Source organism: Peristeroidobacter agariperforans (assembly GCF_004138335.1).
Classification (GTDB): Bacteria; Pseudomonadota; Gammaproteobacteria; order Steroidobacterales; family Steroidobacteraceae; genus Steroidobacter; species Steroidobacter agariperforans.
Window position 1 is genome coordinate 56,622 of the sequence record NZ_RYFW01000004.1, and the last position, 111,755, is coordinate 168,376.

Genomic DNA, 111,755 nt, shown 5'->3' on the forward strand with positions numbered 1-111,755 from the left:
CATCTGCTGATCTTCGGCGGCGGCGACTCCGCGCTCGACTGGACGCTGGAATTCGCGGGCAAAGCGCGCAGTCTCACGCTCATCCATCGTCGTCCGGATTTTCGCGCGGCGCCGGCTTCAGTCGCGAAGATGCACGACCTCGTCAACTCGGGAAGCATGCGCTACGTGGAAGCGATCGCGCAGTCGCTCATCACGGACGGCGGCGAGTTCAAAGGCGTGCGTGTGAAGAAGAGCGATGGTGCGGTCGAGGAACTGCACGCCGAACGTGCTTTGGTGTTCTTCGGGCTGCACCCGAAGCTGGGGCCGATCGCGGAGTGGGGTCTGGGGCTCGACAAGCGCGCCATCCTGGTCGACACCGAGAAATTCCAGACCAATATTCCCGGCATCTTCGCGGTCGGCGATATCAATACCTATCCCGGTAAGAAGAAGCTGATCCTGTCGGGTTTCCACGAGGCAGCACTCGCGGCGTTTGCGGTCGCCGCGCACTTGAATCCCGCCAAGAAAATTCCACTGCAATACACGACCACCAGCCCCATCATGCAAAAGCGGTTGGGGGTCGCGGGAGAGCAGTAGTCGTGAATGCGTTGTTGGCGGATCTGCTCCAGGTGCTGAAGCTGGAGCGATTGGAAATCGATTTGTTTCGGGGGCAGAGTCGCAAGCTCGCCGGCGGACGCGTGTTCGGCGGGCAGGTGCTGGGTCAGGCGCTCGCTGCGGCGTACGCGACCATCGAAGGCCGTGAGGCGCACTCACTGCACGCGTATTTTTTGCGGGCGGGCGATCCCGATCATCCCATCGTGTACGAAGTGGACCGCAGCCGGGATGGTCGCGGTTTCTCCTCGCGTCGCGTCGTCGCCATTCAGCACGGCGAGCAGATCTTTCACATGTCGGCCTCGTTTCAGATTCCCGAGGCGGCCATCGATCGTCAGGCCGACATGCCCGAGGTGCCGGCGCCTGAGTCAGTGCCCGACTTGGCCACCGCCGTGGCGGAGGCAAAGCGCAAAGCACCGGATCGGCCGTCGCCTTTCAGGATTCACGAGCATCCGTTCGAATTCCGGCCTGCGGAGCTGCCCGATCCGCTCGGGGAAGTGCCGCGCGAGCCGCGGGTCAAAGTGTGGATCCGCCTGGTGGAGCGTGTGCCCGACGATCCCATACTGCATCGCTGTCTGCTGGCCTACACCTCGGATTACTTCCTGCTCGGCGCGGCCAGCATGGATGCCCGGATGTCGAGCGAACGGGAGCAATTGCAGATGGCCAGCATCGACCATGCGATGTGGTTTCACCGTCCGGCGCGCCCGGACGAGTGGCTGCTCTACGTGCTGGATAGCCCGACGGCGTCCGGGGCTCGCGGGTTCGCGCGAGGCAGCCTGTTCACCCGGGATGGCCGGCTGGTCGCATCGACTGCTCAGGAGGGCTTGGTCCGACGCCTAAGTTCTTGATTCCCGTGACCCCTTTCTAACCGGCATCTGGTCATATCCAAGTCGAATTTCTCCCTTCATGGCGCGGGCTTAGAGTCCCCGACCATGTATCAGTACGACCAGATCGACCAATCGCTCGTGGATCAGCGCGTCGCCCAGTACCGGGACCAGACGCGGCGCTTTCTCGCGGGCCAGCTGTCCGAGGACGATTTCCGTTCTCTGCGACTGCGCAATGGCCTCTACATACAGAAGCATGCGCCGATGCTGCGCATTTCGATTCCGTATGGCCTGTTGCGGCCCGCGCAGGTTCGCATGCTCGCCCGCGTCGCGCGCGAGTACGACAAGGGCTATGGCCACTTCTCCACTCGTCAGAACATGCAATTCAACTGGCCGAAGCTCGAGCTGGTGCCGGATATTCTGGCGTTGCTCGCAACGGTTCAGCTGCACGGCATTCAGACCAGCGGTAACTGCATTCGCAACGTGACGGCAGACCATCTCGCCGGCGTTGCCGTCGATGAGTTGGAAGATCCGCGTCCGTGGTGCGAATACGTCCGCCAGTGGGCGACGCTGCATCCCGAGTTCTCGTATCTGCCGCGCAAGTTCAAGATCGCGGTCACCGGTTCGCCGGCGGATCGTGCCGCTTCCCGCGTGCATGACGTGGGTCTGCACCTGGTGAAGAACGAGCAGGGCGAAGTCGGTTTCGAAGTGCTGGTCGGCGGCGGCCTCGGTCGCGCGCCGATGATCGGTCACGTCATTCGCGAGTTCCTGCCGAAGAAGGATCTGCTCGCGTATCTCGAAGCCATCCTGCGCGTCTACAACCTCGAAGGTCGTCGCGACAACATTCACAAGGCGCGTATCAAGATCCTGGTGAAGGCGATCGGCCCTGAGAAGATGCGCGAGTTGGTCGAAGAGGAATTCGCGGCTGCCAAAGACACTGCTCCGGTGTTCGACGCTGCTGAGTTCGAGCGCATCAAGGCGTTCTTCGCGCCGAAGACTTACGAGTCGCTGCAGGACCAGGATGTGGTTTCCGGCAAGCCGCAGGAATTTCGTAACTGGTTCCAGTACAACACCCGCAAGCACAAGGTCGCGGGTTATCGTGCTGTGTTTCTGTCGCTCAAGTCGCCGAAGCGTCCGCCGGGCGACATCACTGCCGACGAGCTGGATCGGGTTGCCGATCTGGCCGAGCAATATTCATTGGGCGAGATCCGCTCGACGCACGATCAGAACGTACTGTTCGCGCACGTGAAGCAGAGCGATCTGTTCGCGTTGTGGCAGCAGCTGAAGCTGATCGACCTGGCGACGCCGAACATCGGCACGCTCACCGACATGATCTGCTGCCCCGGCGGCGACTTCTGCGCGCTGGCCAATGCACGCTCGATTCCGCTGGCCGAGCAGATCAACGAACGTTTCGACAGCCTCGATTACCTCTACGATCTGGGCGAGATTCAGCTGAAGATGTCGGGCTGCATGAATGGCTGCGGCCACCACTCGGTCGGCCACATCGGCGTGCTCGGCGTCGATAAGGACGGCGAGGAGTGGTATCAGATCACTCTGGGCGGCTCGACCGGCGGTCACGACGCATCGCTGGGCAAGGTGATCGGCCCGTCCGTCGCGCACGACGACGTTGCCGAGACCATCGAACGCATCATCAATGTTTTCGTCGAGCACCGGCAGGAAGAGGAACGTTTCCTCGACACCTTCCGTCGCATCGGCGTCGCTCCCTTCAAGGCCAAGGTTTATGCGCCAGCTCATCAAGCAGCGTGAAGTCATCGTCGATGAGTGGCGTTACGCCGACGAAGATCCGGTCGGCCGCGAACGCGCGCTGATTCTGCCTTTCGCCCGCTGGAAGGCGGAGCGCGAGCAGTGGTGGCTGTGGGACGGCCGCCTCGGCGTGCGCATCGGACCCACCGATCCGATTGCGGAGCTGAAGAACGATTTCACTCGCATCGGCCTGGTCGCTATCGAATTCGGCGGCCTGGCCGAAGGTCGCGGTTACAGCCAGGCGGCGCTGCTTCGCTCGCGCTACAAGTTCACGGGCGAGCTGCGTGCCGTGGGTAAGATCCAGCGCGATCAGTTGTTCTATATGGCGCGCTGTGGCTTCGATACGTTCGAGCTGCCCGAAGGCGCCGATATGAGCGTCGCGCTCACGGCGTTCGATGACTTCTCTGTCGCATACCAGGGCGCGTTCGACGCCGCTGGCGTTCACGTTCAGCGTCGCGCGGTCGCGGTTTAGTACAAACAATAAATTCGTCTCGCCAGCGTTAGGGGTAGACCATGGAGTGGCGGCCCAAGCGCTGGCTCGCGACCTTACTCAGCCTGCTGTTTCCGCCGTTGGGCATGCTGTATGTACAGCGCCCGCGGCTCGCGCTCGTCTATCTGCTGGCCTCGCTGATTCTTCAGTCAGCGACGATCGTCGGCGTGGTCTTGCTGGGCGGGTCCGCAAAGGCGGCAGTGGCGCTCGCTGGCGTCGGCGTGAACGTCGTGGCCGCGATCCACGCCTTTCGCATCGCCGGCGCGGCTGCGCTCACGACCGAGCGTCACTGGTATTCGCGATGGTACGGCCTGATCTCGACGTATGCGATGTACGGCTTGTTCGCGCTTCTGTTCCGATCGTTTCTGTTCGAGCCGTTCAATCTGCCGTCCGATTCGATGTACCCGACGCTGACCGGCGGCTCGTTCATCATCGTGAAGAAATGGGGTTATGGCGACTACCAGTCGCTTGGCGTACGGCTCCTGGATACAGAGCCCAGGGTCCCCGTGTCGCGTGGCGAGTTGCTTCTGTTCAGGCTGCCCAATGATCCAGAAACCGTCTATCTGAAACGCGTCGTTGGGCTGCCGGGCGATCGCATTCAGTGTTTGCCAGAGCGCCTCATCATCAATGGCGCAGCAGTCCCGAGTGGGTCAGCGAATCCCCGCGGCGCTTTTGTGCTTGCGAACGAAACGCTCGATAGCGTCACTTACACGGTGGCGCGTCTGCCGAGTCGACCCGCGAGTCGTTGCGACTTGGTCGTTCCGGAAGGTCATTACTTCATGTTGGGCGACAGCCGAGACAATTCGCGTGACAGTCGATACATTGGCCCCGTACCGAGTGGGAATTTGGTCGGACGCGTCGCCTTCGCGATCCGCGCGGCGGATTCCTACGGAGAGTCGGAGGGGGAATGATGGCCGCGGGCAATGTTTGTATCGTTACCGGTTCTGCCACGGGCATCGGCGCAGCCTGCGCCGTGGAACTAGCGAAGCGCGGCTGGCGCACTGTTATCAACTACACGAAGAGCGAGGCTGAGGCTCAGCAAACCGCGCGTGAATGTGAGAAGCACGGCGGCGAGACGTTGCTGGTGCGCGCGAGCGTTGCTGAAGACGCCGATTGCCGTCGCATGGCCGATGCTACGTTGGAGAAGTGGGGCCGCATCGATGGCCTCATCAACAACGCCGGCACCACCAAGGTCGTGTTCAATCACGCCAACCTGGAGGCGTTGTCGGCGGAGGATTTCCAGAAGATCTATTCGGTGAACGTCGTCGGCGCTTTCCAGATGATCCGCGCCGTCGAGCCCACGATGCGGAAGCAAGGCCGCGGCTCCGTCGTGAATATTTCTTCCCGCGCGGGGATCGATAGCACCGGCACTTCCATCGCCTACGCCGCTTCCAAGGGCGCTTTGAACACCATGACGATGGGCTTGGCGCGCGCGCTCGGCCCGCACATTCGTGTCAATGCCGTGTGCCCCGGCTTCGTCGAAACGCGCTGGCTGCAGGAAGCGATCGGCGAAAAATACGAAATGGCCCGCGCCCGCTGGGCGAGCAATTCACCGCTGCAAAAAGCCAGCACCCCCGAAGACATCGCCGACGTCGCCGTCTGGCTCCTCACCGGCGGCCCCACCGTCACCGGCGAACTCATCCTCGTCGACGGCGGCAACCGCCTCGGCGCTCCACCTCGGTGAGCGGCTGCGCGGCAGTTCCGTCAGTGGCCCGCGTCCGCGACCGCTTACCGGTCACTTTGATCAAGCCGCAAGTCTCGAGAGCAACGGGATTACGAAGAGACGCAGATCCGCCACGATCTCGCCGAACCTATCTCTGAAGTGTTTCTCGCCAATCTTTCTCGCGAACGCATTCCACTGAAGCCGATGGCCGTCAACGAAGCTTGGCGAAAGTGCCTCGAAGTCGTCCGCGGGTAAAGGCGTTCCTCGATTCTCGAACGTAGCGACGATGGCCTTGAGAAGTACATCCTTGTCGAGATTGAGGTGCCGCGAGCAAGTCCATACATCGTAGAAGTCCTTCATTCGGCTGTTGGCGTTGCCAAGAGCTGCCATTGCCTCGATCTTTCGGCGATCGCGGTCTCGATTGGATAGGCAAGTAGCTGGAATGTGCCGCCGTCCAGGAGCGCTGGATATTCTATTTCTCGGGGTCCCGGCACCATGATGTCGCCCACGCCGAAATCGACCTGAATGCGAAGACGCACATTATCCATACGCGCTTCCATCAGAACTCGCGTGCCCGTGTACTCGGAATCCTTGGTAATTTCCTCAGCTATGACGCTGTCCGCCAGGAATGTCAGGCCGTCCGGCTCCACCGGGATGGCCGCACAGTCCTTCACGATTGCCATCAAGCTTGCCTGATCGGCCTTCCCCCTGCGAAGCATGTCGATGCCATAGTAGGGCGCGCGCGAGGGATGCCGATCGTCCTCAGCAAGAGTGCACCTTTGAGGATGACGGTTTGCGCATGCTGCGATTTGGATACGCGATAGAGGAATCGCTCCATGGCGTACTGCTGAAGGGTCTGCTGAAACGGCGCATCGTTTGATTTCGCGGTGTTGCGCAGACGCGCAAGCACGGATGCCACGATATTTTTCTTGTCGGTCATTCGATTGCCTGCAGGTACGGTGACATAAGCTTCTCGACGCGAAGCATTCGTGCATAGTGCAGCAGGTCCCGGTTTTGAACGTGCTTTCGCTGTCGCGCCAGTCGCAGCGCTTCGAGTGCGACGTCCAGCCCGATTTTGTTTCTGAACTTGAAGCAATCCACGACGGTGCGTGCCGGGCTGTAGATCTTCAGCGGCATGCCGCCGACACGATGTGTTTCAAGGCCTTCCTCGAATGTTTTCGGGTCGAAGCGATAGACGGTCACGGGAGTCGATAGCTTGATGCCGTGATAGCGTCCTCGCGGCACAGCCACGTGGACGGAAGACGGAATCTGGGTTGTGATCTCGTGATACGAGAGGGCGCTGATCAGACAGACAGCCGCGTTAGGTGCGCGCGCGGCGACCACGGCCAGATCCGGTTGCTCGGCTTCATTCATTTCAGCCAGACGGTAGAGTCCGCGATCTAGTTCGACAATTTGGCCGCCCTCGCGCAGAGCATAGAGGGCGTCGGTGTGTACACCGCGCGCGATCAAATCGCGAGTGCGCATAGTGCCGCCCTGGTCGCGGAAAGCCTGAAGCGCAGCCTCGAGGTCTCGGGTTCTCATGCTGGGTAATAATAGCACCATTTATTTACAAGTGGCCTGATTATTACCCAGCCCTCAACCTAAGGTATTGATTTGGCGGTATGACCGGAGATGGTCTGGAGCCGGACTCCACCTGCAGTCACGGCTCTTCCAATAGTCCTGGCAGGATTGGGGCTGGCAAATCGATCAATCCTGGATGCCTCCACATGCCCGAGATCTACATCAGCACCGACGTCGAAACCGACGGTCCGATTCCCGGTCCCCACTCGATGCTCAGCATCGGATCGGCGGCATACACCAGCGAGAAGGTGCTCGTCTCCACCTTCTCCGCAAACTTAGAAACATTGCCGGGCGCGCAGGCGCATCCGAAGACAGCGGAGTGGTGGGCGACGCAGCCGGAGGCGTGGGCGGCGTGCCGGAAGGATCTCGAGCCGCCCGAGCAGGCGATGACGCGCTATGTGAATTGGATCCGCTCGCTCGAGGGGAAGCCGGTGTTCGTTGCCTATCCCGCGGGATTCGATTTCCTGTTCGTCTATTGGTACTTGATTCGGTTCGTCGGGGAGAGTCCCTTCAGTCACTCGGCGCTCGACATCAAGTCATTCGCGATGGCCATGCTCAAGAGCGACTATCGACAAAGCACGAAGCGGAACATGCCGAAGCGATGGTTCGACCCGCTGCCGCACAGTCATGTAGCTCTGGACGATGCGATCGAGCAGGGGGCGCTCTTCTGCAACATGCTCAAGGAGAATCGCTCTTAGTCTGCGCGCGACCACTGCTTCGAGTGGGCGCGCGCATCCGTGACATGAGAGCTGAGCGCGAGTCATCCGCGTCGAGCGGCTTCGATGGTCGCGATGTCGATTTTCTTCATCTTCATCATCGCCTCGAACGCGCGCTTCGCGGCGGCACGATCGGGATCGGTGGTCGCTTCCAGCAGTACGCGTGGGGTGATTTGCCACGACAAGCCCCACTTGTCCTTGCACCAGCCACAGGCGCTTTCGGCGCCGCCGTTACCGACGATGGCATTCCAGTAGCGATCGGTTTCGGCCTGGTCCTCGGTGATGATCTGAAACGAGAAGGCTTCGCTGTGCTTGAACATCGGGCCGCCGTTGAGCCCGACGCAGGGCACGCCTGCCACCGTAAACTCGACCGTGAGCGCCTGGCCTTGCTTACCACTCGGGAAATCGCCAGGGGCGAAGTGAACCGCGGTCACGGTGCTGTTTGGAAAAGTCTTCGCGTAAAAGTTGGCGGCTTCCTCCGCGGCGCCGTCATACCAAAGACAAATTACGTTCTTGGTCATGGTCTGTCTCCGTTGGTTGCTGGTTGAGTGACTGGCTAGCCTTCGCGCTTCATCCGTTCCTGGCGTTTGCGTTCACGGTCGCTCGGTGAGTCGAGCTCGGCGCCGCCGGTCTTGATGTCGCCCCCGCGCTCGTAGTGGGCGATCATCACGCCGGAGCTGGAGACGTGCGATCGGGTCAGCTTGTAGGAATGCGGCGCAGAGCCGTCGGCAAATAACTTTTTGCCGCCACCCAGGACCACGGGCGCCGTAAAGATGCTCATCGCGTCGACGAGGTCGTTCGCCAATAGCGCGTGCACCAGCTCGGTGCTGCCTTGGGTGACCAGGTTCGGGCCGTCTTCCGCGCGCAGGCGCTTCACGTCGGCGATATCTCGGAGAAGCACCGAGTTCTGCCAACCGGTATCGACCTCGCCCGAGCGCGAAACTGCGTACTTCTTGGCGCGGTTGAACACCTTGGCAATTCCGCCGTCGGGTGCGTTTTCGTCGTAGTAGGGCCAATAGGCGGCGAAGATCTCGTAGGTCTTGCGACCGAGCAGGAGGTCGAACGGGTCGCCGAACAGACGGTCCAGCTCGTCGCCAAATTCCTGATCGAACAAGGGCATCACCCACCCGCCGAACTTGAAGCCCCGGGTTGGATCCTCGGTCGGTCCACCGGGCGCCTGCATGACGCCATCCAGGGAAACCATGGCGCCGACGATAAGCTTCCGCATGATGCTTCTCCTTGGGGTTGCCCCTAGGACGAGCCAACGGCGTCAGATCCGACAACACCAGTGACGTATTGGTGAGAAGTCCGTGAGGATTCGCGCCGCGCCTGGCCCTACGGTCGATGCAACTGCGGAAACGGGTTTCCGCTGGGGCGACACGACGGGCTCGAGAGGCTAACGACTATGTTCAGTGACGTGCGTCACGCTGGCAGTGACGATGCGACGGACAAGCCCGGTCGGAGCGCCGCCACCGGCACTCGCCATAAATCGAGCGCGCAATGCGAAGTGGTCGCTTCCATCGCGCCGCAGGGTCCGGACGCAGTGTTCACGCAGATGGCCCTCGAGAGTGCAGCCGTGCTCGCGGGAGTGATGGAAGCGCTCTCGATCCCAGCCTTTGTCTGCGATGGGTCAGGCACCGTGCGGGCGCTCACGCCTACCGCGGAAACGCTCGTTCGAACCGATAGTGGTCTGTGTCTGAAGTCGAACCGTCTTTGCGCGGACGACGCCGTCCAATCGCAGGCGATCGACGATGCTATAGCCACCGCGGCATTCGCTCATACCCAGGCAGGGCCGCCGACGCATCGGATGATTGTCGTGCGCGGCGGTCGCATCCAAGGCGCGCCGCTCGTGCTCGAAGTTATTCCTCTACCGCGACGGGAGTACGAGCTCGATCTCGCTCCGCGTGTGCTTGTCATCGCGAGAGGAACGAGGGCGCCAAGCGAGCGCAGAGCGGAGGTTGTGCAAGCAGCGTACGGACTCACCGCGGCGGAGACGCAGATCGCGATACAACTCGGCGCGGGCGAGACGCCCCAGGCGATCGCCGTCGCTCGAGGTGTCGCCGTTGGCACGGTGCGCGCTCAAATAAAAACGATCTGCGCCAAGCTCGGCGTCAGCCGTCAAGCCGAACTGGTAGCGCGGCTCAACGATCTCTGAGTCACTAAGCTACTGCTGCTGCCGCCCGAGCACCTTTTCGGCGGCGAGCACCTCGGTTTGCGCCGAGCCGAGCTTCCCCAGACGATCCAAGGCAGGTTCGAGTAGCTTCATCGCTTCGAGGTCGCGGCCCTCGGCAGCGAGCAGCCGGCCGCGCAGTAGATCGAGCCGCGGCGCCCAGTCGCGCTCCGGAGATGCGGTTTCGAGCAGTTTGGGGTCAAGCGCGGCGAGCAGGCGTTCGACTTCCTCGGCGGGGCGCTTGGCATCGAGGAGCGAGCGGGCCAGGAAAAACTGCAGGCGCTGCGTCTGCGGATGTCGTTCGCCGAGCTGCCGGCTCAGGTGCGCCCGCGCCGACTCGAGATGCTTGATGCCGCTGTCGCACTCACCAGCCTCGCATTCGTGTACGCCGAGCAGGCCTTCGGCAAGCGCGGTGTAATGATTATCCGCGCCAGCATCGCGCAGATAGCTCTCATAACTCGTGCGGCTGGCCGCGAGCGCTTCCTGCTGACGGCCGGTACGAGAATAAACAACGGCCAGGAGCCCGAGCGTTTCATGCGCGTAGAGGTTCGCGGGATTGTGCGCGATCATCGACTCGTACGTCTCACGCAGCAGCGGCTCAGCTTCCTTGTAGCGGTGTTCGAACACCAGATTCATGCCATAGAAATTCTTGAAGCGAGCGCCTGTCGGGCTGTCCTCGCCGCCGTCTCGGCGCAAAGTTTCGAGACCTTCGGCGAACAGCGGAGCGGCCTGCTCGAAGCGGCCCATGCGCGAATAGAGGGTGGCCACATTGGCTAGCCGTTTGAACAGTGCCGTGCCGTCGTTTGGATCGAGCTGGCGCTGGCTCGCCAGCGTGGCTTCGCAGTCATCGATCACGCCCTCGTAGCTGGACGAGATGATGCCGTGATAACAACGCGCGCGATACGCGGCGAACAGTGTGCGCGGATCGTCGATGGCTTGGCGCTCGAGCACTGCGTCGGCTTGCGCGATCAGTTGAGCCGCCTCGTCGAATCGCGAAGCCTCGGCAAGGTCCTGTGAGAGCCAGTACTGCGCCTGCAGGCTGCGCGGATGTTCTGCGCCGAGGCTGGCACGGAACAGCGCCAGCGCTTTGCGATCCTGGTCGATCGCGGCCGGCAGATCCGTCAGCTGACCGTACACCTCACCGGCCGTGGCGCGGATCGCGGCTTCGATCGCGGGTTGCTCGTGAAAACGGTCGCCGATGCGGCTCAGCGCGCGGTCGACGGCTTCGCGCACCGTTGGTGTCGTCGACTCGCCGAAGTCCTCGTATGGCGAGGCGGCGGCCAACACCTCGCGGCTGAAAAACTCGCTGACGGCCTGCGCGAGCGCCGCCTGCTCACGAGCCTCGCGCTCGGACCGCACGGCGTCTTGATAAAACCAACCGCCCAGAGCGAGGCCGCCGCAGAGTGCCATGACGGCGGTAATGATCCATGGACGGCGCGCACGCAGACGTTCGAGCTGGCGTGCCGTCTCAGCGGCGCGCTCGCGCAATTGCTGTTGAGCGCGCAAATCTTCGCGGCGTGTATCGAGCTGCCGTAGGCGTTGCGCCAGTTCTCGCGCCGAGGCCAAGCGCCGTTGCGGATTGCCGTCGACCGCCGCGGCGATGTCGCCTCGGAGGACCTCGTCGGGTACGTCGCGTTCCCAGCCCGGAGCCAGGGGCTTGCGCAGGTCGCCGACAACCAGCTGATACAACACGACGCCGAGCGCGTAGACGTCCGACGGGGCAGTTGCGCTGCCGTCGGCGATGACTTCTGGGGCGAGGTACAGCGGCGTACCGCCGCTCGGCATCGCCGCCAGAGTTTGAGTAAAGCCGAGCCGTGTAATACCGAACTGCGCAAGGCGGTCGATATGGAGCAGATGCGCGCTGCCGAAATCGGCCAGGCGCGTGCGCCAGCGGCCGTCACCCGCCGCCTCGACGAGGATGTTGCCGGGCTTCAGATCTTTGTGCAGCACGCCGACCGCATGCGCATCGGCGAGGGAATCGGCGACCGCCGCAAGCAGCTCTAGGCGCTGCTCGAGTGGTACACCGGCAGAGCCGTTCTGCGCTTGCCACCATTGCAACAGGTCGACACCGCCGTACTCGCATTCAATGTAGAACGGCGCCTGCTCGAAGTTCCAGTCCAACACTTTCACGAAGTCGTCGCGCTCGCCGAGCTGCTGACTCAGCATGCGGTAGAGCGTGACCTCGCGCTTGAGGCAGGACAGTCGCGCGCCGTCGACGCTCACCTTGAAGACGCGCTGCTCGCCAAGCTTACGGTGCCGCGCGAGCCACACCTCGATCCCGCGGTTGGAGCCGAGCGGCGCCAACAACTCCCATTGGTCACGCCCCGGCAGAGTGCCGCCTGTTTGCAGCGTTACCGCCTGCGCCTGAGAGTTGGACGCGGCCCGCACCTGCACCGGCACGGCCAGACGATACCCGAGACGGTGCACGGTCGTGATGATCGACTGATCGCGATCGCCGAGCGCGCTGCGCAGTTTGCTGATGGCCTGATTCAGCGCGCCGTCGGTGACATGGACGTGACCGTAAACCGCCTCGACCAGCTCATCTTTGCGCACCACTTCGCCGGCGCTGCGTAGCAGTTCGCGCAGAACCTGCAGTGGCCGCGGCTCGAGCTCGACTGGCTGGCCGCGCACGCTGAGGCGCCAGCTCCCCTCATCGAGCTCGGCGTCAGCGAAACGCCAGATGAAGCTCGGTATGTCGCCACCCGGCGGCGCGTCGCCGCTGCTGTTGCGTTGAATCGTGCTCATTCCTGGAACTTAGCGCGTCAGGCCGCCGTCGCCGGCGCACTCCCGCTCAAATCTGCGAACTGCAATGCTGCCAACCGCGCATAGAGCTCGTTGCTCTCGAGCAGTTGCGAGTGAGTGCCGATGTCGACGATGCGGCCGTGGTCCAGCACGACGATGCGGTCGGCTTTGAGAATGGTGGCGAGGCGATGGGCGATCACCAGTGTCGTGCGATGTTCCATCAGGCGCTCGAGCGCTTCCTGGACGTAACGCTCACTTTCGGCATCGAGCGAGCTGGTGGCTTCGTCCAACAACAGAATCGGCGGATCTTTCAGCAGCGCGCGGGCGATGGCGATGCGCTGGCGTTGGCCGCCGGAGAGGCGCGCGCCTTTTTCGCCCAGATGGGTGTCGTAGCCCTGCGGGAGCTCGCGAATGAACTCATCGGCGCCAGCGGCTCGAGCGGCCGCTTCGATGTCGGCATCAGAAGCATTGGGTCGTCCGTAGCGAATGTTTTCTCGCGCGGTGGTTCCGAACAACACCGTCTCTTGAGGCACCAGGCCGATGCGCGCGCGGACGTCTTCCGGCTTCGCTTGAGAAATATCCACGCCGTCGATGGTGATACGCCCCGACGCCGGATCGTAGAAACGGAGCAGCAACTGAAATGTCGTGCTCTTGCCCGCGCCCGAGGGGCCGACGAACGCGACGGTCTCGCCGCGCTCGATGGCGAGCGACAAATCATCGAGCGCCAGCGATTCCGGGCGTGAGGGATAACGAAACGAGATGTGCTCGAACGTGATGCGCCCGAGCGACGGGCTTGGGAACTGCTGCGGCTTGGGAGGGGCGAGGATATTCGGCGTCGCCACTTTCAATTCGACCAGGCGCTCCATCGCGCCGGCCGCTCGCTGCACTTCGCCCCACATCTCGCTCAACGTCGCTGCCGCGATCGCGACGTACACGGCATAGATGAGGAACTGGCTCAGCTCGCCGCCGGTCATCTCGTTGTCGAGCACGCGATGCGCGCCCTGCCACAGCACGAAGGTGATCGCGCCAAAGATCATCATCGTGCCGATCGCCGACATGGCCGAGCGGACCTTGGTCCGGCGCAGCGCCACCTGGAACGAGTCTTCAACGGCGGTGCTGTAGCGCTTGGTGTGCAAGCCCTCGAGCGTGAACGCCTGCACCGTCTGGATCGCATTCAGGGTTTCGCCGGCAAGGCCGCTCGTGTCAGCGATTTTGTCCTGCGACTCGCGCGACAACGTACGAAGCTTCCGGCCGACCGCAACGATCGGGAAGATCACGAGCGGAATGAGCACGACGATCATGCCGGCCAGCGACGGGCTGGTCGCGATCATCAACACCAAGGCGCCGATCAGCTGCACGATCGAGCGCAAGGTCATCGACAGGTTCACGCCGGCGATGCCTTGTACCAGCGTGGTATCCGTAGTCAGCCGGGACAACACTTCGCCGATCCGAGTGACCTCGAAGAACGTCGGATCCATGCGCACCACGCGCGCGTAAATATCCGCGCGCAGATCGGCGACGACGCGCTCGCCGAGCCAGGTGACGAAATACAGGCGCAGCGCCGCGAAGATGCCGAATAGCGCCGCGGCCACGAGAAACGCCACGAAGTAAGTATTGATGGTGGCTGCGTCCTGCGCCGCCATGCCGCGATCGATGAGATCGCGAAACGCCATCGGGATCACCAGCATCGCCGCCGCGGCCAGCAGCAGCGCGATCATCGCAAGCGTCAGAACGCCCTTATATCTGCTGAGGTACGGCCACAGCTCGCGCAGTGGTTTGAGAGAGCGGGCTTTGGGTCTTTCTGGATTGGCTGACATGGCGTGCGCAACATCCTTATCGTCGGTCTAGCGATAGACCGGAAGTTCCACATCCGTGAACAACGCCTCCACATCGGAGGGCGTGGCGGCATTGCCGGCGCGATCCACGAGCCGGCGGGTCAAATGCGGTGCGAGCAATTGCAGGAAGTCATACATATAACTGCGCAGCAGGGCGCCTTGATGGAAGCCCACCCAGGTCGAATGCGCCGGGAACAAATGCGACGCGTCGATGGACACCAGATCCGAATCCTCGCGCGGATCCATGGCCATGCTGGCGACGATGCCGACACCCATCCCGAGCCGCACATAGGTCTTGATCACGTCGGCGTCGCGAGCGGTGAGCGCCACATGGGGCGTAATGCCATGACGCGCGAAGATCTGCTGTAACGAAGACGGGCCCGAGAAGCCGAACACGTAGGTGACGATCGGATACTTGCCCAGCGTCTCGATAGTCACCTTGCCTTCGCTCGCGAGCGGATGACCCTGCGGCACGACGATGCGCCGATGCCAGCGATAGCACGGCAACAGCACCAGGTTGGTGAACAGCTCCTGCGAGCCGGTGTTGATGGCGAAGTCGATGCGATCCCGCCCGGCCATGTCGGCGATCTGCTCGGAGGTGCCCTGGTGGAGGTGCAGCTCCACGTCAGGATAGCGCTCCCGGAAGCGTCGGATGACCTGGGGCAGGACATAGCGAGCCTGCGTGTGGGTCGTGCCGATGGCCAGCGAGCCCTTGCCGTCGCCCTTCTGCTCGTCCGCCAGGCGCTTGATGCTCTGGACTTCCTTGAGGATTTTCTGCGCCCGGTCGATGACCCGCTTACCGGCGGGGGTGACCCGCGTCAGGGTTCGCCCCTGGCGCAAAAAGATGGGAAACCCCAGCTCGTCTTCGAGCTGTTTCAGCTGCTTGCTGACGCCCGGCTGCGAGGTGTGCAGGCGCTCGGCCGCGGCGGTGATGTTCAGGTCGTTCTCGACGATGGCGGCGAGGTACCGTAATTGTTGTAGTTTCATGCACTTAACTATAACGAACGGGGTGCGGCGAAGTCATAACGGGCCCGCATCATGACAGAACAAACCAGTCTTTCCCTGGTTATAAGCGGGTTAGCTACAGTGCTCCACAGAGAATAAGGATCGATTGAACATGACCGATGCACTGTCGCCCCGCCTGCAAACCCTCGTTGAGGGTACTCGCGCCCTGCTGGAGCAGGCCGTCCGCGAGCACCAGGACGTGGTTTACTCCAACAGCCTTGGCCTCGAGGCCATGGTGTTGACCGACATCATCAACACGTACACGCCGGAAATCGAGATGTTCACGCTCGACACCGGTCGCTTGCACGATGAGACCCTGTCGTTGCTGGACCGTCTGGAGCGCCGCTATCAGCGCCGCATTCAGGTGTTCTATCCGCAGGCCGAGGCCATCGAGCAGTACGTGCGCGACAATGGTATCAACGGTTTCTACCTCGGTACCGACGAGCGTCAATCCTGCTGCGGTATCCGCAAGATCGAGCCCTTCAAGCGCGCCATCGCCGGCCGCAAGGCGTGGGTCACCGGCGTGCGTCGGGAGCAGTCCGCCGAGCGCGCGCTGGGTGAGGCCAAGTCCTGGGACGATCGCTACGGTCTGTGGAAATACAGCCCGATGCTGGACTGGACCGAGGCCGACGTGTGGGCGTATATCAAGGCCCGAAGCCTCCCTTACAACGCCCTGCACGACAAAGGTTTTCCCAGCATCGGCTGCGCGCCGTGCACCCGGGCAGTGGAGCCTGGCGCCGATCCGCGCTCGGGCCGCTGGTGGTGGGAGAATCCCGAGTCTCGCGAGTGCGGCCTGCAGCCGCGCCGCCGGGTCATTCCGCTGAAGGTCGAGCCGCGTCGGGCGGCCGGCCAATAAGCCCGCGACGCCGGGCGTCGCAGGACGACGCGCACACATGGATTACTTCCCCATCTTTCTACGGCTCGCGAACGAACCGGTGCTGGTCGTCGGCGGCGGGGAAGTGGCTGCGCGCAAGATCGATCTGCTCCTGCGCACGCAGGCGAAGGTCACGGTCGTCTCTCCTGAACTGATCGAGTCGCTGGCCGAGAAGGCCGCCGCCGGCGTCATCACTTACGTCGCTGGCGAGTTTCAGCCCGAGTTGCTCGACGGCATGCGGCTTGCCATCGCCGCGACCGACAAGCAATCGGTCAACGCATGGGTCGCGCATCAGTGCGAGCGTAGGAACATTCCAGTGAATGTGGTCGACGATCGCGAGCTGTCGCGATTCATCATGCCGGCGATCGTCGATCGCTCGCCCGTCGTTGTCGCAGTGGGCAGCAGTGGCGACGCGCCCGTTCTGACGCGCCGACTGCGCGAGAAGCTCGAATCGTTCCTGCCGCAGCAACTCGGCGATCTCGCCAAGCTCGCGGGCAAGCTGCGTCCGACCGTTAAAGCGAAGCTGGAGCACGCCGGCACGCGTCGGCGCTTCTGGGAAAATTTCTTCGACGGCTCGATTGCAGCCGATGTGTTGTCCGGTCGCGAAGACGCGGCGGGGCAGGGCGTGCTCGATCGCATCGGCAACTCGATCGCCCGGTTCGCGAAGCAGTCCAAGTTCGCCGGCGAGGTGGCGCTGGTCGGAGCGGGTCCTGGCGATCCCGGCTTGCTGACGCTGCGTGCGCTGCGGGCTTTGCAGAACGCGGACGTGATTGTTTACGACCGGCTCGTTTCAGCCGAGGTCCTCGATCTCGCGCGTCGCGACGCTGAGCGCATCTATGTCGGCAAGGCGGCGGGCAATCATCACGTGTCGCAAGAAGACACGAACGCGCTGCTCGTGAAGCTCGCGAAAGAAGGCAAGCGCGTGTGCCGTTTGAAAGGCGGCGATCCTTTCATCTTCGGCCGGGGCGGCGAAGAGCTGGAAGCGCTGGCCGCCGAGGGCGTTCGATTTGAAGTCGTGCCGGGCGTGACCGCCGCGGCGGGTTGTGCCGCGTATGCAGGCATCCCGCTCACCCACCGCGATCACGCGCAGGCACTGACGTTTGTTACGGGACATTGCAAGGGTGAAGCCGACAATGTCGATTGGGCCGCGCTCGCGCGGCCCGGTCATACCACGGTGTTCTACATGGGCCTGAACCAGCTCGAGAACATCGTCGCTCGGTTGCGCGAGCACGGCGTGCCTGAAAGCCGCCCGGCCGCGCTCATCGAGCACGGAACTCGCCCGTCGCAACGCGTGGTGACCGCCACGATTGCCGATCTGGTTCAGAAAGCCGCCGAAGCTCGCGTGGAATCGCCGGCATTGCTGATCGTGGGCGAGGTGACTCGCCTGCACGAAGCTTTGCACTGGTTCAACACGCGCTCCGTCGAAGTCGCATCTACCGATGAAGGAAGGCTGTCAGCATGAGCAGCTCGAATGAAATTATCCGTCATGGCTTTGCCGATGCCATCGGCAACACGCCACTGATCCGCCTGAATCGTTTCAGCGAGCTCACGGGGTGTGAAATTCTCGGCAAGGCCGAATTCATGAATCCCGGCGGCTCGGTGAAAGATCGCGCCGCGCGCGCCATCATCGAAGCGGCCGAGCGCAGCGGCAGGTTGAAGCCGGGCGGCACGCTGGTCGAAGGCACCGCCGGCAACACCGGCATTGGCTTCGCGCACGTATGCAACGCGCGTGGCTATCGCTGCGTCATCGTGATGCCGGACAACCAGTCCAACGAGAAGTATCAGATGATCGAAACGCTCGGCGCGGAAGTGCTGCGCGTGAAGACCGTGCCGTACAGCGACCCGAATCATTACCAGAAGATCGCCGGCCGTCTGGCCGATGAGATTCCGGGCGCGGTGTGGGGCAATCAGTTCGACAACACCGCGAACCGCGACGCGCACGAACAGACGACCGGTCCGGAAATCTGGCAGCAGACCGGCGGCAAGATCGATGCATTCGTTTGCGCGACGGGCACGGGCGGAACGCTCGGCGGCATCTCGCGCTTCCTGAAGAAACAAAATTCCAACGTGCGCGTCACCTTGGCCGACCCGCAGGGCAGCTCGTTGTATCACTGGCTGCGCAATGGCGAGCTGAAGGCGACCGGGCCCGGCTCGATCACCGAAGGCATCGGCATCGGTCGCGTCACCGCGAACCTCGAAGGCTCGCCGGTCGACGATGCTCTGCATATCACCGATATCGAGTGTGTGCGCACCGTGTATCAGTTGCTGCGCGATGAAGGTTTGTTCCTCGGCAGCACCAGCGGCGTGAACGTCGCCGCCGCCGTGCAGATCGCGAAGCAGCTCGGCCCGGGCCACACCATCGTCACCATCCTGTGCGACAACGGCGCGAAGTATCAGTCGCGCTTGTTCAACAAGAAGTGGCTGGCGGAGAAGGGCCTGCTCGATGCGGCCGGCTTATCTCAGAACGGTCAGCCGACGCTGCTGGATGTTGCCAAGAATGTCGCCAACGTCGGTGCGTTTCCGCAACGACTGAGCGCCTGATTCTTCTGGTATCGAACCGGGCGGCCGCAGGTCCTTCGAGCCTGCGGCCGCGCTGTTTGTAGCTGCCCTTACTCCTTCGCGCGCGGAGACTTCTTTTGCTTGCGCCGGTTCATGTCCACCGCTGTGCCGCGGGCCGTGGGCTGTTCGACCGCGCCTGGCGAGTCTTCGCCCGGCGGCGCCTTCTCGAACTGGGTCCGGTGCATCATCTTGGCTTCCATCTTTTCCGTCGTGCCGGGCATGAGGTTCGCCATGGCAACCTTCAAAATGCCGTCGCCGCCAACGATGCGTTCGTCCTCCGGGTGGCGCGCGACCTCGACGATCGCGTCGATGACGTTCTGCGGATCGTGCAGCGGCTTCGGCGGTGTGACTTCGTGGCCGGTGTAGTTGGCCGCATGATCGAAGAACGGCGTGTCGTGCGCCGTCGGCAGGATGGTGCAGATGTGCACGCCGGCAATCTTGTTCTGTTTGACTTCCTGGCGCAGCGAATCGCTCAGACCGACGACGCCATGTTTGGCCGCGGCATAAGAGGTGTAATAGGGGACGCTGGTCTTGCCTAGCTCCGAGGCAATGTTGATGAGCGTGCCGCCGCCTTGCTTCAGGAACTGACGATAAGCGAAATACGAGCCATACAACGTGCCGAGCAGGTCTGTCTTGATGGTCTGCTCGTGGACGTCGATGGGAATGTCCTCGAAGCGGCCCAGCGCGCCGACACCGGCATTGTTGATCCACACATCGATGCGACCGCATCGGGAAATTGCCGTCTCGGCCAATTGCTCCACATCGCGTTCACTACTTACATCGACGGACACGGGGATCGCCGTGCCGCCTGCGATCTCGCACTCACGCGCGACGGTATCTAGCGCTTCGCCACGCCTCGCTGCAAGCACTACCGACGCGCCTTCACTTGCGAATTCCAGCGCGGCGCCGCGGCCGAAGCCGCTGGATGCGCCAGTAATCACCACGACCTTGCCGTGCAAATCTGGTTGCGTTGCCATTGCTCGTCTCCAGGATTTGTTCGGCAACGGCTGGCCCGCTGACAGTGTTCCTGTAGGAAGGGGCGGGGAACCGGGTCATGTTGTATCTTGTTGCATTGCTAATCCTGTTCGATGGAGGCACGGACCATGACCAGATCTCCAGGCCATCGGGAACATCCCGAGCACAAGGTGGCCGAGCGTCAGTTGCGGGAACGGATCAAAGTGTCGGTCGCCGGCGAGACCGTCGCGGACTCGAGCGATGTCATCAAGGTCGAGGAGGACGGCAGTCCGGTTCGCTATTACTTTCCGCGCGCCGATGTCGAGATGCAGCGATTGGAGCGTTCGGCGACCACGTCGCAGTGCCCGTTCAAGGGCGTCGCCAATTACTTCTCCATCAAAGCGGGCGACAAGGAGCTCAAGGATGCAGTCTGGTCATACGAAGATCCGTACGAAGATCACATCGCACTGAAGGGACGCCTGGCCTTCTACGACGACCGGCTGCCGCAGATCAGCATCTCGCCGCGTCCATAACGCCAAGGATTTCCGCAGGAGAAAGCCGCTCTCATTGTAGGTGGACGCGGTATGACAATTGCGCCCGCTCGGCGGCCAGGGAACAAGGCTTCCGGTCCGCCGTTGGTCATGAGTCACCATGATGAACTGCCTTGCGGGGGAGCGAACATGAATCCGGTTGCCGAGCGCATTACACCCAGCATCACGACCATGATCAAAATGGATCATTCCCAGGTGCTCGCGGTATTTCACCGCTACAAGCCGGACGTGATGCCGGCCAGGAAGCGAGCCCTGGTAACCAATGCTTGTCTGTCCATCGAAATCCACGCGCAACTCGAAGAGGAGATTTTCTATCCGGCGCTACGCGAGGTATTGAGTGGCGACGAGGTCTTGGAGAAGAGCGAGCCGGAGCACGCGCAGATGCGCACACTCATCGGCGAGCTACGCGGCATGATGGGCCCTGATGGCCCGACTGACGAAGCTTCGTGCGATGAGAAGTTCTTCGAGTTGATGCGATTGGTGATGCACCACGTGGCGGATGAAGAGACTCGGTTGCTTCCGGCAGCAGAGCGATTGCTGCGTGATCAGTTGGGCCGACTCGGCATCGAGATGACGAAGCGGCGCATGGAGCTGATGAAACCGCACGCTGCCGAGTTCGCCGAATCGACTGTGCGGTCGTTTCCCGCGGGTGCTGCCGCAGGAGCTGCGTTGCTCACGGCAGGTGCGGTCGCGGTCGGTGCAATGCTTTTCGCCAGGAACACCAAGAGGACTTCAGAGAACCGCATGAGCCGGTGGCGGCACTGAGCGAGTCGCTCAACCGGGGTGCGACCCCTCGGCGTAGCCACGCGGCGTGACGCCAAGCTGGCGAACGAAACATCGCGTCAGGTGACTTTGATCGTAAAAGCCCGCCGCGAGCGCTGCTTCAGCCAAGCCGCGGCCACTCTTGATGAGGCCTTGAGCGTAGGCGATTCGCCGTTGCACGATGTAAGCATGGGGTGTCAGCCCTAACTCTCGCGCAAACGAACGCAACAACCGATATTTGCTCAGGCCCGCTTCCTTGGCGAGCGAGGCGAGGGTGAGGGGCCGGGTGGGATCATCATCGATCATCTGGCGGGCGCGGCTGATACATCCCGTGAGGCCGTGGTCTCTTGCGGCTTTTGCGCTGGAATGATGGAGCAGGCCGGCAATCAGACTCAGCATGTCAGTTTCGCAGGCGACGGTGCCGTGTTCCTCGCGATGGAGGCAATGAGAGAACGCGGCGTTGAAGATAGGTTGCAAGCCCCGATCCTCGAACACCGGCGCGGAGAACATGAGCTCGGATCGCGCGCCGTCGCCGATGTCGCTACACATTGCCGCCAGCGAGTGCGGCGACAAGTATAGCATTCGCCAGGAGCGGCCTCCGTCCGCGGCCTGGCCATCGTGCACCTCACTTGGGTTCACGCAAATGAAGCTGCGTGGCCCAGCCTCCACCTGGCCTCTACCGCTCCACGAGGCGTGCTTGCCAGCATCGACCATCCCGATGCCATATTGATCATGAGTATGGCGAGGGAACGAGCGCTGCGAAGTTGCGTGCATCGCCTCGATGCCTGGAACCGGCAATGCGCGAAATCGAATGTCATCCTTCATGCGCGTTACCTTAGGCGGCATCGCTGCAATTGTCATCCCGCGCTGGTGCCAGGATGTGTCAGGACCACCGAAGTGTGTATCTGCCGGTCGGGAATTGCCCAGTAGGTACGGAGCAACTCGGGCGTTTCAGTTGCGGGGACCAGCACGAACCCGTGGCGCTGATAGAAATCGATCGCCCACCCCGCCGCAGCCCAGGTCCCGACGAGCATGCGCCGCTGACTGCGCTGGCGCAGATGCTTGATCAGTGCGCCGCCGACGCCTCGCCGTTGCAGGCCAGGCGTGACGTATGCGTGACGTATCAGATCAACGTCGCGCACCGGCTGAATTCCCATCACTCCCCGCAGCACTCCGTCCTCTTCGAGCCCCCAGAACGCGACGCCCGCGGCTACTTCCTGCTCGAGTTCGGCAAGCGACATGTACGGGTCGTGCCAGCAATCGGGCGGGATGACGCCGCGGTAGGCTTCGGCCGCAGCGTTGATGATGGAGAGGATGGGAAGGAGGTCATGGGAGCAGGGTTGGATGTTCATCGTGGGCGTGAGCATGCGGGCAGGGAAAGGCGGGGTATTGGATAAAATTGCAGCAGGCAGTGGCGCACCACCTTTGCACGCGGCGGACATGCTCCACTGGGTTGTCCAGTGGCCGGGAGTGCAAAGTATAATTCCGGGCCATCCCGATGCTCGCAAGCGAGGCGCATGCGCTTACTTCTGTTCGCCGTTAGCCTGTTGCTGGTCCTACTGGTCGTCGGCTACTTCTTCTTTTGCATCGTCATTATGTCCCGCAACGTCAGTCCGGGTCGGCCGCGGTTCGCTGTGCTTTTGCCACTCGCCCTGTTCGACGGATCATTGTTCAATGAGACGGGGAACCGCTATCGGAAACGGGCGCTCGGGATCAATGTCGTGCTGCTGATCTCGATTGTTGTGCTTGTCATAAGCGGGAATTGATATTCGAACCACACCATGCTCCGATCGTTGCACAAAGCCCTCTCGAAGAACGCCATCGAAAAGACCAGGCAGCGATTTATCGAGCAAGCGGAGGCCGATCACGGCGATTCCGCATGGGAAGTTCTTCAGCCGCTGCTGCGTGCGCAGTCTCATCAGAAGGAGGTTGCGTTCGCGCTCGTCGAGCTGGTTGGGCGAGGTTACCTTTCCAGGGAACGATCTCTGGAAGTGCTGGAAAGAGTTCACGCCGTGCATGCTGCGGACGAGCATCTGCTAGGCCTGGTTGGAGACTCGTTGGATCGGACTCGCGACATCGACATGCTCAATGCACCGCCGCCGCAGAGCGAACTGTTCGCCACGGTGGTCGACAGCCTGGCCGTTCTGGCCGCGAAGGCGAACGGAGCCGATCACGAGCGAGCTTTACTCACCGGTCTGGCCACGGCGGCAAGGATGATGGCGCGTCAGCGCGATGAATTGGCTGAGAGTGCATCTCGGCGGTTGCTAGAGTTAGAGCCAGACACCAGCTACAGGCACTACAACCTCGGCTTGCTCATGAAAACACGCGGGCGATTCCATGAAGGCATGCTCGCAAACCAGCGCGCGAGGCTCCTGGCTGAGGAGACGTCCGAGGCTACTGAATGGAATCTCGGAATCTGCGCGACGGGCGCGCGCGACGGGGCGACTGCCCTGGAAGTGTGGAAGCGAATGAAGCAACACATCGAAATGGGTCGGTTCGGACTGCCAGAAGGGCGCTATCCGAGCTGCAAGGTCAGGCTCGCTGAGCGGCCTCTCGCCGAGAGGACCAAAGATTTTGATGATCCGGGACTCGAAGAAACGATCTGGATCGAACGGCTGAGTCCCTGTCACGGAATAATACGCAGCGTGCTGTACCAGCAGCTTGGGGTTGATTACGGCGACGTAGTTCTCATCGATGGCGCGCCCATCACACACCACAAGTACGGCGAGCGAGAGGTCCCGGTATTTCCCCATCTCGCCACTCTCGTAAGGAGCAAGTATCAGTTCTTCGATTTCGCGGGCACGCAGGACGACGCGGGTCGAATTCATAGTGCGAGTGAAGATCTGGAGCAAGACAGCGTGATCTACCCTCACTCGGAGAATTATACCGTGCTCTGCGCAGGTTGTTGGCGCGATCAAGACATCGATCACGAACATACCAGAAGCGAGCAGAAGCACGTCGTGCAAGGACGGATAGCTGCACCGCCGGATGTCGCGCCGAGCGAGCTCCTCCGCCAACTGGATGCCGCAATGACGAAACGATCGCCTTGTCGGATCTATACCCCGGATCTCTGCGCAGCGGCGGGACTCGGAGATCGTGCTGCGATAGAGCGGCGCCGTTTCGACATGTTGCAACAGAACTGAAGATGGGGTTGGTGGGCCGATTCTCGACAGCATTGCGCACGGCAACGTATTAGCGGGCAGAACAACAGATGGAAACAGCGGCTCCCGATACAGTTTCGATGATCAACGCTCTCGATAACCCGGTGTGGCGGGAATTGCTCCTCGGCCAGCTGGATGAAAGGGTCAAAGCGTTCGATCGCAACACTGCGATGTTCAAAGCCTTTCAGGAGTCAGAGAAGGCGGGGAAGATCAATTCTTCATTGCGGCCTTCAGGAAGTGATTGTCTCCGGCTGATCGAGATCGGCATGCGGGGACAGTTTCCGTCGCGCGACCCGTGGAGACCGGTAGGCACAGAAATTCTTAGTTGGTTCTGGACGCTGGTACATCCTTGTTTCCCGGAAGTCGTTCAAACGCACTTCGCTGCGGCAAGCGACCCATCGCGAGCCTATGGGCTCACGCTGCTGGCAACTCAATCGACGCCGGAAGCAGCTGCTTCGATCGTGAAGTTGCTGGGTGAATACCCGTTGCCAGACGGCCTGCCGCCCCGCTTCTTTTGGGAGATGAACAAGCGCCACGCTGCGACCGGCTCACAGCTGTTTCCTAAGATGCTGGTCGACGCAGGGCCGCACCTGGCAAACGTCATGAACTTCTTGAATGTCTGCCTCGAAGGTTCTGCTCTGACCTCAGAGGCGCTCGCGCCGGTGTCGGGTTGGGTGGCGAGCGAATCGCTCCGGCTTCTCGATGCGGTCGAGCCGCTTCAACAGTCTGTCGGCAAGCAATGGCGATGCGATGAGCAATATTCGAGTATGCGATCGCAGCTCGGCGTCTTTCTCGATCTGCTGGGGATCATCCCGGGCGCACCGATGGCGCCCTGCGCTCGAGCGGTTGAGCTCAAAGACCCGCTGTGTGCATTCTTCGCAATTGTTTCAACGCTAAAGAAGAACCTTCCGCCGCCAGACGAGGCGATCCTGCTCGTTGCAGATAGTTTTCAGACCAGGGTGCCGCTCTACGATCAACTAAGTCGTCTGCATCGACTCGATCTGTTCCCCGCGCATTTGCTCACGTTCGAGTCCTTTGCAGCCGCGAGCATGGCGGAGTGGCTCCTGTATCCCACCGAGCTTGGCTATGAGCCGACCCGACTCGACCTGATGGCAAAGGTGTCCGGTGTGGATGAGGACAAAGAGTTCGTCATGTGCCTTTGGAAAGTCAGTGCGGAGGGTCACTCCGACTTTGCAGCTGCATCTGGTCCATACGACGCGAACGCGCCCATCGGGCCACTCTCGGGCGATAACACGTTCTCGAATTTCACCGAATGGGGAAGCCGGACGCCCGACGAGCATCTGGCCGAAATAGTCGAAACGCTCGATCAGTGGCGGGTGGAATGGTGCGAACGCTAGCGACCATGATTCTGTGCTGGATCGAAACACACAACCAACGGACCGTACCATGATCGCCGCCCCACCGAGACAAACGATCGCAGCAACACTCGCTGCGCTGTGTGGATGTGTCCTGATGATCGCTCTCGCCGGCACGACCTGCGTAGCCGCCGAACCAGAGCGAAAGCCAGGAGACTATCCCTTGCAGCCGGACTCGCTGGTCCAACCTGGCGTACCCCAGGGCAGCTTGCTGGGACCGCTGGAGTTTCACAGTAGAATGTTTGCTGGCACGGTCCGTCGCTACTGGCTCTACGTGCCTGCACAGTACGATCGAGCCAAGCCGGCGAGCGTGCTCGTGTTTCAGGACGGTCAACGGGCCACCAATCCGCAGGGCTCGCTGCGAGTGCCGACGGTGCTCGACAACTTGATTCACCGGGGCGACATTCCAGTCACCATCGGCATCTTCATCACGCCGGGCCACCTTGCCGAGACCTATCCGGATACGCTGGGTATGAGCAATCCAGATCATCGTGCAGCGGAATACGATGCTCTGGATGATCGCTACGCGAGATTCATCGTCGAGGAAATGCTGCCGAGCGTCGCCACCCGCTACAACTTGACGGACGATCCGCGGCAACGCGCGATCGGCGGCACGAGCAGTGGCGCCATTTGTGCGTTCACCGTGGCCTGGCACCGGCCGGATGTATTTCGCAAGGTGATCAGCATCATCGGCAGCTACGTGTCGATCGGCTATCGCCCTGCGCAGGACGGACAACCGGCGGTGCCGGGAGGCGATCTGTATCCAGGACTGATCCGCAAGAGCCCGATCCGGCCGCTGCGAATCTTCCTGCAGGATGGCTCGAACGACCTCGACAACGAGCACGGCAACTGGTTTCTCGCCAATCAACAGATGCTGGCGTCACTCAATTGGGCGAACGCCGAAGCTGATCGAAAGAAATCATCGGGCCCGCGTTACGAAGTAACTCATGTCTGGGGCGACGGCGCTCATTCCGATGCACACGGCGGCGCGCTACTGCCCGATATCCTGCGCTGGCTGTGGCGTGAGGATCACGTGGCGCAGGCGGAGCGATGAGCAGGCTCCGTTCCGGCAATTGCCCAGAGAGTGACGGGCCGAGCTAGTGCTCGTGACCGTGAGCGTCAGTTCGATGCGCTTCGTAGTGCGCGCGAAGTAAGTCACCGCCGAAGTCACGCTCCAGGTCACGCCAAACGCTGTGGATATGGTTGGCGTTGTTCTGAGTGTTGTCGTACTCGATGAGGACAGTGGGGCCGTGCACTCGGTAGTAGTGCGGCTTGCCCGGCTCGAGACTGCCAGCCCATCCAAAGTGCAGTTTGTCGAAGCCGGCGCGCTCGATGCGCTCGAGCTGCTCTCGTGCAGCACTCTCTGTCATGCGATCCGCGTACACGTGCAGTAGCTTGCGCAATTGCGTTTGCTCCGGCTGAGACATGTCGCCTGCCGCAAGCCCTTCCATGTTCAGCGAACGAACCTTTGGATCGTTACGTGTGATGATGTCTGGGAAGGCGTTCTCGGCAAGCATCGCGCGAGTGCGTCGATCCGCGGGCAACATGCGTATCAGATCGCGAGCCAGATCTTCTTCTGCCGCGAGCAATCGCAACCCGGCTTTCGGGCCGTCAGGTACGCGCGCGGGATTCGAGCCCATGAAGAGCGGCGCCACGACCTGAGTTTGATTGTCGACATGGGTCACGTTGACGGAAAGATGATGGCCTTCGAACCGCCACGCCCAAGGTGCGCGCGGACCCGGTTCGCCAAACACTGCGGTGTAGTAGAGCCCCGGGTCGCGACGCGGGTTTCCTTCAATCTGCGCCAGGATCGATTCGTGCTGCACGATCTGTTGAGCTGTATTGAAGCCCGTAGGGCTCAATGCGGAACGCAGCAATGGATCGATCAGCGTCTTCTGGTTTGTATCGAGGTCCGCCAGCGCGACGCCGGCGCGTCTGGTGGGAACGTAGTTCCAGTTCGTGCGCTCGGACGAATCGAATGACAACTGAGCTTGTGTTCGCTTGGCTTCCGGTAGCGATTGCAAAAGCGCACGCGCAGCCGCTGGCCCGGAAGACTGCTTGTCATCACTCTCATCGGACTCGTTCGCGCGACTGGACATGAGAGCAGCTCCGAAGCTGGCGAAGATGACGACCGTGCCGATGAGCAGCACGGCTTTGCCGCGGTTGACCGTGAGTCCGTTAGTCATGTGGAGGCGCTCCCATGGTGTCCGGCGCTCGGGTGGCACTGTCCGAGTACGCTTGGGTTCCCGGCCCGGTTCCCTTTGTCAGACAAGGTTCTGAGGCGCGCGTTCCCGCCGACGCGCCGAAGATGCCATTCCCGCGATGATCGCCGCGAATAAGATCGGCGAATAACAGGGCCGCTGCGCAAAATCTCTTCCTTCGACTCTTGTTATGCTCGGTCGAAAACGGGGGATGGACCGATGCTGAGACACCTTGCGCTGGCATTCATTCTGTTGGCGGGCTCGACGCCTGCATGGGCGACGTGGTCGGTGATCGCGCTGGATGCCCGGAGCGGTCAGGTAGTGATCGCGTCGGCGACCTGCGTTCGGCAAGAGGCATTTCCGAAGCGCGAGCCCAACGGTGCGCGTGACTTGATGGACCTGCAGGCGGTGATCGTGCCGGGTGTCGGGGTGGCGGCTTGCCAGGCCGGTGCAGACAACACGCACGAGAATCAGATGCTGGTCTACCGGGAGCTGAAGAAGGGCACGCCGCCCGCCGACATCATCGAAATGCTCAAGAAGGATCCGAACATCGAGCGGCGACAGTTCGGCATCGTGTCCATGCCCAACGGCAAGGACATCACTGCGAGCAACAACCGCGCCGGATTCAACGGCACCGGCAACTCGCGCTCGTCGTTGTACTTCGGAGGCCAGGTGGGGCCCGACATCTACTACCAGGTTCAGGGCAACACGCTGCTCGGCGATCAGGTGGTGCATCTGGCGGCGCTCGCATTCACCCGCGCTACTGGTACGCTGGCCGATCGCGTGATGGCGGCGATGGAAGCCGCGGATGTCAACGGAGGCGATCACCGCTGCAATTGCGGATCGAACCCGATGGAATTCGTCGCCTGCGACAACAAGACGGCGCACGTTTCCTACATCGCCATCGCCGAGAAGAACGACCAGCAGGGCGTCACACACAATGACGGCAAATACTTCGCATACATCAGCGTGATGGACAACGACATCAAGCGTGGCGAAAGCGGCAATCCGGTGCGCACGCTCCGCATGCGCTATGACGCGTGGGTCAAGTCCGGCTCGCCGCGCCTGGCGCCGCCACCGCCGACGTTGTATCAGCCGAAGAGTTAGGACGCGGGCCGTTCAGCTCATCGCACAGGTGCTTTTGTACGCGCCTCTCTTCGCAACCATCGGCAGAATGCATCGATGGCCGGGTTCGAGTCCGCGTCATCCCGGCGCACGATCCAGAATGCGTAGGCATTATCGAGAGAATGTTCGAATGGCTTGACGAGGCGACCGCGTTGCAAGTCCTCCTCGACCAGCGGTGCAACGCCCAACGCAACGCCGTGTCCTGCGACAGCAGCTTCCTGCGCTAGATAGATGCTCGCGAAGACTGGGCCGCGAGATGCGTCAACGCGCGTAGCACCCGAGGCTTTCAGCCATGCCGACCAATCCGGCACGCCCGGGCGACCGGCTGCGCTTTCGTCGTGGAGCAGTGTGTGATGTCGGAAGTCCGCGGGCTGCGTCAGCGGGCGGGCTTCGTCCTCCATCAGTGAAGGCGCGCACACTGGAAACACGGGGGCATCCATGAGTCGCTCGGAAGAAACTCCACTGTAACCGCCAGGTCCGTAGCGAATGGCGACATCGATGGCGCCGCGGCCGACGTCGGCGTGCTCGTTGCTGGTATCGATGCGCACTTTGAGATCGGGGAAGTCGTGGTGGAACCGGTGCAGCCTCGGCGCGAGCCATTTCGCCGCGAACGATTCCATCGTGCTGACGCGGAGATTTGCGACCGTGGCCGCCGTGGCGCGATCTAGAGCAAGGTCGAGCAATCCGAACAATTCGCTCAGCGAAGCGGCGAGTTCCTCGCCTTTGGGAGTCAGTTCCACCGCGCGATGACCACGATGGAAAAGCTTCACGCCGAGGTAGGCCTCGAGTTGCTTCACCTGATGGCTGATCGCCGCCGGAGTGACGAACAACTGCGCCGCTGCGGTCTGGAAACTACGGCATCGTGCGGCTGCTTCGAACGCTCGAAGCGCATTGAGCGGCGCGGGATGGCGGGGTTTCATGACTCGGGCTTGCGGCTGCCGGGTGCACATAATATCAGGTTAGTTTTTCTAACGCAGACGGCAAAACATCTCGTTTGTCGCGGGCTCCGCTGTTGGCGACGATGGCGCATCGAACCAACCGGGAATCATCGTGAGATTCGAAGAGCTGAGCTCCAATGTACTGATGTTCGTCGGCGACGAATACGAGTCGGTCGCCACGGCATTCCTCGATGGCGACGATGTGCTGCTGGTCGACTCGCTCGGCAGCGTTGCAGACGCGCACTGGTTGCGTCGTGTTTTGTGCGAGGACATGGGTAAGAAGGTGCGTGTCATCGCGGCGACTCACTTCATGAGTGATCACATCGCAGGAATGTCGCTTTTTCCAGAGGCGCTCACGATTGCACACCGACACCATCGCTTCACCTTTCTTTCGCAGAACCGTCGCGTCGATGAGTTCTACCGCGAGCCTAAGGTGATGTTCGACCGCTCGATGAGTCTGCGCTGGGGGCAGCACGAGCTATGCTTCCTGCACAATCCAGGCAAGACCATGGACCACGTCAGTGTGGACGTCGCCAGTGCCGATCTGGTTTGTGCCGGCGACAATATCGTCGGCAACATCATCTATCTCTCCAAGGCGGATCCCGCGCTGATCCGTGACGCGATCAGCCGCCTGCGGCAATTCAACAGGGGCACGGTCATCGGTGGGCACATGGGGAGGTTTACCGCCGCCGTCCTGGACAACGCGATTCACTACCTGGATCGACTGAGAGAGGCGGTGGTGAGCATTCGCGCCAATGCCTCACCTCAGGAGGCCGATGAGCGCATTGCCTCGATTCGAATCGAAGCGTGCCTCGCGCCACGAGTTGAAGCGGCGGCCTTCGAACGCCAATGGCACCAGCACAACCTGGAGGTCATCGCTGCGCAGTCGGTGTTCGCGTTCGACACGGCGATCGCATCCAGGAGCCGGGCATGAATAGCGGCCTGCGGCGCAGGGAATTCCTGCTCGGTTGCGGCAGCCTGGCGGCGGGTGCACTGCTGCCATGCGCGCCAGCGGACTCGGCTGACGTCAAAGATGACTTGCGCATCCAGCGACTGGCGTGGGCGGGCATTCGCCTGCAACTGCTGCAAGCGACTTTGTTCATCGATCCCCTGATCAACCCGGATGCGTGGGGGGCCTCGCTCAAGGATCCGCTGATTCCGGTTGACGACGCTGTTGGCGATACATATGTGCTCATCACTCATGCGCATCCAGATCATTTCGATGCCAAGGCTGCCGCTGATGCTTTGAGCAAGGGCGGCGCTCTTGTTCATCCGGCAGGAACGAATCCGCTGCCTGTTCCCCGAGGGGCACGCGCGCGCCCGGCCGCACTCTGGGAGCCGCAACTGCTCGGCGATTTCACTGCCACCGCCGTGCCTGCATCGGATGGTTATGGCGACCCGCAAGTATCTTGGGTGATCTCGGCCGGGGGACGGCGCATCTTTCATGGGGGCGACACGCTTTGGCATGGGCACTGGTGGCGCATCGGTCGTCAGTTCGGGCCATTCGACGCTGCCTTTCTCCCGGTCAATGGTGCGCGCTTCGGCTGGCGCAAGCCGGTCAGTGATCTGCCGGGGGTACTGACGCCCGAGCAGGCCGTGGCAGCAGCGATCATCCTCGGCGCACGCCGCGTGATTCCGATTCACTACGGCATCTCCGGAACGGCAGAGTACGTGGAGGTCGAGGATCCGATCGGCCGGTTGCGCTCGGCCGCTCGCGAAAAGTCGCTGGAAGTTGAGTCGCTGGCGCCAGGAGCCTGGGTGAAGTGGTGAGCTGACTCCGCGTCGTGTGGCATTCGCAATGAGCCCGCTTATTGGCATGATGGATCATGGCCAACATTCGCACGCACATGAGCTGCCCAGTACGTGTCCTGATCGCTATCTCAGCGCTGTTTGTTGCCGCATGCGCCGGGATAAAGCCTGTGCGCACTCACGGCCCCATGGTCAGGGAGGTCAGTGACAGCCGATTCGATGCCTACCTACAGGAGATGGTCGAGAGGGAGCACTTCACCGGCGCTGCTTTGATCACGCGGGGAGGGGAGGTCGTCCACGCCAAAGCTTACGGCCAAGCAACGGGTAGCAGTGCGAATGAAGTTGATACGAAGTTTCACGTGGCGTCGATTACCAAGCAGTTCACTGCTGCCGCGGTCGTGCAACTCGTCGAGAAGGGAATGGTGAAGCTGGACAGCTCCATCAATAGTTATCTGCCGCCGGAATACAGGTCCGAAAAGTGGGACGCCGTCACCGTTCACCATCTGCTATCTCACAGCAGTGGCATCGAGGATTACGCAGTTTTCAGGGATTACTATCGTGTCACCAAAGGATTCTGTTCAGATGACACGGTTGATGGAATGGTGAGGGAGGCGATGAGCAAGGACCTCCAGTTTGTACCTGGTTCGAAATATTCATATACCAACCTCGGATACACGCTGCTCGGCTTCATCATCGAGCACCAGACGAAGACCAGGTACGAAGAATATGTGACAGACAACCTCCTCGATCCAATGGGAATGACGTCCTCGACGATTCATGGAGCCGGGCACATTCCGGCCGTCGATGAAGCGGCAGGCTTTCGATGGAGTGAAGAACGAGGCAAGCATGTTCCGGATGAAACCTGGTCTCTGCCTGCGACGGCGCCGGACGCGGGCCTGGTGACCACATTGGAGGACTTCGCCAAATGGATGCGGATCTACACCGCCGGGGAGCAAACGATCTTGAGCCAGGGCTCGATCAAGCTCATGTCCAGTCCGGCGATACAGATTGGCGCAGGCGGCCCCTTGGATTCGATGGGGTATGGGCTCTATGTCGGCAGCCGCTTGATCGGCCACAGCGGTCGGGTCGTTGGCTTCAGCAGTCAGTTCATTTTCGACCGCGAGACTCAGTCGCTGATCGTAGTGTTCGCGAACGATGCAAGTAGCGACCCACAGCAAATAGCGTTGGGGCTGCTGACGATCTTGCTGACGCCCAAGCCGTGATCTGCAATGCCCAATGCGCCGGCAGCTACATCTTTTCGCCCGGTAGCGCGGCGGCTTGTTTGATCCAGCTCGTTAACTGCGCCTCATCCAGTTCGTCGTCTTCGCGGATATCGAAGTAGCGGACCGCCGGATATTTGCTGAGGCCCGGCGGAGCGGGTTTTAGCGACGAGCCGCGGAAGAAAGTCAGCTTCACGTACTTATCGAAGCAATGGAAGCTGAGGAACCAGAGATCGTGCTCCATGCCGTAGAACGGCGAGTTCCACTTCACTGCCTTGTGTACCTTGGGTACGGCCTTGGTAACCAGCGCGTCGATGCGTTTGCCCAAAGCGTTTTTCCAGCCGGGCATGGCGGCGATGTAGGCTTGCACCGGCTCATTGCCATAGCCTTTCGGGATTTGTGGGTTGCCGCCGGAGAGCAGGACGACTTGGTCGCCTGCTTTCGGCGCAAGCTTGGCCTTGGCTTTGGCTTTAGCGGCCGGCTTGCGCGGGCTGTTGCTCTTGGCCTTCGCCTTGGCAATCACGAAGGTTGCCTCGACTTGGAAAGGTACGGCTGAAAGAACATATACAAGCCGGTGAACAGCAGCGGGATGAGTGGGACCAGCGCCACAAAGCCGATCCAGGTCGCGTCGGATTTCTGAAACATCGCCACGATGTTTGCGATTACGGCGATCGTGAAGGTAATGGACAACCAGCGATGGGTTCGGCGAATCCAGCTCAAGGGAAATCTCCTTTTTCAGCGTTGTGTTCTTTAACTTTTCTTGGCCGGCGAGCCGTTGCGGGCTACCGCAGCTTTGATGAGTGTCTTGAACGCGCGTGCGTCGACCTCTTCACCTTCTTTGATGTCGATGGCGCGCCGCATGTTGCCTTCAAGGCTGGAGTTGAACAGCCTGGATGGATCGGGAACGCTCGCGCCGCGTGCGAACGTGAGTTTCACGTGCGACTTGTACGATTCGCCGGTGCAGATGATTCCATTGCGCGACCACACCGGGTTGCTCCACTTCCACTCCTCGATGATCTCGGGATCCGCTTCGAGGATCAGCTCGCGCATGCGCGCCAGCGTTTCGCCGCGCCAGCCATTGAGCTCGCGGATCCGGGCGTCGATGAGCTGAGAAGCGGACTTCCCGGTCTCGCTCGTGCCTGCAGCCTTCGCAGCGGCTTTCTTGGTCGTAGCTTTCGCTTTTGCTGTTTTCTTCGCGACGGGCGCCATATCAATTCACCTTTGCCAGAACCTGCTCGAGATTGCCGAGGAACTGCGCCCACCCGGCCTTGGCGCCACCGTAGGCTTGCTTCTGTTCCTTGCGGAAGCCCGCCTGTTCCACTCGAAGATGCGTGCCTTTGCCGGTCGGCGTGAGCGTCATCGTCACCACGGTCTTGGTATCGAACGCCGGGTCATCGTGCGGGAAATTCCAGGCATAGGACAGCGTCTTGTGCTGCTCGATCGCCAGGACTTCGCAAGCCAGCACGCCGCCCCACTCGCCGCGCAGATTGAACTTGTGACCGACGACGGCCTGGAAATCGTTCTTCATCAGCCACTCTTCGATCAAGTGCTGCTGAGTGAGCGCGCGCCAGACCTTTTCCGGTGGAAACGGCAGCTCCCGTTCGACGACGGCAACGAGGGTTTCGGTCGCGGCGGTAGTCATTGATCCATCCTCTTCAACAAATCTTCCAGCCGGTTGAACCGGCTTTCCCAAAAACCCGCCATCTGGCGGGTCCAGTCGATCAGCGGGCTCAGGGCGCCGAGCTGCGCGCTGTAATGGGTCTGGCGACCTTCCTGGCGGTCGCGGACCAGGCCGGCGAGCTTCAGCACGCCAAGATGTTTCGATACCGCCGGTTGCGAAATTCCGGCATGCGCGGTCAGGGCGCCGACGGTCTGCTCTCCTTCACGACACAATTGCTCGAAGATCTCGCGCCGGGTCGGGTCGGCGAGCGTTCTGAACAGCACATCGTGAGGGTTCGACATGATCGATAACCGGCTGGCTATGGGTCGATATATAACCAGCCGGCTATGCGTGAGTCAAGCCAGGCTCGCCTTGACGACTTCCCATAGAGCTAGCACATTGCCGCGAGCAGCTTATCGTGCGAGGGCCTGAGATGAATTTCGCGCCGTACCACATTCGCCGACACCTCGGTTTCGCCGTCCTGCTCGCCGGGGCAATCGCGTTGAGCGGCTGTCAAACGGCGCCGAGCAAGGGATCGAGCAAGGGCACGATCCGCATCCTGCAGTCCGAGCCACTCAAAGTGCCGGACAACTGCGAAGCCAGCGGCAGTTATTTTGTCGAGTTCACCGTGATGAGCGACGGCAGCACCGACGACATCAAGGCGAGCTCCGGTCCCGCGTGCATACAGGAAGCGTTGGCGGCCTGGGTCAGTTCGTTCCGTTACGAAGCGCCGGGCCAGGAGATTCCATCGGGCGTCGAGTGGATGATGGTCACGGCTCAAAAAGGCTCATAGTCGCAGCGCCGGCTCGCTTCGCAACCTTCCTCGAAATTGCCGCGTCCAACCGCCATGACGGCTCATACCGGGCCGACGTGGGTGTGGCATGCGAAAGAAGATCTGGTGGATCGCCGCTGCGGCGTTGTTACTAGTCGGCGTGGTGTTGTTTGCCCTCGATCGCGAGCCACCGGCCGACACTCGATATACCGGCGCATATAGATTCGACGATGGCACGCTGATGATCGTCGGCCCACGCAACGGCAGCGAGCTGCGATTCAAATTAATGAATGGCGACACCGGTGGACTCTGGCCCACCGATGAGCACGGCAAATACGAAGGCGGCGAAGGCTGGGCCGAGCGCGAGCCAGTCACCAATCGCGTCGAGTTTCAGCGCAACAGCGCAGGTGATGTGGTCGGGCTGACGTGGCGGCGACTCGGCGACGTCAAATCACCCAGCGGTAATGCGATTCGCCTGCCGCTGCGTCAGGAGATCGTCACGTTTCCCAGCGGTGAGCTCACCCTGCGTGGCAAGTTGATACTGCCTGAAGGCCAGGGGCCGTTTCCGATCATGATCACGGTGCACGGCTCCGAAGACTACAGTGCCGTGGACCATTACGCAGATCCCTACGTTTACGCCGCCAACGGAATCGCAGCGTTTGTTTACGACAAGCGCGGCACCGGCGGTTCGGACGGAACCTACACCCAGAATTTCCACGTGCTCTCCGACGACACCGTCGCCGCCGTTCAGTACGTGCGCAAGCGCCCGGAGATCGAAGGCGCCAAAGTGCATCTCGCCGGTTACAGCCAGGGTGGTTGGATCGCACCGCTCGCGGCGCTCAAAGATGGACACATCCGCAGCATCTTCGTCGGCTTCGGGGTCGCCCTGCCGGTGCTCGACGAAGATCGCTGGGGTTATGTGTACGCGCTCCAGCAGCACGGGTTTGGCGACAAGGAGATCGCCGAAGTGGACAGCGTCGCCGCCATCCTCGGCGACATCTTCGATCGCGGCCAGAACCGCTGGTCCGATTTGTCGCTGGCGCTGGACGAATCGCGCAGCAAGCCCTGGTTCGAGACTGCGAAGCACAGCGACTCCATCTTCGGCTCGATCGTCGGCGCCGAGATGCCGTTGTGGGTCGTGCGTCCGTACTTGTGGTGGAAGTATGGCCGCAATGATCCGCCGTTCATCGATCGTCTGTACGATCCGGCCCAGACGCTCGCGAAGCTCGACGTGCCGAGCTTGTGGGTCTTCGGCGGCAAGGATTCGAGCGCACCGACGCAATGGAGCGTCGACGCACTGAGCAAGCTGCAGGCCGCCAACAAGCCCATCGAATATTTCATCTACCCCGACGCCGAGCACGGCATTACACGCTTCCAGCAGAAGGATGGCGGTGAGCGGGTAACGCTGGGCTTCGAAGACGGCTACTTGCAGCAGCAAGTGGACTGGTTCCGCAAGCAGAGCGGTTTGCTGTAATACGAATGCAGTGGAATTGGAGTACGCTGCGGTGTTCTCAGCCGCAGCTATCGATGTCCACTGCTCATGACCCGCCGTGCCCCTGACGCTCCCCTCTTCGAAGACCTGGTCGCGCAACGACTGACTCGCCGCCAGATACTGCAGGCTGGCGCCGCGATTGCGCCGATGGCGCTGGTCGGGTGCGCGCCATTTGCGAGCTCCGATGCGAGCGCTTCGAAGATCTCACAGCTGGGCTTCAAGCCCATTCAAGGCAGCAAGGCAGACGCCATCGTTTTGCCCTCGGGCTACTCCTACGACGTGGTGATTCGCTGGGGCGAGAGTCTGTTCTCTTCGGCGCCCGATCTCGACGCGACCAGGCTCGATGCGGGCGCGCTGTTCGAGTCCGGCGCTGCCGAGCACCAGCGCAGCCAGTTCGGACAGAACTGCGACGCCATCCATTTCTTTCCATTGAACGGTCGCAGCGATCACGGCGTGCTGTGCGTGAACAACGAGTACACGGATGACGCGCTGATGTTTCCTGGCCACCCGGGATTTCGCGGCCTGCGCGGCGGGGTGAGTCGCGCGTTTGTGGAACAGCATCCGCAAGTCGTCGCGGTCGCCAAAGCGGCGCAGGGTGTGTCGATCGTCGAGATCAAGCGCGAGCGTGGTCGCTGGCGATTCGTGAAGGACTCGCGATACAACCGTCGCATCACCGCCGACACGCCCATCGACATCGGCGGGCCGGCGCGTGGCGCGGCGCTGATGCGCACCAAAGACGATCCGGCGGGTGCGCGTGCGTTCGGCACATTCGCAAATTGCGCCGGTGGCGAAACGCCGTGGGGCACTTATCTCACCGCCGAAGAGAACATCCAGGATTACTTCGCCAATCTGGATCAGCTGAAAGCGCGCCACGATGTCGATCCCTTCATCGTCGAATCGCACCGGCGCTTCCGCATGTGGAAGGCGCAGTCGCTCTACAACTGGGACATGGCCGATTCGCGGTTCAACCTGGCGGTCGCGCCGACCGAGCCGTTCCGCTTCGGCTGGATCGTCGAGATCGATCCGCTCGATCCGACCGGCACACCGGTCAAGCGAACTGCACTGGGCCGCTTCGCGCACGAGGGCGCGAGCCCGGTGATTGCCGGGAATGGTCGAGTAGCCGTCTACATGGGCGACGACGACAAGTTCGAGTACGTCTACAAATTCATTTCCAACGGACGCTTCGACCCGAAGAATCGTGCGGCCAATCGCAATCTGCTGGATCAGGGTACGCTGCACGTGGCGCGCTTCGATGCCAGTGGCAAAGGGCAGTGGTTGCCATTGGTGTTCGATCCAAAGGGGCCGCTCAATGCCGCCGCCGGATTTCGCGATCAGGCCGACGTGCTCATCAAAGCGCGCATGGCGGCATATCTGCTGGGCGCGACACCCATGGATCGTCCCGAAGATGTGGAAGCCAACCCGGCGACTGGCCGCATCTACATCGCGTGCACGCGCAACGAGAACCGCACGGTCGAGCCCGGCACCATCACGTATGGCGGCCGCGAGGTCGATACGCGGCCGAACGCAGCCAATCCGCGTGGCGCGAATAACTTCGGCCATATCATCGAGATCGCCGAAGCGGGCGAAGATCACACCTCGCTGGAGTTTTCCTGGGAGGTGTTCCTGCTCGCAGGCGATCCGTCCGGCGACCGCTTGATCACCGATCTGGATCGCATCAAGGTCGACAGCGTCTACTGCGCAGGCTACGCCAAGGCCGACGATCTCAGCCCGATCGGCTCGCCCGACAACATCGGCTTCGATCGCGCCGGCAACTTGTGGATGGTGACCGACGGCACGCAGCCGGGCGTCAGCAACAACGGTTGCTGGGCGATGCCCACGACTGGCCCGAATCGCGGCCGCTTGCAACAGTTCATGAGCGGCCCGGTGGGTTGTGAAGTGTGCGGCTGTCAGTTCTCTCCGGATGACGAAACGCTGTTCATCAGCATTCAACATCCTGGCGAGGGCGGCACGACCGCCGCGCCGCGCAGTCACTGGCCCGATGGCGGCACAAGTCAGCCGCGCGCCAGTGTGATCGCGATCCGCAAAGACGGCGGTGGCGTCGTCGGCAGCTGATCAACGTCGTCCGACCGGGAAGTACGCCAAGCCGAGTTGCGCGCCGATGTCGGGCGTGTTGCTGAAGTTGGAGATGTTCTCGGTGATCGCGAGGCTCCACTGCACGTGGCCGACCCGCTGTTGCAGTCCGATGCTCAGCTGATATTTGTTTTCGGTCAGTTCCTCGACGTCTTCGGCGTCCTGCACGGTGCTTCGGCTGGCGTACGCCTGCAGGATGGCCGTGGTGTTGCGAGTGATGCCGAAGCCATACCCGAGCAATGCCGTCGGAATGATTTGATGCTCGTCCGCGGGTGTTTCCGGGCCGCCTGCGTAGTACACGGCGCTACCAGCGATGTAGGCGGCGTGCCGGCCCCAGGTTCGTTGCAGCGTCAGCTGCGTGCCGTAGTCATCTCGGCCCGTCGACAACAGGAAACGTTCGCCGTCGATGGCGAATTTGGCCGCCAGTTCGAATACGACATCCCAACCGTAGCGAGGCTCGGGCAGCGAATAACGCAAGCCGAACACGGGATCGCCCCAGCCGCCCGGTGTCTGTGCGAGTTGTGAGAAGCTTGCGCCGCGCACGTTATAGACCATTTGAAACTGATTGCGTGCGACCAGGTCGCGGCCTTGCTGGCTGAATCCGACTGCGTCGTGGAACGATTCGATGGTGCTGTCGAGCACGCCGCGGCCGTAGCCGATGTAGGGCAGGCTCACGTAGGACGTCCACCAGGTGCTCAGGCGCTTGTGAATCACTACGTCGATCAATCCGACTTCGGCATCGACGTAGTACGCGTCGCGGCCCATGTTCAGGATCTCGTCCGCGTCGGCGCGGCTCAGCGGCTCGCGAACTGCATTGCGAGCCTCGAGATATTCACGCACGTTGTCGCTCATCACGAAGGTGTTCTGATAGGCGGTCAACACCTCGACGGCAACGCTGTCCTGACGTGCATCCACGGTGTGTGCGGGCAGCATGTCCAGGCGAAACAAACCAAACGGCGTGAGATCGCGCCCGCGCAGCAGGCCGGGATGATTCCACTCGTCCTGATCGGCTGCGGAGGCCGCCGATCCGCACAAACAAATGACCAGCAGCGCGAAGCAGCTTCTACGTGCGGTCATATTTGTCAGCTCCTTCTGGTGATATGACTCCCTACAGCACCTTGCCAGGATTCATGATGCCGTTCGGGTCAAGCGCCTGTTTGATGGCGCGCATGACTTCGATCGCGACCGGCGGCTCGTAGCGAACCAGTTCCTCGCGCTTGAGCCTGCCGATGCCGTGCTCGGCGCTGATGCTGCCGCCATAGCGCGCGATCAGATCGTGCACTGCCCGGTTAATGTTCGGCGCCAGTCGCAAAAACGATTCATCGTCGCTGTCGATCGGGCGGCTGATATTGAAGTGCAGGTTGCCGTCCCCCAGGTGGCCGTAGGAAACAATCCGACCTTTCGGCGATATGTTCCGCACCAGCTGGGAAGCCTCGACGATGAACCGCGGCAACTCGCTGGTGGTCACGGATACGTCGTGTTTGATGCTGGCGCCGATGTGCCGCTGGGCTTCGGGAATCGTTTCTCGCAGCCTCCAGAACATTTCACGCTGCGCTTCGCTCGAGGCGAGCGCGGCGTCCGAAATCTCCCCTTGTTCCATCGCGGCGGCCAGCTCGGCCTCGATGGCCTCGCGCATCGATTCAGCCTGGCGACCCATGCCGATCTCCAGCAGCACGTACCAGTCGTGACGCTGGTCGAGGGGATTGGCCGTGTTTGGAATATATTCGAGCACCAGTTCCAGCGCGGTGCGCGGGATCAGCTCGAACGTCGATACGGCGTCGCCCGTGAATGTGCGCAGCCGGGAAAGTAACGAAACGGCACGCTGTGGATCGGTGAGGCCGACGAAAGCTGTGACATTGGACGCGGGTCGAGAAAACAGTTTGCAGGCCGCTGCCGTGATGACGCCGAGTGTGCCTTCGGCGCCCAGGAATAGATTGCGCAGGTCATACCCGGTGTTGTCCTTGCGCAGCGGCTTGAGGCTGTCGAGAACGCGGCCATCGGGCAGGACGACTTCGAGGCCGAGAATCAGGTCTCGCATCATCCCGTAGCGGAGCACGGCGGTACCGCCGGCGTTCGTCGAGAGATTGCCGCCGAGCTGGCAAGATCCTTCCGAGCCCAGGCTCATGGGGAACAAACGATCGACCGAGGCCGCCGCTGCCTGCACTTCCGCCAGCACACAGCCTGCTTCGGCGATCATGGTGTAGTTCAAGGGATCGATGGCGCGGATCCGGCGCATTCGTGCGAGCGACAGCACGATCTGCGAACCATCCTCGCTCGGCGTTGCCCCACCGCAATAACCGGTGTTCCCGCCCACCGGCACCACGCCGACGCGCGCCTCGTTACACATCCGCATGATGGCTGACACTTGTTCGGTGCTGTCCGGCCGCAGCACCAGAGGTGTGGCGCCCCGATACAGTTTGCGATGGTCGACGAGGAAGGGCTCGATATCCGCCGCTTGTTCGAGATAGCCCTGCGGACCGACAGCGCGGCGGAGGTCGGCGAGCAGGGAGCTGTTGATGCTCATGAGGTAAGCTTAACTCCAATGGCCCATCTTCGCCGCGCCCCGGGAACGACCGATGCTGGATGACGTGCGCTTACATCAGGCCCTGATCGGGCAAAGCGGCTCTCGAGCCGAGCTCAGTACACCGGTGCTGGTCGTCGATCGCGACGCCCTGGATAGAAACATCCGCCGGATGGCCGACCTGGCCCGCCAGCACGGCGTGGCCCTGCGGCCGCACGCCAAAACTCATAAGAGCGTCGACATTGCCAAGTTGCAGATCGCCGCCGGCGCGGTGGGCGTGTGCTGCGCGAAGCTCGGCGAGGCGGAGGCGCTCGCGGAGGGTGGGATTGAATCCATCTTGATCACCTCGCCGGTGGTTGCGGTTCCAGCGCTGGCGCGTTTGAACGCGTTGAACGAGCGGATTCGTGATCTGGCCGTGGTGGTCGATAACCCGGCGAACGTCGCGGCGCTGGCGCCGGTGGTTACGCGGCCGCTCAATGTGCTGATCGATATCGATCCAGGGATTCACCGCACTGGCGTGCCGTCTGCGGCTGCGGCGGTCGAGCTTTTCAAGATCATCCGTGGGCACAAGAATCTCCGCTATCGTGGTGTGCAGATGTACTGCAGCCGGCAGCAGCACATCGCCAGCTACCAAGAGCGGGCCGATGCGATGCGCGAGCGCACGGGTTATTTGAAATCTGTCATCGCGGAATTGAAGGCGCAGGGCGGGGCGCCTGAAGTGGTTACCGGTGCTGGCACCGGAACGCATCACATCGACGCATCGCTCGGCGTGTTCAATGAATGGCAGGTCGGTTCGTATGTGTTCATGGATCGGCAGTACGCCGAATGCGATCTGGCGGATCGGCCGGCGGTTCCTTACGAATATTCCCTGTTCGTGGATGCGAGAGTCGTGAGCGCCAATACACCTGGCCGGGCGACGATCGACGCCGGCTATAAGGCGTTTGCTACGGACGGCGGAGTGCCGGTGGTGCTGAGTGGGGCGCCGAAGGGGAGTGTGTATCAGTTCATGGGCGACGAGCATGGTGGCATCGTCGATCCGGCTTCGAAGCATGTCTGGACGATCGGGGACAGCGTGCGGTTGGCTGCGCCTCACTGCGATCCGACGGTGAATCTATACGATTCGTATCATGTCGTGAGTGGGGAGACGCTGGTTGCGATCTGGCCTGTTGGGGCTCGCGGTCGCTCGCGCTGATTGCGCTTACGCGTGATGCGGTAAGAGGCGTCGGTGGCCTGCAGCGCTGGGTGCGGTCTAGTTTGGCGTCGCTGTCGGAGGCGTGGTGGTCTGCGGCGCCGGGAACGTCCTAGGTCTTCCCGGCACCGTGCTCCCCGTCACTCGCGCTATCGCGCGGATTCCTTGGGTCCCGTCCCTGGGCGCACTGCTCCGGCGAGGTCCCTCTCGTCCGAGCACGCAGTTGCGGCCGCCGGGTAACGTCACCGCGGTTCGGTCGAGCAGATCTCTGTTGCGAGTTAGTGATGTCACCGCAGTTCGATCGGGCAGCTCTCTGTCGCGAGTCGTCGCGAAGACGACTCGAGCGATCGTTAGAGCGCGGTAGCCGCGACCGCAGGTCGCCCGTCCGACTTCGCAGCTGACGTCTCGGCGACGCGAACCACGGACGTCTCTGGCACCAACTTGAGTTGGGTCACTGCCGGCGACGCGGACCACTGACGGCTCTGGCACCGACTTGAGTTGGGTCATTGCCGGCGACGCGGCTACCGAGCCTCTTACTCCGAAGCATCACCACCGCCCGCAAAGGCCCGCAGCTCCTGCGCCGACAGAGCGTAACTCTCAACGACCCGGCCGCCCTCGAGCACACACCCAAAGCTGCGAGCCGGCCCATCGCCAGGCTTGGCGACAAAGGGCCTGGCGGTTCCGCCGATCAAATGCTGGGTTCCGGAGCGCTCATCGACCGTGACATCGAATCGATACCGCAGCTCGAACACTTTCGTATCGAGCAGATGTTTCTGGCAGAACAGCCGAGGACAAATCCGAGCCGCGTCCTCGCCTTCGATGGGATCGCAGCCCTTCACGACCACCATCTTCTTCGACCGCAGCAGTTCCGGCTCCTCCAGATTGCCGAGCAGCCAGAACAGCCCGGAGAGGGCGATACCGAAGACTCCAGCGAAGATGGCGAGGCGTAGCGGCAGCATGTGCCGCCAACTTTAACCGCGCCAGCCCGGCTTCACCATCAACATGTGCACGTCACCGAGCTGCCGCTCGGCGAAGCCGCCTTCGCAATAGCAGAGGTAGTAGTCCCACAGGCGGATGAACTCCTCGGGATAGCCGAGCGCGCGTACCTTGCCGATGTTGGCGAAGAAGTTCTCCCGCCACATGCGGAGCGTCGTCGCGTAGTGCGGGCCGATGTCTTCGAGGTGATAGACCTTCATGTCCGTGGAGCGCGTCACCGCATCGGTGATGGCCGTGACGCAGGGGATGAAGCTGCCGGGGAACACGAAGCGCTGGATGAAATCCACGCTCTTCAGTGCATCGTCGTAGATCTGATCCTGGATCGTAATGGCCTGGATCAGCATGGCGCCGTTCGGCTTGAGCAGTGAGGCGCACTTCGCGATGTAGGTGTCCAGGAACTGATGGCCGACCGCCTCGATCATCTCGATGGATACGAGCTTGTCGTATTGGCCCGTGAGATCGCGGTAATCGTCCAGCCGCAGATCGATTCGCTCACTCAAGCCTTCAGCCGCCACGCGCTCCTTGGCCAGCGCGTACTGCTCCTTGGAGATCGTGGTCGTCGTGACACGGCAGCCATATTTCTTCGCCGCGTAGATCGCAAGGCCGCCCCAGCCGGTGCCGATCTCCACCAGATGATCGGATGGCTTCAACTGCAGCTTGCGACAAACCGCCTCGAACTTCGCGAGTGAGGCTTCCTGCAGCGTCGCTTCGGGCGCTTCGAAGATGCCGCACGAGTACGCCATCGTGTCGTCGAGGAACAGTTGGAAGAAATCGTTGCCCAGGTCGTAGTGAGCCGCGATGTTCTTGCGGCTGCCGTCCTTGGAGTTGCGGTTCATCCAATGGAAGATCCGTCGCAAGGGCGAGGTGAGGAATGCCAGGCCGCCTTCCATGTCCTGCATGATCTCGCGGTTCAACACCATGATACGCACGAGCGAGACCAGGTCGTCGCTGCGCCAGTGGCCGTGAATATAAGCCTCGCCCGCGCCCGTCGTGCCGCCGAACGCGGCGTCGGCCCAGAACTGGGGGTGGACGACTTCCACCGTCGCAGACAACGAGCACTCGGGCGTGTGCTTGCCGAAGCGGTGCACCTGGCCGGCTTCGACAACGGCGATCTCGCCGTGCTTCAGATGTTGCAACTGGCCGAGCAGCGCGTTGCGGCCGGTCCGCTGCAGCCACGAGTCGTTCGCGACCAGGGCGGGCGTATCGGGGAGGATCGACGGTCTTGCTGTTGTCATGGCGTCACGGTCCACTTCGGATGAGTGAAGAATGGCGTGCGTCGGAACCACAGGCGCAGGGCCTGCCAGTAAATCGCACCGGAAATTTTGGCGGTCATGAGCGGATATCGGTACAGCACGCGCGCGAGCGCGGCACTGGAGATTTCCTCTCGTTGCAGCGTGAGCGTGGCGTCGAACACGCGGCGGGTGTGCCCGTCCTTCTGCTGCAGGTTGTCCATGTGAATGCGCAGTTGCTCGCCCGGCACGCTCAGGCGCCAGTCGTAGCTCATGTCCATGGGCCAGAACGGCGAGACGTGGAATTCCTTGCCGAACTCGAAGCGCATCACGCTGTCATTGCGCGTCGCCGATGCGACCGGCAGGACGTACGCATGTCGTTCCTTCCACGGCGTGTTGGTGATCTCGGCGAGGATGGTTTGAACTTTCGTGCCGCTGCTGTCGAAGCAGTAGTAGAACGACACCGGATTGAAGATGTAACCGAAGTAGCGCATGTGCGTGAGCATGCGGATCGGCCCATCCGGGCGGCGACCGGTCTGCGCGGTGACCGTGCGACGCACGGCTTCGTCGAGGCTCAGTTCGTCGCCGCCATCATGACTATCGGTATCGTCGCCGTCATTGAGCGTCTGGTGATAGTCGGAACGTTGGAAGCGCGCGAGTGCGGGTCGGCGCGCCGACCAGCCCCAGTGCGAATCGAACAAGTGCGGCAGTTCAGCCAGGTCCAGATACATCATGAACAGTTCGTAGCGGAACTGATGACCGGACGGTTCGTGACGGCGGTGACGGACCCAGCCGTTGTAGATGCAGCTTTCCATGTGTGCTCGCGGCTGTTGCCGCTATCAGGCGACGCTCGCCGTGACCGGCTGAGCTTGCGATTCTGGGATGGCCTCGCCGCGCGCCGTGAGATCCCACTGAAAGTGCTCGAGCGCGCGCATCGCTGTGACGACGCCGTCCTCGTGAAATCCATAGCGCCAATATGCGCCGCAGAAGTAGGTGCGACGAACGCCATTCACTTCGCGATGCCGGGCTTGAGCGGCCACGCCCTGGGGCAAATAAACCGGGTGGTGATAGGCGATGCGCTGAATGATCTTGCTCGGGTCGATCGCGTCCGCGTGATTCAGCGTGACCAGGAACCTGGTCGGCGCATCCAGCGTCTGCAGGATGTTCATGTCGTACGTCAGCGCGACCGGCTGCTGCGGATTCTTCAGCGCGTGATAGTTCCAGGCAGCGCGAGCGAGCGGACGACGCGGCAGTAGCGATGTGTCGGTGTGCAGGATCGCTTCGTTCGCAGCGTACGGAAATGCCTTCAACACTTCCCGCTCGGCGGGCGAGGGATCGCTCAGCATGTCGAGCGCCTGATCGCTGTGGCACGCGATGAAGATGTGATCGAAGCGGTGTACTGCGCCCTTGTTCGTGCACACCTCGACTTCATGCGTCCGACGACGGATGCTTTCGATCGGCGTCGACAGCCGCACGTCGGCCTTCATCGACGCCATCAGCTTGCGCACATATTCACGCGAGCCGCCTTTCACGGCCTGCCACTGCGGGCGGTTGTCGATGTTCAAGAAGCCGTGGCGCTCGAAGAAATCTACGAAGAAGCGCGCCGGGAACGACAGCATCGCATCGGCCTCGGCGGACCAGATCGCGCGGCCCATGGGCAGGATGTAGCGCTCGGCGAACGACGCGGAGTAACCGTTGGCGCGCAGGTAGTCGCTCAACGTCAGTTTGTTGTCGTTGGTCTTCAGCAGCGCGCGCGATTCGCGATTGAAGCGCAGGATGTCGTAGATCATGCGCAGGAACGACGGGCTCACGATGTTCGAGCGCTGCGCGAACAATGCGTTCAACGACGTGCCGTTGTACTCCAGGCCGGTACGCTCACAGCGCAGGCTGAAGCTCATGTTCGAGGGCTGCCACTCCACGTCGAGCTCGCGGAGCATCGCGATGAAGTTCGGATAGGTCCAGTCGTTGAAGACGATGAAGCCGGTGTCGACGGCGTACTGCTTGCCCTGCCAGTCGACGTCGATGGTGTTGGTGTGTCCGCCGGGATAGTTGCCCGCTTCGAACACCGTGACCTCGTGCTGCCGGCTCAGCCGCCAGGCTGCATAGAGGCCTGCTATTCCCGCGCCGATGACTCCAATGCGCATGATGGTTCCTTACCCGGTAAATGGTGAGATGCTTGTTGTTAGTTGGCTTCGGGGCGCATGCGAGTGCGCGCGTCGCGCACCTCACGCGGCACCGGCTTGAGATCCCAGACGATGCCGAACAGCGCCAGCACGCGCAGCCCGTAGTACGTCAGGTCGATCTCCCACCAATAGAACCCCTGTCGCGTCGAGACGGGATAGTGATGGTGGTTGTTGTGCCAGCCTTCGCCGAAAGTGAGCAGGGCGAGCCACAGGTTGTTGCGGCTGTCGTCCGGGGTCTCGTAACGGCGCTTGCCGAAACGATGACAGAGCGAGTTGATGGTGTAGGTCGCGTGATAAGTGACGACCGTCGAAACGAAGAAGCCCCACACCAGCATCTGCCAACGATTCGTGTGCAGTCCCGGTGCGACGTGCTCGAGCAGTGCGCCGAGGCCGAACAGGCCGCTTGCCAGCGCCACCGGCACCAGGATGTCGAAACGATCCAGCAGCTTCAGCTCGGGGAACTTCAGCAGGTCACGGACGCGAGACAGATCGGGCTGGAAGTGACGGCGCGACAGGAACCAGCCCATGTGGCTCCACAGGAAGCCGCGTTGCACCGGCGAGTGAACGTCTTGCTCGGTGTCGGAGAACGCGTGGTGATGACGGTGGTGCGCAGCCCACCAGATCGGGCCGCGCTGCACGGCTGAAGCGCCGAGCAGAGCGAACACGAACTGGCCGGCGCGCGAAGTCTTGAACGAACGGTGCGAGAAGTAGCGATGGTAGAAGCCGGTGATCGCGAACATGCGAATCACGTACATGCCAATCGCAACAGCAACGGCAATCGGACTGACGCCAACAACGAACACAGCTACGCAAGCGATGTGCAGGCCGATGAACGGAATCACACGCAGCCAATCGACGTTGTCGATTTCGGCGTCGTCGTATTTGGCCAGGCCCGCGCGCACGTCGAGCCAGCTGGTCAGGCTGGTCAACAAGCTCGTCTCCGTCTTGTCGAAAGCGGCCGAGGCCCTTTCGACCCGCCCGTCAAAAGGCGTGACTTTTGCCGGGCTCGTCCGGGGCGCCGCTTCAGTGTGATTGCTCATGGTCGTGCATCCTCGGCGAGGATTTCGCACGATCGACGAGCTGTGGATTCAATCGCTAATTCATTAACGCAGTTGGGAATAAACCTGAAGCGCGCGCTTGCGGGATTCCCCCAAATCGAGCACGGGGCGTGGATACGTTTTGTCGAAAACCACGCCGGCCCGCTGCAAAACCGCCTCGGGAGCGGCCCACGGTTGATGGATCCATCGGTCCGGCAGGCGCGCGAGCTCGGGCACCCAATGACGGATGTAGCTGCGCACGGGATCGAAGCGCTTCGCCTGCAGCACAGGATTGAAGATGCGGTAGTAGGGCGCGGCGTCGGCGCCGCAGCCCGCGACCCATTGCCAACCCAGTGTGTTGTTTGCCAGATCCGCATCGACCAGCGTCTCCCAGAACCATTGCGCACCCTGCAGCCAGTGGATCTGCAGGTTCTTGGTTAGTACGGAGGCAGCGATCATTCGGATGCGGTTGTGCATCCAGCCCGTGCGCCACAGTTCGCGCATGCCGGCGTCGACCAGCGGAATGCCAGTAGCGCCGCGCTGCCAGGCTCGCAGGTCGGAAGCACTGCGCCGCCATTTCTGTTTGGCAAAGCGCTTGTCGAGCGGTGCGTCGGTCGTCTCGGGAAAATGAAAGAGCAGGTGGTGCGCGAATTCGCGCCAACCGATCTGTCGCAGATAGCTGTCGGTACCTTTGGCTTGCGCCGCTGCGGTGTTCGAGTGTCGGAGCGCGGCGACAATCTGCCGCGGTCCGATTTCGCCGAAATGTAGATGCGGTGACAGGCGCGAGGTCTCGGCACGATCGGGTCGATCGCGTCCGGTCGGATAGCTGGCGACGTGTTTGCTGAACTGCCGGAGCTGTTTCAGAGCGCCGGCCTCACCGGGCGTCCATGTCTGGGTCAGGCCGTCGTCCCAGCGGATCTTTGGTAACAGCGCGAGATCGTCGATGCCGATGCCGGACAGTCCACGCGGCGCTCGCGGCAATCTGCGCGGCGCCCTGCTGGGCACAGGCAAAGTCGACAGCTGCGTTTCAGCCGTGCGCCAGAACGGAGTGAACACTCGATACGGCAGCTTTTGCCCGTTCAAAATCGTGCCCGGCTCGAACAACAGCGCTGCATTGCTCTGTTCGACTGACACGCCGTCGTCATCCAGCGCCGCAGCGATGCGCGCATCCCGCTTCAATGCCGCCGGTTCGTAGAGCTTGTTCCAGCAGACCAGCGTCGCCCCCGTTTCCCGGATGCAATGACGCAAAACCGTCGAAGCTTCGCCTCGTTGCACGACCAGGCGGCTGCCGATTTTGCGCAGGCTGGCGTCGAGGGCGGTCAGGCTGTGGTGCAGCCACCAGCGACTCGCCGCGCCCGGCGCCCAGGGGTGTTCGTCGTCCGGCGAATGGACATAGACAGGCACCACGCGCTCGGCATGTTCGAGGGCGTGGCGTAGCGCTGGATTGTCGGTGAGGCGGAGATCGCGCCGGAACCAGACGAGGGCAGTCCTGACTGGGGCGGATCGTCGCGCGTTCACAGGAACGCGCTTATCGCTGTGCGATGGAGGAGCTTTGGGATCGACCGCGCCGTGTTAGACCGGGCGCGGTCGGAATATTGACCGTAGAGGAATTGGCAGGCGCAACGCTCAGGCGTCGTCCCGATCGTTGTAATCGTCATCGTCGTCGTCGAGGTCTTCGTCCTCGTCGTCGTCCCAATCGTCGTCGTCCTCGTCCCAATCGTCCTCGTCTTCGTCGTCCTCTTCTTCCTCTTCTTCTTCCTCGTCGTCATTGGCCCAGCCTTCCGGCTCCTGGGACAGCTCCAGGTCGAGCTCGTGCCAGGTATCGAGGTCGATTTCCTCGATATCGCCGTTCTCGTACTGGACTTCGACCAACTCCTGGTCGGGATCCACGGACAGGACCTTGAAGACCTCGTTTTCTTCGAGATCCTCATACCATTTTCCCTGGACCGGGTCGTAATCTCTGGCCACGCACACACCTCAAACGACGAGAACCGGTGTATTCACCGGCGGCGGAATATTAGGGGCATTCTCCAAGACTGCCAAGTGAGTGAAACAGCGGCGGCGCGGTCTTTCACGGGGCGGATGGACTGGGGTCCGGTCGGTGCCTACACTGCCGCGCCCTTTCACACTTCATGCCATGACCAAGACGCCGCGAGTACAACCGTCCGCCCAGCCGCTGTTGCAGGCACGGCGTATCGTCATCAAGGTCGGTTCGGCCTTGCTGGCGGATGCCGCCAGCGGCGCGGTCCGGCGTGACTGGCTGGAGACCCTGGCGGCCGATATCGGTGCTTTGCGCCGGCGGGGTCAGGAGGTGCTGCTGGTGTCCTCGGGCGCGATCGCGCTGGGCCGGCGCCAGCTCGGACTGGCCCCAGGCAAGCTCAAACTGGAGGAGAAGCAGGCGGCCGCGGCGGTCGGCCAAATCCGCCTGGCGCACGCCTGGACCGAAGTCCTCGAGCACCATGAGCTGAGCGTCGCGCAGATTCTGCTGACCCCGGGCGATACCGAGCAGCGGCGCCGGTACCTGAATGCTCGCAACACCCTGCGCACTTTGTTGAAGCTCGGCTCGGTGCCGGTGATCAACGAGAACGACACGGTCGCTACTGCCGAAATACGCTATGGTGACAATGACCGTCTGGCCGCGCGCGTCGCGCAGATGATCAGCGCCGACTGCTTGATCCTGTTGTCGGATGTAGACGGTCTCTATACGGCCGATCCCACGCGCGATCCCAACGCGCAATTCATTCCCGAAGTGCGCGCCATCACTCCCGAAATCCAAGCGATGGCGGGCGGGTCGGCATCGGCCGTCGGCACCGGCGGCATGGCGACCAAAATCACAGCGGCGAAAATTGCCGTCGGTGCAGGCTGTCATATGTGCGTGTCGCTCGGCCGGGAGTTGCACCCGGTCAAGCGGATCGAGGAAGGCGCACGCTGCAGCTGGTTCTATCCGTCGGCGAGTCCGTCGACCATGCGCAAACAATGGATCGCGGGCACCTTGCAACCGGCCGGCGAGCTTTATGTAGATGAGGGAGCCGCTGCTGCTCTCGCTCGCGGCAAAAGTTTGTTGCCGGCGGGCATAACGCGCATCGTCGGTCCATTCCAGCGCGGCGACGCGTTGATCGTGCGTGATGCGATTGGGAAGGAGATCGCGCGCGGCCTGGTTGCGTATTCGAGCGCCGACGCCGAGCGCCTGCTAGGACACAAATCCAGTGAGATCGAGACGCTGCTTGGATTCCATGGCCGCGACGAAATAATCCATCGCGACGATCTGGTACTCACGAGCTAACGCGGGTTTCACCCGGCTGACTCGTATGACGGGTTTGTTAGTATCGGCTGCTTGGACATTCGTCCATCAGCGGATATGCAACTCTTACAACAACCTTCCCTGCGCCGGAATCGCGCGCTGGTCGCCACGCTTGCGCTCAGCTTTTTGCTGCTGTTGGGCTCGGCGGGGCTGACATTCCATGTGTCGCGTCAAGGTGTCGACGCAGATGCGCTGGTCGTGCACACGATGGAAGTGCAGCGAGCGCTCAATGCGACACTGCTCACGATTGGCGGCGCCGAATCGGGCCTGCGCGGTTTCCTGCTGACGGGCAATGAAGCTTTTCTCAAGCCGTATCAAGACGCCGGCAAGCAGTTGCCTGAGCACTTGGCGACGTTGCGCAAGCTGGTCGTCGACAGTCCCTCGCAGCTCGCCAATGTCGAAGCGGTCGCGCCGTTGATCGAGCAGCGTCTGGCGGGCATCGACATGGCGTTGACTGCATATCGCGACGGTCGCCGTGCCGATGCGATCGCCGCACTTCAACGCTCCGGCCTGCCGACCTTGAACGACATCCGCTCGCGCATCGAGGCGGCCACCGAGTTCGAGCAGCAATTGCTGGTTGCGCGTCAAGGTGCCGCGGCCGGCTTGCGTGATCGCTTCACCAGCGCCGTGCTCGTGATGCTGATCGCGTGCGGCATACTGGCTTTGTTCGCATTGATCAGCGTGCGTCGGTATGTGGCCACGGTCCACGAAAGTCGGTTGCGGCTCGCTTCTCACAATGTCGAACTGGAGCAGCGGGTGCAGGCGCGCACCGAAGATCTGGCGAAAGCCGCCGACGACGCGAATCGCGAGCGCGCCCGAGCGGAGTCGCTGTTGACGGACGTCAATCATCGAGTGGGCAACAATCTCGCGCTGGTCTCGTCGTTCCTGACGATGCAGCAGCGCGCGGTGAAGAATCCGGATGCGGCCCGAGCCTTGAGCGCCGCCCGCATGCGAGTGCAGGCGATCGCGTCGGCGCATCGCAAGCTGCGTCTCGGCGCGGATTTCGCGACGGTCAAGGTCAACGAAGTGCTCGGCGCCGTGCTCGAGGACATCAGCGCCGGCTTGCCGCCGGGAGATTTGATCCGGATCCAGTGCCAGGTCGAACCGCTGGAAATCAATGCGCGCGATGCGGTGTCGCTCGGGGTGCTGACCAGCGAGCTGGTGATGAACGCCGTCAAACATGCGTTCGCGCCGGGCGAGACGGGCGAAGTGAGCGTCGTGCTGGTCCACGGCGCGGATTCGGTCGCCGTGTTAGAAGTATCCGACGATGGAGTGGGGTGGCATGACAACAAACATTCACGAGAAACAGGCGGGCTGGGCGCGAAGATCATCGACATGGTCGCGCGGCAGTTCGGCGGGCGCCCGGAGCGTACTGCTCGATTTCACGAAGGCGCTATTACGCAAGAGCGTCGGCCTGGCACGCGGATCCGCGTCAACCTCACCAAGCTCCAGGTCATGTCCGCCTCCTGAAGTTGTTCGCACCGGCAGCTCGCCGATGACGCGGCCGTCGGTGATGCGCGATCCACGCGTCCTGCTGTTCCCGTTACGTCGCGCTCCGCATCGGGAAGGCGGCGACGGCACCGGCGCAGAGGGCACGACGAAGGGCCCGATGTCGGGCATGACGATATTGGTCGTCGAGGATGACTTCATCGTCGCGTACGACATGCAGATGATGTTGGAAGAGCAGGGCGCGCGCGTGCTCGGGCCGGCGACCAGCCTGGCCGAGGGGCGCGAACTGCTGGCGAAGGAGCTGCCCACGGTCGCCGTGCTCGATGTGAATCTCAACGGCGAATATGTGTTCCCGCTGGCCGAGGAGCTGCGCACACGGAAGGTGCCGTTTGTGTTCGCGACGGCTTACGCAGATGAAGACCGGCTGTTTCCGCAGGCCGCCCGGAGCGCGCCGCGCCTGGCAAAGCCGGTGTTGCCGAACGTGCTGATCGCGCAGCTGCTGCGGCTCAACCGCTGAGTCAGTGCGTCGTATCGCGCCGATTCACTGGAATGTCGACGTAGCGATGGGCCGGTGCGTCGCTGGCGGGGAAGGTTTCCTTCAGCGACTCATCGATCTGGTCCTCGCAGGCCGCGATCGGATTACGCACTCGATAGCGCCGGGCAATGCCTTTGATCGCGGGCATCGCGATCAGCGCCAGCGCCCCCAGTAACAGGACGGATTCCACCGCATCGAAGACCGAGCGCCGTCTCGGTGCGTAGTCAACCAGGTCGTCATCGTCGTCGTAGCGCTCGTAGTCACGCATGAGTCTGTTCTCCATGGTGTTCTACCGAGACGCTTCGCCGACCGGCGCGGTTCCGTCAGGGCACGCGAGGCGGGACGATCGGGTGCGAGCTGGACAGGCCGCCATCGACGGGGAAGGCCTGCCCGTTGACGTAGGACGCTGCGTCCGACGCCAGGAACAGGGCCATGCGCGCAATCTCGATGGGAGCGCCAGCGCGGCGCAGCGGGTTGAGCTGGCCAATCTTGTTGTCGGTGCCACGGGCCCGTGCCTGGTCGAAGATGGGCTTGGTCATGCCGGTCTCGATCAGGCCGGGACAAATGGCGTTGATACGCACGCCGCTGGCGGAGAGTTGATAGGCCGTGGTTTGTACCAGGCTGATGACGCCGGCTTTGCTCGCGCTGTAGGGTGACCCGCCTGCGCCCGAACGCAAACCGGCGACCGAGGCCGTGCAGATGATCGAGCCCCGCTTGCGTGGTGTCATCACTCGGGCCGCGTGCTTCACGGCGAGGAACGTGCCGATCAGGTTGACGGTCAGCACTTGCACCCAATGCTCGGGTGTCTGCTCGTTGAGCGGCACCAGTCCGCCACTGATGCCGGCGTTGGCAAAACAAACATCGAGGCCGCCGTATTCACGGACTGCGCTGTCGATGGCCTCGGAGATGTTCGGTTCCTGCGACGAATCGCTGACGATGGCCGTCGCGCGGCCGTTTTCCTTGCGGATCGCGGCGACCGTTTCTTCCACTTCAGCGGCGCGATCCAGAGCCACGACTGCGGCGCCCGCCTGTGCGAACACGATGGCGCTGGCGCGACCGATGCCGCTTGCGGCGCCGGTGACGAGCGCGACCTTGCCTTTGAGCTGGCCTTCGACAGCGGGGTCGGGAATTTGCATGGTTGTCCTACCAGTTCGGGAACGTTTTTCGCAGACCGGAATTGGGCTGCGGAACGCTTCTATCGATTGGGCGTCGAGTGTGTCCGCGAGTATGAATTAATGCAATGCCGCCACGGCGTGGCTGTCGACGCGCATGGCTTTGTGGCATGGTGCCGGCCCTCTCACCGTGACGATCGCGATGAATGTCACTGCGCCCGAGACATTGTTCGAGCAGGAGTTCGGTCTGATCGCCGACCTGGTACGCGCGTATGCCCAGGAGCGACCCCGGCATCCGGCGCTGATCGACGAGCAACGCAGCCTCAGCTACGGCGAGCTGGATCAGTTGATGGACCGGGTGGCCGTTGCCTTGCAGCTTGCTCGCGTCGGCCGCGGCGAAGCGGTGGCGATTTGTGCGGCTTCCTGTGTCGACTATGGCGTTGTGTTTCTTGGCGCCCTGCGCGCCGGCGTGGCGGTCGCGCCGCTGTCGCCTTCGACGACTCCCGAGTCGTTGGTGACCATGCTCGCCGACAGCGGCTCGAAGATCCTGTTTCTGGATGAGAGCGTGGCCGTCGCGCTGGCGACGGTTGCGTTGCCGCCCGGCTTGCAGCTGGTTCGCCTGGATCGTGCTCCGGGTGTGCGTTCGATCGACGCCTGGATCGCTCCTGCTGGCGGAGCGCCCGTGCCGGTGGATATCGCACCGGATGCGCCGTTCAACATCATCTATTCCTCGGGCACGACCGGAACGCCCAAAGGCATCGTGCAGCCTCACAGCATGCGCTGGGCGCACGTCCGTCGCGCTCGGAACTTCGGTTACGACCGCGAGGCGGTGACGATTTGCTCCACGCCGCTGTATTCGAATACCACGCTCGTGAGTTTCTTCCCCGCCATTGCGGGCGGCGGCAGTGTGGTGTTGATGCCCAAGTTCGAGGCGGGCAAGTTTCTCGAGTTGTCGCAGCAGCATAAGGTGACGCACGCGATGCTGGTGCCGGTCCAATATCAGCGACTGATGGATCGGCCGGACTTCGATCGCTTCGACCTCGGCAGCTATCGTATGAAGTTCTGCACCAGCGCGCCGTTCGCCGCTGCGCTCAAGTCGGACATCCTGCGCCGCTGGCCGGGCGGCTTGATCGAGTATTACGGCATGACCGAGGGCGGCGGCACGTGCATGCTGCAAGCCCATTTGTTTCCGGACAAGCTGCACACCGTCGGTCAGCCGGTCGCCGGTCACGACATTCGCTTGATCGACGAGCAGTGCCGGGAAGTGCCGCCGGGCGAGATCGGCGAGGTGGTCGGCCGCTCGGGCGCCATGATGAAAGGTTATTTCAATCAGCCCGGCAAGACCGCCGAGGCCGAGTGGTACGACGTCGAAGGCAATCGTTTCATCCGCACCGGCGACGTCGGCCGTTTCGATGCCGATGGCTTTTTGACGCTGATGGATCGCCGCAAGGACATGATCATCTCGGGCGGCTTCAACATCTATCCCAGCGATCTGGAAGCCGTGCTGTTTCAGCATCCGGCCGTGCGCGACGGCGCTGTCATCGGCGTGCCGTCGAAAGAGTGGGGCGAGACGCCCGTCGCGTTCGTCGTACTACGCGCGGACGCCTCCGCCACCGCGGACGAAATCAAGCAATGGACCAACGAGCGTCTCGGCAAGACGCAGCGGCTGTCGGCCGTCCGACTGGCGGCCGAGCTGCCACGAAGCGCCATCGGCAAAGTACTGAAGCGCGAGCTGCGCGAGCAGTACTCGGCCTCTTAGAATCCATCGAAGAACGACTGCACGGCTGCCAGACAGAAGGGCGGCACCAGCGAGCTGTGATATGCGTCCGCCACGGCTTGCGCGCCACCGTCGGTTGCGCCGCCTGCGATAGCGGCCGCAGCGACAGATTCCTTCGCAGTGTTGAAGCCGAGCTTGATCGCTGCGTCGTCATCGTCGAGCGACGGATCGTCATCGACGTCGAGCACGCGAATCGCTGCCGTCACGCCAGCGGCTGTCCAGTAACGTTGCATCAGATCCGTATTCATGTACTGAACCGTCGGATCGTCATGGCCGGCACACAGCAGCACCGGTGAGGTCGGGCTCCAGTTGCGCAGATCGTTCGCTTTGAAGGCGACGCGCAGTGGATGCGCCGGCGCGGCAGCGGGCAAACCATCGGTGAGTGTTGGGAAGCCGCCGTCAGGATGGGCCAGCGAATCTTGCAGATAGGCCGCTCGGTAGGAATTCGTGATCAAGTTTTCCGGACCGAAGCCACGTGCGAACACAGGCGCCAGGTCTGCCGGTGAGGTTGCAGGCGTGTACTGCGCGTACGCCGGATCGGGCGGCGTGCTGCTGAACAGCTGTTCTCGCGGCAGCAAACCCTGGTCGTAGATCTGCGAGCGCGTGCTGGTCGTCGGAAACAACGTTTCGATCCCCGATGCGTAGCGGGCCTCGAATGCATCGGTCGGCGCTGCATAGATGCCGCCGTAGATGCGTTGATACGCAGTCATGACCCACCCGACCAAGGCAGGCGCGCTTTGGATCACCTGGCCTTGGAAGACGGCGTCGCCGAACGCAGAGAGCGCGTAGGGGCCCGACATCGGCGCAGCCGCTGTCACCGCCACCCCATTCGTTTGTAACAATCGATGTGTAGCCATCGCCACGAAGCCGCCCTGCGAGTATCCGGTGATGAACAGGCGGCCGCTGTCGGTGACGCTGGGCGCGGTGCTCGTCGGGAGTGCGCTGCGCGCCGCGGCCAGTGCATCGGACGTGTCTTTCGCCTGTTGGTCGGCGTGCAGATATGGATGATAGGCGAGCGTCGAAGTGTCATAGCCCGCGTAGTTCGGCGCTACGACGATATAACCTTGCGCAGCGAACGCAACTGCGATCAGCAGGCCTTCGGCATTGTCTGTGTTCGACAGGTTCGCGATGTTGAATGCCTTTTCGGCCTGAGTGCCGTGGGCATACACGATAATGGGGCGCGGCCCCTGGCACGCCGCATTCGTGCCCGTCGGAATCATCAGCGCGCCGGAAGCGGTGGTCGGCTGTTGAGCCGGATCTACCGTGTTGTAGCGAATCTGGTGCACGTCGACGCCGCATTCCGGGTCGACGATGAAATCCAGCACGCGCCCGGCTGTGGAGTTCACATTGACCAGATTGATCAGATCCGGGATCGGGAACGAGCCGATGCGCGGCGGCGGATTCTCGATCAGTGTGCCCGCGGTCGGCGGTGGCGGCGGCGGTTGCTCGGACTGGCCGGTGTCGGGGCTGTCATCGTCGTCGTTGTTGCTGCACGCGGCCAGCATGAACACGCTGCCGAGTACCGCAAATACTTTCAATCCCACGGAGCTGAACGCAGCTGACATCTGATGCTTCCTCGCTGATCGGCATAGGTACTAATGCCTGAGAGCGGAATCTGGATCGGCGGATATCCGAAAATTTTGTAGGACAATGGTGCCGATCCCAGCGTCGGGAACCTTCGGGGCGTTTGTGACTTTGATACTGTTCGGTTTTTTGCAGTGAGCGTCGACGCATGTCAGCGAAAGACTTGGCCTCGAAAAAATTACCAGCGGGCTGGGTCGACGACGTGCTGCACTTCTGGTTCGAGGAGCTGAGCCAGAAGGAGTGGTTCAGCAGTAGCGCGCGAGTGGATGAGATATGTCGCGCACGTTTCGGCGATATCTACGCTGCGTTGAAAGCCGATCCGCCGGATCCCGAGAGCGCCGCTGCACGCACCTTGCTTGCAGCGGTCATCGTGCTCGATCAATTCCCACGCAATATCTTTCGCAAGACGCCGGACGCGTACGCGACTGACGCCAGCGCATTGGCATTAGCGAGGCACGCAGTAGAGAGCGGCAAGGATCGGTCGTTGCCCGAGATGCAGCGGCACTTTCTTTATATGCCGTTCATGCACAGCGAGGACTTGCTGGCGCAGGCCGAGTCGGTGCAGTTGTTTACCGCGCTGGGTGTTCCAGACGGCGTGAAGTACGCGCGTCATCATCACGACGTGGTCGAGCGCTTCGGGCGCTTTCCCTATCGCAACAGCATCCTCGGGCGCCGTTCGACACCCGAGGAGCTGGAGTTCCTGAAAACGGAGCCGCCGCTGGTTTGAAGCTTCAGAGGCCGGCTGCAGCGCGCGCTTGATTGCCGGTTTCGATGTCCTCGCGCAGCGTCTTGGCGGCGAGGTAATAGTGCAGCGCTGACCAGAGATTGATCAGCAGCGTCACGCGGATCGACCAGCGCAGGCCGTCGGCGAGCGCCACCTTCTCGGCGATGCCTTGCGACACGAAATACTCTTTGAACAGATCGCTCAACGCGCCAGTGAACATCGGCCCGAGGCCGAGGCCGATGAAGTTGAGGATGAGCAGCAGGAACGCCGAGGCGAGGGCGCGTTCGCGCAAGCCGACCAGCCGATGCGTCGACGCGATGCTCGGTCCGAGATAGGCGGCCGCCAGAGCGATATACAACGTGAGCATCAGCAACGCCGCGGTCGTGTCGTTCATTGAGTAGACGACCAGGCCGAACGGCACGACGATGACCAGCGTGATCGCCGGAATCCACACATACCAGCGTGGATCCTGCGTGCGCGCGTAATAGCGATCGCACCAGGCGCCGCCCAGGTAGGTCCCGGAGAGTCCACCCAGTGCGACCACCATGGACAGCCATGCACCCACATCGCCCAGGGTCATGCCGTGGCTGCGCATGAAGAACGGCGAATAGAACGAGCTCAATCCATAGCTCACGAACGCGTGCAGGCCGGCGGCGAGCGAGAGATGGCGAAATGATTTCTTGGCCCACAGGTTGCCCATCACCTGCCGGAACGGCGGCGGCTCGGCGATTGCAACTGGCGTCGGCTCGGAGAAACCCCGCGGCGGCTCTTTGACCGTGAGTTTCAGGATCAGTGCGACGACCAGGCCGGGCAGACCGACGGTAAAGAACGCAGCACGCCAGCCATATTCATGGGCGACCAGGCCGCCCACCAGAAAGCCCAGCGCGCTGCCGCCATACACGCCCATCGAGTAGATGGACAACGCGGTGGCGCGCTTCTTGGGTTCGACATAGTCGCTGATGATCGAATAGGCCGATGGACTGCAACCAGCCTCGCCGATGCCGACGCCGATGCGTGCGAACAGCAAGTGCCAGAAATTCCTGGCCATGCCGCAGAACACGGTGAACGCGCTCCAGATCACGATGGAGGCGGTGATGATATTGACGCGATTGCGCGTGTCGGCCATGCGCGCGATGGGAATGCCGAGTGTCGAATAGAACGCGGCGAAGGCGAGGCCGCTCAGCATGCCGAGCTGCCAGTCGTGCAGGTCGAATTCCTGCTTGATGGGCTCCAGCACGATCGACAGGATCTGCCGGTCGACGTAGTTGAAGACGTAGATGACGAACAGCAGCCAGACGACGTAGTTGCGATAGGCATTGCTGGCGCTGAAGGTGGTGCTCGCGCCCGCGCCGCTTGCACTGACGGCTCGGTCGCCGACCGATCCTGCCTCTACTGCCATGTCGTCCCCCCGGTGCAATGTCGGGCCATTGTGTCATCGCGAGGCGCGTTTGACATCGCGCGAGGAGTCAAGAAATGACCAAGACTGTGCTCGACCAGGGTGCGCCGGGCCCGCCAGTTTCGCGATGTAGAAGAACGCTGGCCGGTTGACACTTCTTTACCCGGCCAGGGTGCCGCTAGAATGAAGTCATGAACGCGAACACGCTGAAGACCGAGGGCGACGCCGCTGCCGTTGCCGAATCGATGCAGGGCCTGGGCCGCGCCGCCAAGAGCGCCGCCAAGTCCCTGGCCCAGGCGACCACTGACGCCAAGAACGCCGCTTTGAAAGCTGCCGCCGCAGCGATTCGCGAGCGCCGCGCCGATTTGCTGGCCGCCAATCGCGCCGATGTCGAGCAGGCCACACAGCGCGGCCTGTCCTCGTCATTGCTCGACCGGCTCGTCTTGAACGAGCAACGCGTCGAAGCCATGGCGCGTGGTATCGAAGACATCGTCGCCTTGCCGGATCCCATCGGCAGTGTCATCACCAGCTGGACTCGCCCGAATGGATTGAAGATCGAGCGCGTGCGTGTGCCGCTCGGCGTCGTCGGCATCATTTATGAGAGCCGGCCCAATGTCACGGCCGACGCCGGTGCGCTTTGTTTGAAATCGGGCAACGCCGTGATTCTTCGCGGCGGCAGCGAGAGCAGCCGCTCGATCAAAGCGATTCACGAATGTCTCGCGGCTGGGCTGCGTGCCGCGGGCTTGCCCGAAGCGGCGATTCAGGTCGTGCCGACCACCGATCGCGCGGCCGTGGGTTACATGCTCTCGAGCATGACCGAGTTCATCAATGTGGTCGTGCCTCGCGGCGGTCGCAGTCTGGTGGAGCGAGTGCAGAAGGAAGCGCGCGTTCCCGTGATCGGCCATCTCGATGGCAACTGCCACGTGTATGTGGATCGCGAAGCTGATGTCGGCATGGCTCGCGAGGTCGTCCTCAACGCGAAGCTGCGTCGCACGGGCGTGTGCGGAGCCGCCGAGACGGTGCTGTTCGATCGCGCCGGCAATGCCGCTTCGACTGTTTTGAAGTCGTTGCTCGATGCGGGCTGCGAAGTGCGCGGAGATGAAACGTTGCAGCGTCTCGACGCGCGTATCAAGCCTGCGTCCGAGGCGGACTGGAGCACCGAATATCTCGAGCCCATCATCGCGGCCAAAACGGTCGATGGCGTCGACCAGGCCATCGCGCACATTGCGAAATACGGCTCGGCGCACACCGAGTCCATCATCACGGCCAATTCAGCCACGGCGGAGCGCTTTCTCGGCGGCGTCGACAGCGCCATCGTTTTGCATAACGCGTCGACCCAGTTCGCCGACGGCGGCGAATTCGGCATGGGCGCGGAAATCGGCATTTCCACCGATAAATTCCATGCGCGCGGCCCGGTGGGCGTCGAACAGCTCACCAGTTACAAGTATGTGGTGCGCGGCTCGGGCCAAATCCGGCCCTGACGTTATACTTCCCGCTAAGTTTCGATTCCGGGCCGTTCGTATGTCGCAGCTATTCGCGCTGATCGTTGTTGTGTTCCTGAGTTTCGGCGCCCTGCCGGCGTTGGCCGCCGGCAATCTCGATGCCGCTGCGTTGGCCGCCGCAGTCGAAAAAGGCCGCGCCGAGCAGCTCGATGTGCTCGCGCCGAAGACGTTTGCAGCGGCGGTTCAGGCGAGCCAGAACGCCACCAAGGAAGCTGAACGGGGCCGCGGCACTGAAAAAATTGCCGCCCGCGTGCAGGAAGGCGAGGCGACTCTGCAGAAGGCACGCACGGTCGCAGCGAATGCCCGGCAGACCCTGGGCGGTGTCATCAAGACTCGGCAGGATGCCCTGGTTGCCGAAGCGCCGAAATTCTCGGGGGAGGCCTGGACCAAGGCGAACGATCGTTTCCTGCAGGCCATGCGCGAGAACGAGAGCGGCGATCTGCCGAGCGCGCAGAAGCGCGCTGCTGAGGCCGAGGTCCTGTTACGCGATGCGGAGTTGATCGGCATCAAGGGCGGCATTCTCAACGAAGCGCGCAATCTGATCGCGCAAGCCGATGAAGCGAAGGTGGAGCGTTTCGCGCCACGCACGCTGCAATCGGCGAAGCGCCACCTGGCCGAGGCGGAACAGGAAATCCAGCGCAATCGCTACGACGTCGCTCAGCCCCGCAAGCTCGCTGCTCAGGCACGTTACGACGCGCGTCATGCGACCTATCTGGCCGCGCAGATTCAGCGCGTCATGCAACAGGAGAAGGACGATCAGGCCGGCATCGAGGCGTTGATCCTGTCCTGGGAAGAGCCGCTCCAGCGCATTGCCGACGACATGGAGCTGGACATTCGTTTCGACGAAGGCCATCAGGCGCCGATGAAGGAGCTGGGTGAGTACGCTCAGCAGCGCACGGCGGAAGTGCGTCGCTTGAAGCAGGAGCTGCAGGATCGCGAGGAGCAGATCGCTGCGCTGAATAATCAACTGAAGCGCGTCGAGTCTCGCCTGGGCGGCGAATCGCAGGAGCGCATCGCGCTTCAGCGTCAGGTCGATGCGCAGGCGCAACTGCGAGCGAATATCGCTGCGATCGAAGCGTCGTTCACGTCAGATGAGGCGCGTGTGTTTAGGCAGGGCGAACATGTCGTCATGTCCTTGCTGGGCATCAACTTCCCCTCGGGTCGCAGCACCATCGATGGCAGCAGCGCGGCGCTGATGAAGAAGGTGCAGCAGGCGCTGGCGCGATTCCCGGATGCGACCGTCGTGGTCGAAGGTCATACCGATGCGAACGGCAGCGACTCGGCCAACCTCATCCTGTCGCAGGATCGCGCCGACGCCGTGAAGCAGTACCTCGTGAGTCAGTTCGGCGCGAATGCCGAGAAGGTCAGCTCGATTGGATATGGCGAGGCGCGGCCGGTTGCGACGAACGAGACGGCCGCAGGTCGTGCGCGCAATCGGCGCATCGACCTGGTCATTCACGTGCAGGGCAGCGGCTGATAGCGCCTTAGTGATTGTGATCGTGCGCATGAGGGTGCTCATGCGTATGGTCATGGCCCGGAACCGCGCAGCGCTCGCAATTCACCCAGCCTGAGTCGCCGTTGACGTAGTGCTCCTTCTTCCAGATGGGCACGCGGTGCTTGACCTCGTCGATGATGTAACGGCACGCGGCGAAGGCTTCGGCGCGATGCTTCGAGCTGACGCCGACCCAGACGGCGACGTCCCCGATCGCGAGCGAGCCAACGCGGTGGACGCAGGCGGCTTTCAATATGCCGAAACGAGCGATGGCTTCGTTGACGATGCGCTCGCCTTCCTTGTTTGCCAGCGCTTCGAACGCCTCGTATTCCAGGCGCGTGACGGCGTGGCCTTCATTGTGATTGCGCACCCAGCCTTCGAAGGACGCATAGCCGCCGGCAGCGTCGTCGGCGAGCTCGCGACGGTATGCATCGAGGCTCAGGGCGGTGTTGCTGAAGGAGAAAGGTTTCATCCGCCTGCTACCGGGGGTATGAAGACGACGGTGTCGCCGTGACGCAGCGGCGTGTTCCAGTCGCTGAAGTCGGAGTTGAGCGCGACTTTGAGTTGCGCCGGGTTCAATTGGAAAGGATGACGTTGGCGGAGCTCGGCGTAGAGCTCGGCTGGGGTCGCAGCAGTTGTGTCCAATGTTTCTTCGCTGCGGCCGGCTTGTTCGCGGAGGATGGCGTAGTACTGGACCCGAAGGGTCCGAGGTTTGTCGGCCTTCGCTCCGAACGCGGCCACGGTCGTCCGGTACTCGTCCGCGGTGTTCACGTTATCCAACGCGCGTGCGTCCGGCAGATCGAGCAGCAGCGTGTCGGCGTTGATCAGAAACTTGCGCGGGCACTGCTTGCCGGCGGCAACGTAAGCGAGCACGGGCTCTCGCGCGGCCGGTTCCCAGATCGCGCACAAGGGCTCGGGCAAGCCGTCGTGGCTGCTCTTGAACGCCGTCGCGAGCCGCTGTGGATCACGGTGCTCGATCAAGTAACGCAGCGTCTGTTCGTTCAGAAACGGCAGGTCGCAAGCGACCACGAGCCAGGCCGCTTTCGGATGTGCGTACAGCGCAGCCGAGATGCCGGCAAGAGGGCCGATGCCAGGCTGGCGATCGACGATTTGCGGCAAGCCAGCCCGCGTCGGCTCCTCGCGCTGATCCGGCCTCACAGAAACGAACGTCGCCGCACACACCTGCGACAGCAAATGAAACGTCCAGTGCAGCTGCGACTGACCGTGATACTCGATCGCCGCCTTGTCTCGCTGCATGCGAGTGCTGGCGCCGCCGGCCAGCACCAGGCCGAACAAAGGTGCGTCAGCCGACATCGCTCTTGCCTCCGCGCTTCTCGACCAGCCGCGTCTCCGCGATCACGATGTCGTGCGATAGCGCCTTGCACATGTCATAGATGGTCAGCGCAGCCACGCTCGCGCCAGTCAACGCTTCCATTTCGACGCCAGTCTTGTGATGAACCGACACCGTGCAACGAACGACGGCATCGTCACCCTCCATCTCGATCAGCACATTGCACTTCTCGATGCCGAGCGGATGACAGAACGGAATCAAATCGTGCGTCCGCTTCGCCGCCATCGTGCCGGCAATGATAGCCGTCTGAAACACGGGCCCCTTCGGCGTGTTGAACTGCTGCGAACGCAGCGCTTCAGCGACCTCGGCCGGAAAACGCACGCGTGTTTGCGCTGTCGCCGTGCGCTTGGTCACGGCCTTGTCGCTCACATCGACCATGGTCGGTCGCGAGCTCGAGTCGATATGAGTAAACGTCGCCATCCAATCAGCCACCGATGTAATACATCTCGATCTTACGCAACGGCTGCTCGCCGTTCTTGAGCGAGGAGCGGATCTCGCTGTAACGATCGCCGCGCTTCAGCCAGGTGTTCGAGATCAGCTGGCCCAACTCGGCATCCGACGCGCCTTCGCGCAGGGGTGCGCGCAAGTCGACGCCGGAGCGTGCGAACAAACAAGTATAGAACACGCCTTCAGACGACAATCGCGCCCGCGTGCAGTCACCGCAGAATGGATTGGTGATCGAGGAAATGAACCCGACCTCACCCAGTCCATCGTCGAACGCGTAACGCTCGGCAACCTCGCCGCGATAATTCGGATCGACCGGGTGCAGCGGCCAGCGTTGAGCAATACGTTCGACCAGTTCGCGCGAGGGAACGACGCGCTCCAGGCTCCAGTGATTGCGATTGCCCACATCCATATATTCGATGAAGCGCACGATCACGCCAGTGCCGCGGAAGCGCTCGATCAGATCGATCGCAGTGTGATCGTTCAGGCCGCGCTCGATCACCGAGTTGATCTTGATCGGCGCGAGCCCGGCTTCCTGCGCGGCGCGAATGCCATCGAGCACGCGATCCAGGTCGCCCATGCCGCCGCTCATCTGCTTGAAGATGGTCGGATCCAGCGTGTCGAGGCTGACCGTGATGCGATTCAACCCATTGGCTTTCAACTCGACGGCATGCTGGGCGAGCAGCACTCCGTTCGTCGTCAAAGCGACGTCCTCCACGCCTTCGATGGCGGTGAGATCGCCGATCAAATCGGCCAGGTTCGAACGCAGCAGCGGCTCGCCGCCGGTGAGGCGCACTTTCTTCACGCCAATATCGACGAACAATCGGGTCAGCCGCGCGATCTCTTCGAACGACAGCCGCTCATTCGACTTCAGGAAGCGATAGTTCTCATGGAACGTTTCCTTCGGCATGCAATACGGGCAGCGGAAGTTGCAGCGGTCCATCACCGAGATCCGCAGGTCGTGCAGCGGCCGACCCAGCGTATCGTGCGGGCGGAGCTTCACGGGCAGTTCTGTGACGGTGGGTGGCATGCAGCTACCAGCGAAAAAGAGGCAACGACGCGTCTTCCATAACGACCCGTGGACCGGGCGGCAGTTCCACGAAGCCTACGGTGCCGAGCAGCGAGGTGAAATCGCCGGAACCCCGTGTCGGATGCGGCAAGGCGCATTGCCCCGCGACGTTTCGTGTGAGCGTCACTGGCAAAAACACCGCCAGCGGCGGCTTGACTTCGTAGCTTTGGGCAAGCGAAATGGTTTCAACAGCCATGGCCGTGGCGCCTTGGGCCGCCTGCAGCCCCGGCAGGACATAGCGCGTCAGGCAAACCAGCGTCGAGACCGGATTGCCAGGCAACGCGTACACGGTTTGTCCGCCGCTGCCTACGCCGAACCACAGCGGTTTGCCCGGGCGCTGCGCGACCTTGTGGAAGATCATGCGCACGCCGAGTTCCTGCAGGACCTGCGGAACATAGTCGAAGCGACCCATCGAGACGCCGCCGCTCAGGATCATTACTTCGTTGGAGGCGAGATGAGATCGCAGGCGCTCGCGCAGCTTGGGCAGATCGTCCGGCACATGATCGTGCGAGAGCGCGGAATAGCCGTGTTGTCGCAGAGAGGCGAGCACTGCATAGACGTTGGAGCGCGAGATCTGCCAATCCTGCAGCGGTTGGCCGGGCTCGACCAGTTCGTCGCCGGTTGAGATGACGACGATGCGCGGCGGCTTCGCGACCAACGCATGCGTTTGCCCGTTCGAGGCGATCACGGCAACTTCGGCGGGGCCGAGCCGACAGCCCGACGGTAGTAACAAATCGCCGCGACGGGAATCGATGCCCCGAGCGTGTACGTTCACGTTGCGCACCGGAGCGGGGGCGTCGTCGCGGAGTTGAGCGATGCCGTCGCTCACGTCGATGTTCTCGACCGGCACGACGCAATCGCAGCCGATCGGGAGCATTGCGCCGGTCATTACTTCGATGCAGTCAGTGGGGGCGGGCAACGTCAGTGGCGGTGCACCCGCGGCCTGAGTACCGGCGATCCTGAAACTATTCCGGCCGCCCTGCCAGCTCTCGAACGAGAACGCGATGCCATCCATCGTGACCCGGTCGAACGGCGGCTGGTCGCGGGTAGAAGTGATCGACTCGCGCAGCACCGCGCCCGACAACGCGGCCAAGGGCAAATGCACGGCCGGCAGCTGCGTCGCATGCTGACGGATCGCGGCTTCGGCTTCGGCGGGTGAGGGCAGGCGGCTGGACACGGGGAAAGTGTGTCACGAGCCACCCGGACGCGCTATATCCGATCGGAAATCGCGCACGATCGTGCAATCTCGGGCCAGTCGTGGGCTAGAGCGACCCCAGGTACATGGACGTACCCGCCGCTACAGGCGGCGAGTCGTATGAAAGACGCGGGATGGGCAGCCTGAGTCCGTGGTCCCACATCCGCGCGTAAGCAGGGAAACTGATCCGTAGCCTCCCGATGGAGCGGCTGATTCGCTCCATTCCCTGGCCTTTGGCCTGCTTCGCCGTTGGCACATCAATCCAGCGGCGCTGCAAGCGCCCAGCTTCGTCGATTCGATCGGGCGTCCTGCCCAGGGATGTGCCTGGCTGTTCGTCCGTGTCGGCCCGCTGAGCAGGCCAACCTGAAGAAACTGTCTGTCTTAGCCGCGAGCCTTGAAGACGCGCACCTGCTCGTTGAACAGCTTGGCCTTGGCCTGCAGTTCGTCGATGGCGGCGTTGTGCTTCTTGGTCTGCATGGTCTTCAGCTGCATCAGCTGCGCCGTGCCGGCGGCCTTGCTCTTGGTCTCCTCTTCGAGGCAGGCGCCGAACGCGTTCACTTCCTCGTTGTAGGCTTTGAAAGCCTGCATGGCGGCGACCATTTCCGGCTCGGAGGCCGTCTTGCCGTCGGGAATGCTAGCCGGGGGCTTCGGGAAGGCGCATTCGGCCTGGGCGGTAGCCACGCCAAAGGCGAGGGCGAAGGCAGCGCCGATGGTGAGCAACTTGCGATTCATTACTTGTCTCCAGCTGATCCGTGAGCGTGAGCCGTTGTAACGGCGGACACAGCGGGCATCGGCCCTACGAGCGTTCGCTTAAGGGCCGATCTCTCAGTACCTCGTACAACTGCGACGGCGGTCGCACAGATTCGAGGGGTCTGATGGAAAACGTGAAATGGATCGCCGGGCGGCGCGGGCGGGGGGCACGGCGCTTTCACATAAGCACCGTGCCCGGATACGTCAAATCAGCTCTTCTTTTCGCGGGCCTTGAACACTTTCACCTGCTCGTTGAAGCGGGCGGCGGTGGACTCCAGCTCCTCGACCGCAGCGTTGTGACGCTTGGTGTGGATGGCCTTGATCTGCTCGACCTGGTCGGCCGGCGCCTCGGGGCCGGCGGCCTCGATGCGCGTGTTCATTTCGGTTTCCAGGCAGTTCAAATAGGTCGTGACTGCGCTGTTGTATTCCTTGATGGCCTTCATGCCGCCGACCATTTCGTCCTGGGTTGCGGTAGCGCCGTCGGGCAGGCCGGTCGGCGACTTGGGATAAGAGCAGTCTGCGCTTGCGGTGGCGGCCGCGAGGCTGGTCAGCAGCGTGACGCTAATAATGGTTTTGATCATGACGAATCCTCTAGCGGCTTTCCGAATACGCCAGCATCTTAAGGCGCGCCCGCGCCGCTTGGCTATGCTCAAAACGTCGACGATCTGCAGACGCACCGGCCGGGCCGTTTGCACGACTCCTCTATACTGTCGCGCATGATGCTCACCGCCGCCGAGGTGGACGCCGTCCGCCTGAGCCTGTCGATCGCCCTGCGCAGCGTGCTGTTCAGCCTGCCGCTGGCGATCCTCGTGGCCTGGCTGCTGACCCGGCGGAAGTTCCGCGGCGGGCTGTTGCTCGATGCTTTTGTGCATTTGCCGTTGGTGCTGCCGCCCGTCGTGGTTGGCTACTTGCTGTTGTTGTTGTTTGGAATGCGCGGGCCCATCGGCGGTTGGCTATATGCGAACTTCGGCATCCAGCTCGTCTTTACCAGCGCAGGTGCGGCGCTGGCCACTGCGGTCATGAGTTTTCCGTTGATGGTGCGGGCCATTCGCATCTCGCTGGAGGGTGTCGATGCCGGCCTGGAAGATGCGGCGCGCACGCTTGGCGCGGGTGCCTTGGATCGATTCTTCACGGTGACGCTGCCGTTGATGTTGCCCGGCATTCTCGCCGGCGCGGTTACGGCGTTTTCAGCGGGGCTCGGCGAGTTCGGTGCGGTCATCACGTTCGTTTCAAACATTCCCGGCGAGACGCGCACGCTGCCGTTGGCCCTGTACACCGCGCTGCAGACGCCCGGGGGCGACGCAGTGGCGGCCCGTCTGGCGGCGGTGTCCTTCTCGCTCGGTCTGATCGGATTGCTCGCGGCTGAATTCATCGCGCGCCGCGTGCGCCGGATGTTGGGAAGGTAGCGCGCCGCATGTTCAGTATCCGCGCCAAGAAGCGCCGCGATGGCTTCGTGCTCGATGTGGACATCGAAGTTTCGGCGCCCGGCGTCGTTGCGCTGTTCGGTCGCTCCGGTTGCGGCAAGACGACACTGGTCAACGTCATTGCGGGCCTGCTGGCGGCGGATGAAGCGCACATCGTGATCGACGGCTGGGCGCTCGATAAGAACGGCAAATCGCTGCTGGCCGAGCATCGGGGCATCGGCTACGTGTTTCAGGATGCGCGATTGTTCCCGCACTTTGATGTGATGGGGAACCTGCGCTATGGCGAGAAGCGGGCGAAGTCACATCGCGATGCGCCGCGCATCACGCTCGAGGTGGTCGCGCCGTTGCTCGGGCTCGAGCCGTTGCTGACGAGGCGAGTACATCAGTTGTCCGGCGGTGAACGCCAGCGCGTCGCGTTGGGGCGGGCGCTACTGACCAACCCACGTCTGCTGATTCTCGATGAGCCGTTGGCGTCGCTCGATGCCGCGCGCCGTGAGGAAGTGCTGCCGTATCTGGAAAAGCTGCGCGACGAGCTGGCGATTCCCATGATCTATGTCAGTCATCAGTTCGAAGAAGTGCTGAGACTCGCGACGCACGTCGTGTTGATGGAGAAAGGGAAGGTTCTGTCGCAGGGCTCTCTGGATGAGCTCAGCTTGCATCCGGAGTTACGCGCCATCGTCGGGCCGGAAGCCGTGGGCGCAGTCATTCACGGCCTGGTTGAATCGGTCGATGGCGGGACGGGCCTTGCGAATATTCGAGTCGGCAACAACGTGCTGCGAATCCACTTGCGAGAGGCGCGAGCGGGCGCTCACATCCGCGCACAACTGCTGGCGCGAGATATCATTCTCGCGACTACTCGACCCGATAATCTCAGCGTTCGAAACATCATGACCGGCACGATCGCGCGGATCGTTCCGGACGATGAGAATACGCAGCTGGTCTACGTCGATATCGGCGGCGCGTCGATTCTGTCGCGCGTAACCGGGGCCGCGTCGGTTGCCCTCGGCCTGCGCGCTGGATTGCAGGTGTGGGCGCTGGTGAAGTCAGTTTCGATTCGGGGACATGCGTTCGTTGAAGCCGCACCGAGGCAGCAGCCGGCCCTTTAGGTTCAGGACTTCATTATCAGTTTGCTGCCGCGCCGCTGCTCAGGATCGTGAAGCCTGCTTTGGTGAAGATGGCGCGGGCTGCGTCGCTGCGCAGGAACTTCAGGAAGGAGTTCGTCTCGGGCGAGGCGCTGGTCGTTGCCGCGACCGGATAAGTGATGGGTGCATGCGATGACTCGGGAAACAGATCGACGATTTGTACCTGCGGTTCGACGGCAGCGTCCGTCGCATACACGATGCCGAGCGGCGCTTCGCCGCGGGCCACATACATCAATGCGACGCGAACGTTGTCTGCTCGCACGAGGCGAGGCTCGATCGCAGACCACAGATCAAGATTGCCGAGCGCGGCCTTGGCGTACTTGCCGACCGGCACCGAGTCCGGATCCCCGGTGGACAGCCGGCCGTTCCGGCCGAGCACTGCAAGCAAGGGCGCGCCTTTCTGTAACTTCAATCTGACTCTGCTGTCCTTCGGCGCGATCAGCGCCAGGCGATTGCCGAGTAGGTCGCTGCGCGTTTCGGCCTTGATGAGTTTGCGCTCCTGCAGATAGTTCATCCAATCCTGGTCGGCGGACAGGAACGCGTCGGCCTGTGCGCCCGATTCGATCTGCTTGGCCAACGCGGAGCTGGCGGCAAACGAGAACTTCACCGGCACGTTGGATTGCTTGGTGTACAACGGCCCGGCCTGCTGCAAGACATCGGTCAGTGATGCCGCGGCGAACACCAACAGGGGTTCGCGCTGCCTTTCGGCTGGCGTGGCGGTCTGGGTCAGCAGCAGGGTTGCGATGAGCAGATGCGCCAGGGTTTTGATCATGGTGCCACCACGAGTGCTGCCGGTGCTTGGATCGCGATCGTCGCTGCGCTACTTTCGCGCTTCGCCCGGGGAGACCAACGATGAGCCGGCTCAAGATTACGTTGCGTGTGGATTTCGATTCCGACCATGCCATCGGACCGGGCAAGGTGGCGCTGCTCGAGAAGATGCGAGATTCCGGCTCGCTGTCGCAGGCAGCTCGCGAGCTGGACATGAGCTATCGCCGCGCCTGGCAATTGCTCACCAGCCTCAATCAGACCTTCCGTGAGCCTCTCGTCCTGACGAGCACAGGCGGCACCGGCGGCGGAGGCACGACGCTGACCAAGTTCGGCGAATCCGTCGTCGCGGCGTATCGGCAATTCGAAAAAGAGACCAACACTCGCGCCGAGAAGTACTTCGGCTCCATGCTCAAGACCGTGAGCGTTCAGCGCGAAGGCACGCGCCGCTCCATCACTCGCACACAACGCTCGCCAGCCGCGGCAGCGGCCAAGCGCGCGGCGTCTCGTTGATGGAGCTGCGTTCACTTGTTCAATAGTCCAGCTTGAGCTTCTTCCAGCCACGCCGAGCGAGATGTCGGCGCGATATCCCTGAGGATATAACGGGGGTGGAGGGTGGCGCTATGTCCGATACTTCATATCGCGTTCGGCGGCGCATCGGTGCGCCCAGTCCAATCGCACTGTCCTCTTCCGTAGCCCAACCTCTACAGCGCCGGCAACTTCAGCGCCTCAGCAATCCTCTCCCACGGCACCAGCTTGAAGTTCTGTGCCGCCGCCGGCGACGTGTTCTTCCCATCCTGCGCGACAAACACGCCATGCGGGAACGCGGAGCCAAGCGACGCGCTGGTTACATCGATGCCATCGGTATCGCTCGTCCCATCGATGCCTGCCGGACTTGGCACGATGGCGAATTTGCCGATGAACTTGTTGTCGCCGTCGCGGTGATACACGTTGTATTCATTCGAACCCTGGCTCGAGACGAGCAGATATCCGCTGGTTCCGGAGCCGTAGAAAATCGCCACACCTTCGGCGTCATCGGTCAGATTGCCGTTGGCAACCGTGTCGACGGATGTACGATCGCTCCCGCCGCCCGGCGCAGCGGAGTAGCGCCAGAGCCCGACGTCTTCTTCGGCGATATATAGAACGCCGGTCCCATCATCCGCGGCACAACCTTCGGCTTGGGAGCCAACGCCGAACTCGCGAACCAATCGAGCGCCAACTCGCTCGCCGCGAGCTTCGAGTTGCCATTGTTTGTAGCGACCGGAGTCGCCGTCGTTGGCGAATACGAAGTACTCGCCGGCAGCGCTGCGGTACATGCAAAGCCCGTAGGGATCGGCCATGCCCGTGGGAATCTTCCCGTCGGCAACATTGCTCAAGCGCCCGTTGGCATCGACGGCGTAGAGCGCCAACGTTTGGTCAGTACGATTCGTCGCCGCGACGATGGCGACCGGCTGGCCAGCAACGACGAACCCATAACGAAGATCGACATTGTTCATCCGGCCATCCGGCAGCGACTGCACCCGCTTGCCTGCCAGGTCGTAAAGGTCCAGTCCGTTCTTCTTATCGGTGCCGATGATCAAGCTGCGAGACGGGTCGGTGGGGTGCACCCAGATGGCTGGATCGTCGGCGGCGTCGTTGGCGCTGGCGACGGGCTCGGTCTCGACCGAGGCGAAGACGGGCTTTGCAGCTTTGGACGGCAGGCCATTGTCCTGGGTGATGCCGCAGCCGGCGAGCAGGGTGAGCGAGAGCAGGCAAGGTAGCGAACGTTGCATTCAATGACTCCGCCGACGTGTCGTGCGTCGGTCTTACAGTTGAAACCCAATCCTAGCGGGCGTGTATTGCGATTCTTCTACGTCGTTGCACCCAGTCTATAGACGGGCGGCTGACGGCTGCCTGTCAGGTCGCGTCAGCGAGAAATCAGTTTCGTCACAGCGAAGTCATCTTCATCGGATCGGCAATTCCCGCGCCTTCTGCACCGTGCGCAGCGCGAAGCTCGAATGGACCCGCGCCACGCCGGGCAGCCGGGTGAGGTGCTTGCTGTGGAGGCGTTCGAAGTCGGCGGTGTCCGCGACGACGACGCGGACGAAGAAGTCATAGTCCCCGGTCATCAGGTAGCACTCCATCACCTCGGGAATCTTGCGCACGGCCTCCTCGAATTTGCGCAGGTCGGTTTCGTCCTGCCGGTCGAGTGTGATGTTGACGAACACGTTGACCGGGCAGCCGACCTTCTGCTGGCTGATCAGCGCCGTGTAGCCCTCGATCACACCCGATTCCTCGAGTTGCCGGATGCGTCGCAGGCAGGCGGATTCCGACATGTTGACGCGTTCGGCGAGCGCGCTGTTCGGGATCCGGCCTTCGTGCTGCAGCGCCTGAAGGATGGCGCGATCGAAGCGGTCGAATTTCATGGCGCAAGAATCCGTCAGGATTTCCAGGAGGTGCCGCAGAGTCTGCCACAAATGCGCTGGAAAGCGCCTGATTGGGGCGATTTCGTGCGCCGGCGCGGCTCTACATTTTTTAGCGTCGTCGCCCTCAACGAGGTCTTATGCGTATCGGCGTCCCGAAAGAGATCAAGAATCACGAATATCGCGTCGGTCTGGTGCCTGCGGGCGTTCGAGAGCTGGTGGCGTCGGGCCATCAAGTGATCGTGCAGAGTACGGCCGGTGCGGGAATCGGGGTCGAGGATGCGGCCTATGCCGCCGCGGGCGCCAAGATCGTGGCGACCGCGAAGGACGTGTTCGACGGGGCCGAGATGGTGGTGAAGGTCAAGGAGCCGCAACTGGTCGAGTGCCAGATGCTGCGTCCGGGGCAGGCCCTGTTTACGTATTTGCACCTGGCCGCCGACCCTGCGCAGGCGAATGCGCTGATGGCGTCGGGCGCGACGGCCATCGCTTATGAAACAGTCACTGCGGCCAATGGTTCGCTGCCGCTGCTCACGCCGATGAGCGAAGTGGCGGGGCGCATGTCGGTGCAGGTTGGAGCGTCGTCGTTACAGAAGGCGAATGGTGGATTGGGTGTGTTGCTCGGCGGCGTGCCGGGCACCGCGCCGGCAAATGTCGTGGTGCTGGGCGGTGGCGTGTCGGGCACGGCCGCTGCGGAAATTGCAGTCGGCATGCGTGCTGACGTGACTGTGGTCGATCGCTCGCTCAGGCGTTTGCGTGAGCTGGATGCGCTATTCGCAGGTCGTTTGAAGACGATGGCCTCGACCGCCGAAGCCATCGAATCGTTGGTGATCCAAGCGGATCTCGTCATCGGTGCGGTGCTGGTGGTTGGAGCTGCCGCGCCGAAGCTCGTGACACGTGCGATGGTGAGCAAGATGAAGAAGGGCGCGGTGATGGTGGATATCTCCATCGACCAGGGCGGCTGCTTCGAGACCAGCCGGCCGACTACGCATGCCGATCCGACGTTCGTCGTCGATGGCGTCGTTCACTACTGCGTTACCAACATGCCCGGCGCCGTGCCGCGTACGTCGACGTTTGCGTTGACCAACGCAACGTTACCCTATGTGAAACAACTAGCCGATCTTGGCGTCGAGCAAGCACTGGCCGCCGATCCGCACCTGGCGGCGGGCTTGAATGTTCATGCGGGCGCCATTACCTGTGAAGCAGTGGCTCGCGATTTGAAACTGGCGTATCAGCCGTATCGTGTCGCCGCCTGACGTACTTTCGAACAAGTGTGAACGCTCGGTGAGCGTGGTTACATAGCCAGCGTTGACACCCAGATCCCCCTGTTGAGCCCGCTGTATGGCGGGCTTTTTTTTGGCGGACTATTGAGCAGCGCCGCGCAGTTCGACGACGCGTTGTCGCAGATCCTGCACGTCAGCCCGCTCGGCGGGCACCGGTTCTCCCACTTTCAACGTGATCTTCGCCAGGAAGCGGCGCGGCCAGCGCTTCCACACTTGTTTGTACTTGCGCGAGAGCATCGAGTCCCACAGCCCCGACAGCGACAGGGGCACGACCGGCACTGGTGTTTCTTTCAGGATGCGCATCATCCCGGCGCGGAACTCGCCGATCTCGCCGTCGGGCGTGAGTCGGCCCTCGGGGAAGATACAAACCAGATTGCCATCGCGCAGCTCGGCGGCCACCAGCTGAAACGCGCGCTCGTACACTTCAGGATTTTCCTTCTGCGGCGCCACCGGAATGGCTTTCATGCCACGGAAGAGGGTGCTCAGCACCGGGATCTTGAAGATACTGCTTTCCATGATGAAACGGATCGGCCGCGGACACGCCGCCGAGATCACGATGGCATCGGCAAAGCCGACGTGATTGCAGATCAGCAGGGCCGGGCCTTCCTCCGGAATGTTATCGATGCCGCGGCGGTCGAGGCGATACACGAAGTGGATCAGCAGCCAGGCAATGAAACGCAACAGGAACTCGGGCACCAGGCTGTAGATGTAAATAGCGACGAACGCATTCAGCACGCCCGTCAGCAGCAGCAATTGAGGAATTGTCAGGCCAGCATTGAGGGCGACGGCCGCGAGTCCGGCGGCGACCACCATGAACACTGCGTTGAGAATGCTATTCGCGCCAATGACGCGTGACATGATTTCGCGACGCGTGCGCTGCTGCACCATCGCGTACAGCGGCACGATGAACAAGCCGCCGAACAGCCCGATCAACGCCATGTCCATGAGCACGCGCCACGAGCCGGCGGTGTGGATGAAATCGCGAGCCGACAAGTTGTTGCCAGCGATCGCAGGGGTCGCGAAATACAAATCGACCGCGAATACCGTCAGGCCGATCGAACCGAACGGCACCAGGCCGATTTCCACTTTGCGTCCTGACAGGCGCTCGCACAACAACGAACCGATGCCGACGCCGGCGGAGAACATCACGAGCAGCAAAGTAACGACTTCTTCGCTGCCGCCGAGCACGTCTTTGGTATATAGCGGCAGCTGCGCTAGCACGACTGCGCCGTAGAACCAGAACCATGAGATGCCAAGGATGGAAAGAAACACGGTGCGCGACTCACCAGCAGCGCGCAGGTTTTCCCAGGTCGAGGTCCACGGGCGCCAGTCGATCTTCAGCGTTGGCGCGGCCGGTTGCAGTTTCGGGATTGCGAGGCTGCTTAGAAAACCCAGCGCTGCAATGGCGATGAGCGTCGTTATGATCAGCGCGATTCCGCCGTGCGCAGCGAGCAGGCCCGCGGCGAGTGTGCCCAGCACGATCGCCACGAATGTGCCCATCTCGACCATCGCGTTGCCACCAACCAGCTCCGAATCACGCAGCACTTCGGGCAACAAGCCGTATTTGGCCGGCGCGAAAAAAGTGGAGTGCACGCCCATCAGGAATAGCGCGCTGAGCAATACCTCGATGCTGTGCGTGGCGAAGCCGAAGCCGGCAATCGCCATGATGGCGATTTCGGCGGCCTTCACGAACTTCAACACACGCGCCTTGTCGTAACGGTCCGCCAGTTGTCCGGCCATTCCGGAGAACAGCACGAACGGCAGGATGAACAGTCCGGCCGCGATATTGGTCAGCAACGCAGGGGCCAACTGCGTATAGCTCGCGGCCTGGTAGGTCGCGAGGATAACGAGCGTGTTCTTGTAGACATTGTCGTTGAACGCGCCGAGCGCCTGGGCCCCGAAGAACGGCAGAAAACGGCGTTGGACCAGTAGTTGGAATTGTGATTGTTCGGCCATTCGCTCATCCGTTGGTGCGATTGGCCGGCATCCTACACTTTCACGGAACTGCTGCGCCCGGCCACGGTCGAAATCCGTGACCCCCTGCTGTAACCTCGATCCCCTTATGAGCCCACCTATGGTGGGCTTTTGTTTTTGGGCATGCTTTAACCCACTTGATCCGCCCGCATAGAGTAGCGATGCCGACCATTACGCCCCTCAATAAAGCCCTGATCCTGGTCAACCTCGCAGTGTTCGGCCTGCAATATCTACTGGGCGGCGGGCTGCTCGACGTGCTGTTCCCGTTATGGCCTCCGCAAGCAGCGCAGTATGGCTACCCGAGCTTCCATCTGTGGCAGCTGCTGACCTATGGGTTCATGCACGGCGGGTTCATGCACCTGTTCCTCAACATGTTCGCGCTGTACATGTTCGGCTCGGATATCGAACGGCTGTTCGGCTCGCGCCGCTACCTGGCCTACTACCTGCTGTGCGTGATCGGTGCAGCCCTGATGCATCTCGTCGTTGTCGCCGTTGCGAAGCTTCCGCCGCTGCCCACGGTCGGCGCATCGGGCGGAGTCTTCGGCTTGCTGCTCGCATTCGGCATGGCGTTTCCGAGGCGCACGCTGATGCTCATTTTCCCGCCCATTCCCATGCCGGCGTGGCTGTTCGTCACGCTGTACGGCATCTTCGAGCTGGTGATGGGTGTGACCCAGACCGCATCGGGTGTGGCTCACTTCGCGCACTTGGGCGGCATGGCCACCGGCTTCGTCATCATTCGTTACTGGCAGGCGCAACGACGCAGACGCTCCTGACGATAAAACCATCGTCGGGTTGGGAGTGCTCAGCCGGCGTCGCGCTGCCTGGCGGACGTTTGTTGGGAAGGGATTCCGTCTGGGGACGGCGCGGCTTCTATCGCGCGGTCCTCGTCGTCCGGTTCGGGGGCGACGTACATTTCCACCACGACGGCCGTGCCGACCGCGAACAACATCGCTCCGGCGATGACGGCAATCATGAGCTCTTGCAGGAACTCAGGGATGCTCACCAGGATGGCAATGTAGCCACCCATGACGAACACTCCCATTCCGATGGGGATGGAGTAGTAGCTCCGTACCTGCCGTGCCACCGGCAGTACAGAGATGCCGCGAAGCAAAGCTGAGAGCGCGATCAAGCCGAAGATGCCGATTCCCATCGCGGGGATGGCCGCAACCGAGGCAGGCAGCCACACGATGCAGCCCACCAGAGCCAGCGCCATATAGATAATTTTTCGAGTGCGCAGGGGCATCGCCACAACCCCGACTCAGATCGGCTTGCGATACGCGCCAATGACTTCGATAAGTCCGACGATGTTGTCGTTGAGCTGCTCCAGTTCCTCGGCGGGAACCCACCACTCGGTGTGATAGGAGCCGCCGACTTGCTGGATCTCATATCTTTCCATGAAGGAGCGTCGGACCTCGAATCTGGTGACATAGCCCACCGCGTCGTCCTTCACGTTCCAGCGGCTGGCGATCTCAATCGCGTACTGCTCGTTCGTGACCGGATAAAAGATCGGCTGCTCCGGCAGCCGCGGCGGCCAGCGCCGAAAGCCGCTGTCCTTCAGCAATTGCAATTCTCTGGGGCCGACGGGGCGGTAGAGAGCGACGGCGTCTGCCATGTTCACGCTTCGACTTTGGTGCAGCGTCCGTAGATGGCGTTCGGTCCCACCCAGCCGTTGATGAAGCCGCGATTGTTGCCGATCTGGAAGCGCTGGCCCTGAATGGCTTTGACCAGGTGCAAGTACTCGCTGCCATTGACCTTGCACAGGACGATGTCGCCCACCTCGAGGGTGGCAACATCGAGCACCGGCTCGACCGTGCATAGCTGGCCCGATTCGATCTTGCCGGTCATCGAGTGACCGCGCGGTCGGAACGAGACGATGTCGCCCGCCTTCAGTTTCGCAATATGCGCTGTAGCCCAACCCATTCGTTCTTCTTGCGTTCCTTCTGGTGATTCCGCGCAAGGATACATCGCATCTGCGCCAGCCTTCAAAGCTCGCCCAGCATGTCGCCTCGATAGGTGATGTGCACTTTGTTGCCATCGGGATCGCGAAGGTAAGCGCCGTAATAGCCCTTGCCATAGTGGAGGCGCTCGCCCGGTAGGCCTTCGTCCGTGCCGCCGGCGGCCATGCCGCCGCGATAAGCCTCGTCGACTGCAGCCGGGCTCGGGGCCATGAAGGCGACCATGGTGCCATTGCCGGCATTCGCTTCCTGTCTGTTGAATGGCAAAGTGACATAGAACCGAGGCAGAGTACGATCGGGCGAAACCCAGCACGCGCAGTCCGGGCCGCCGTCGGGAACGACTTGTCGACGCTTCAAACCGATGGGAAGAAGCACGGCGTCGTAGAACGCTTCCGCGCGAGGCAGGTCGCGGGTGCCGAGATGGATGTGACTGAACATGGCGCGAGCCTCTTGCTGCTTCCGAGTGTCAGATATCCTGCCGAAAAACTCCTTTGCATTCCATGCCCGAAGCACCGCTGCTCACGTAGCTGTGGCATTGCAAAGGCTCAAAGTGCGTTTACTCGATCAGGAAGACTAAGGAGAGTTGCATGAACGCACGACGCTGGCGTCTGTGGGCTGTTGCAATACTGGCATCGGCGCTGGCGCTGCCGCTGCCGATTCAAGCGGCGACGACCGACTCGGCCGAGGCGGCGAATCGAGCTGTGGCTTCGGCGTTCGAGGCCGCATGGAACAGTCACGACATGAAAGCTTTCGGGAACCTTCTCACCGCGGACGTGGTCTGGATCAACGTCGATGCGGGCCGAGGCACGGGGCGAGAGATGGTCGAGGCCGGTCACGCGCGAGTTCACGCGAATAAGTTCAAGGACAGCGTGATCACGATAAAGAATGTCGAGGTCGCGCTGCTCAAGCCGGATGTAGCGTTAGTGTATGTAACGTGGGCCATTCGCGGCGACCGCGACAATGACGGCACTCCGCGGCAACCTCGAGAAGGTCTGTTCTCCTGGGTGACCGTCAAGCAGGGCGATGTCTGGAAGATTCGATCGAGTCACAATACCAACAAGAACGTAGTGCGCTGAAACGGACGAGGCGTTAACCGCAGACGACGCGCAGGTCGAGCCCTTCACCGACGCCGATGATGTCGTCGACTGTGAGCAATCCCATGCACGGCATGGCGCCACGAATCGATATCTCATCTCGCACCAGCTTGCGGGCCAGTGCAATGGCAGGGAAGCAGGGAATGAAAGGGCCGTGATCCTGATCCGCCAGCAGGAACCAGTTGCGCACGGCTGTCTCGCCGTTCAGGGCGACGCCACGAACGGTCACATGCATGGCGCTGCGTTTCGATCCGTAGCGTGCGAGGGCGCTGGCAGTCCGATGCAGCGCCGGCACCCAACTCTGCAGTGAGCCGAGCAATCCAATTCTCACCAGCCACGACGCGAGCCAGAGCCCGATCATGTTCGAGGCCGGATCGACGCCGGCGCGGAACTGCACGGTCTGCACCGGTCGATAGCGCTCAGGAAACAAATCGAGGTCGGGCACATCGCAGTTCGCGATCCAGCGGCCCTTGATGGGCGTCGGATACAAACGACGCGTCAGATCCTGCCAGCCGCGCACTTCTCGCCATTGTCCGTCGCGCCATTGATTGAACGGCTTGCCGGCGTAGGCGAGCACGCCATCCATCGTCGCCTTGCCCGGCGGTCTGGCGCCGGAGCTGATGCCGTGGTCGATGCTTTCGATCGATGCGAACTGCGCGCCGAGTGCGTCGACGACGGCGGAGGAAAGGGCCGGCACGGAGCTCGCGCCACTGACCACCAGAGTCCCGTTCAGCTTCGCTTCTGCGTCGAGCGCGGTGATTCCGCACACGAAGCCTCGTCCGTCGGCGAGGTCGATGTAATGCGCGCCGGCTGCGACACAGGCTTGGGGTATTGAATAGTCCTGTCCCTGGAACGGACCGGCAGTGTGAACGGCCAAGGCGGCGCCAACCTTGCGCAGCTCAGCCGTGAAGTCACCGGAGTGAGCATCGAGCCGAAGCGGCTCCACCGACCCGCCAATCTCTTGTGCGACGGCGGTCGCTCGCTTCAGGTCGCGCCCGGAAACAAACACACGAGTGTTCGGCTCACGCGCCAGCGCCGCGACGATGCGACGGCCGAAGTTTCCATACCCGCCGAGAACCACGACCGACTTCATAGCTCAGCTCAAAATCCATGGGGTTGGCCGACCTGCTCGACCAGCCAGCCCTTGTAGTGAACGATGAGACCGACGCCGCGCACGCTCGCACTGACATCGAAACCGTAGCGGCCGTCGTGAAGGGATTCGGTCGCCGCGCACTCCAGCAGCCAGGTCACCGGCAAAGGTAACAATGCCAGCCGCGCGCTGTACAACGACCAAACGATACGTTCCTGCTCTGCAGACAAAGTGAACGTGAGCACCAGCGGCCCAAGCCGCTCTTCCACTCGCTGCCTGCGACAGGTCAGGCGCGATTGCACGCGCTGACTGCCGAACTTTCGCAGCCAGTCTTCATTCGTGTCTGTGGCGTTAACGGCGACTTCGATGGGGACATCGTTTTGGGCGATGGGCAGTCCCGCGAGGCGGGCGATCGTTCTGGCAATCAGGCCGCCGCCGCGAATATCACATCGCCCGACGTACAACTTTGCGTGGCGAGCATCGTGAATGCTCTTGAGAGCGGGCGGGAGGCGCTCGAAAGCGGGGCCGAGAATTCTCGAGTACAGGGACGGTGCTGACATTGAGCGAAGGGCTGCGACAACTGCCACTGGTTCGCTGACAAGGGCTCATTATAGTGACTATCGCGATTGGAGAGGGCACGGCGATGCACAGATTGACCCGACGTGAGCTCATTCGAGCGGCAGCAGCGATCGGCGCGACGCTGGCTCTTCCGAGCGCCCATGGCGCCAAGCCTCGCGCGTGGCGTGAAGCGCCGGAAGTCTATGCGGAAGGCGTGGCATCAGGCGATCCGACCAGCGACAGCGTGCTGTTGTGGACACGCGTGTCAGCGCCGTCGAACGTTTCAGCGACGCCACTGACCGTTGAAGTTTCAGAAACGCCGACGTTCGAGCAACTGGTGACCAGCACGAACGTTCGGGCGCTCGCAGCAGCAGATCATACGTGCCGCGTTCTGGTCGCAGGGCTCGAGCCGTCGCACATCTATTGGTATCGATTCATCGACGAGCGCGGTCGAGGCAGTCGCATCGGGCGCACGCGAACAGCCGCGGCTCCGGACGATACGAATCCAGTCAAGTTCGCGTTCGTCAGCTGTCAGAATGTTTGCGAAGGTGCGCAGAACGCATATCGCCGGATGATCTTCGAAGACGAGCGCGCCGCGCCGGCGGAGCAGCTGGCGTTCGTGCTGCACCTGGGCGATTTCGTCTATGAGGTGATCGACTATCCGGAGGACGTGCCGGGCGGCCGTCGTTACGACCGGCGCATTCGTGACGTTGTGCGCTACCCGCAAGGCGAGAAGGTCGGGCGTTTTCACATTCCTGTGACGCTGGCCGATTATCGCACCGTGTATCGCGCCTACCTGCACGATCCTGACTTGCAGGCGGCGCGCGCCCGGTGGCCCTTCGTAGCCATGTGGGACAACCATGAGTTCTCGTGGATGGGCTGGCAATCGCAGCAGCGATTCGACCGGCAGAACCGTCCGGCGCAGACGCGTAAGGTCGCTGCGAATCAAACATGGTTCGAGTATCAGCCGGCGCGCGTGACGCGCCCCGGCCGCCCATCGCTGCAACAGTTCGAGGCGCCAGCGGTGAAAGACGTGCCGTTGAAAACATTCGATGCGCACGGCTTGAGCCAGGAACCCAACAACATTGCCGCCATCGACAGCCTGATCGGTTATCGGGCCTTGCAATGGGGCAAGCATCTCGAGCTCGTCATCACCGATCAGCACAGCTTCCGTTCGGAAGAGCCGACCAGCCGTCCCGAAGCTGCGGCGCTGGACGATGCCAATTTTCCAGAGCTGATTCCGCAGGAGATCATCGAGCGGCTGGATGCGGGCGACGGCGGGCGGCCACCGCAAACCATTCTGGGCCAGCGCCAGAAGCTATGGTTTCTGGAAACATTGCGGGCATCGAAACAAACCTGGAAGGTCTGGGGGAATTCGCTGGGCACGTTGGACTGGCGCGCCGATCCACAAAACCTTCCGTCAGGCGTGGGAGCGCGGTGGCTTGGGGCTGGCTACGCATGTTTCGGCGGCGGTGGCGATTACGGCACGGCGTATCGGGAACGCGCCGAGATCTACGATGCGATTCGGGATGCGGCGCTCACGAATTTCGTCACGGTCTCCGGCGATCGTCACAGCTTCTGGGCAGGGCTCGCCAGCAAAGCGTTGCCGCCGTCGCGCTTCGAGCCGGTCGGCGCGGCGTTCATCACGGGGTCGATCTCGGCTGCGGGACTGGTCGAAGCATTCGAGCATCGCTTTCCGAAAGATCATCCACTACGAGCGCTGTACGTCGCGGACCGCGCTGGCAAACCGCAGCCGACGGTGAACCTGCTGTTGCGTCATGGCGTGCTTGCTTGTCTCGAGTATGCCAAGAGCGGCGATCTTGAGGCGGCGCGTCGACTCTCCAATCCCGAGCTGGCTCCGCATCTGAAATTCCTCGACCTGGGCGGGCATGGCTACGCCACTCTGCGTGTTAGTGCCGAAAACGCCGAGTGTGAGTTCGTCTGTATTCCCAGGCCGATCGAACGGAGCGCCACCGACGACGGCGGTCCATTGCGCTATCGAGTCGTCCACAGCGTAACGCGCTGGAAGGCGGGCGAACGGCCAGTCCTGCAACAGCGTGTGGTCGAAGGCGATCCGGGATTGTCGCTGTAAAGAAGATCGGCATTTGTACGCATGGCTGGCCCGAGGGCTGCTATCTAGAGTTCAGTTGACCCAGCAATAGAAAACGTACTCAACCAGTGCCCAACGCACCCAGACGACTGGGTAAGCAACGGAATGACTTTTGGGAGGACGCCAGCTGCACCTGGCGTCGAGGAGAGAGTCATGAACGTAAGCGAGCACTGCTGTCGCGGTGTCATCTCTATCGCGGACACGGCCGATATCGTGACCGCTGCCCGCCTGATGCGGGACCAGCACGTGGGGTTGCTGGCCGTCTATCGTCAGGGTGACGATTCGCACCGGCTCACCGGCGTGCTGACCGATCGGGACATCGTCATGAATGTGACCGCCGCGGATCGCAATCCGCACACTGTCAGGGTTCAAGAAGTCATGAGCCGGCAGCCCATCCTGGCATACGAGCACGACGAGCTCCGAGATGTTCTGCAAGTCATGCGCCTGGCAGGCATTCGTCGGGTGCCGGTGGTGGATGCCAGCGGCGCGGCGGTCGGCATCATCGCGCTCGACGATGCGATCGAGTTGATCACCGGCTTGTTGTGCGATATTTCAGGATCGATCCGGAGCGAGCGCGATCACGAGTGGCGCGCGCACGCCTGATCGTCACTGCGCCTGTGAGTCGATGGCATTCAGCAGTTGCGCGGCTTCCGGCCGGTCGGGCTGTACCTGCTGCAATTCGCTCAACAAGGAACGTGCGGCCGCGCTGTCCTTGCCGGCAAGGGCGGCAGCCATGCGGACCAGCGGGTCATAAGCCGGGCGAAAACCCGGGCTGATGTGCAGCACTTCCAGCAGAGGCTCGCGCACTTGAGCCAGCATGTCGCGGACATCAGAGGTCGGGCGTACATCGCGGCCCGCTTCGATAAAGCGATCGCGAGCTGTCCAATACGCTTCGAGACGGTTGCTCCATTCCAAGTTGAGTTCGCCCGCCAGGATTTCTTCTGGATTGATCTCGACGTCGCCTAACAACTCCAGCAAGCGTTCGCGCGGCGTCGACACAGGTGAGTAAGTGATCGTCGGTGCGCGATACGCGACGATGGGACGATCGTCGGTGTTGAGCGGCGCCGCGCCGGCAAACGTCGTGAGTGAGTGCGGGCCGGCGAAGAAACTGCCGAGCAGCGCCAGATCGTCGGGGAAGCCGAAGCCTTCCACGTCATAGGAGTTTGCGGCGGACAGTTGCGCGCTCACTTGTTCGAGACTGAAGCGCTCGCCGTCACGACGTGCAATCAATCCGATGGTAGGTGTATCGAGGCTGAGCGTTGCCAGCACTGCCGAGGCGTTCGGATACACGGCCAGGAAAGATCGGACGATGCTGCGCAGAGTGTCGACGTCGAGCTGATGCAGTGGCAACCACTGACAGAACACGCCGCCTTCCGCCAGTCGTTGCCGCACGGCTTCAAAGTGCTCGACGGTATATAGAGAGGCGGATCCGCTGCGAGCCGGATGGAAGTTGTCGGCGACGATCACGTCGTACTGTTGCTCGCTCGTGCGAACGAAGCGTCGTGCGTCGGCGCTCATCGTGTGCAGGCGTGAGCGGTCGGCTGCTTCGGGGTACGAGCTCTCGAAGTGCTGAGCCGCGTCGATCACTTCTGGCACCAGCTCGACGACATCGACCTGCAGCGACGGTTGTAGTGTCGCCGAGGACGCGGTCAGCCCCGTGCCGAGGCCGAGAAACAAGGCACGCTTCGAGTTCGGATGAAGGAGGACAGGGAGCAGCGCTTGGCGCGCGTCCGCGAGGAGGGTGGCGCTGCTGCCTTCCTGTTGTCGATTATTGATGTGCAGGGTCGCGACGCCGGACTTGTCCTCGATCACGGTCACGCTGGCCATCACGCCTTCGGAGTAACTCACCAATCGGCCGCCGCGCGGAATGTGTGTGTTGTGTAGCGACGGGCTCCAGATGACGCTGGCAGCGGTGACGCCAATCACCAACCACTGTGCAGGCTTTGACCATGCGGGACGTGCGACTAGCAATAAGTAGCCGACAGAGATCAGGAGCAAAGCCGGTTTCAGCCCCAGCACAGGCAGCAGCACCAGACCGAAGAGCAGAGGTGCGATGGCTGCGCCCACAGTGTTCACGCCGATGGCGTGGCCGAAGCTGATGCCGCCATCGCGAGCCTCGGTGCTGAGATGACTGAAGAGTGCGCCCATCACGAGGGTGGGCAGCAGGAACGCGATGATTGCCATGGCAACTTCGCCCGCCAGCGCCGATGCGACGCTCGGGCCGAAGGCGCCAATGAACGAGTTCTTTATTTCGTCTGCGCCGGCCAGGAGGAGCGTGCCGAGGAGGCAGGTGGCGGCGAGGACTTGTATAAGAGGAGTGAGCAGGCGATCGGAGGATATCTCGCCACTTCGCATCGGCTTGCTCGCCCGCCAACGACTGTATGCGGCTGCGCCGAGCGCCGTGCCGATCAAATAGACCGCGAGCAGCAGAGCGAACGTATAGACCGTGTTCTCCGCGACTTGGCTCAGCGCGCGGACGACGAGTACTTCATAGCCGATGCCGAGCAGACCGGTGGCAGCGAGCAACAGGAGAGTATGATTCGGTCCTCGCAAGATCCCGCTGCCCGGCGCGGGCGTCGCTGAGTCGCCGTTCGTTTGTAAACTCAGCGCCACTGCTGCGCAGACAAAGTTGAGAACGGCGCATGCGAGCGACGAGTGCGCCAATCCCAACTGCGGCACGAGCCAGAACGCCGCGGCAATCACCCCAACTACAGCGCCAGCCGTGTTGGCCGCATATAGAGCGCTGATCGAGATATTCCGAGCCGACGTCGTGGCGAACACACGCTCCATTGCCGGCAGCGTCGCGCCCATCGAGACAGTGGCAGGAAGGAGCAGCAGCGCCGTGCCGAAGAACGCGACGAACCAGTGCCATGTCGCCGAGGGTTGCGGACCGATCAACCCAAGCAGCGCACTCGACGCTGGCTCGAGCAAGGCCGCGAGCGTCAGGCTCCAGGCGCCAATGACAATCTCACATCCCGCGTACCACCGCGCCGGCCGTGCACTCCGATCAATACGCGAGCCGAGCGTCAACGCGCCGAGTGCCAGGCCACCGAAGAACGCAGCGACAACGGCAAGCACGGCCGCCGACTCATGACCGAGCCACGACGTACTCTGCTGAGTCCACACTACTTGATAGGCGAGGCCGGCAAAGCCGGACGCGACCATCAGCAAGCAAGCCAGCACGATCTGACGCGGGCGCCCTCGCTCGAGTGCGGTCGGTTCGGCAGCGCTCACAACTCGTTCAGCCACTGAACCCAATCTTGTATCCCCATGAGTCCAGCTGCGTCGGGATGGCGTTGAACGCCAGCGTGATGCGGCGCTCGCCTGGGTTGGGAGGCACGGCGTGCATGATGTAGCTGGGAAATAAAACGATATCGCCCGGCTCGGGCTGTGGGCTGACCCACTTCTCGGCGTTGTACGGACCCGTGACCACGCCCGCATGATCGTTCTTGAACGAGAACTCCGTGCCGCCCGGCGACTTCATGAATACGGTGCGCGAGTCCGGGTGCGTCGGCGTCAGGTAAGCGACGCCGGAGATGAAACTGTTGGCGTGGTTGTGCATGGCCTGGCGACCGCCGGTGTCGAGCAGGTTCACCCACATTTCCTTCAGTGACCAAGCCAGGCGCTCGCCGAACATCAATGCGCCGAACTCGCTCAGCATCGGCGTGATGACAGTGGCTGCGGTCACCAGCAGCGGGCTGTCGGATGGCTTGAGCATCGTCGTGTGCGACAGATTCGCCGAAGAATTGTTCGAGGTGCGCGCGTGCGCACTGAAGTGACTGACCAATCCATCGACCAGCCTGCGCTCCAACGCGCCGGGTATCCTCATGAAGGGCGTGGGGAAAAGGCCAATGACTTCGGGCGTAACAGACATTTCTGACGGCTGCTTCGATGGCTTCGCGCGGTTGCGCAACCTTCTATTGTAGGAAGCCGATTGCTACAGCTTCGTGACAGCGCCAACGACTTCAGTCGCAGATTCGATGCAAGGATCATCTATTGTTCACGATGTAGTCATATCAGCTCTCTACGCTCCGGGACTTCTCACAACACCCGACAGCTTGAAGGGAGCTTCGATACAAAATGTCAGTTGCAATCACCCGAAGCCAGATCGCGACCGCGGTCGCGGCGGTTCTCAGTGTGGCCACGATGGCCGCAGCATCAGCCAAGGATTCGGGCCATTCCGGTCGGGACGACGGCCCGCGCTCGAAGGGCCGCTACGAAACCGGTGACTTCCACAATCACACCACCTGCTCCGACGGCGCCATCTCGATGGAGAAGCTGGTCAAGAAGTCGACCGACAAACAGGACACGCCCTGGGGTCTGGACTGGTTCGTGCAGGCCGGCCACGGCGGCAGCGGCAACCGCAATTGCACGCTCGTCGAAGACGCATCGCTGAGCACGCCGGCGTATCCGTATGTCGAAGGCTTCGGCCCGACGACGACTTGGGCGAACAGCATCGGTGCGGCCGCCGTGAAGGGCAACACGGGTTCTTCCGATGGCAGCTCGACCACTGCGCTCGCGTCGCAGGCGAATCCCAGCATGTGGCGCTGGCAGTCGATCCAATCGGTTCAGTATCCGGTCACCGAATATCTGAGCGCCAAAAAGAACATTCCGGTGTTCATGGGCCTGGAGTCGGTCGTCGCCGGTCACGAGCACACCTCGATGTCCGTGGTTAGCGGCCAGGTCGTCGGCAAGAGCGGGAAAGTGGGCGCGGGCAGCTACGTGCCGGTCGGCGACGCCAACGCGCTCGCTCAGTGGTCGTACTGCTTCGATCGCGGCGACACCGACAACAGCCGCGGCGGCTCGAACAACTGGGATTGCTCGGTGCCCGGCATCGACTATTCCGGCAATCCGGATTGGAAGCCGAATGCGGCCAAGCTGTTTCCAGCCGGCGGTCCCGGCACCGGCGTGCGCGGTCACCTGAAGACCGTCGACGCGCTGAAGTGGATGGCCAGCTATCACCCGAACACCAGCTATTACGTGCCGGCGCACCTCGAGCGCGCTGGACCGTTCAACCCGGACGGCAACAACGGTTTCAACATCGAGCACCTGCGTAACTTCAACAACGCGGCGCCCAAGGTCGCGTTCGGCTTCGAGAGCCAGCCAGGTCACGGTGCTTCCGACAACCGCGGCGAGTACAGCCCTGATCGCAACAGCATCGGCGGCGTGCGCGTCGACAGCGTCGGCGGCACGACTTGGGGCGGCACCGGCGTTTATGCCGCTCAGGTCGGCGGCGTGTGGGACGCGCTGCTCGGTGACGGTCGCAACTGGTGGTTCTTCGCCAGCTCCGACTGGCACAACCGCGGCAGCTTCGCGCCGGACGATCGCCGTTCGACTCAGGACTTCTATCCTGGCGAATATCAGCGCGATTTCGTGATGGTGCATCGGGAGGAGGACTGCCGTGACGGGAACCATCGCCATGACAAGGACCGCGGCCGTGGTCATGATCATGACAAGCGCGACATTTCCCAGCCGAACGAGATCGTCGACGGTCTGCGCAGCGGCAACAGCTTTGCGGCTTCCGGTCAGCTGATCGATCGTCTGGCGTTCGTGGCCTGCTCCGATCGTCGCTTCAAAGACAATGACCGGCGCCATGGTCGGGATGACGGCGCGGCCGAGCTCGAAGCCATCGCGCTCGAAGCGGCAAAGAACGGCACTGACGTAAACATCAATGCCAACTGCGCAGGCATGGGCGAGAAGCTCCGCATCGACAAGAACGACGACGTGCTCGTGGCGATCGTGGTGCGCGATCCGTCCGGCAAGAACTATTCGCCGTACACCTTCGCGAACCCCTCGTTGCTCCAGATCAGCAAGACTCAGCCGTTGAACCAGCCCGAGCTGGATCACTTCGATGTGATCGGCGGCAAGGTGACCGGCATGAAGAAGCCGAGCTCGCCCGACTACTCCGGTCAGTGGCCGGACAACTGGGTCGACAATCCGGACATGAACACCGTGCCCGCAGGTGCGAAGAACACCACGGCCGGCATTCTGAAGACGTTCGGCAAAGGCACGTGGACCTCGAAAGGCGAGTACAAGGTGGCGTCGTTCCGTCTCTCCGGCGTGAAGGCTTCGCAGTACCTGCGTCTGCGCGGCACCAATCTGCCAGCCTCCGTGCCTTACGAGACCGATGCGGACGGCAACCCGCTCGCGGACATCTACACGAATGCGAGCAATGCCTCGAAGCTGACCATTCCTTGCACGGCCAGGATGACCACGACGATTCCGGCCGACACGGTCTACACCGGCACCAGCATCGACGGCTGCCCGGATCACATGGCGCGCGTTCCGGCCGTCACGGGTCAGCAGTACGTCAGCTATGACGTGGCTGCCTGGGCCGATCTGTGGTTCTACAGCAACCCGGTCTTCATCGAAGTGAAGAACGGCATCCGGGTCGCTGGCGTGAAGTAATACTTCCGTTATCGAGGAGCCTCGAACGCCGCGCGGCGACGCGCGGCGTTCATTTGTTTCTGGCGGGGCCATTACCTATGTCATCTGTTTTGTCGAGCTCTGAGATTTCCACCACTTCTGCGCCGGCGAAGAGCGTCAACTGGACGCGCGAGCCGTTGTTGCACTTCATTCTGATCGGCGCCGTGCTGTTCGGCGTCGACTCGCTGATCGCCGGGCAGGCCGACGATCCGAATCGCATCGAGCTGGACCAGCAAGTCGATGCCGAAGCCCAGCAGGCGTTCGAAGCCGCGCGCGGCCGCAAGCCCGATGCCGCCGAGCTGAAGGCGCTCCGGCAGGTGTGGCTCGACAACGAAGTGTTGTATCGCGAAGGTGTGGCGCTCGGCCTGGACAAGGGCGACAAGTCCATCCGCGAGCGCGTGATCTTCAAGGCGCTGAGCATGGTGGACAACAACACCAAGCGACCGGCGTTCGATGACAAAGTGGTTCGCGAGTGGTTCGAAAAGAACCGTGCCCGCTATGACATTCCGCAGCGATTCAATTTTCAGGAAGCCGTGCTTTCCGGCGAAGTCTCGGAGGCCACGGTGCGTTCGTTCGTCAGCGCTCTGAACTCCGGGAACACACCGGAGGTGCAAGCGGGGCTGCGCGTGTTTACCGATCGGCCGCACGCCAATATCGTCGACAGTTACGGCGAGGAGTTCGCGACCGCACTGGAAAGCTCTCCGGTGGGCGAGTGGCGTGCGCTGCAGACCAAGGGCGGCTGGCGAGCCATGCGCCTGGAAGCCGTCGTGCCGGCGGAAGCGGCGGACTTCGAGCGTCTGCGGGGCGTCGTGACGCAAGACTGGACTGACACCGTGATGTCGGAGCAGCGCAGCGCCGCGGTGGGCGCATTGGCCAAGAAGTACACCATCGTGATCGATGGAGTGAAGCAGTGATGCGCCGGCTGCATCTGTTGATGCTCGCGTTGCTGGCGCTGGTCTCCAGCACCGTTTCCGCTCATGAGCTGAGCATGGCGGAAATGGAAGTGCGCGAAACCTCGCCGGGCGAGTTCCTGTGGCAATGGACGGCCAGCAGCGATAAAGCGCCGGCAGTGGTGCTTGCACCCGTGTGGCCAGAGAGCTGTGCGGTCGACATGAACATGCTCCGCTGCGGCGAACGAGGCTTGTTCGGCACGCTCCGGGTCGATGGCGTCGGCGAGGACTACTCGGCTGCGATCGTTAAGATTTACTGGCTCGACGGTCAGAGCCGAGTGTTTACGCTCACTACCCGGCAGCCCGAAGTGCACTTGTATGGTTCGGCCGAAGACCGGCGCGGCATGGGCGAAATCGCCTGGGCCTACGCGACGCTCGGCGTCGAGCACATCCTCGCCGGCTTCGATCACTTGATGTTCGTGCTGTCGCTGTTGTTCCTGGTCGGTTTCAACAAACGGCTGGTGTACACGATCAGCGCCTTCACGCTTGCGCACAGCCTGACGCTGGCGCTGAGCTCGCTCGGCTTGTTGACGCTGCGTCCGCCGCCGGTGGAGGCAACGATTGCGCTGTCCATCATGCTGGTCGCCGCCGAGGCGCTGAACAAGGAACAAACGTTGTCGCGCCGCTGGCCGGCGCTGGTTGCGTTCCTGTTCGGCCTGGTGCACGGCCTGGGTTTCGCGGGCGCGTTGTCTGAAATCGGGTTGCCGCAGAACAATCTTTTTGTCGCATTGCTGACCTTCAATGTGGGTGTGGAGCTCGGTCAGCTGCTGGTGGTGGTCCTTTGTTATGGACTGTACCGCGTGCTCGGGTCGCGGCCGTTCGTTACCGCTGCGCGTAGGCCGGCGCTCTATGCCATTGGCGGTGTGGCGGCGTATTGGTCGATCGGCCGCATCGTCGGAATTCTGATTTAGGCCTCAGCACGATTCGCCGGGCAGGCGGCGCTTCGGGCGCCGCCAATTTTATCGAGGCTATTGCTCGGCGAGCGCGGCTTCGACATCGTCGAGCAGCGATTGGGCGGTCTGCGAGACGCCGTCGTTGTCGCCGTGATAAATCGCACGGCGCATGACATCGCGGACCTGGCCGTTCTCATCGCCGTCTCGCAGAGCGAGGGCGTGCAGTGAACGAAGCGCGATGTGACGATCCACTTCCGGCTCGCCGGTGTCGACGACTTCTCTCAAGCCGGGCAGCGCTTGCGCTGTCGGTGCGCTCGCCAGATTGGCAATCGCCGTGGCGCGGGTCTTCGGGTCGCTGTCTTGCGTATCCTTGATCCATTTTTCGACGGTGTCGGCACTGGGTGCGGCGATCGCATCAGCAACATCCGTCGAAGGTGAGATGTCTACGCCAGCGTCGGCGACGTTTGGCTCAGTTGCTGCGTCTCGAGCTGGTGCTGGATCGATCGCTTGCTCAGTGGGCGGAGGCTGCGTCGCCGTCGCGCTCGCTGTTGCCTCGGGCTCGTCCCGACTTGCGTGCACATAAGCGAGGCCGCCGCACGCGGCGAGCATGCCTATCGATACGACGATGACGGAAGGGCGCATCTTAGGGCTCAGTGAATTCCGGGGTTCGTGCCCAACGTGTTCCACGGCAACGCCCGCACGAACGCATCGAGCGCTTGATCGCTCTGAGTACCGGCCTGCTTGGCGTGAGCCAGTACTTTCACGCGCCAACGATCCGTCGTGAAGTAGTACAGATTGGTTTGCCCGCCCGCTGCCTTCGTGTCGGTTGCATACATGACCTTGACGCCCTTCAGGCCTTTCACGGCGTCGATTGGAAAAGGTTGCTCCGATTCGACTATGGCGCCTTCGCCGGCTGTAAGCGCCGCGGTTGCTCTCGCTCCATCGATGTTCGCATCCGTCGCCGCCGAATCCGCGGCGTAGACATCCACTTCGACCGCACCCTGCAGCGTCGCCGATTCCTGCTCGTATTCCGCGCCGGCATCGTTGTTACCGTCAATATTGTAGGGCTGCAACACCCGCGCGAAACTGCCTACATCCTTCGGAAACACCCAACCGCTATCGACATGGCACCACGCGCCATCGTCGCCGTATTTGTGTAACGGGTCCGCCACGCCGACGGCGCCGGTCAGAGTGGAAGCGATGAGTAGCGCAAGCAGCGCGGGCTTGGGTCCGATTCGGTTCATGCGACGAGCATATGTCGGCAATGTGACAGCCATATGGACCCGGCCCGCACCAAAGAAAAAGGGCCGGGGTGGCGCCCCGGCCCTCTGTTTGGCGCGATGCCCGACGGTTATTCCGTCCGGATGCGCGTCATGATGCCATCGTCATCATCGTCGATGATCGTGTCGCCCTGCACGTAGTACTCCTCCACGAGAGGTTCCGTGTAAGAGCAGTTGCTCTGGTCCGGCGCCTCGTACTCGGTGTCGACGCAGAACTCGTAGCTGCCGCGGTACGAGGTCATCGTATCGCCGGAGATCGTGAATTTCTCGCGCAGCAGGCCATCCCAGCCATCGAACGTGGATACTTCGAACATGTAGCCGCCCGGCAAGTAAGCGACGACTGCGAGCTGGTCGATCGGGTCGCCTTCGTAGCGCCACGTCCAGGCACCGTAGATTTCGTTGTCCACCGTCGGCACGCGCTTGAGCACCAAGCCCGCGGGATCTTCCTCGTCGTTCGCCCACAGCACCAGCGCATCGCCAGCCGCGTTCGGCGCCACGAAGTAACGCTGCGTGAACTCCTTGTTTCTATCGAACAGGCCACACTCGCCGTTGGTGTCCTTGGTGGTGAGCGGGGTCACGAGACCTCGTGCATTCTCCTCGGTGAGCGACAGAGTGCCGTACTCGACGCCGTTGCCGTTGACTTCCTGATCCAGGTCGCCGATGTAATCGCCGGCAATGCACGTCGCATCGTTCTGATGCGTGCCGAAGACGAAGCGGCCATCGTCGAATACCGTCAGCATGGCCAGCTGTTCCTGGTCGCCCAGGTCGACGCCGGGCTCGATCTGCAAGATCCAGGCGCCCTCCAGCTTGTCATTCGTGAGCGGGTCGATCGGCAGACGCGTAAAGCCAGTGTCGCCCTCGCCATCGGCGATCACGAGGCGATCGTTCTCGTCGATGTACAACTGCGCGGCGCTAGTATCGGACATGCCGGCGGTGTTGTTGGTGTCGATGGCATTCGCGCACAACGAGCTGTTGAGCTCGACCGTGACGTTGTCATCCGCATCGATGCTGTAGCAGCCTTCCTCGACACCGGGCGAGGTGTCGTATGGGGTCGGCAACGAGGCGTCGACCATCAGATAACGGCCGGTCTTGCCGTCTTCGCTCGACGGGAACATCGAGAACACGAACGGCTGTCCTTTCATCAACGCGGTGGGTTGCAGCCACGTGCCGGCGATGCCAGTGCGCTCGCTCTCCAGGCGGGCGAAGCGTTCGGTGACGTTGCCGTCGGCATCCCGGAACACCAGGCCCTGAGTCGTAATCTCCAGCTTGGTGGTGTCGTTGGCCGCGCCGTTGATGGGTTCATTGAAGCCGCAGAACCCGTCGGTTTCGACGCTTACGTCGGCGCTGTTGACGGTGAACGCCTGCGTGAGCGGATTCCAATCGTACTTGCCGTACTCGACGCCATTGCCGCGAGCGTCGCTGAACACCAGCTCGTTCTTCGGCGTGCCGTCCGAGTCGCCCAGGGCGCAGTCGGCGTTGTCGTATTGACCGCCGAGCAAATACTTGCCGTTGCGGAACATGGTCAGCGTCACGATCTTCTCAGCGATCGGCGCGAACTCCGCGTCGGCGCGCACGTAGACGCCTGCCAGTGCGCCCGGCGCCTGGCCAACGAAGTGATTCACGGCGTCTTCGCGGTCCACCGCAGTCAGTGACACGCCGGCGGTGCCGCTCACGCTGCTGACGAACGTGGTCAGCGACGAAGTGAACGCAGTGTCCGACGCAGTCAGATCGATTGAGTTCGCGGCAACGGCGTTACGAATCGCCTCCGTAAACGAAATGCCGTCTTCCGGATTGCCGTTCGAATCCAACGACTGCAACAGCACCAGCAGATTCACTGCCACCGTTTCCGGGTTGGTGCTGGTGTTGGCAACCAGCGCATTCGCGACCGTCATCGGCGTCACCACGCCCTGACCGGGTACGGTGCCGAGCACCAGACTGCCGAGCGAGAAAGTAACGGTATCGCCGGCGCGATAATCGTAGCGGCCATCAACGTCGGTCACGCCGGTGATTTCCGAACTGGTCGTGTAGCTCAGGCCCGCGACCGGAGCGTCGACGAAAGTGCCGGAGCTGAGCTCGCCCGCAGGCGGCGGTGTGTCGTCCGGCGGCGGCGTGTCGTCCGGCGGCGGAGTGTTGCCACCACCCGGCGGGGGCGTGTTATCCGGCGGCGGAGAGTTATTGGTCGGAGGCGGGGTGCTGTTGCTGCCGCCGCCACCACCGCCACCGCAAGCTGCGAGTTGAGCGGCGAGTAGCGCCAGCGTAACGGCCAGGATTCGTTTGCTAGTTCTGTTACTCACGTGATGTCCGTATGTAGTCCGCGATTGCGGGAACGCGCGTAACCTACGGAGCGCCGGTCGGGCGGGCATTGCCCATTTTGGATAGGCACCCCCTGCGCAATGTCAAACTGTGAAGGGCTCCACCGGCGCCTTCGAGAACTGTGATTCAGTGCCCGGGTTCGTACGATCAAAAGTTAATCGGCACATGTGATGCATCACACACATCAGCGCGTCCTTGCGCTGACGGTTGATCGCTCAAGCAGTCTTCGCGATCGGCGTCGCGCGGTTCGCGGGGACTCGCGACACCGGTGTAGCGGTGTCGAAGCGCGCGCCACCGACCAGATAAGAGTGAACGTCGGCGGCGAACAGACGCATCTTTTCCTGGATGGCTTTGTTACGTCGGATGAGCCAGTTGTAGCCCATGACCGCAGGCACGGCGACGAACAAGCCGATTGCCGTCATGACCAACGCCTCGCCGATCGGGCCGGCAATCTGGTCCAGGCTCGGCTGGCCGGAAAGAGAGATGCGCGTCAATGCATTCAAGATGCCCCACACCGTGCCGAGCAGTCCGATGAAAGGCGACACCGACCCTGTCGTTGCGAGAATGGCCAGGCCCATCGACAGTCGCTCGGTGACACTTTCCATCGAGCGTTGCAAGGCAATGGCCAGCCACTCATTGAGCGGCATCTGCTCGGTGAGATGGCCTTGGTGATATTGCTTCGCGCGCAGGCCGTCCTCGGCCAGCATGCGGAATACATTGTCACGGGCGCCTAGCGCCGCAATGCCGTCGTGCAGGTTGCCCGACGTCCAGAACTTCTTGCGCGCCTCCAGAAAATCTTTGTTGATCTTGCGCTGGTCCCAGATCCGGGTGAGCGTGATGAACCAGCAGGCCAGCGACATGGCGACCAGCACGATCAGGATCGCCCAGGCCAGCGGGCCTGCCTCGTTGAGAAAGCTCAGAGCATCGAAGTTGTTGGGGACTGCTTGTGTCTCGTTGGCCATGGGAGCCTCGTATTGTTGACCACAGAAGTCGTAAACACTATGACAGCTGTAGTAGGTGCGCGCAAGCCGCTTGCGGGACCTACTACAACGGGCGTAGGCTCGACCACGTGGTTAGTCAGGGGTCGGAATGCCGTCGCAGAAGCTCAGCAAGCTGGAATTGACCATCATGGAGGCGCTGTGGACACAAGGCGCCAGCTCCATTCGTGAGATCCACGACGCATTCCCCAAGCGGGGCCGGCCCGCTTACACCACGGTGCAGACCATGGTGTATCGGCTGGAAGCGAAGGAAATGGTCCGCCGCGCCAAGAAGATCAGCAACGCGCACATCTTCGAGGCCACGATCACGCGCGAGGCGGCCGAGCGCCGCTTGATCGACGACTTGCTAGGCCTGTTCGGCGGGCGGGCGCAGCCGGTGATGGCGCACCTCATCGAAACTGGCAAACTAACGATGGGTGACATCAAGGAGGCCGAGAAAATCCTGCGCGGACTCGGCAAGAAGGACGAGAACGCATGACGGCGCTCGCGCTGCACCTGTGGCAATCGACCGTGATCCTGATCGCGGCGTGGCTGCTGACGCGAGTGTGCCGGCGCAATTCTGCCGAAATCCGTTACTGGATCTGGTTCTGTGCGTCGTTGAAGTTCCTGGTGCCGTTCAGTTTGTTACAACAGCTGGGCGATTACGTCGGTCGCTCGTTGCCTGCACCGATCCAGGTGGCGCCGAGTTTGCTCGAGACCGGCAGCGCCATCTTTGTTCCTTCGATCGATGGCAGTGGCTTCGACGGCTCCGTTCTGCCGAAGCTCACAATGGTCGCGGTGACGATCTGGGCGCTGGGCTCGGCCGCGCTGCTGCTGCGCTGGCTGTCGCAATGGCTGGCGATGCGGTCGATGCTGTCGTCTGCGCCTTATTTACCGATGGGCTTGGACATTCCGGTCCGCGTCACTTCGGCAGGCCTCACCCCCGGCGTGTTCGGGGTGTTTCGACCGGTGCTGATACTGCCGCGGGCTGTCATGCGCGAGCTGAGCGCATCGCAGATAGAAACAGTGCTCGCTCATGAGATGTGTCACATCCGTCGTCGTGACAACCTCACCGCCGCAATTCACAAGCTCATCGAAGTGATTTTCTGGTTCCATCCCTTGGTGTGGTGGATTGGCGCGAATCTGCTGCGCGAGCGGGAAGCGGCCTGCGATGAATCGGTCGTCGAGGCCGGGCATGAGCAGGTGGTGTACGCGGAATCGCTGCTGCACGTTTGTCGGCTCGGTGTGACGGCGAGATTTGCCGGCGTCGCCGCTTCGAGCGGGGGCGATCTGAAGCAACGCATGACGTCCATTCTGAGCCCGGAGCGGGCGTCGCCGCTCGACCAGCTCCGGTTCATGTTGCTGCTGACGGTGGCGATGGCGCTTTGTTACGGCCCGGTGCTGGCGGGCGTCGTTACTGGCGCTGCGCGCGAGGCATCGGACGGCGGGCGCATCTACTTCGAGACAATTACGCTTACACCGTCGCAGCCGCTCTGGTGGCAGGGCTCCAAGTTCGATCCGGCCGGCCAGCTCTCGCTGGACAATGTTTCTTTACGAGATCTGATTGCGCTGGCGTATCCCGCGTCGTACGTCAACGGCGATCCCGAGCTGATCGACAGGATTCACTACGACGTGCACGCACGCTGGCGCCCCGACAGCCTCGCGAGTGAGCGCGGCGTATATCGCGAGTTGCTGAAGAATATTCTGCGCACGAATTCCAGTCTGCAGCTGTACGTCAAACAGGGTTGCGACATCGACTGTGCCTGGATACCGGGCGAGTTGGTGGCCGGTCGTTCCTATCGCTGAACGGCGGTGATCGGATTCTTGGTCCAAGGACCGGCCCGTGACTGCCGAAGGTTTGATCGCGGCGATGGATGAAGCGGGCGTGGACCAAAGGCGATCGTGCAGGCGTCGACCTGCTACGGCTACGACAATTCCTACTTGTGCGACGCCACCGCGCGGTTCTCTAATCGCTTTACGGCGGTCGGCTCGGTGGATGTGTTGCAAGCCGACGCGCCGAAGATGATTCGTCATTGGGTCGAGCGTGGTACCAACGGCTTCCGCCTATTTACCGGCGGCAGCACGGCGGCATTCGATCCGAGCACGTTGGATGATCCGCGCTCGTTCCCATCGTGGCAGCTGATCGGCGAGCTGGGCTTGTCGATGTGCATTCAGACCGACCCGGTCGGTCTCGCGCAGGTCGCGGGCCTCGCCAAGCGCTTTCCCAAAGTCCGTATCGTGCTCGATCACCTCGGCCGCCCCGATGTGACCGACGGCCCGCCGTACAAGAAGGCGTCGAGTCTGTTCGGCCTCGCGCCATTCGAGAATATTTATCTGAAGCTCACGCCGCGTATCTTCGGCGATGTGCAGAGAAAGCATCGGCTGAAACATTCTTCCCGCGGCTGATCGAAGTGTTCGGCGCGAATCGCCTGGCTTGGGGCTCGAACTTCCCGGCCTCCGAAGGCAAGTTGAGCAGCAACCTGGAAGTTGCGAAGAAGTGCCTCGCGTCCGTGTCCGAGCAGGAGCGCGAATGGATCTTCGCAAAGACGGCGCAAGTGCTGTATCCGGCGCTGGCGTGAGGGTTGGGTCGGGGCAAACCTAAGCAACCATTGCGGCTTCGGTCACGAGCACCCTCGGCTCCGCGAGCTCGGCAAAGAAGGAGTGCACAGACTCGGTCGGTTTATCGGGCGCAGGATGCTCCTCCTTTTGCATGCCTGATTTATCCGGGGCCGGTTTGGCTGGAAGGGATTTCGCAGCGGGGGCCGGCGCTTGCGATTGGGCTGCAGGCGAGGCTTCCTGTATTCGGCGCACGGCGGCGCGGCTCGACGTACTCCCTCGCACTCGAAGCAAGAGGTCCGATCCTTCTCGATAAGTGATTGGCCGAGACGTGGCGAACCGGAGTTGTGAAGATGCCTCGCGGAATGCCATCACCGCCCAGTTGTCGCATGAGACCACCCACACCATAGGTTTGGCGTTGAGCATGGACTCGAGAGACAAACTGCTGGCGTCGTGAAATCTAAGTTCTGCGGTCGGACCGTTGAACGTTCGGTGCCCGAGCACAACCAGCAGATCCCGCTCCGATGCTGCTGCAATCTCTTTCGAAAGATATTCACTAACAGAGCGGACCTGCGAGAGATCGGTCGACTTCGCCGCTGTGAGCTCCGCGTGGGTAGTGCGCAAGATAGGCAGCGCGGCTTCGATGGTTGCGGAAGAGTATTGATCGCCGTGGATCGCTTTGACTTCCGCTGTGGACCTTGGCACAGAGTGATAGAGCCTGATGCTGCCAAGTGGTTTGTCGAGTGCGGCCAATGCCGCTTCTGGCGCCGACGTGCTGTCAAAGATCACAATCGAGTTGTCTGGGTACGGGCCTCCGGGTCGTCGGATATCGTTGATCGCTCGAATGTACTGCGCCTCGCTTTCCACCAGGACCGTCACGGGAGGGTCGCTGCGCCGGACCGTGGCGACGGCCTGGTCGTACTGTGCTCCGTAAACGAGCAAATGTTCGTCCCGGAGGTAACGACCGCCATTGTCGCGGTACTTGCAGAAAGCATTGTGCCCACTTCCATGGGCGAATCGGGAAATAAAAGATCCGCTCAACAGTGCAAGCACGACGGCGCGGCGATCCATGGAAAGCTCCCTTTCTTGTTCCGTCAGAGGTTTTCTGTTGTTAGCCTTCGAGATCAAACATCTCATGTTTTCGCGAGCAAATAAAGCATTCCATGCATTTTGCGATGCGTCTCGGTGGTTTCCTGTCGGGGTGATGGATTAGCATTTGGATACAACAACAGCAAGGCATGGACATGTCCCGAAACATCATCATCTGTTGCGACGGAACGAACAATGAATTCGGGACTGAGAATACCAACGTCGTTCGGCTGATCCAGGCGCTCGATCGCGATCCGCTGCGACAACGGATCTACTACGACCCGGGGGTGGGTACGTTGCCAGAACCGGGCTTCGTTTCGGGGGTGGGACAGCGATTCTCCCTGATAGTAGGGCTCGCCTTCGGCGCGGGTTTGCTCCGCAAGGTCGGGCTCGCTTACGAATTTCTGATGCGAGAGTGGCGTCCCGGGGACAGGGTTTTTCTGTTCGGCTTCAGTCGAGGCGCTTATACCGTTCGCGTGCTGGCGGGCCTGTTATATATGTATGGCTTGCTGCCGGCCGGCAATGAGAATCTGATCCCCTACGTACTGCGTGCATTCAAGGCATCGCGCCGAAGTCTTCGTAAGGGCACAAGCCGTGCCGCGTTTTGGAATCTCAGCAACGAGTTTCGGCGCACATTCGCGCAGCCTGTAGCACCGGGGCGACGAGATCGCCGCTTTCAGATTCATTTCATGGGTGTGTGGGACACAGTCTCATCGGTCGGGTGGTTATGGGAGCCCGCTCGTTATCCGCACACATGGAGCAATCCAGGTGTGAAGATTGTTCGCCACGCCGTGTCGCTGGATGAGCGGCGGGCATTCTTTCGCCAGAACCTGTTCAAGCCGGTGGCGGGCTCGGGTCGACAGGATCTGCTGGAGCTGTGGTTTCCCGGTGTTCATGCCGATGTCGGCGGAGGCTACCCGGAGAGCGAGGGAGGGCTGTGGCGTGAGCCATTCCAGTGGATGCTGGAGGAAGCGAAGGCGCACGGCTTGCTGACCGAGTCTTCGCGCGAACTGGCGGTCCTGACTCGAAGCAAGCAGCCCGAAAAGCCCTGGTGCGAGCCTGCGCATGAGTCTCTCAGCTGGAAATGGCGGCCAGCCGAGGTCTTTCCCAAGCTGAGCTATGGTGGTCCACAGTGGCGTCGGCGCCTACGGCTCAACTTGGGACGGCCACGGCAGATTCGCGAGAAAATTCTCCTGCACCCGACTGTAGTGCAGCGGCAAGAGGAGCTCGGAGCCGCGTATCGGCCTCGCGCGCTGGAGGGTATTGACCGAGGGCTGATCGATATATGGCGACGCTCCGACGAGTCGATGAGCTACGGGCACGAATATGACGTGAGCTTTGTCGGCGGCAGAACGGAGGTCCGCGACGTGGATCTTTACCTGGGCGACGAAGTTGTCCAGGCCGACAGGACGGTAGTCGTCGCCGATGACGCTGCGGATCTCATTCAAGAAGTCGCAATGCCCGCTCCCTCGATACTGCTCGAGTCCGCCGGCGCCGACCTCGTGACGCCGCCTGTTCCAGCGCCGCAAGGGGACAGATATCTCCAAGTCCAGCTTAGCCAGGACAAGGGTGATGGAGACTTCTCGGAGCCGCTGAGGGTATTGAAGCCTGGACTGTGTTATCTGGCCAGGGTGCAGGTGGGCGCCAAGTCGGATGACTATTTCGATCCGGGGCAGGCGTTGCAACTGAGCGAATTTGGGCTGTTCGACGTGTATTTTCATGACCTCGGCGCGGGGCGCGGACTGAAGGGCCACATCGTTATCGCCAAGCAAGGCACCAGCACGCCCTGCTTCTTTCCATTCGAAGTGCCCGTCGACGCCAAACGATTCGATGCGCGTCTGGTTCTTTCCCGTCAAGGCAGAATCGTGCAAGCGGTCTTATTGAATGCCACGCCAAATGCATCGGGCGAGCTGGAGATCGTGCTCACCGTCGACGTGGCTGCGCCGCTGGTGAACGACGCATCGGCGACGTTCGATGCGGCGCTCATGCTGGACCGATTGTCGAATGATGAAATGGCCGGCTTGTTGTCCACCTATACGGCTGCGGCGAAAGAGAACAAAGCATCCGAAGGTAAAGTGATTCGCGTCGGGCAGGCCACGCTCAACGCAGTCGTGGCGGGTGTAGCTAACGCCATCCGAGAACACGCCAATAAGGAACCGAGTAGCGTTGCTTTGGATTCGCCGCTTACCGAACAGTTATTGTGCAAGCTCGCCATTCACGGCAGCACGCTATTCGAGGACGTCCTCCGGCCGGCGGGATTGGCCGAGGCGCGGCCGTCCCATTGGCGTCTGAGTATCGCGTGCTCGGCCGAATCGTACTTTCCCGCGGAGCTCGTTTATGACCGTCCAGTGCCGCTGCCGGGCGCCAGGTTGTGTCAGTCCTTCCGCGACGCCCTCGAGACAGGCGTGTGTTGTAAGGAACATGAACAGCGTGGTGGACAAGTTGTCTGTCCACTTGGGTTCTGGGGGCTGTCCTGCGTCATCGAGCGTAAGTGCGCCGCTGGGATCGTGCCCTCCCCGGATGAATTTCGTCTCATGTTTCGAGCGGCGACATTTGCAGAGGGGTTGCGTCTCGGTCCTGCATTGCTGGGCGTGAGCGACCGCGTGAACTGCGTGGACGCCGGCGTCTCGACGCAACTGACGACGGCGATCACGGAACGGTACCACCGAAACTCCGCGGTGGTTACAAACTGGAATGAGTGGCAGGCCGCCATTGTGGCCCACAAGCCCGGTGTTCTGGTGCTGCTCCCGCATCACCTTACAGACGAGAGCCTCCTCGAGTATCTGCAGATCGGAGTGCAAGCGAAGCAGAATTTCTTCGGCCATCCCAACTATCTCAACTCCCGGCATGTCACGCCGGAGCACGTGCTGGCCGCGCGCGATGGTGCGCCACCGATCGTGCTGCTCATCGGATGCGACACGGCGAAAGCTCGAGTCGCATTCGAAAATTTCGTCGTCGCGTTCGAGCGCGCGGGAGCCGCCGGCGTTGTGGGGACCACAGCTCCGATCATCGGTCGGCATGCTGGCCCAGCCGTGGAGCAACTGCTGCTGTCGCTCAGAAACAAATGCGGCACGGGTCGTCCGCTCGGAGATGTCCTGCTCGACGCAAAGCGCAAGATCATGCTCGCCGGATATCCCATGGTGATGTGTTTGGCGAGCTATGGGGGAGTCGATCATGTACTCCAGTGCGAGGCGACCGAGCTGGAGGTGAATTGAGATGCTGCGACTGGAAATGTTGCCGGCGCAATTTGGCGACGCGCTCTGGCTCGAGTACGGCCCGCGAAACGACTCTCGCGTTGTGATCGTGGACTGCGGTTTCAAGAGCAATTATCGCGAGTTGAAGCAGCGGATCGAGCAGCTTCGTCCAGGCCAGCTCGAGTTGCTGGTTCTGACGCATATCGACGATGACCATATTCGCGGTGCGATTCCGTTACTGGCGGATGCGGGCGTGACGTTTCCGAGTGATATGGAAGTGTGGTTCAACGGTTGGAAACATCTGACTCCAAGCGACGAGCTGGGCGCGGCGCAAGGCGAGATATTCGGTGCTTTGATCGAACGGGGCGGCATGCGCTGGAATTCCTCGTGGGGCGGCCGGAGCGTGGTCATCCCTGATGCGGGAGAATTGCCGTCGGGGATGCTGCCTGGGGGGTTGAAGTGGACTTTGCTGTCGCCGAACTGGCAGAAGCTTGCCGATCTGCGCACGTTCTGGCGGTCGAAGGTGGCGGAGTTGGGTCTCGAGGCGGGCGACGCGCACGCTTTTCTGGAGTTATTTGAAGAGCGTAGTGATTTGCAGCCCGACGACACACTGGGTGACGGAGTCGATATCGATCAACTAACAAGCCAGCTTTTCGAAGAGGATGACAAGGCGCCCAACGGCAGCAGCATCGCGCTGCTCGTGGAGTTCGAGGGAAAGTCGATTCTGCTAGCTGGCGATGCTCATCCTGGTCTGCTGACCCATTCTTTGCGCCGGCTGGCGCGGCAGCAAGGTCGCAGCACAATCGCTGTGGACGCATTCAAAGTTGCTCATCACGGAAGCCGCAAGAACACCAGTCCGGAACTCTTGAGGGCGCTGACCTGTCGTCGTTTTTTATTCTCTTCAAACGGTGCCAAGCACGGCCACCCTTCGCCCGAGTGTGTGGCGAGAATTGTGAAGTCGGCGCCCGGTGCGACGCTCCACTTCAACTACCGGAGCGCGACAAACAGATGTTGGGATGATTCCATGAAGCAATCGGAACACGGCTATCGCGCACTGTATCCGGAGGATGGAGGTAACATCACCGAGCTTTAACCGCGCGGCTCCTGGACCGGGCCCACCGTGCTCGAGAGGCGGTGGCCTCTCGAGCGCGTCAGCTGACTCCGGATATCAAGTCGAACGCTTGTTACGGGATGTGCCAGGCTCATTCCTCGCGGACGGGTCGCGAGGTTTGGCGCGGGTGTCATCGACCTCGACTTCAGTGTGACGGACTGTGTCTTCGACGGTTTCGGTGCGCTCCTCGGCGGACTTACGTACCACAACTTCACCGGTGACTACCGCATCCTTCGCCACTACAGCTTCTTCGCCGCGCTCGGTTGCTTCGATCGTTTGTTCGCGAAAGACGTCATCGGTAGCGGCCGCGCCTCGAGCCGGCCGGCGCTCGATCTCGACACGTTCTTCGCGCAGTGAGACATCCTCCCGCACCGGCTCCTCGATGACGTAGGAACGAACTCGCACGCCGCCACGATCGACCTCGCGCTTGCCGACGCGCAGCCGCTCTTCCGCGACGGGAATCGAGCGCTCCTCTCCAGTCGCGCCCGCGAATCTGGCGCTGGTGGCCGTGTCCTGTTGCATCCGATACGCATCGCTCTCGTCGGGCATGGCATCCGACCATCCTTCGGCTCGCCACTGCTCCGTGCGCTGCTCCAGATCTATGGCGTTCGTTGTCTCCAGGACGCCGATCGCCTCGTCGGTTCTTTCATCGCTTACACGCGCCGTCAGCAAGCAGCCGCCGCGGCGGAGACCTTCTGAGTAAGCCAGGCGATCGTCGTCGCCAGCAAAGAATTCCTTGATGGACTCCCACAATCCCTTGTCGTTGCCAGTGTCGTCGCCGACACGAGTCGAGCTCAGCTGGTGGCTGACGATGCGCACGTCGCCGTCGTCCAACCCATGGCTCAGCAACTGCTGTCGGGCCTGTTGCGCCTCCGACTCCGAGTCGTAGATGGCAGTGATCGTTCGGGTAGTCATGACTTTCTCCACAAAAAATTACGTGTCCTCGCCATTCGGTAAATTTCGTGGCTCCACGAAGACCTCGGTCGAGCGCAAAGTCACCGGGACCTGGATGGGCGCTTGCAGGAGTTTGCGTTGTACGTGCAACTCCGCCACGAGCACCAGGCGTTTGACCAGAACCGCGCGCTCTTCGACGATCGGGATAATGACCACGTCTCCTTCCTCGCGGACGTTCGGGATCGCATCGACCTCCTGGTTCACAGCGACGCGACGAATATCCAGCTGTTCACGGCGTAGCGTGTCCGAAAGGACTTGCTGACTCTCGGTCGTCGCAGTACGGATCGAGACGCGCTTGCGTTCTACCACGCGCTTTTCGATGCGCGCCCGCTCCTCGACCAAGGGGATTCGCCGCTCTGGCTCGTCACTCACGATAATCTCCGCAGGGCTGTTGACTAACAGACCAGCCGCAGAGGAGTTCCTTGTCGATAAACAAGCGGTGCGAGTGTCACTCGTCTCGTGCACTTTGCCCGTTGATGTCGATGACGTCGTCAAGCCGGCCAGAGGCATACAACTCCGCAACCAGCTGCGAGCGATTGCGCAGCACGGCCCGCTGATTGATCGAGCCCTTGTCGGTGATCTCGCCGTGATCCAGGGAAGGAGCGGAAGGTAGTAAACGCGCACGTCGGATGTGGCGCGTGCTCGCCGTATTTCGCCTGGCGTGTACGCGCAGGCAGGCCCGGAGCAGGCCCTTGATGACAGGATCGCGGGCGATCTCTTCATGCGACAGTGTGTGCGAGAGTCGTAGTGCGCGACCGCACGCCGTCACGTCCGGGATGATCAACGCCGTGATGTAGTCCGCATCAGGGCAGCCAATGACCACGTCCTGCGCGAACGGCGCGAGCTGAGCGATCAGCTCGGCGCGCAGCGGGCCGACGCTGACCCAGCTGCCGTTCGACAGCTTGAAGTCTTCGCCGATGCGGCCGTCGAACACGAGGCCGCGCGTGGGATCGTTTTGATCGAGCAGGCGTACCGCATCGCCGAGGCAATAGAATCCTTCGTCGTCGAAAGCGGCGGCGGTCAGCTCGGGCTGGCGCCAGTAACCGGGCGTGACGCTGGGGCTGCGGACGCGAATCTCCAGTTTCTCGTTCACCGGAGCGAGCTTCACGAGCGAGCCATTGGCAGGCAAACCGACTACGCCGGCGCGACCCATCGCGGGAGTTGTGAAGGTCACCGCGGGCCCGGTTTCCGTCGCGCCGAGGCCGGATAGCATGGGCGTTTTCAAGCGACGTTCGTGCAGGGACATCGCATCGAGCGCGTCCCAAGTGTGCTGCGCGAGTGAGGCGCCGGCGAAAAAATATGCGCGCAGCCGGCCATAGAAACGTCTGCGCAACTGCGCGTCCTCGTGCAGGTGTTGCGCGATCATTTCAAAGCCCTTGGGCACGTTGAAGTACACCGTGGGCGAGATTTCGCGCAGGTTACGAATCGTCTCTGTAATGCCGGTCGGGGTCGGCTTGCCGTCATCGATGTAGAGCGTGCCGCCATTGCTCAGCACGAGACCCACGATGTGACTGCCGCCAAATGTGTGACTCCACGGCAGCCAGTCCACGACCACGGGCGGTTCGTCCGCGAGGAAGGGCATGGATTGCCGCTGCATCATCGCGTTACTGCAGACCATGCGATTCGTCGTTATCACGACCTTCGGCATGCCGGTAGAGCCGGAGGTCAGCAAGAACTTCGTGATTGTGTCGCAGTCCGTCTTCTGATGACGTATGTCGAGCTCGCTCGTGACAGCCGCCTCGAGCTCGGTCAGGCTGGTGACTTCACGATCAGCGAGCGCTGCATCGCCGACGATCTCGGTGTCATGCGCTACGAGCTGCACCAGCATGTGCGCGAAACAGGGGGTATCGAACGCGGCGATCATTCCCGGCGTAAGCAACTCGATGATATGGCGTGCTCTGCCGAGATCCGCCGACGCCAGCGAATAGGCCGGTGACATCGGACAGAATGGAACACCGACCCACATCGCCGCGAAACTGAGCACGAGATGCTCGATGCTGTTGCCGGACACGATCAGGATTGGCCGCTGCTCTGACAGATTCCGTCTCGCCAGGCCGGCTGCGACGCGGCGAACGCGCTCGAGCATTTCGCAATAGCTGACATTCCGCCAGCCGCCGTGAGCGCGTCGAGCGATCAGCGTACGCTCGGGAGCAACGCCAGCCCAATGTTCCAGCCAATCCATGAGTCGCGCCGGATATTCGGGCAGCGTGCCCTGTGGCTGAAGCAGGATCGAGCCGTCGGGCCTCCATTCGCAGCGCGTGTGGAACGGATCGGCGGTCCAGTCGAGCTCGTCCTTGGCCATGGGGGGGGCGGGTCCAATTAGTATGCAACACATACTATTCGTGTTGCGAACGAAATCGCAAGCCGTTACATTGCGCCTGTCTCAGCGTGTTTCGGAATATCGATGTCGCGCAGCTCGAAAGCAAAGGTGGATGACCTGCCGGAAGGCCTGGATGAGTCGATGCCGCTCACCGAGGAGCTCGAGGGATTTCTCGGCTATCGGTTGCGTCGCGCGAACGCCGCGATGCATCGGCATTTCATAGCTGCGGTGGCGGACCTGGGCCTTACGCAGAAGCAGGCTGCCGTGCTGTGGCTCATCAATAGCAATCCCGGCATAGCGCAGGTATCGGCAGCCGATGCTCTCGGCATGGATCGTGCGACGACCATGGCGATCGTCGATCGTCTCGATGAGCGCGGTCTGTTGGTCCGGAGGCAGTCGAGCGCCGATCGCCGCCGCCAGGAGCTCTACCTCACGCCCGCGGGCCAGAAGTTGCTGCGCAAAGCCAAGGCGCGCGTCGCCAAGCACGAAGAACGCTTCACGTCGCAATTCACGGCCTCGGAGCTCGAGTTCCTGTTCGAGGCATTGCGGAAGCTGCGCGATGTCACCTGAACGCTGATACAGCGGATTGTGTGCCCTCAACACCAAGGAAGCCCTCATGAAGATTACTGTCGAAACCACCGTTGCCGCACCGATCGAGAACGTCTGGCGTGCCTACACGACGCCTGAGGACATCAAGAAATGGAATGCTGCGTCCGATGACTGGCACACAACCGCTGCCACTGTGGATTTACGCGTCGGCGGCGCCTTCTCCTCACGAATGGAGGCGAAAGACGGCAGCATGGGATTCGATTTCGCGGGCGAGTACACGAACATCGTGAAACACAAGCTGATCGAGTACTCGTTCGGCGATCGCGTCGCGCAGGTCGAGTTCAGCGAGGGCCCAAAAGGAGTGAAGGTGCGCGTAACGTTCGACGGTGAGTCGACTCATTCGGTCGAACAACAGCGCGACGGCTGGCAAGCCATCCTGGACAACTTCACTCGCCACCTCGAAGCTCGCTAAATAGTCGCTCATCGGCCGCAAGTTGACGCCGGCTGACGCGTGGCTGCCGATCAATCAGCCCTCGAACGTCACGTTCCTGCGAGCGGCCGACTAAGCTGTTCAGGCGCGCCCGTCGCTTTGTGCGCGGGCGTCGCTGCGGTCGTCGGTATGATCGAATAGTTGGGTGGCGATGTCGGCGGCGGCCGTGCTGGGTCGTCCTTGGCTCGAACCCCCTAATTATTCACAGGAGAGAGTCATGCCAGGCACCGTCCGACTGCACCGCGTACTTCGTACCAAGCCCGAGCGCGTCTATCGCGCGTTCCTCGAGCCCCAGGCGTTTGCGAAATGGCTGCCGCCGTATGGATTCACCTGCAAGGTGGACCAGCTGGACGCCAAGGTGGGCGGCAAGTACCGCGCGTCTTTCACCAACTTCAACACCGGGCAAGCACATTCCTTCGGCGGCACGTACAAGGAACTGGTGCCGAACCAGAAGATCAGTTACGTCAGCACCTTCGACGACCCGAATCTGCCGGGCGAGATGCCGACGACCATCGTCATCACGCCGGTGTCGTGCGGCGTGGCGATCAACATCGTGCAGGAAGGCATTCCCGATGTGATCCCGGAGGACGGCTGTTATCTCGGCTGGCAGGAATCGCTCGAGCAGCTCGCCAAGTTGGTCGAGCCGGAAATTCCTTAAGCCAGCGGCTGCGGCCGCCGCACCGGGCGCGCGGCCGATAGCAGCAACAAGGTGAGCAGCATCCATGGCGTGGTGCTGCCGCCGCCTCCGCCTCCGCCGCCGCCGTTGGCGGAGCCACCCCCGGAGTTGCTGCCGCCGCTACTGCCTCCGCCGCCAACACCAATGCCCGCGGCCGGTTCGACCACAGCGATGTTGAACGTCATAGTGTTGTTTGCGATCGCGGTGTCGGGTTGATCGCCTTTCACTGATGCCTGCAACGCGAAGGTGCCCACACTCGGCTGCGTAGAGTTGATGCTGATGTCCGCGAACGAGTCGGTGCGAAGCGCTGGAACAACGCATGTGACGACATTGGCGGCGACCGAGCACGAGCCATTCGTGCTCGTCGCGCTCACATTCGTTGCGCCTGTTGGCAGCTGCACCTGCGTGCGAACGTTGGTCGCGGCGAATGGCCCGACATTGCGTGTCCGGAACGAATAGGTACCGCTGGTCCCGGAAGCCACGGAGGTCGTTGCTCCCGTGCCCGTGAGCTCGAGATCCGGCTCGATGCTGATGTGTTCGACACCACGTCCGGCAATGGAGGCGTACAGGTTGTGAGGTCGCTGTGCATCGACGACCAATGACCAGTTATAGCCGAGCCGCCACAAATCATCGATCAATGTCTCCCAGGACTGACCGCCATCGACCGAGCGATGGGTGGCCTGCGTATCGCCGGCATACACGATGTCCGGGTTCTGCGGATCGATTGCGATTGCGTAGATGGCCAGAGGGGAGAGGGGCGGCAGAGGCAGCCGGGCCCAGGTGTCGCCGGCATCGGTTGATTTATACAAACCGCCGAATATGGTGCTCATGTAAATCGTTCGGTCGTCAGTGGGGTCGACCGCCACCACGAGCCGGTGTGGATCCGGTGCGGCGGAGGTCGACCAGGTTGCGCCGCCGTCGAAGGAACGCAGCAACACATTTTCGGTGGAAGCCATCTCGACGCGAGCAATCAAATAGACCGTTCGCGGATTGGAGGGCGCGCTGACGAGTGCATAGTTCTGGTGAGGACTGATGGAGGTCAACGGCGCCCAGTTGATCCCGCCGTCGACGCTTTGAAACAGGCCTCGCGACTGCGTCATGGCCAGCAGCGTTTGATTGTCGCTGGAGGTGGAGATGACTTCGTTGACGTATTCGTTGACGAAGTCGGAATCGTGGTGCGCGGTCCAGGAAGCGCCGCCATCGGCTGAGTGCGCCACGCCGCGCCAGAGTGCGGCCAACAATCGATCGGGCGAATTGGGCAGCACCAGCAGGCTGAAAGCGTCAACCGTGTCGGCGTCGATGCCATCGAGTTGGCGCAACTGGGGATTGTTCAGTCCCACAGTGCTGCCATCAGCGGCGGAGATCGCGAACAAGCCTTCATACGAAGCCTGCACGTAAATACGATCCGAACCCGGCGCGCTGATGAGTTTGGCTGGCCCCAGTGCATGAATGCCGCTGTGGCTCGCACTCCAGGTCGCACCGCCGTCGATCGAAGCCGAGATGCCCGAGGAACCGGCGATCAGCAACCGATCCGGATCGGAGGCGCCGATAGCGATCGCCTGCGTCATACCCGCGTCAACGGTAGTGCCGGCGGGCGCGCTGCCGCCGATGTTGGTCCAGTGCGCGCCATCGTCAGTCGAACGCTGCAGGCCATCGAGCGTGCCCGAATAGATGATGCGCGCATCGTTGGGATCGACGGTCACTTCCAGCGAAGGCCCCATCAGCGCTCGGGTCCAGCTCGCGCCCCGATTGTCACTAAAGAAAGTGCCCTCATACGAGGCCGCCCAGATGCGCGAACCCGCCATCGCAAAATCCTCAACGGTGGTGGCCGGCATGAGCCAGGGCTGCCAGGTCATGCCGCCGTCCGTGCTCCGGAAGCCTTCGGTCGATGCGGTCACATACAACACCTCTGGATCGGCGGTATCGATCAGCAGGGTATGAGTCATGTTGATGGTCGGAGATATCTCGCCGCCCTGCCGCCAGGTAACGCCATGGTCGGTGCTGCGAAAGATATGTCTGATCGACACCACGTACAGCACGCTGCCATCGGGGCTGTATTCGATGTCCCAGGTCGGCACGTTCAGGGTCGATATGTTGTCGAGGTTGGTCCACGTTGCCCCGGCATCGGTGCTGGCAAGCACGCGGGCATTGAGCCCGGCGGCAAATACTCGATTCGGCTGGGAAGGATGAACGGCGAGGGCGCGTGGCGCTTCGAGCATGAGATCGTGCACCAGTTGCCAGTGCTCGCCGGCATCGGTCGAGCGATAGATGCCGCCGTTGGTCGCGGCATAAACGATGTTTGCATCGGTGGGATGCCAGGCGAGGTCGTTCACGCCGCCGCCTTCGGGGCCGACGGGGGTGAATGTATTGGTGCCGGCCGATGCCGGCGGGAGCGAGGTCAGTCCGATGCTGAATGCAAGTGCGAACGTGCGGAGGACCCTGGCGCGGGTCGGGAGCCATGCTGAATGAAACATCCGTGCACCC

Annotated in this window: 110 protein-coding genes and 1 pseudogene (1 of these 111 only partly in view); 51 read left to right on the forward strand and 60 right to left on the reverse strand. The window is 62.1% G+C overall.

Annotated features, from left to right (window positions below):
* The 6 genes from EK373_RS26005 to EK373_RS26030 form a co-directional block, all read left to right on the forward strand.
* Positions 1–573, forward strand: the 3' portion of a protein-coding gene (locus EK373_RS26005; RefSeq protein ID WP_407676221.1) for an NAD(P)/FAD-dependent oxidoreductase. The gene continues 492 nt to the left of window position 1, outside the view; only the last 573 of its 1,065 coding nucleotides appear in the window; the start codon falls outside the window, past its left edge; its stop codon occupies positions 571–573.
* A gap of 2 nt (positions 574–575) precedes the next feature.
* On the forward strand, positions 576–1,436 hold the full coding sequence (locus EK373_RS26010) for an acyl-CoA thioesterase (protein ID WP_129647421.1): 861 nt from the start codon (positions 576–578) through the stop codon (positions 1,434–1,436).
* Positions 1,437–1,520: 84 nt separating this feature from the next.
* Positions 1,521–3,179 (forward strand): nitrite/sulfite reductase, encoded by a 1,659-nt coding sequence (locus EK373_RS26015; RefSeq protein ID WP_129647422.1) that lies wholly within the window; start codon positions 1,521–1,523, stop codon positions 3,177–3,179.
* On the forward strand, positions 3,154–3,648 hold the full coding sequence (locus tag EK373_RS26020; RefSeq protein WP_157994541.1) for a DUF934 domain-containing protein: 495 nt from the start codon (positions 3,154–3,156) through the stop codon (positions 3,646–3,648). Before EK373_RS26015 ends, EK373_RS26020 begins: the two co-directional genes overlap by 26 nt.
* 41 nt (positions 3,649–3,689) lie before the next feature.
* On the forward strand, positions 3,690–4,577 hold the full coding sequence (gene lepB, locus EK373_RS26025; protein WP_129647424.1) for a signal peptidase I: 888 nt from the start codon (positions 3,690–3,692) through the stop codon (positions 4,575–4,577).
* Positions 4,574–5,350 (forward strand): SDR family NAD(P)-dependent oxidoreductase, encoded by a 777-nt coding sequence (locus EK373_RS26030; protein ID WP_129647425.1) that lies wholly within the window; start codon positions 4,574–4,576, stop codon positions 5,348–5,350. Before lepB ends, EK373_RS26030 begins: the two co-directional genes overlap by 4 nt.
* Before the next feature lie 60 nt (positions 5,351–5,410).
* Here the strand turns inward: EK373_RS26030 and EK373_RS34445 are convergent.
* The 3 genes and pseudogenes from EK373_RS34445 to EK373_RS26045 form a co-directional block, all read right to left on the reverse strand.
* Positions 5,411–6,048, reverse strand: a pseudogene (locus tag EK373_RS34445) (nucleotidyl transferase AbiEii/AbiGii toxin family protein).
* Positions 6,012–6,269 (reverse strand): hypothetical protein, encoded by a 258-nt coding sequence (locus EK373_RS33210; RefSeq protein ID WP_157994543.1) that lies wholly within the window; start codon positions 6,267–6,269, stop codon positions 6,012–6,014. The pseudogene EK373_RS34445 and the gene EK373_RS33210 overlap by 37 nt, the downstream one beginning before the upstream one ends.
* Positions 6,266–6,892, reverse strand: a complete 627-nt coding sequence (locus EK373_RS26045) for a type IV toxin-antitoxin system AbiEi family antitoxin domain-containing protein (RefSeq protein ID WP_322095833.1) — start codon at positions 6,890–6,892, stop codon at positions 6,266–6,268. Before EK373_RS26045 ends, EK373_RS33210 begins: the two co-directional genes overlap by 4 nt.
* Positions 6,893–7,056: 164 nt before the next feature.
* On the opposite strand from EK373_RS26045, the gene EK373_RS26050 reads away from it, so the two are divergent.
* A complete protein-coding gene (locus EK373_RS26050; protein WP_129647429.1) occupies positions 7,057–7,608 on the forward strand; it encodes a 3'-5' exoribonuclease domain-containing protein in 552 nt (183 codons plus the stop codon).
* 62 nt (positions 7,609–7,670) lie between these two features.
* On the opposite strand, the gene EK373_RS26055 is transcribed toward EK373_RS26050, so the two are convergent.
* Entirely contained in the window at positions 7,671–8,147 is a 477-nt protein-coding gene (locus EK373_RS26055; RefSeq protein WP_129647430.1) for a VOC family protein, read from the reverse strand.
* A gap of 35 nt (positions 8,148–8,182) precedes the next feature.
* A complete protein-coding gene (locus tag EK373_RS26060; protein ID WP_129647431.1) occupies positions 8,183–8,854 on the reverse strand; it encodes a dihydrofolate reductase family protein in 672 nt (223 codons plus the stop codon).
* A gap of 177 nt (positions 8,855–9,031) precedes the next feature.
* On the opposite strand from EK373_RS26060, the gene EK373_RS26065 reads away from it, so the two are divergent.
* On the forward strand, positions 9,032–9,781 hold the full coding sequence (locus EK373_RS26065) for a helix-turn-helix transcriptional regulator (RefSeq protein ID WP_129647432.1): 750 nt from the start codon (positions 9,032–9,034) through the stop codon (positions 9,779–9,781).
* Positions 9,782–9,790: 9 nt separating this feature from the next.
* Here the strand turns inward: EK373_RS26065 and EK373_RS26070 are convergent, their stop codons facing one another.
* The 3 genes from EK373_RS26070 to cysB are packed head-to-tail and all read right to left on the reverse strand — an operon-like array spanning position 9,791 to position 15,360.
* Positions 9,791–12,541: a protein kinase domain-containing protein gene (locus tag EK373_RS26070; RefSeq protein ID WP_129647433.1), complete on the reverse strand. Its 2,751-nt coding sequence runs from the start codon at positions 12,539–12,541 to the stop codon at positions 9,791–9,793.
* A gap of 17 nt (positions 12,542–12,558) precedes the next feature.
* Complete coding sequence (locus EK373_RS26075; protein WP_129647434.1) at positions 12,559–14,355, reverse strand: ABC transporter transmembrane domain-containing protein; 1,797 nt, start codon at positions 14,353–14,355, stop codon at positions 12,559–12,561.
* A gap of 27 nt (positions 14,356–14,382) precedes the next feature.
* Positions 14,383–15,360, reverse strand: coding sequence for an HTH-type transcriptional regulator CysB (gene cysB / locus EK373_RS26080; protein ID WP_129647435.1), 978 nt, complete (start codon positions 15,358–15,360; stop codon positions 14,383–14,385).
* A gap of 130 nt (positions 15,361–15,490) precedes the next feature.
* Here cysB and EK373_RS26085 point away from each other — a divergent pair, with 130 nt between their 5' ends.
* From EK373_RS26085 to EK373_RS26095, 3 genes are read left to right on the forward strand one after another with little or no spacing between them, the layout of a single operon-like run.
* A complete protein-coding gene (locus tag EK373_RS26085) occupies positions 15,491–16,234 on the forward strand; it encodes a phosphoadenylyl-sulfate reductase (RefSeq protein ID WP_129647436.1) in 744 nt (247 codons plus the stop codon).
* A 37-nt stretch (positions 16,235–16,271) separates the two neighbouring features.
* Positions 16,272–17,714, forward strand: a complete 1,443-nt coding sequence (gene cysG / locus EK373_RS26090) for a siroheme synthase CysG (RefSeq protein WP_129647437.1) — start codon at positions 16,272–16,274, stop codon at positions 17,712–17,714.
* Positions 17,711–18,793, forward strand: coding sequence for a cysteine synthase A (locus tag EK373_RS26095; RefSeq protein ID WP_129647438.1), 1,083 nt, complete (start codon positions 17,711–17,713; stop codon positions 18,791–18,793). Before cysG ends, EK373_RS26095 begins: the two co-directional genes overlap by 4 nt.
* A 68-nt stretch (positions 18,794–18,861) precedes the next feature.
* On the opposite strand, the gene EK373_RS26100 is transcribed toward EK373_RS26095, so the two are convergent.
* Positions 18,862–19,788 carry an SDR family oxidoreductase gene (locus tag EK373_RS26100; protein WP_129647439.1) on the reverse strand — a complete coding sequence of 309 codons (927 nt, stop codon included), beginning with the start codon at positions 19,786–19,788 and terminating at the stop codon, positions 18,862–18,864.
* A gap of 126 nt (positions 19,789–19,914) precedes the next feature.
* Between EK373_RS26100 and EK373_RS26105 the strand changes: the two genes are divergently transcribed.
* Both EK373_RS26105 and EK373_RS26110 read left to right on the forward strand, forming a co-directional pair.
* Entirely contained in the window at positions 19,915–20,298 is a 384-nt protein-coding gene (locus tag EK373_RS26105) for a DUF427 domain-containing protein (protein WP_129647440.1), read from the forward strand.
* A gap of 147 nt (positions 20,299–20,445) precedes the next feature.
* Positions 20,446–21,081 (forward strand): hemerythrin domain-containing protein, encoded by a 636-nt coding sequence (locus tag EK373_RS26110; RefSeq protein WP_129647441.1) that lies wholly within the window; start codon positions 20,446–20,448, stop codon positions 21,079–21,081.
* 9 nt (positions 21,082–21,090) lie between these two features.
* On the opposite strand, the gene EK373_RS26115 is transcribed toward EK373_RS26110, so the two are convergent.
* The 3 genes from EK373_RS26115 to EK373_RS33505 all read right to left on the reverse strand — a co-directional run bounded on the left by EK373_RS26115 (position 21,091) and on the right by EK373_RS33505 (position 23,096).
* Positions 21,091–21,903: a helix-turn-helix domain-containing protein gene (locus tag EK373_RS26115; protein ID WP_129647442.1), complete on the reverse strand. Its 813-nt coding sequence runs from the start codon at positions 21,901–21,903 to the stop codon at positions 21,091–21,093.
* Between the two features lie 32 nt (positions 21,904–21,935).
* Positions 21,936–22,430, reverse strand: a complete 495-nt coding sequence (locus tag EK373_RS26120) for a GNAT family N-acetyltransferase (RefSeq protein WP_129647443.1) — start codon at positions 22,428–22,430, stop codon at positions 21,936–21,938.
* Between the two features lie 312 nt (positions 22,431–22,742).
* A complete protein-coding gene (locus tag EK373_RS33505; RefSeq protein WP_232831256.1) occupies positions 22,743–23,096 on the reverse strand; it encodes a hypothetical protein in 354 nt (117 codons plus the stop codon).
* A gap of 39 nt (positions 23,097–23,135) precedes the next feature.
* Here EK373_RS33505 and EK373_RS26130 point away from each other — a divergent pair, with 39 nt between their 5' ends.
* The 3 genes from EK373_RS26130 (at position 23,136) to EK373_RS26140 (ending at position 26,669) form a co-directional block, all read left to right on the forward strand.
* On the forward strand, positions 23,136–24,221 hold the full coding sequence (locus tag EK373_RS26130) for a hypothetical protein (protein WP_198683665.1): 1,086 nt from the start codon (positions 23,136–23,138) through the stop codon (positions 24,219–24,221).
* Positions 24,222–24,319: 98 nt separating this feature from the next.
* On the forward strand, positions 24,320–25,597 hold the full coding sequence (locus tag EK373_RS26135) for a hypothetical protein (protein WP_129647446.1): 1,278 nt from the start codon (positions 24,320–24,322) through the stop codon (positions 25,595–25,597).
* 115 nt (positions 25,598–25,712) lie between these two features.
* Positions 25,713–26,669 carry an alpha/beta hydrolase gene (locus EK373_RS26140; protein WP_129647447.1) on the forward strand — a complete coding sequence of 319 codons (957 nt, stop codon included), beginning with the start codon at positions 25,713–25,715 and terminating at the stop codon, positions 26,667–26,669.
* Between the two features lie 43 nt (positions 26,670–26,712).
* On the opposite strand, the gene EK373_RS26145 is transcribed toward EK373_RS26140, so the two are convergent.
* Positions 26,713–27,801, reverse strand: a complete 1,089-nt coding sequence (locus tag EK373_RS26145) for a DUF3500 domain-containing protein (RefSeq protein WP_129647448.1) — start codon at positions 27,799–27,801, stop codon at positions 26,713–26,715.
* A 234-nt stretch (positions 27,802–28,035) separates the two neighbouring features.
* Between EK373_RS26145 and EK373_RS26150 the strand changes: the two genes are divergently transcribed.
* The gene (locus tag EK373_RS26150; protein ID WP_129647449.1) at positions 28,036–28,923 is read left to right on the forward strand and encodes a DUF1028 domain-containing protein; all 888 of its coding nucleotides are present in this window, start codon (positions 28,036–28,038) and stop codon (positions 28,921–28,923) included.
* A gap of 17 nt (positions 28,924–28,940) precedes the next feature.
* Here EK373_RS26150 and gcvA read toward each other — a convergent pair whose 3' ends face one another.
* On the reverse strand, positions 28,941–29,861 hold the full coding sequence (gene gcvA, locus EK373_RS26155; RefSeq protein ID WP_157994544.1) for a transcriptional regulator GcvA: 921 nt from the start codon (positions 29,859–29,861) through the stop codon (positions 28,941–28,943).
* Positions 29,862–29,991: 130 nt separating this feature from the next.
* On the opposite strand from gcvA, the gene EK373_RS26160 reads away from it, so the two are divergent.
* The 3 genes from EK373_RS26160 to EK373_RS26170 are packed head-to-tail and all read left to right on the forward strand — an operon-like array spanning position 29,992 to position 32,851.
* Entirely contained in the window at positions 29,992–30,813 is an 822-nt protein-coding gene (locus EK373_RS26160) for an MBL fold metallo-hydrolase (RefSeq protein WP_129647451.1), read from the forward strand.
* Positions 30,810–31,649, forward strand: coding sequence for an MBL fold metallo-hydrolase (locus tag EK373_RS26165; protein WP_129647452.1), 840 nt, complete (start codon positions 30,810–30,812; stop codon positions 31,647–31,649). The genes EK373_RS26160 and EK373_RS26165 overlap by 4 nt, the downstream gene beginning before the upstream one ends.
* Positions 31,650–31,705: 56 nt before the next feature.
* Positions 31,706–32,851: a serine hydrolase domain-containing protein gene (locus EK373_RS26170; RefSeq protein ID WP_129647453.1), complete on the forward strand. Its 1,146-nt coding sequence runs from the start codon at positions 31,706–31,708 to the stop codon at positions 32,849–32,851.
* Positions 32,852–32,876: 25 nt separating this feature from the next.
* On the opposite strand, the gene EK373_RS33510 is transcribed toward EK373_RS26170, so the two are convergent.
* The 5 genes from EK373_RS33510 to EK373_RS26195 are packed head-to-tail and all read right to left on the reverse strand — an operon-like array spanning position 32,877 to position 34,810.
* Positions 32,877–33,371 carry a DUF1801 domain-containing protein gene (locus EK373_RS33510; RefSeq protein WP_198683666.1) on the reverse strand — a complete coding sequence of 165 codons (495 nt, stop codon included), beginning with the start codon at positions 33,369–33,371 and terminating at the stop codon, positions 32,877–32,879.
* A complete protein-coding gene (locus EK373_RS26180) occupies positions 33,368–33,568 on the reverse strand; it encodes a hypothetical protein (protein WP_129647454.1) in 201 nt (66 codons plus the stop codon). Before EK373_RS26180 ends, EK373_RS33510 begins: the two co-directional genes overlap by 4 nt.
* Before the next feature lie 30 nt (positions 33,569–33,598).
* Positions 33,599–34,057, reverse strand: coding sequence for a DUF1801 domain-containing protein (locus EK373_RS26185; protein WP_129647455.1), 459 nt, complete (start codon positions 34,055–34,057; stop codon positions 33,599–33,601).
* Between the two features lies 1 nt (position 34,058).
* Positions 34,059–34,490 carry an SRPBCC family protein gene (locus tag EK373_RS26190; RefSeq protein WP_129647456.1) on the reverse strand — a complete coding sequence of 144 codons (432 nt, stop codon included), beginning with the start codon at positions 34,488–34,490 and terminating at the stop codon, positions 34,059–34,061.
* The gene (locus EK373_RS26195; protein WP_129647457.1) at positions 34,487–34,810 is read right to left on the reverse strand and encodes an ArsR/SmtB family transcription factor; all 324 of its coding nucleotides are present in this window, start codon (positions 34,808–34,810) and stop codon (positions 34,487–34,489) included. The genes EK373_RS26190 and EK373_RS26195 overlap by 4 nt, the downstream gene beginning before the upstream one ends.
* A 131-nt stretch (positions 34,811–34,941) precedes the next feature.
* Here EK373_RS26195 and EK373_RS26200 point away from each other — a divergent pair, with 131 nt between their 5' ends.
* The 3 genes from EK373_RS26200 (at position 34,942) to EK373_RS26210 (ending at position 38,845) form a co-directional block, all read left to right on the forward strand.
* Positions 34,942–35,301, forward strand: coding sequence for an energy transducer TonB (locus EK373_RS26200; protein ID WP_129647458.1), 360 nt, complete (start codon positions 34,942–34,944; stop codon positions 35,299–35,301).
* Between the two features lie 88 nt (positions 35,302–35,389).
* Positions 35,390–36,754 carry an alpha/beta hydrolase family protein gene (locus EK373_RS26205; RefSeq protein ID WP_129647459.1) on the forward strand — a complete coding sequence of 455 codons (1,365 nt, stop codon included), beginning with the start codon at positions 35,390–35,392 and terminating at the stop codon, positions 36,752–36,754.
* Between the two features lie 66 nt (positions 36,755–36,820).
* Positions 36,821–38,845 carry a PhoX family protein gene (locus EK373_RS26210; RefSeq protein WP_129647460.1) on the forward strand — a complete coding sequence of 675 codons (2,025 nt, stop codon included), beginning with the start codon at positions 36,821–36,823 and terminating at the stop codon, positions 38,843–38,845.
* Here the strand turns inward: EK373_RS26210 and EK373_RS26215 are convergent, their stop codons facing one another.
* Both EK373_RS26215 and EK373_RS26220 read right to left on the reverse strand, forming a co-directional pair.
* Positions 38,846–39,940 carry a DUF3187 family protein gene (locus EK373_RS26215; protein ID WP_129647461.1) on the reverse strand — a complete coding sequence of 365 codons (1,095 nt, stop codon included), beginning with the start codon at positions 39,938–39,940 and terminating at the stop codon, positions 38,846–38,848. It lies immediately after the preceding gene.
* Positions 39,941–39,971: 31 nt separating this feature from the next.
* Positions 39,972–41,387 (reverse strand): FAD-binding oxidoreductase, encoded by a 1,416-nt coding sequence (locus tag EK373_RS26220; RefSeq protein WP_129647462.1) that lies wholly within the window; start codon positions 41,385–41,387, stop codon positions 39,972–39,974.
* Between the two features lie 52 nt (positions 41,388–41,439).
* On the opposite strand from EK373_RS26220, the gene EK373_RS26225 reads away from it, so the two are divergent.
* Complete coding sequence (locus tag EK373_RS26225; protein ID WP_198683667.1) at positions 41,440–42,576, forward strand: DSD1 family PLP-dependent enzyme; 1,137 nt, start codon at positions 41,440–41,442, stop codon at positions 42,574–42,576.
* A 530-nt stretch (positions 42,577–43,106) separates the two neighbouring features.
* Here EK373_RS26225 and EK373_RS26230 read toward each other — a convergent pair.
* From EK373_RS26230 to EK373_RS33215, 7 genes are all read right to left on the reverse strand, one after another.
* Positions 43,107–43,532 carry a hypothetical protein gene (locus EK373_RS26230; RefSeq protein WP_129647463.1) on the reverse strand — a complete coding sequence of 142 codons (426 nt, stop codon included), beginning with the start codon at positions 43,530–43,532 and terminating at the stop codon, positions 43,107–43,109.
* A 12-nt stretch (positions 43,533–43,544) separates the two neighbouring features.
* Positions 43,545–44,804 (reverse strand): SAM-dependent methyltransferase, encoded by a 1,260-nt coding sequence (locus EK373_RS26235; RefSeq protein WP_129647464.1) that lies wholly within the window; start codon positions 44,802–44,804, stop codon positions 43,545–43,547.
* A complete protein-coding gene (locus EK373_RS26240; protein WP_129647465.1) occupies positions 44,801–45,613 on the reverse strand; it encodes a DUF1365 domain-containing protein in 813 nt (270 codons plus the stop codon). The genes EK373_RS26235 and EK373_RS26240 overlap by 4 nt, the downstream gene beginning before the upstream one ends.
* Positions 45,614–45,637: 24 nt before the next feature.
* Positions 45,638–46,942 carry an NAD(P)/FAD-dependent oxidoreductase gene (locus EK373_RS26245; protein WP_129647466.1) on the reverse strand — a complete coding sequence of 435 codons (1,305 nt, stop codon included), beginning with the start codon at positions 46,940–46,942 and terminating at the stop codon, positions 45,638–45,640.
* A 38-nt stretch (positions 46,943–46,980) separates the two neighbouring features.
* Complete coding sequence (locus EK373_RS26250; protein ID WP_129647467.1) at positions 46,981–48,021, reverse strand: acyl-CoA desaturase; 1,041 nt, start codon at positions 48,019–48,021, stop codon at positions 46,981–46,983.
* A 63-nt stretch (positions 48,022–48,084) separates the two neighbouring features.
* Positions 48,085–49,536 carry a cryptochrome/photolyase family protein gene (locus EK373_RS26255; protein ID WP_129647468.1) on the reverse strand — a complete coding sequence of 484 codons (1,452 nt, stop codon included), beginning with the start codon at positions 49,534–49,536 and terminating at the stop codon, positions 48,085–48,087.
* Positions 49,537–49,644: 108 nt separating this feature from the next.
* Positions 49,645–49,986, reverse strand: a complete 342-nt coding sequence (locus EK373_RS33215; protein ID WP_157994545.1) for a DUF6763 family protein — start codon at positions 49,984–49,986, stop codon at positions 49,645–49,647.
* Positions 49,987–50,155: 169 nt separating this feature from the next.
* Between EK373_RS33215 and proB the strand changes: the two genes are divergently transcribed.
* The 3 genes from proB (at position 50,156) to EK373_RS26270 (ending at position 53,285) form a co-directional block, all read left to right on the forward strand.
* Positions 50,156–51,301, forward strand: coding sequence for a glutamate 5-kinase (proB, locus tag EK373_RS26260; protein ID WP_129647469.1), 1,146 nt, complete (start codon positions 50,156–50,158; stop codon positions 51,299–51,301).
* A 75-nt stretch (positions 51,302–51,376) separates the two neighbouring features.
* Positions 51,377–52,789 carry a sensor histidine kinase gene (locus EK373_RS26265; RefSeq protein ID WP_129647470.1) on the forward strand — a complete coding sequence of 471 codons (1,413 nt, stop codon included), beginning with the start codon at positions 51,377–51,379 and terminating at the stop codon, positions 52,787–52,789.
* Between the two features lie 25 nt (positions 52,790–52,814).
* Positions 52,815–53,285, forward strand: a complete 471-nt coding sequence (locus EK373_RS26270; RefSeq protein ID WP_129647471.1) for a response regulator — start codon at positions 52,815–52,817, stop codon at positions 53,283–53,285.
* A gap of 1 nt (position 53,286) precedes the next feature.
* Here the strand turns inward: EK373_RS26270 and EK373_RS26275 are convergent, their stop codons facing one another.
* On the reverse strand, positions 53,287–53,586 hold the full coding sequence (locus EK373_RS26275; protein ID WP_129647472.1) for a hypothetical protein: 300 nt from the start codon (positions 53,584–53,586) through the stop codon (positions 53,287–53,289).
* A gap of 40 nt (positions 53,587–53,626) precedes the next feature.
* Positions 53,627–54,439 (reverse strand): SDR family NAD(P)-dependent oxidoreductase, encoded by an 813-nt coding sequence (locus EK373_RS26280; protein WP_129647473.1) that lies wholly within the window; start codon positions 54,437–54,439, stop codon positions 53,627–53,629.
* 178 nt (positions 54,440–54,617) lie between these two features.
* Between EK373_RS26280 and EK373_RS26285 the strand changes: the two genes are divergently transcribed.
* Complete coding sequence (locus EK373_RS26285; RefSeq protein ID WP_129647937.1) at positions 54,618–56,174, forward strand: class I adenylate-forming enzyme family protein; 1,557 nt, start codon at positions 54,618–54,620, stop codon at positions 56,172–56,174.
* Here the strand turns inward: EK373_RS26285 and EK373_RS26290 are convergent.
* Positions 56,171–57,757, reverse strand: a complete 1,587-nt coding sequence (locus EK373_RS26290; RefSeq protein ID WP_129647474.1) for an alpha/beta hydrolase family protein — start codon at positions 57,755–57,757, stop codon at positions 56,171–56,173. The two genes, EK373_RS26285 and EK373_RS26290, sit on opposite strands and share 4 nt — an antisense overlap.
* A gap of 167 nt (positions 57,758–57,924) precedes the next feature.
* Between EK373_RS26290 and EK373_RS26295 the strand changes: the two genes are divergently transcribed.
* Positions 57,925–58,503, forward strand: a complete 579-nt coding sequence (locus EK373_RS26295; protein ID WP_129647475.1) for a DUF924 family protein — start codon at positions 57,925–57,927, stop codon at positions 58,501–58,503.
* Positions 58,504–58,507: 4 nt separating this feature from the next.
* Here the strand turns inward: EK373_RS26295 and EK373_RS26300 are convergent, their stop codons facing one another.
* Positions 58,508–59,899, reverse strand: coding sequence for a spinster family MFS transporter (locus tag EK373_RS26300; RefSeq protein ID WP_129647476.1), 1,392 nt, complete (start codon positions 59,897–59,899; stop codon positions 58,508–58,510).
* Positions 59,900–60,087: 188 nt separating this feature from the next.
* Here EK373_RS26300 and EK373_RS26305 point away from each other — a divergent pair, with 188 nt between their 5' ends.
* Entirely contained in the window at positions 60,088–61,377 is a 1,290-nt protein-coding gene (locus EK373_RS26305; protein ID WP_129647477.1) for a glutamate-5-semialdehyde dehydrogenase, read from the forward strand.
* 40 nt (positions 61,378–61,417) lie between these two features.
* Positions 61,418–62,875, forward strand: coding sequence for an OmpA family protein (locus tag EK373_RS26310; protein ID WP_157994547.1), 1,458 nt, complete (start codon positions 61,418–61,420; stop codon positions 62,873–62,875).
* 7 nt (positions 62,876–62,882) lie between these two features.
* On the opposite strand, the gene EK373_RS26315 is transcribed toward EK373_RS26310, so the two are convergent.
* The 7 genes from EK373_RS26315 to EK373_RS26345 form a co-directional block, all read right to left on the reverse strand.
* Entirely contained in the window at positions 62,883–63,362 is a 480-nt protein-coding gene (locus EK373_RS26315) for a molybdenum cofactor biosynthesis protein MoaE (RefSeq protein ID WP_129647479.1), read from the reverse strand.
* Complete coding sequence (locus tag EK373_RS26320; RefSeq protein ID WP_129647480.1) at positions 63,359–64,204, reverse strand: NTP transferase domain-containing protein; 846 nt, start codon at positions 64,202–64,204, stop codon at positions 63,359–63,361. Before EK373_RS26320 ends, EK373_RS26315 begins: the two co-directional genes overlap by 4 nt.
* Positions 64,194–64,661, reverse strand: coding sequence for a cyclic pyranopterin monophosphate synthase MoaC (gene moaC / locus EK373_RS26325; RefSeq protein WP_129647481.1), 468 nt, complete (start codon positions 64,659–64,661; stop codon positions 64,194–64,196). The genes EK373_RS26320 and moaC overlap by 11 nt, the downstream gene beginning before the upstream one ends.
* A 4-nt stretch (positions 64,662–64,665) precedes the next feature.
* The gene (gene moaA / locus EK373_RS26330) at positions 64,666–65,715 is read right to left on the reverse strand and encodes a GTP 3',8-cyclase MoaA (protein WP_129647482.1); all 1,050 of its coding nucleotides are present in this window, start codon (positions 65,713–65,715) and stop codon (positions 64,666–64,668) included.
* A 4-nt stretch (positions 65,716–65,719) separates the two neighbouring features.
* On the reverse strand, positions 65,720–66,931 hold the full coding sequence (locus EK373_RS26335; RefSeq protein WP_129647483.1) for a molybdopterin molybdotransferase MoeA: 1,212 nt from the start codon (positions 66,929–66,931) through the stop codon (positions 65,720–65,722).
* Between the two features lie 399 nt (positions 66,932–67,330).
* Positions 67,331–67,681, reverse strand: a complete 351-nt coding sequence (locus EK373_RS26340) for a hypothetical protein (protein WP_129647484.1) — start codon at positions 67,679–67,681, stop codon at positions 67,331–67,333.
* 227 nt (positions 67,682–67,908) lie between these two features.
* Positions 67,909–68,280, reverse strand: a complete 372-nt coding sequence (locus tag EK373_RS26345; protein WP_129647485.1) for a hypothetical protein — start codon at positions 68,278–68,280, stop codon at positions 67,909–67,911.
* 135 nt (positions 68,281–68,415) lie between these two features.
* Between EK373_RS26345 and modB the strand changes: the two genes are divergently transcribed.
* Complete coding sequence (gene modB, locus EK373_RS26350; RefSeq protein ID WP_129647486.1) at positions 68,416–69,105, forward strand: molybdate ABC transporter permease subunit; 690 nt, start codon at positions 68,416–68,418, stop codon at positions 69,103–69,105.
* A gap of 8 nt (positions 69,106–69,113) precedes the next feature.
* Positions 69,114–70,229: a molybdenum ABC transporter ATP-binding protein gene (gene modC / locus EK373_RS26355; RefSeq protein ID WP_129647487.1), complete on the forward strand. Its 1,116-nt coding sequence runs from the start codon at positions 69,114–69,116 to the stop codon at positions 70,227–70,229.
* Positions 70,230–70,245: 16 nt separating this feature from the next.
* Here modC and modA read toward each other — a convergent pair whose 3' ends face one another.
* A complete protein-coding gene (modA, locus tag EK373_RS26360; RefSeq protein ID WP_129647488.1) occupies positions 70,246–71,037 on the reverse strand; it encodes a molybdate ABC transporter substrate-binding protein in 792 nt (263 codons plus the stop codon).
* A gap of 80 nt (positions 71,038–71,117) precedes the next feature.
* On the opposite strand from modA, the gene EK373_RS26365 reads away from it, so the two are divergent.
* A complete protein-coding gene (locus EK373_RS26365) occupies positions 71,118–71,543 on the forward strand; it encodes a winged helix-turn-helix domain-containing protein (RefSeq protein ID WP_129647489.1) in 426 nt (141 codons plus the stop codon).
* Between the two features lie 191 nt (positions 71,544–71,734).
* Here the strand turns inward: EK373_RS26365 and EK373_RS26370 are convergent, their stop codons facing one another.
* The gene (locus tag EK373_RS26370; RefSeq protein ID WP_129647490.1) at positions 71,735–72,802 is read right to left on the reverse strand and encodes a phytase; all 1,068 of its coding nucleotides are present in this window, start codon (positions 72,800–72,802) and stop codon (positions 71,735–71,737) included.
* A gap of 171 nt (positions 72,803–72,973) precedes the next feature.
* Positions 72,974–73,435 (reverse strand): Lrp/AsnC family transcriptional regulator, encoded by a 462-nt coding sequence (locus tag EK373_RS26375; protein ID WP_129647491.1) that lies wholly within the window; start codon positions 73,433–73,435, stop codon positions 72,974–72,976.
* 137 nt (positions 73,436–73,572) lie between these two features.
* Here EK373_RS26375 and ald point away from each other — a divergent pair, with 137 nt between their 5' ends.
* Complete coding sequence (gene ald / locus EK373_RS26380) at positions 73,573–74,685, forward strand: alanine dehydrogenase (RefSeq protein WP_129647492.1); 1,113 nt, start codon at positions 73,573–73,575, stop codon at positions 74,683–74,685.
* 108 nt (positions 74,686–74,793) lie between these two features.
* Here ald and EK373_RS26385 read toward each other — a convergent pair whose 3' ends face one another.
* Positions 74,794–76,668, reverse strand: coding sequence for an MFS transporter (locus EK373_RS26385; protein ID WP_129647493.1), 1,875 nt, complete (start codon positions 76,666–76,668; stop codon positions 74,794–74,796).
* Positions 76,669–76,847: 179 nt separating this feature from the next.
* On the opposite strand from EK373_RS26385, the gene EK373_RS26390 reads away from it, so the two are divergent.
* The gene (locus EK373_RS26390) at positions 76,848–77,459 is read left to right on the forward strand and encodes a rhomboid family intramembrane serine protease (RefSeq protein ID WP_129647494.1); all 612 of its coding nucleotides are present in this window, start codon (positions 76,848–76,850) and stop codon (positions 77,457–77,459) included.
* A gap of 29 nt (positions 77,460–77,488) precedes the next feature.
* On the opposite strand, the gene EK373_RS26395 is transcribed toward EK373_RS26390, so the two are convergent.
* From EK373_RS26395 to EK373_RS26410, 4 genes are all read right to left on the reverse strand, one after another.
* Complete coding sequence (locus EK373_RS26395; protein WP_129647495.1) at positions 77,489–77,929, reverse strand: hypothetical protein; 441 nt, start codon at positions 77,927–77,929, stop codon at positions 77,489–77,491.
* Between the two features lie 15 nt (positions 77,930–77,944).
* Entirely contained in the window at positions 77,945–78,298 is a 354-nt protein-coding gene (locus EK373_RS26400; RefSeq protein WP_129647496.1) for a hypothetical protein, read from the reverse strand.
* Positions 78,299–78,300: 2 nt separating this feature from the next.
* Positions 78,301–78,606: a S24/S26 family peptidase gene (locus EK373_RS26405; RefSeq protein ID WP_129647497.1), complete on the reverse strand. Its 306-nt coding sequence runs from the start codon at positions 78,604–78,606 to the stop codon at positions 78,301–78,303.
* A 62-nt stretch (positions 78,607–78,668) separates the two neighbouring features.
* Positions 78,669–79,079: a VOC family protein gene (locus tag EK373_RS26410; RefSeq protein WP_129647498.1), complete on the reverse strand. Its 411-nt coding sequence runs from the start codon at positions 79,077–79,079 to the stop codon at positions 78,669–78,671.
* Positions 79,080–79,228: 149 nt separating this feature from the next.
* On the opposite strand from EK373_RS26410, the gene EK373_RS26415 reads away from it, so the two are divergent.
* Positions 79,229–79,717 carry an SgcJ/EcaC family oxidoreductase gene (locus EK373_RS26415; protein WP_129647499.1) on the forward strand — a complete coding sequence of 163 codons (489 nt, stop codon included), beginning with the start codon at positions 79,229–79,231 and terminating at the stop codon, positions 79,715–79,717.
* A gap of 13 nt (positions 79,718–79,730) precedes the next feature.
* Here the strand turns inward: EK373_RS26415 and EK373_RS26420 are convergent, their stop codons facing one another.
* Together EK373_RS26420 and EK373_RS26425 are read right to left on the reverse strand one after the other, a co-directional pair.
* Positions 79,731–80,828 carry a saccharopine dehydrogenase family protein gene (locus EK373_RS26420; protein ID WP_129647500.1) on the reverse strand — a complete coding sequence of 366 codons (1,098 nt, stop codon included), beginning with the start codon at positions 80,826–80,828 and terminating at the stop codon, positions 79,731–79,733.
* An 8-nt stretch (positions 80,829–80,836) separates the two neighbouring features.
* Complete coding sequence (locus EK373_RS26425) at positions 80,837–81,385, reverse strand: DUF4166 domain-containing protein (RefSeq protein ID WP_129647501.1); 549 nt, start codon at positions 81,383–81,385, stop codon at positions 80,837–80,839.
* A gap of 83 nt (positions 81,386–81,468) precedes the next feature.
* Between EK373_RS26425 and EK373_RS26430 the strand changes: the two genes are divergently transcribed.
* Together EK373_RS26430 and EK373_RS26435 are read left to right on the forward strand one after the other, a co-directional pair.
* Positions 81,469–83,475, forward strand: coding sequence for an alkaline phosphatase D family protein (locus EK373_RS26430; RefSeq protein ID WP_129647502.1), 2,007 nt, complete (start codon positions 81,469–81,471; stop codon positions 83,473–83,475).
* A 171-nt stretch (positions 83,476–83,646) separates the two neighbouring features.
* The gene (locus EK373_RS26435) at positions 83,647–84,096 is read left to right on the forward strand and encodes a CBS domain-containing protein (RefSeq protein WP_198683669.1); all 450 of its coding nucleotides are present in this window, start codon (positions 83,647–83,649) and stop codon (positions 84,094–84,096) included.
* Positions 84,097–84,099: 3 nt separating this feature from the next.
* Here the strand turns inward: EK373_RS26435 and EK373_RS26440 are convergent, their stop codons facing one another.
* Positions 84,100–86,742 carry a fused MFS/spermidine synthase gene (locus tag EK373_RS26440; RefSeq protein WP_232831258.1) on the reverse strand — a complete coding sequence of 881 codons (2,643 nt, stop codon included), beginning with the start codon at positions 86,740–86,742 and terminating at the stop codon, positions 84,100–84,102.
* Positions 86,735–87,367: a putative 2OG-Fe(II) oxygenase gene (locus EK373_RS26445; protein ID WP_129647504.1), complete on the reverse strand. Its 633-nt coding sequence runs from the start codon at positions 87,365–87,367 to the stop codon at positions 86,735–86,737. The genes EK373_RS26440 and EK373_RS26445 overlap by 8 nt, the downstream gene beginning before the upstream one ends.
* A gap of 206 nt (positions 87,368–87,573) precedes the next feature.
* Between EK373_RS26445 and EK373_RS26450 the strand changes: the two genes are divergently transcribed.
* The 3 genes from EK373_RS26450 (at position 87,574) to EK373_RS26460 (ending at position 91,780) form a co-directional block, all read left to right on the forward strand.
* Entirely contained in the window at positions 87,574–89,901 is a 2,328-nt protein-coding gene (locus EK373_RS26450; protein ID WP_129647505.1) for a hypothetical protein, read from the forward strand.
* Between the two features lie 77 nt (positions 89,902–89,978).
* Positions 89,979–90,833, forward strand: coding sequence for a peptidyl-prolyl cis-trans isomerase (locus tag EK373_RS26455; RefSeq protein ID WP_129647506.1), 855 nt, complete (start codon positions 89,979–89,981; stop codon positions 90,831–90,833).
* Positions 90,833–91,780, forward strand: coding sequence for a HupE/UreJ family protein (locus tag EK373_RS26460; protein WP_129647507.1), 948 nt, complete (start codon positions 90,833–90,835; stop codon positions 91,778–91,780). The genes EK373_RS26455 and EK373_RS26460 overlap by 1 nt, the downstream gene beginning before the upstream one ends.
* 57 nt (positions 91,781–91,837) lie before the next feature.
* Here the strand turns inward: EK373_RS26460 and EK373_RS26465 are convergent, their stop codons facing one another.
* The 4 genes from EK373_RS26465 to EK373_RS26480 form a co-directional block, all read right to left on the reverse strand.
* Positions 91,838–92,404, reverse strand: a complete 567-nt coding sequence (locus EK373_RS26465) for a HEAT repeat domain-containing protein (RefSeq protein ID WP_129647508.1) — start codon at positions 92,402–92,404, stop codon at positions 91,838–91,840.
* Between the two features lie 8 nt (positions 92,405–92,412).
* Entirely contained in the window at positions 92,413–93,006 is a 594-nt protein-coding gene (locus EK373_RS26470) for a hypothetical protein (RefSeq protein WP_129647509.1), read from the reverse strand.
* A 107-nt stretch (positions 93,007–93,113) separates the two neighbouring features.
* A complete protein-coding gene (locus EK373_RS26475; protein ID WP_129647510.1) occupies positions 93,114–95,336 on the reverse strand; it encodes a hypothetical protein in 2,223 nt (740 codons plus the stop codon).
* Between the two features lie 234 nt (positions 95,337–95,570).
* Positions 95,571–96,317, reverse strand: a complete 747-nt coding sequence (locus EK373_RS26480; protein WP_129647511.1) for a MotA/TolQ/ExbB proton channel family protein — start codon at positions 96,315–96,317, stop codon at positions 95,571–95,573.
* A gap of 127 nt (positions 96,318–96,444) precedes the next feature.
* Between EK373_RS26480 and EK373_RS26485 the strand changes: the two genes are divergently transcribed.
* The 4 genes from EK373_RS26485 to EK373_RS34080 all read left to right on the forward strand — a co-directional run bounded on the left by EK373_RS26485 (position 96,445) and on the right by EK373_RS34080 (position 98,911).
* Entirely contained in the window at positions 96,445–96,831 is a 387-nt protein-coding gene (locus tag EK373_RS26485; RefSeq protein WP_129647512.1) for a BlaI/MecI/CopY family transcriptional regulator, read from the forward strand.
* Positions 96,828–98,138 (forward strand): M56 family metallopeptidase, encoded by a 1,311-nt coding sequence (locus EK373_RS26490; protein ID WP_129647513.1) that lies wholly within the window; start codon positions 96,828–96,830, stop codon positions 98,136–98,138. Before EK373_RS26485 ends, EK373_RS26490 begins: the two co-directional genes overlap by 4 nt.
* A gap of 96 nt (positions 98,139–98,234) precedes the next feature.
* Positions 98,235–98,738, forward strand: coding sequence for an amidohydrolase family protein (locus EK373_RS26495; RefSeq protein WP_198683670.1), 504 nt, complete (start codon positions 98,235–98,237; stop codon positions 98,736–98,738).
* Positions 98,739–98,743: 5 nt separating this feature from the next.
* A complete protein-coding gene (locus tag EK373_RS34080) occupies positions 98,744–98,911 on the forward strand; it encodes an amidohydrolase family protein (protein ID WP_198683671.1) in 168 nt (55 codons plus the stop codon).
* Positions 98,912–98,930: 19 nt separating this feature from the next.
* On the opposite strand, the gene EK373_RS26500 is transcribed toward EK373_RS34080, so the two are convergent.
* Positions 98,931–99,959 (reverse strand): hypothetical protein, encoded by a 1,029-nt coding sequence (locus EK373_RS26500; protein ID WP_129647514.1) that lies wholly within the window; start codon positions 99,957–99,959, stop codon positions 98,931–98,933.
* Between the two features lie 167 nt (positions 99,960–100,126).
* Between EK373_RS26500 and EK373_RS26505 the strand changes: the two genes are divergently transcribed.
* Entirely contained in the window at positions 100,127–103,192 is a 3,066-nt protein-coding gene (locus EK373_RS26505) for a T6SS phospholipase effector Tle1-like catalytic domain-containing protein (RefSeq protein ID WP_129647515.1), read from the forward strand.
* A gap of 1 nt (position 103,193) precedes the next feature.
* Positions 103,194–104,264: a ComEC/Rec2 family competence protein gene (locus EK373_RS26510; RefSeq protein ID WP_129647516.1), complete on the forward strand. Its 1,071-nt coding sequence runs from the start codon at positions 103,194–103,196 to the stop codon at positions 104,262–104,264.
* A gap of 75 nt (positions 104,265–104,339) precedes the next feature.
* Here the strand turns inward: EK373_RS26510 and EK373_RS26515 are convergent, their stop codons facing one another.
* The 3 genes from EK373_RS26515 to EK373_RS26525 all read right to left on the reverse strand — a co-directional run bounded on the left by EK373_RS26515 (position 104,340) and on the right by EK373_RS26525 (position 107,538).
* Positions 104,340–105,197 carry a DUF2382 domain-containing protein gene (locus tag EK373_RS26515; RefSeq protein ID WP_129647517.1) on the reverse strand — a complete coding sequence of 286 codons (858 nt, stop codon included), beginning with the start codon at positions 105,195–105,197 and terminating at the stop codon, positions 104,340–104,342.
* Positions 105,198–105,215: 18 nt separating this feature from the next.
* Entirely contained in the window at positions 105,216–105,608 is a 393-nt protein-coding gene (locus EK373_RS26520; protein ID WP_157994549.1) for a YsnF/AvaK domain-containing protein, read from the reverse strand.
* A 76-nt stretch (positions 105,609–105,684) separates the two neighbouring features.
* The gene (locus EK373_RS26525; RefSeq protein ID WP_129647519.1) at positions 105,685–107,538 is read right to left on the reverse strand and encodes a feruloyl-CoA synthase; all 1,854 of its coding nucleotides are present in this window, start codon (positions 107,536–107,538) and stop codon (positions 105,685–105,687) included.
* 102 nt (positions 107,539–107,640) lie between these two features.
* Between EK373_RS26525 and EK373_RS26530 the strand changes: the two genes are divergently transcribed.
* From EK373_RS26530 to EK373_RS26540, 3 genes are all read left to right on the forward strand, one after another.
* On the forward strand, positions 107,641–108,126 hold the full coding sequence (locus EK373_RS26530) for a MarR family winged helix-turn-helix transcriptional regulator (protein ID WP_129647520.1): 486 nt from the start codon (positions 107,641–107,643) through the stop codon (positions 108,124–108,126).
* 46 nt (positions 108,127–108,172) lie between these two features.
* Positions 108,173–108,577, forward strand: coding sequence for an SRPBCC family protein (locus EK373_RS26535; RefSeq protein ID WP_129647521.1), 405 nt, complete (start codon positions 108,173–108,175; stop codon positions 108,575–108,577).
* Between the two features lie 235 nt (positions 108,578–108,812).
* On the forward strand, positions 108,813–109,253 hold the full coding sequence (locus EK373_RS26540) for an SRPBCC family protein (RefSeq protein ID WP_129647522.1): 441 nt from the start codon (positions 108,813–108,815) through the stop codon (positions 109,251–109,253).
* On the opposite strand, the gene EK373_RS26545 is transcribed toward EK373_RS26540, so the two are convergent.
* Complete coding sequence (locus tag EK373_RS26545) at positions 109,250–111,745, reverse strand: VPS10 domain-containing protein (protein WP_129647523.1); 2,496 nt, start codon at positions 111,743–111,745, stop codon at positions 109,250–109,252. The two genes, EK373_RS26540 and EK373_RS26545, sit on opposite strands and share 4 nt — an antisense overlap.
* Positions 111,746–111,755: the final 10 nt, after the last annotated feature.

Bases quoted from the DNA above. Each gene is read 5' to 3' on its own strand.
- EK373_RS26105 (WP_129647440.1), top strand. From the start codon at position 19,915: ATGACCAGATCTCCAGGCCATCGGGAACATCCCGAGCACAAGGTGGCC.
- EK373_RS26420 (WP_129647500.1), bottom strand. From the start codon at position 80,828: ATGAAGTCGGTCGTGGTTCTCGGCGGGTATGGAAACTTCGGCCGTCGC.
- EK373_RS26225 (WP_198683667.1), top strand. From the start codon at position 41,440: ATGCTGGATGACGTGCGCTTACATCAGGCCCTGATCGGGCAAAGCGGC.
- EK373_RS26075 (WP_129647434.1), bottom strand. From the start codon at position 14,355: ATGTCAGCCAATCCAGAAAGACCCAAAGCCCGCTCTCTCAAACCACTG.
- EK373_RS26290 (WP_129647474.1), bottom strand. From the start codon at position 57,757: ATGTCAGCTGCGTTCAGCTCCGTGGGATTGAAAGTATTTGCGGTACTC.
- EK373_RS26400 (WP_129647496.1), bottom strand. From the start codon at position 78,298: ATGGCAGACGCCGTCGCTCTCTACCGCCCCGTCGGCCCCAGAGAATTG.
- EK373_RS26200 (WP_129647458.1), top strand. From the start codon at position 34,942: ATGAATTTCGCGCCGTACCACATTCGCCGACACCTCGGTTTCGCCGTC.
- EK373_RS26165 (WP_129647452.1), top strand. From the start codon at position 30,810: ATGAATAGCGGCCTGCGGCGCAGGGAATTCCTGCTCGGTTGCGGCAGC.
- EK373_RS26525 (WP_129647519.1), bottom strand. From the start codon at position 107,538: ATGGCCAAGGACGAGCTCGACTGGACCGCCGATCCGTTCCACACGCGC.
- EK373_RS26365 (WP_129647489.1), top strand. From the start codon at position 71,118: ATGAGCCGGCTCAAGATTACGTTGCGTGTGGATTTCGATTCCGACCAT.
- EK373_RS26070 (WP_129647433.1), bottom strand. From the start codon at position 12,541: ATGAGCACGATTCAACGCAACAGCAGCGGCGACGCGCCGCCGGGTGGC.
- EK373_RS26060 (WP_129647431.1), bottom strand. From the start codon at position 8,854: ATGCGGAAGCTTATCGTCGGCGCCATGGTTTCCCTGGATGGCGTCATG.
- EK373_RS26285 (WP_129647937.1), top strand. From the start codon at position 54,618: ATGAATGTCACTGCGCCCGAGACATTGTTCGAGCAGGAGTTCGGTCTG.
- EK373_RS26340 (WP_129647484.1), bottom strand. From the start codon at position 67,681: ATGAATCGCAAGTTGCTCACCATCGGCGCTGCCTTCGCCCTCGCCTTT.
- EK373_RS26435 (WP_198683669.1), top strand. From the start codon at position 83,647: ATGAACGTAAGCGAGCACTGCTGTCGCGGTGTCATCTCTATCGCGGAC.
- EK373_RS26030 (WP_129647425.1), top strand. From the start codon at position 4,574: ATGATGGCCGCGGGCAATGTTTGTATCGTTACCGGTTCTGCCACGGGC.
- EK373_RS26230 (WP_129647463.1), bottom strand. From the start codon at position 43,532: ATGCTGCCGCTACGCCTCGCCATCTTCGCTGGAGTCTTCGGTATCGCC.
- EK373_RS26410 (WP_129647498.1), bottom strand. From the start codon at position 79,079: ATGTTCAGTCACATCCATCTCGGCACCCGCGACCTGCCTCGCGCGGAA.
- EK373_RS26050 (WP_129647429.1), top strand. From the start codon at position 7,057: ATGCCCGAGATCTACATCAGCACCGACGTCGAAACCGACGGTCCGATT.
- EK373_RS26390 (WP_129647494.1), top strand. From the start codon at position 76,848: ATGCCGACCATTACGCCCCTCAATAAAGCCCTGATCCTGGTCAACCTC.
- proB (WP_129647469.1), top strand. From the start codon at position 50,156: ATGACCAAGACGCCGCGAGTACAACCGTCCGCCCAGCCGCTGTTGCAG.
- EK373_RS26345 (WP_129647485.1), bottom strand. From the start codon at position 68,280: ATGATCAAAACCATTATTAGCGTCACGCTGCTGACCAGCCTCGCGGCC.
- moaC (WP_129647481.1), bottom strand. From the start codon at position 64,661: ATGGCGACGTTTACTCATATCGACTCGAGCTCGCGACCGACCATGGTC.
- EK373_RS26430 (WP_129647502.1), top strand. From the start codon at position 81,469: ATGCACAGATTGACCCGACGTGAGCTCATTCGAGCGGCAGCAGCGATC.
- EK373_RS26235 (WP_129647464.1), bottom strand. From the start codon at position 44,804: ATGACAACAGCAAGACCGTCGATCCTCCCCGATACGCCCGCCCTGGTC.
- EK373_RS26120 (WP_129647443.1), bottom strand. From the start codon at position 22,430: ATGAACATCCAACCCTGCTCCCATGACCTCCTTCCCATCCTCTCCATC.
- EK373_RS26305 (WP_129647477.1), top strand. From the start codon at position 60,088: ATGAACGCGAACACGCTGAAGACCGAGGGCGACGCCGCTGCCGTTGCC.
- EK373_RS26485 (WP_129647512.1), top strand. From the start codon at position 96,445: ATGCCGTCGCAGAAGCTCAGCAAGCTGGAATTGACCATCATGGAGGCG.
- EK373_RS26300 (WP_129647476.1), bottom strand. From the start codon at position 59,899: ATGGCAGTAGAGGCAGGATCGGTCGGCGACCGAGCCGTCAGTGCAAGC.
- EK373_RS26135 (WP_129647446.1), top strand. From the start codon at position 24,320: ATGATCAACGCTCTCGATAACCCGGTGTGGCGGGAATTGCTCCTCGGC.
- cysB (WP_129647435.1), bottom strand. From the start codon at position 15,360: ATGAAACTACAACAATTACGGTACCTCGCCGCCATCGTCGAGAACGAC.
- EK373_RS26370 (WP_129647490.1), bottom strand. From the start codon at position 72,802: ATGCAACGTTCGCTACCTTGCCTGCTCTCGCTCACCCTGCTCGCCGGC.
- EK373_RS26110 (WP_129647441.1), top strand. From the start codon at position 20,446: ATGAATCCGGTTGCCGAGCGCATTACACCCAGCATCACGACCATGATC.
- EK373_RS26015 (WP_129647422.1), top strand. From the start codon at position 1,521: ATGTATCAGTACGACCAGATCGACCAATCGCTCGTGGATCAGCGCGTC.
- EK373_RS26395 (WP_129647495.1), bottom strand. From the start codon at position 77,929: ATGCCCCTGCGCACTCGAAAAATTATCTATATGGCGCTGGCTCTGGTG.
- EK373_RS26240 (WP_129647465.1), bottom strand. From the start codon at position 45,613: ATGGAAAGCTGCATCTACAACGGCTGGGTCCGTCACCGCCGTCACGAA.
- EK373_RS26210 (WP_129647460.1), top strand. From the start codon at position 36,821: ATGACCCGCCGTGCCCCTGACGCTCCCCTCTTCGAAGACCTGGTCGCG.
- EK373_RS26250 (WP_129647467.1), bottom strand. From the start codon at position 48,021: ATGAGCAATCACACTGAAGCGGCGCCCCGGACGAGCCCGGCAAAAGTC.
- EK373_RS26515 (WP_129647517.1), bottom strand. From the start codon at position 105,197: ATGACTACCCGAACGATCACTGCCATCTACGACTCGGAGTCGGAGGCG.
- EK373_RS26275 (WP_129647472.1), bottom strand. From the start codon at position 53,586: ATGGAGAACAGACTCATGCGTGACTACGAGCGCTACGACGACGATGAC.
- EK373_RS26280 (WP_129647473.1), bottom strand. From the start codon at position 54,439: ATGCAAATTCCCGACCCCGCTGTCGAAGGCCAGCTCAAAGGCAAGGTC.
- EK373_RS26530 (WP_129647520.1), top strand. From the start codon at position 107,641: ATGTCGCGCAGCTCGAAAGCAAAGGTGGATGACCTGCCGGAAGGCCTG.
- gcvA (WP_157994544.1), bottom strand. From the start codon at position 29,861: ATGAAACCCCGCCATCCCGCGCCGCTCAATGCGCTTCGAGCGTTCGAA.
- EK373_RS26540 (WP_129647522.1), top strand. From the start codon at position 108,813: ATGCCAGGCACCGTCCGACTGCACCGCGTACTTCGTACCAAGCCCGAG.
- EK373_RS26020 (WP_157994541.1), top strand. From the start codon at position 3,154: ATGCGCCAGCTCATCAAGCAGCGTGAAGTCATCGTCGATGAGTGGCGT.
- EK373_RS26545 (WP_129647523.1), bottom strand. From the start codon at position 111,745: ATGTTTCATTCAGCATGGCTCCCGACCCGCGCCAGGGTCCTCCGCACG.
- EK373_RS26375 (WP_129647491.1), bottom strand. From the start codon at position 73,435: ATGAAATTCGACCGCTTCGATCGCGCCATCCTTCAGGCGCTGCAGCAC.
- EK373_RS33505 (WP_232831256.1), bottom strand. From the start codon at position 23,096: ATGCACGGCGTGAACTCTTTCCAGCACTTCCAGAGATCGTTCCCTGGA.
- EK373_RS26445 (WP_129647504.1), bottom strand. From the start codon at position 87,367: ATGTCTGTTACGCCCGAAGTCATTGGCCTTTTCCCCACGCCCTTCATG.
- EK373_RS26065 (WP_129647432.1), top strand. From the start codon at position 9,032: ATGTTCAGTGACGTGCGTCACGCTGGCAGTGACGATGCGACGGACAAG.
- EK373_RS26145 (WP_129647448.1), bottom strand. From the start codon at position 27,801: ATGACTAACGGACTCACGGTCAACCGCGGCAAAGCCGTGCTGCTCATC.
- EK373_RS26425 (WP_129647501.1), bottom strand. From the start codon at position 81,385: ATGTCAGCACCGTCCCTGTACTCGAGAATTCTCGGCCCCGCTTTCGAG.
- EK373_RS26510 (WP_129647516.1), top strand. From the start codon at position 103,194: ATGCTGCGACTGGAAATGTTGCCGGCGCAATTTGGCGACGCGCTCTGG.
- EK373_RS26100 (WP_129647439.1), bottom strand. From the start codon at position 19,788: ATGGCAACGCAACCAGATTTGCACGGCAAGGTCGTGGTGATTACTGGC.
- EK373_RS26170 (WP_129647453.1), top strand. From the start codon at position 31,706: ATGGCCAACATTCGCACGCACATGAGCTGCCCAGTACGTGTCCTGATC.
- EK373_RS26315 (WP_129647479.1), bottom strand. From the start codon at position 63,362: ATGAAACCTTTCTCCTTCAGCAACACCGCCCTGAGCCTCGATGCATAC.
- EK373_RS26205 (WP_129647459.1), top strand. From the start codon at position 35,390: ATGCGAAAGAAGATCTGGTGGATCGCCGCTGCGGCGTTGTTACTAGTC.
- EK373_RS26150 (WP_129647449.1), top strand. From the start codon at position 28,036: ATGCTGAGACACCTTGCGCTGGCATTCATTCTGTTGGCGGGCTCGACG.
- EK373_RS26455 (WP_129647506.1), top strand. From the start codon at position 89,979: ATGTCATCTGTTTTGTCGAGCTCTGAGATTTCCACCACTTCTGCGCCG.
- lepB (WP_129647424.1), top strand. From the start codon at position 3,690: ATGGAGTGGCGGCCCAAGCGCTGGCTCGCGACCTTACTCAGCCTGCTG.
- modC (WP_129647487.1), top strand. From the start codon at position 69,114: ATGTTCAGTATCCGCGCCAAGAAGCGCCGCGATGGCTTCGTGCTCGAT.
- EK373_RS26140 (WP_129647447.1), top strand. From the start codon at position 25,713: ATGATCGCTCTCGCCGGCACGACCTGCGTAGCCGCCGAACCAGAGCGA.
- EK373_RS26460 (WP_129647507.1), top strand. From the start codon at position 90,833: ATGCGCCGGCTGCATCTGTTGATGCTCGCGTTGCTGGCGCTGGTCTCC.
- EK373_RS26265 (WP_129647470.1), top strand. From the start codon at position 51,377: ATGCAACTCTTACAACAACCTTCCCTGCGCCGGAATCGCGCGCTGGTC.
- ald (WP_129647492.1), top strand. From the start codon at position 73,573: ATGCGTATCGGCGTCCCGAAAGAGATCAAGAATCACGAATATCGCGTC.
- EK373_RS26310 (WP_157994547.1), top strand. From the start codon at position 61,418: ATGTCGCAGCTATTCGCGCTGATCGTTGTTGTGTTCCTGAGTTTCGGC.
- EK373_RS26470 (WP_129647509.1), bottom strand. From the start codon at position 93,006: ATGAACCGAATCGGACCCAAGCCCGCGCTGCTTGCGCTACTCATCGCT.
- EK373_RS26465 (WP_129647508.1), bottom strand. From the start codon at position 92,404: ATGCGCCCTTCCGTCATCGTCGTATCGATAGGCATGCTCGCCGCGTGC.
- EK373_RS26195 (WP_129647457.1), bottom strand. From the start codon at position 34,810: ATGTCGAACCCTCACGATGTGCTGTTCAGAACGCTCGCCGACCCGACC.
- EK373_RS26270 (WP_129647471.1), top strand. From the start codon at position 52,815: ATGACGCGGCCGTCGGTGATGCGCGATCCACGCGTCCTGCTGTTCCCG.
- EK373_RS26535 (WP_129647521.1), top strand. From the start codon at position 108,173: ATGAAGATTACTGTCGAAACCACCGTTGCCGCACCGATCGAGAACGTC.
- EK373_RS26415 (WP_129647499.1), top strand. From the start codon at position 79,229: ATGAACGCACGACGCTGGCGTCTGTGGGCTGTTGCAATACTGGCATCG.
- modB (WP_129647486.1), top strand. From the start codon at position 68,416: ATGATGCTCACCGCCGCCGAGGTGGACGCCGTCCGCCTGAGCCTGTCG.
- EK373_RS33210 (WP_157994543.1), bottom strand. From the start codon at position 6,269: ATGACCGACAAGAAAAATATCGTGGCATCCGTGCTTGCGCGTCTGCGC.
- moaA (WP_129647482.1), bottom strand. From the start codon at position 65,715: ATGCCACCCACCGTCACAGAACTGCCCGTGAAGCTCCGCCCGCACGAT.
- EK373_RS26055 (WP_129647430.1), bottom strand. From the start codon at position 8,147: ATGACCAAGAACGTAATTTGTCTTTGGTATGACGGCGCCGCGGAGGAA.
- EK373_RS26320 (WP_129647480.1), bottom strand. From the start codon at position 64,204: ATGTCGGCTGACGCACCTTTGTTCGGCCTGGTGCTGGCCGGCGGCGCC.
- EK373_RS26450 (WP_129647505.1), top strand. From the start codon at position 87,574: ATGTCAGTTGCAATCACCCGAAGCCAGATCGCGACCGCGGTCGCGGCG.
- EK373_RS26505 (WP_129647515.1), top strand. From the start codon at position 100,127: ATGGACATGTCCCGAAACATCATCATCTGTTGCGACGGAACGAACAAT.
- EK373_RS26295 (WP_129647475.1), top strand. From the start codon at position 57,925: ATGTCAGCGAAAGACTTGGCCTCGAAAAAATTACCAGCGGGCTGGGTC.
- EK373_RS26500 (WP_129647514.1), bottom strand. From the start codon at position 99,959: ATGGATCGCCGCGCCGTCGTGCTTGCACTGTTGAGCGGATCTTTTATT.
- EK373_RS26115 (WP_129647442.1), bottom strand. From the start codon at position 21,903: ATGAAGGATGACATTCGATTTCGCGCATTGCCGGTTCCAGGCATCGAG.
- EK373_RS26185 (WP_129647455.1), bottom strand. From the start codon at position 34,057: ATGGCGCCCGTCGCGAAGAAAACAGCAAAAGCGAAAGCTACGACCAAG.
- EK373_RS26190 (WP_129647456.1), bottom strand. From the start codon at position 34,490: ATGACTACCGCCGCGACCGAAACCCTCGTTGCCGTCGTCGAACGGGAG.
- EK373_RS26490 (WP_129647513.1), top strand. From the start codon at position 96,828: ATGACGGCGCTCGCGCTGCACCTGTGGCAATCGACCGTGATCCTGATC.
- EK373_RS26220 (WP_129647462.1), bottom strand. From the start codon at position 41,387: ATGAGCATCAACAGCTCCCTGCTCGCCGACCTCCGCCGCGCTGTCGGT.
- EK373_RS26215 (WP_129647461.1), bottom strand. From the start codon at position 39,940: ATGACCGCACGTAGAAGCTGCTTCGCGCTGCTGGTCATTTGTTTGTGC.
- cysG (WP_129647437.1), top strand. From the start codon at position 16,272: ATGGATTACTTCCCCATCTTTCTACGGCTCGCGAACGAACCGGTGCTG.
- modA (WP_129647488.1), bottom strand. From the start codon at position 71,037: ATGATCAAAACCCTGGCGCATCTGCTCATCGCAACCCTGCTGCTGACC.
- EK373_RS26085 (WP_129647436.1), top strand. From the start codon at position 15,491: ATGACCGATGCACTGTCGCCCCGCCTGCAAACCCTCGTTGAGGGTACT.
- EK373_RS26045 (WP_322095833.1), bottom strand. From the start codon at position 6,892: ATGGTGCTATTATTACCCAGCATGAGAACCCGAGACCTCGAGGCTGCG.
- EK373_RS26095 (WP_129647438.1), top strand. From the start codon at position 17,711: ATGAGCAGCTCGAATGAAATTATCCGTCATGGCTTTGCCGATGCCATC.
- EK373_RS26245 (WP_129647466.1), bottom strand. From the start codon at position 46,942: ATGCGCATTGGAGTCATCGGCGCGGGAATAGCAGGCCTCTATGCAGCC.
- EK373_RS26385 (WP_129647493.1), bottom strand. From the start codon at position 76,668: ATGGCCGAACAATCACAATTCCAACTACTGGTCCAACGCCGTTTTCTG.
- EK373_RS26405 (WP_129647497.1), bottom strand. From the start codon at position 78,606: ATGGGTTGGGCTACAGCGCATATTGCGAAACTGAAGGCGGGCGACATC.
- EK373_RS26480 (WP_129647511.1), bottom strand. From the start codon at position 96,317: ATGGCCAACGAGACACAAGCAGTCCCCAACAACTTCGATGCTCTGAGC.